Raw genomic sequence first — 115,343 nt, 5'->3', positions numbered from 1 at the left:
ATTCATCTTTATTTAGTTTAAATTTATCATACGCTTTTTGTGTTAAAAACACACCATATACATCTAGTTGAGAGGGACCGGTTTTTGCTACACTATGCATTCCATTTCTGTCTGAAGCCCAGTATAAAATAGAACCATCTAAAGACCACTTAGGCGTGAAATCGCTAAAACCACTTTTTGACACATTGATGAGATCTCCCGTTCCGTCTGCTTTTAAAATGCCTATTTCCCCAAACCAATACTGATTTGGATAAAATGTAATGGCTAGCCATTTTCCATCAGGACTCCATTCATACTCTTGGTCACCATCGGAATAAGAGAAGTGCTTTTCGCCATTATGAATAACAGTTATTTTTTTACTTTTTAGATTAATGGTTCTCAATTTTGTACGTTCTTCTAAGTAGGCAATATCTTCACCAGTAGGAGAAAACTTTGGCTGAAAACTTTCAGTCTTATCTGCCAATAACACATCTTCCTTAAGTTCTATGGCATTTAAAAAGTATTTTTCGTCATCATTTGTAATTGTCTGTGTATAAAGGTTCCAACTATTATTACGCTCTCCTGCATAAACAATGGTTCTGCCATCAGGACTAATATCGATACTGCGTTCTTGTTCTGGAGTTTCGGTGAGACGTCTAGTTAAACTACCGTCTGTTGATGTTACGAAGACATCTCCTCTATGAATAAAAATTAGTTCCTTTCCATTTGGAGAAGGCACCATGTCTGTCACATTTCCGTTAACAAAAAGGAGTTCATTGTCCATTAACGATTGGTCTCCACCAATATTAACCGCAATTTTTTTTGGTGATTCACCAGGATTCTGTGTATAAATTGTCCCATTGAAACTATAGGCCAAAACATCATTATTTGCAATCGAAAGATGTCTTACAGGATGCATTTTGAAATCTGATATTTGTGTGGCTTGTTCTGGATTAGAAAAACTAGATTTATAGACATTAAATGTTCCAGATTTTTCTGACAGATAGTAAAATGTATCTCCTGAACCAAACACAGGATTTCGATTCTCACCTTTATAATTAGATAGTTTCGTGTATTGACCAGATTTAGTTTTGATCCAAATATCTCTAGTTACCGAAGATGTATGATGCTTACGCCATTCATCTTCATAACCTTTTATCTCTTCAAAAATAAAATCACCTTTATTATTGTTTTTAGCCTCATAAGCAGGAAAACTGGAAAGTTGCTTGGGTGTAGTGGCATCTAAAGTCACGCTGTATAATTCACCTAATCTGTGAAACAATAATGAGTTTTGATCATCTAATCTTATGCTATTAAACCAAACGGCATCATTGTTTTGAGAGAAGTCCGTTGGCATATCATCGGCAGAGTGGAAGGTCAATCGTTTCACGTTTGTTCCGGTAGATGACATCACAAACACATCAAAATTACCATGTCTATTTGAAGCAAATGCAATCTGCTGTCCGTCATGAGACCAAACAGGTTTCGTATCATAAGCACTATTTGTTGTTAAGCGCGTAGCTTTCCCTCCATTCACAGAGACCACATATATATCGGCATTGTATGTAAATGCAATTTGACTTCCATTAGGAGAAATAGAAGTATGACGCAACCATAGATTGTCATTTTGTTGTGCAGTAGTTGTATTCAGTATAAAAAATGAACTAAGAAGAAAAATGAGGGAATTAATTTTCATGTTTATTGATTTGATTATAACGAGGTGAAAGTTAGTAAATTAATTGTTTCGAATCTTGTTTTTTTTGACACCTAATTTAAATAACTTTGTAATTAGATGAAGTACCCTAAAATTCCGCTTGCACAAACTGTAGTACAGTTGTGTAAACTCAAAAATATTAGACATATTGTAATTTCCCCTGGGAGTAGAAATGCGCCATTAACGATTGGTTTTACAAATGATAGTTTTTTCAATTGTTATAGCATTGTTGATGAGCGATGCGCAGCTTTTTTTGCGTTAGGAATTGCCCAGCGACTTCATGAACCTGCAGTAGTCATTTGTACTTCAGGAAGCGCCTTGCTCAATTATTATCCGGCAATTTCTGAAGCATTTTATAGCGATATTCCTTTAGTTGTGCTATCTGCAGATCGACCTAAGCATTTAATAGGAATTGGTGATGGTCAAACCATAAATCAAAAGAATGTTTATGAGAATCATATCTTATATTCGGCAAATTTAAAGTTGGACTTAAAAGTAGAAAATGGATTTGCTACAAAAGAAGAGCTTCCAATTTTTAAAAGTATAGAGAATAAACTCGAACGCTTTTTGGGGTTACAACAAGATATTCAATCTTTCAATGAAACTGAACTGAACAAAGCTTTCAATACAGCTTGGTTTAAAAATGGACCTGTACATATTAATGTGCCTTTTGATGAACCATTATATGAAACGGTAAATGAATTAACAATACAACCTAAGTCCAATGATATTAGTTTTACGCGTCCTACAATTGATCAAACTGAATTAAAGAACTGTATTAATGACTGGGATGTGTCTACAAAAAAAATGATTTTAGTAGGTGTGTTACCACCTAATCAAATTGAGCAACAATGGCTAGACAAATTAGCAGATGATGATAGCGTTATTGTATTTACTGAAACGACCTCCAATCTTCATCACGCCAAGTTTTTTCCAAGTATTGATAAAATCATAGCACCCTTAGAGAATGCCAATTTTAAAGCATTACAACCAGATATATTAATCACTTTAGGTGGTCTTGTGGTGTCTAAGAAGATAAAAGCTTTTTTGAGACAGTATCAACCCAAACACCATTGGCATATTGATGTGAAAAAAGCAAACGATACATTTTTTTGCCTAGATAAACACATTGTAGCGCAACCTAATGATTTCTTTTCAGCGTTTTTGCCAAAGATTAAGCCTGTGATCAAAAGCAATTATTTTGATACCTGGATGACAGTTAAACGACACCGAAGTAAAAAACATCTAGAGTATATTAAGCATATTGGCTTTAGTGATTTTACAGTATTTAGCTTGGTGTTGAAATCGTTGCCAAATAAAACGATCTTGCAATTAGGTAATAGTTCGACAGTGCGTTATGCACAATTATTTAATTTAAATCCGTCAGTTGAAGTTTACTGTAATAGAGGGACTAGTGGAATAGATGGCAGCACCTCTACGGCAGTTGGCTGTGCGGCAGTTAGCCAAAAACAAACGACATTTATTACTGGTGATTTGAGTTTCTTTTATGACAGTAATGCATTGTGGAATACTTATATTCCGAATAGTTTTAGAATTATCCTTATCAATAATCAAGGAGGTGGTATTTTTAGAATCCTTCCAGGACATAAAAACACAGAGAATTTTGATTATTTCTTTGAGACAAAACACGATCTTACCGCAAAGCAATTGTGTGAAATGTACCACATAGATTATACAACGGCTAACAATGAAATTGAATTAAGAGAAAACTTAAAGACGTTTTATAAAAAATCTAATACGCCGCGACTTTTAGAAATATTTACACCAAGAACAGAAAACGATTCTATTTTATTAGATTATTTCAAATATGTACGATAAATGTGACGTGAGCTCTTTTTATGTGTCTAATAATTGGCTATATTTATAGACCAATAATTTATTAACCTAAAAAATACAACTAAGATGAGTAAAAGAGACGAATTAATTGCAAAGTATGCTGCAGATTTGAAAGATAAATGTGGTATGGATGCAGATATGGATTTACTAACCAAAGTCACGATTGGTTGCGGACCATCAATTTATAATGCTGATGCTGCAACAGTTTCAGGATCTGATGAATCTGAATTAGCTACTGTGAAAAATAATTTCTTAATCAAGAAGTTGGGACTAAAAGATAGCGTAGATTTAGATAAAGGTATTGCTTCTGTTATGGATACATACGGAAAGTCTAATAGAAATAAATACAGAGCTGTTGTATACTACATGTTGACAAAACACTTTAAAAAAGAATCGGCTTACTAGTCTTAGATTTTTAAAACATAGTAAAGCGTTATTATTCTATTAGAATTGTAACGCTTTTTTTAGGTCTCAATACTAATATCTGTATCTTTGACGCATGATAATAATTGGAGACTATAACACACTTGACATCATTCGAGAAACTGATCAAGGACTATATTTAGCAGATAAGGAAGGTAATGAAGTATTGCTACCTAATCGGTATATACCCGAATCGTTTCAAATTTGGGAAGAAATCGAAGTGTTTGTATACTTGGACAATGAAGAACGCCCAGTTGCTGTAACTGATGAGCCTTATATCATTCGTGATGATTTTGCTTTATTACGTTGTAATCAGGTCACATCTCATGGTGCGTTTTTAGATTGGGGAATGGTAAAAGAATTGTTTTGCCCATTTAAAGAACAAGCCTTTAAAATGAAAGCAGGTGGTTGGTATTTGGTGTATTGCTATCTTGATGAAGAAACAGATAGATTAGTGGCTTCAAGTAAAACTAACCGGTTTTTAGATAATAAAGATTTGACAGTTCAACAGTTTGATGAAGTTGATTTAATTGTATCTCACCCTTCTGAACTTGGTATGAATGTGATTGTTAATAATCAGCATTTGGGCTTGATTTTTTCTGAAGATATTTTTAAAGATATTAGTGTAGGTGATCGTCTAAAAGGTTATGTGAAAAAAGTGCGACATGATAATAAACTTGATATTGTTCTTGGAAAAATCGGGTATCGTAAGATAGAACCTAATGCCGATATCGTGATGCAACAACTTGAAGATAGTCGTGATGGATTTTTGCCTCTTAACGATAAATCTAATCCAGATGAAATCAAGCGCGAGTTGCAAATGAGTAAAAAAACCTTTAAAAAAGCGATAGGTACTCTTTACAAACAACGTCTGATTACTATAGAATCTGACGGAATTAGATTAGTTGAGTGATAATAAGTTAATTTGTTCAAGAACTCTATTGTGAATGGTATTTAAACCTTCATATAGATTGTCGAATACGATATCATAGGTAGAACAAAAATTGTTTTCAATTTCTGCATTCATGCGTCCAGCTTGATTATGACTTACAACACCATACGCTACTAAGTTTGGGAAAATAGACTTAACTTCAGGAACATCCATCAATGATATAGAATACGAATTGACTCTATTAGCAACAAAGCCAAAAGGCTTCTCATTACCAAAATATTCAAATACATCATTGATTGTTTTTTTCGCACTACTCAAATCTACATGTGTACCTTCATTGAATTCAACAACAGCTATATGATTAAAAAAATGGAGTGTTCCTACTTCAGATTGAGTTTGCTTCACAACTTGTGAGGCTACATTTGAATTTATAATGTTCATATCCCTAAATATGTTTATTTGTGACTAATTTTTTGACATTTTATATTGATGCCTATAATAAGACACAACTACTTCAAAAAAGTCACATAAAAATGATACCGAATGGGATATACGTATTAGTTTCAAGTTTTGGATGTCCTAAAACTATAATTTTTAGTAAAAACTGATTTGGATACTTATTTAATAAGTAATTTGGCTTTTAGATTACTTGGCAACGCATCTTTATGTACCATTATAGATATGGTTTTCAATTTAAAGTACGCTTCACTCATGTAGATATAGCCATCATTACCTAAGCCATTTTTTCCCCATGAATTTTTCACTTTATAATATGATGTTCCATTTTGATCTTTTAGCATTCCAGTAATATGCATCAAATGATCGTCTGTGGTATTAAAGTTTTCAAACTCTTGCTGTCTATAGGCCGCAGTAATATCTTTTTCTGGACTTACCTTTAGTAAAGCACTAGTATCATCATTGGCAGGTACAATGGCCAGACCATGTTTAGCTGAAAATGTCTTTTCACTTACATCACAATCTAATTCGATACTAAATCCATTTTGTAATGCATGGTTAGCTGCAGTAACGAGTTCATCTAAGGTCACGTTATAAAAATCACCATTAGAAAAGTTATCTGGGATGTTTAAAATGAAATTTGAATAGTAAGGCTGGTGTGTGAAAGATGTGATTGTGACATAGTCATCAGGATTAATAGTTGTCATTTCTAAAAACGACTGTGGTGTATAGGTCTTACCATCATAAGTGAATGAAGTAATATCATCACCTAAATAGTGATCTAGTGTGTTTTCTATGTCTTTTCTCCAATTAGTAGGATAGGTTTTGGTATCTGCTAAATAGGTCTTTAGAATGGTTTTTAAAGAATCTACCATTTTAGAATGATTATGACCTTTCTTACCTTCAATTAAGCCAGAGTAAGCATCATTTGGTACAATACCATGTTCAGCAATACTATTGATAACGTCATGGGCTAAACCACCTTGACTAAATTGTGTTTTCCCTTGTCGCATAACATAATTCCAAGCTTTTTGTGAATAGGTATGCCTAACTGAGTACATTTCAGATAAGTCAATTTGTTTGCCTGTTAATCGCATCACTTCACTTTCTAGAAATGAAGATGCTGAAAAACTCCAACAAGTTCCTGTATTACCTTGACTAATCACATCTGTAGCTTCTAAGTCAATGGTTGTTTCAAATTTATAGTCTTGAGAAAAACTAAAAACACTAATAAAAAGTAAAATGATAAGTAGACTATTATTTTTCATGGTAATGGGATTCGTTTCTATAAAATGATTTATTTTTGACTAAAATAATAAATAATGAGTAAAGCGAACTGGATTATTGCTAAAGAATATCAAGATATTACATACAAAAAATGTAATGGTGTAGCACGAATAGCATTCAATCGTCCAAATGTTAGAAATGCGTTTCGTCCAAAAACTACAAGTGAATTATATGATGCGTTTTATGATGCAAATGAAGACGTAACTATTGGAGTAGTTTTATTATCAGCTGAAGGACCATCTACCAAAGATGGCATTTGGAGTTTCTGTTCAGGAGGAGATCAAAAAGCTAGAGGACATCAAGGGTATGTTGGAGATGATGGTTATCATCGCTTAAATATTCTTGAAGTGCAACGCTTAATTCGTTTTATGCCAAAAGCCGTTATTGCTGTTGTTCCTGGATGGGCAGTAGGAGGAGGCCATAGTCTTCATGTGGTTTGCGACTTAACCTTGGCTAGTAAGGAGCATGCTATTTTTAAACAAACTGATGCAGATGTCACTAGTTTTGACGGTGGATATGGTTCTGCTTATTTGGCAAAAATGGTCGGACAAAAAAAGGCACGTGAAATATTTTTCCTAGGAAGAAACTACTCTGCGCAAGAGGCTTGCGATATGGGAATGGTAAATGCAGTGATTCCGCACGATGAGTTGGAAGATACAGCCTATGAATGGGCTCAAGAGATATTGGCAAAATCACCAACCTCAATAAAGATGTTAAAATTTGCTATGAATTTAACAGATGATGGAATGGTTGGTCAGCAAGTATTTGCTGGTGAAGCCACAAGATTGGCTTATATGACTGAAGAAGCTAAGGAAGGTCGTGATGCGTTTTTAGAAAAACGTAAACCTAATTTTGATAAAAAATGGATTCCGTAAATCAAAAGCTTGTTTATGTTTAAAAAATTAAAACCTTGGTTGTCAGCCTTTAGATTACGTACGTTACCACTGTCGGTATCTGGTATTATCATTGGATCTTGTTTTGCACATTACAATGGCTACTTTGATAGTATCATTATGACGTTCGCCATATTGTTGACAATAAGCTTACAAATACTTTCAAACTTAGCTAACGATTATGGAGATGGTGTCCGCGGAACAGATAATGATAGCAGAATCGGACCTGAACGCGCTATTCAAAGCGGAACTATAACACCAGAAGAAATGTTTGATGGGATCAAAATGAATATTCTTGTTGTTATTGTACTCACTGTTGGCCTTATTTTTGTGTCCTTTGGAAGTAAATATTTTCTATATGCCTTATTGTTTTTTTTATTGTCTGGCTTGTCAGTCTATGCAGCAATAAATTATACCGTAGGAAGCTCACCCTATGGCTACAAAGGCTTAGGAGATATATTTGTTTTTGTGTTCTTCGGAATGTTAAGCGTTATTGGTAGTTATTTTCTATATACCAAACATATTGACCATCACGTGTTTTTACCTGCTGTGTCTCTTGGTCTCTTAAGTATGGGAGTTTTGAACCTCAATAATATGAGAGACATTGATTCTGATAAGGAAGCTGGTAAGGATACGCTAGCGGTTAAGCTTGGAAAAACAAGAGCTAAGACCTATCATATCACGCTCATTGTTTTAGCTATAGCTTTCTCATTTGTATTTTCAATATTGTACTTCTCAAATTTTTATAATTTCTTGTTTTATATCGCTTATATTCCATTGGTATTACACATTGTTAAGGTGAATAAAACGAAGACACCCAAAGAGTTTGATCCGCAGTTAAAAGTTCTAGCTTTAACAACTTTTTTGTTTTCAGCACTATTAGGAGTAGGTTATATTTTATAGATTATTTAACATAATTATTTGGTTTTCAAATAATTAATGCTTATATTTATTCTGAAATTTTGTAGGTCGGCATTTATTTGCTATTATGTTGGCAATAAAATTTGGGGCTTTAAAACTCAGACAATTTCTTCAAATCTGTCTGAGTTTTTTCGTATTTTAGTTTCAGTTTTTTATATCCAATCATTTTTAAGTCAACCAACAATGCAAATTACATTTTATGGTCATGCAAGTCTAGGACTAAAAATTGCTGACATCAATATTCTTATTGATCCATTTATTTCAGGAAATCCTAAAGCCTCTCATATTAACATTGAATCCCTTGAAGCCGATTATATATTGGTCACGCACGCACATCAAGATCATATTCTAGATGTTGAAGCCATTACTAAGCGCACAGGTGCTGTTGTTGTTTCAAATTTTGAAATTGCAACCCATTTTGATAAGCTGGGCTTAGAAAATCACCCCATGAATCATGGTGGTCAATGGGATTTTGAATTTGGTACTGTTAAATATGTTAATGCCATTCATACATCATCATTTCCAGATGGTAGCTATGGCGGACAACCTGGAGGGTTCGTAATTGAAGGTGAGCACAAAAACATCTATATCGCTGGAGATACTGCCCTTACTATGGATATGAAACTCATTCCCTTATTTACTAAATTAGACTTAGCCATTTTACCTATTGGTGATAATTTTACCATGGGAATCGAAGAAGCCATACATGCGAGTGATTTTGTTCAATGTGATAAAGTCCTAGGGTATCATTTTGATACCTTTGGTTATATTGAAATTGACCATGAAGCTGCCAAGCGTAAATTCTTCGATAAAGGCAAAGACTTAATGCTTTTAGACATTGGCGAAAGCATTGAACTATAATCTTAAATAAATGACATTGAAAGAACAAGACGCGTACATTTTAGGAACAGATCAGGAAGAATTACATCGGCTGGGATTACAGCATCAAGTTTGGGCTTCCGAAGCGCATAAAGGTTGGGAATTAGCAGGTTTTACTGCAGGACAAACTATTTTGGATTTGGGTTGCGGACCAGGTTTCTGCTCTAAAGAACTTGCCTTTGTGGTTGGTAATTCTGGTAAGGTGATTGGTATAGATCGCTCTGAACATTTTATTAATTTTTTAAATCGAATTAATTTACAATACGGACTACAGATTGATGCTGTCCAAGCTGACTTTAATGATATGAACTTAGAACCTAATAGCCTAGATGGCATGTACTGTCGCTGGGCAATGGCTTGGGTACCTAATGTCAAGGAAATTTTAGGCAAAGTAAAACAAGCCCTTAAACCTGGTGGAAAAATGGTGCTGCATGAATATTACGATTGGCAGACGCATAGTATAGAGCCTCGTAAAGCAGGTATTGAAAAAGCTATTGCTGGTTGTTTACAGAGCTTTAAAGAACAAGATGGCGAAATAGATATAGGTAGAGAATTACCCAGAATTTTTGAAGATTTAGGAATGAAGGTGACCAGTAAACGACTCATGTCAAAATTAGCAACACCAGACAATTTAGTTTGGCAATGGCCAAAATCATTTTATCACAGTTATTTTCCCAGATTAATAGATGCTGGCTATTTGTCTCAAGTAGATGTTGAGCAGGCTTTAAGCGATTTTAAAGATTTAGAACAAAACAAAAACACAACCTTGTTTTGTCCGATTTTGATAGAGGTGATTGCTGAAAAAGTCTAGACTATTTTACTTTACTTCTCATCACTAACTTATGAATTAAACGTGGAGATAAGCGTTTCACGTAAACACCAAATTTTTCAAACTTACCGATATAAGCTTCATATTTTTCTTTACGTATGGCCTTAATCATCTTTTTTACAAAGACGTTAACGTCTAAACCATTTTCGGTCATCTCATCTTGATAACCTTGTTTGCTTCCGTTTCCTGTTAAGGCGTTACGAGCTACGTTAGTATTCACAAAACCAGGACAAATCATTGTAACTTTAATGTTGTCTTTGTCGTGTTCTATACGTAACGCATCAAAAAAACCGTGAAGCGCATGTTTGGCACCACAATATGCCGATCGATAAGCAGAGCTAAATTTTCCCATTAAACTGGATACTACCACATAATGGCCTGATTGATTGTCAATAAAATGAGGCAATATGGCTTTAGATAAGGCTACAGTTCCTAAGTAGTCTATTTCCATCAGTTTTCGGTCCACATCAATAGATGTGTCAATAATTGCTGAGCGTTGACTAATGCCACCATTATTAACTAAAACATCAATCCTTCCAAAGATGGAAATGGCCTCATTTGTTTTAAACTCCATATGATTAATATTAGCGAGATCTAAAGGAAGTACATGAACTCTATTGGGTTCATGACAAAGCGACTTGACCTTAGCTAATTCATCGGTTCTTCTTGAGGAAAGTATTAAACTACAGTCGTATTTTGATAATGCAATAGCCAAACTTTTTCCAATACCACTGGAAGCTCCAGTAATCCAAATTGTTTTATCGTTAAACGTCATGTTTCGTATGTTTAGTTAGCCATTCATTTCTAAGGTCTTCAGATATTTTACCAGTACCATCATGTTTCCAGCCAGGTGGCTTAAGAAGATATAGAATTCTGTTTTTTAGCGATTTCCGACCAGAAAAGGCATCTTTAAACATATGTACCCATTCAATAAATGCAATTTTTATTGGATTATATGTACGTATATTTTTAACTAAGCCATAGACTACTTTTTCATCTTCTAATTCGGGTTGAAATGTGCCAAACAATTTATCCCAAATAATTAAAATACCTGCGTGATTTCTATCCAAGTACAATGGGTTTCTGCCATGATGAACACGATGATGCGATGGTGTGTTAAAAATCGCTTCAAACCAGCGTGGCATTTTGTTTATGGTTTCGGTATGTATCCAAAATTGATATAATAAACTTATAGACATCTGTAGGAGTATCATTCCGGGATGAAACCCTAAAAGTGGTAACCAAAGCCAAAAGACAAAAGAATAAAAACCACCAGACCATGTTTGGCGCAACGCTGTGCTTAAATTGTAGTGTTGTGATGAGTGATGTACGACATGTGATGCCCAAAATAATCGACATTCATGAGATATACGATGAAACCAATAATAAGCTAGATCATCAGCAAAGAAAATAAGTATGAAGCTCCACCAAACAATAGGAATGGTAAACAACCTAAAATTTTCATAGATGAAGAAAAAAGCAACCAATACAATGGCTTTACTAAAAAAACCTAGAAAAACATTACCTAATCCCATAGCAATAGAGGAGAAGGCATCTTTTGTTTCATAAGTCTTAATGTCCTGCTTTATTGTAACATACAATTCCAATAACATAGCGGCTATAAAAAAAGGAATAGCAAATAATATGATATTTGGAAAATTGGGATCGTGCATGAGTCTCTTTCGGTTTTAGCTAAAGTACAAAATTGTGAAAAATCTGTATATTTACAGTTTTCAATTTTTAAGCAAAACTTATAGATATTAATTTTGCAATGAAGTTAACAAACTATGAAATTAAAACTAACCTTACTTATTATTTTATTCATTTCGGTAAAATCTATGGCTCAAGTAGAATCTGGTAAAACAGGTGCTTGGTATATGTATTTTTTCGATCATAAATTTAAAGAAAGTCAATTTGGAATTCAAGGCGATGTTCAATATCGTAATTGGAACTTGGGTGGCGATTTAGAACAATTGCTGCTGCGTTCAGGAGTTACTTACAGACCTAAAGGCGTAAATGCAAAATTCACATTAGGTTATGCTCACATTACAACTGGAACATTTGGAGATAGTGATGATACATCAACTGAGAGTAGAATCTATCAGGAAGCACTTTTGCCTCACAAATTAGGAAATCGTGTATATCTTACGCATCGCTTTAGATATGAGCAGCGTTTTGTAGAAGATCAGGATTTCAGAACTAGATATCGTTATAACCTATTTATGAATGTACCCTTTAATAAGAGTGCTTTAGAAAAAGGCGCTATATATGCTGCATTATACAATGAATTATTTGTTAATGGTCAGCGCGATATTGGAGACAATAGAGAGGTCGAGTTTTTTGATCGCAATCGTACCTATCTTGGTATTGGTTATGTACTGAAACCAGGTATGAAATTTCAATTGGGTTGGATGAATCAAAAAACAAATGGCGTTGGAAAAGCGCAACTCCAATTGAGTTTTCATCATAATTTCTAATAACAATCATCATACATCTTGCTCTTAGATTTAGTATTTTTGTAGCGAATTCATTTACTGAATTCATAAACTATGATTGCAACTTACAAACCGTATACACTCAATTTTAAAAAAGCTAGTGGCACTTCTAGAGGGATATTGAAATCTAAGGAAACTTGGTTCATTATTCTTAATGATCAGGGTAAAATTGGCATAGGCGAATGTGGAATGTTTAAAGGTCTGAGTTGCGATGATAGACCAGAGTTTGAGTCAAAATTGCAATGGACTTGTGAGCATATTAATTTGGGATTGGAAGTCCTATTGGATGAGCTTGTTACATATCCTAGTATTCAATTTGGATTGGAAATGGCATTCAAGTCTTTGTCTAGTGATTCTAGTTTTGATTTGTTTCCTTCGGAATTTACAAAAGGTCATGCATCTATAGCCATTAATGGACTTATTTGGATGGGAAGTGAAGATTTTATGAAAAGTCAAATCACCAAAAAACTTAATGCTGGTTTCAATTGTATTAAAATGAAAATTGGAGCTATAGATTTTGAAACCGAATTAAATCTGTTGAAATCTATTAGGAAAGAGTTTTCGGCAAGTGATATCGAGTTACGAGTTGATGCCAATGGTGCTTTTTCTCCAGATGAAGCGTTAGAAAAGTTAAAGCGATTATCCGAATTTGATTTGCATTCAATCGAACAGCCAATTAAACAAGGACAATGGGAAAATATGGCTCAATTATGTGAGAACACGCCTTTGGCTATTGCTTTAGATGAAGAATTAATTGGTGTATTTTCAAACAAGAAAAAAAAGGATTTACTTGAAAGTATTAATCCGCAGTATATCATTTTAAAACCCACTTTAGTTGGAGGTTTTAGAGGAAGTCAAAATTGGATAGATCTCGCAGATCAACAACAAATTGGTTGGTGGATTACAAGTGCTTTAGAGAGCAATATTGGTTTGAATGCCATAGCACAATGGACTTATATCCTTAATAATGATTTACCACAAGGTCTGGGAACAGGTAGTTTATTTACCAATAATTTTGATTCGCCATTAGTAGTAAAAAATGGTACATTGCGTTACGAAAAGCATACATCTTGGAATTTTAATATTTAACTATGAATTATTTACAACAAGCCTACAAGGGAGAAAATGAAGCATGGAAAGTGATTTTGACAGTTTTAATTGTATCAGGTCTCTTTATATTTAATCTTATTTTTTTAATATTTTTTGGAGATGGTTTTGATGTTATAGAAGAACAAAAAAAAATGTTAGAGTTGGTGCCTAGTAAAAACTTTTGGCTGGCTGTTAACTTATTGCCTTTTGCAGTGCTATTGCTGCTTTTATTTTTATTGGTTAAATTTTTACACAAAAGAAGCCTTAAGTCGTTAACTACAGCACGAAATAAAATAGACTGGAAACGTGCTTTCTTTTCATTTTCGCTTATTGTTGTAATCACACTTGGACTATTTGCATTTAGTTACTTTTCAGACCCTTCATTCGTTGAGTTCCAATTGGATCCTGTAAAATTTACCATATTGGTTATTGTGAGTTTGCTTTTATTTCCTCTTCAAATTGGTTTAGAAGAATATTTGTTTAGAGGCTATTTGATGCAACAACTTGCTGTTGTAGTAAAGAACAGATGGTTTCCTTTAATATTAACATCAGTACTATTTGGAGTGCTTCATGGTGGAAACCCTGAAGTGGATGAAATGGGGCCGATTATTATGATATTTTACATTGGAACAGGTTTAATGCTTGGTATTATGACCTTAATGGATGATGGCTTAGAATTGGCTTTAGGTTTTCATTTAGGAAATAATTTGTTAGCTGCTTTATTAGTGACTTCAGATTGGTCTGCTTTGCAAACAGATGCCATTTTTAGATATACTGCTGAAGAAGCTACCAATCAAGTTTCTGAGATTTTAATTCCTATTTTAGTGATATACCCAATTATTCTATTCATATTCGCCAAAAAGTATAAATGGCGTAACTGGAAAACCAATTTATTTGGTAGAGTTATTGAACCTGCTCAGGAAGACTACAAAATTATAGGTGAATAACATTCCATAATTTTATTTTATGACACCTAAGTTTGATAAAATACATTTAAAATTTAAGCTAAATGGTATCCATTACAATCATGAAGAACTTAAAGAGATAGCCTACAGTTTAGTTAAGGAAGGTGACGACTATGAGCAAGTAATTGGCAATTTTCTATTAGACTGGATAGATGATAAAGACCATGTTTTGGTGAATACCTCTGGTTCGACAGGATTGCCAAAAACGATAATGCTTAAAAAACAGGCCATGGTAAATTCGGCAATAATGACTGGCGATTTTTTTGGATTACAACCAGGAGATAAGGCATTACATTGTTTACCAAGCCAGTATATAGCAGGTAAAATGATGCTCGTTAGAGCTATGATACTAGGACTTGAATTGGATTTGGTGTCTCCTTCTACGATACCTGCTTATGATAATTTAAAGCACTACGATTTCTGTGCGATGATTCCGTTGCAACTTAAAAACTCGTTGCAGCGTTTAGCACATATTAAAACACTAATAGTTGGAGGAGCCTCAGTGTCTAAAGTACTAAAATCAAAACTTTATAATGTAAAAGCAAAAGTCTTTGAAACCTATGGAATGACTGAAACGGTTAGTCACATTGCAGTAAGACAACTTAATAGAAACTCTGATAATGCACATTTTCAAGTGTTACGAGATATCCAAATATCTACAGATGATAGAAGTTGTTTAATTATAGATGCTAAAAAACTGTCTGATGAAAAAATAATCACAAATGATATTGTAGAGATGATATCAAAAACAGAATTCGATATTATTGGTCGTTTTGATAATATGATCAATTCTGGTGGTGTGAAATTATTTCCTGAATTAATAGAGGCAAAGCTTCAAGGTAAAATCGAAACACGTTTTTTTATTACTTCGGAAGCCGACAAAGACCTTGGGCAAAAAGTTGTTCTTGTATTAGAAAGTGACTCTAATATGTTAGAACCTTCAGTGTTTGAAAATTTAAAAAAGTTTGAGGTGCCCAAATCTGTCTATCATATTTCAAAGTTTATCCAAACTGAAACAGGAAAGCTGCAACGACAAAAGACCTTAGAGGCTATTTTGGGAACATCTTAGTAGCTCTGTTAGTTTTGTATCGGTAGATTACCTTTAAATTCCATATTTTTAGTGGATATATCTAAACCTATGAAAAAAACAATTCTGATTGTACTGCTTGCCGTTTTTCAAAGTAATGCACAACAAGTCTTATCAGTAAAGGAACAAGCCACAGTTATTGACGAAATTCTGGCAGATCGCTTCAACACTGTTTTACCTGATTTAATGGATCGAACCAATTTAGACATGTGGATTCTAATATCGAGAGAATATAATGAAGATCCCGTTCTAAAAACAATGTTGCCTGCAACTTGGTTAAATGCCAGACGTAGGACTATCATTGTGTTTTACAGAGATAAGCAAAGGAATAGCGTCGAGAAGTTGGCTGTCGCACGCTATAATTTTGGAGATCATATCGTTTCTGCATGGGATAAAGAAAAACAGCCAGATCAGTGGCAACGCTTAGTAGAACTTATAGAAGAACGAGATCCTAAAAATATAGGATTAAATTATTCGACACATTTTAATATAGCAGACGGACTAGATAAAACTGATTATGACGAATTCATGCAAGTACTTCCTAATGCTTATAAAAACAAAGTAGTTTCTGCCGAAAAATTGGCTATTGCATGGATAGAAACCAGAACAGATAGAGAAATGATTATCTATAATCAATTGGTAGATATTACACATGATATTATTGCCGAGGCGTTTTCAGAGAAAGTGATTACACCAGGCATAACGACTACATCTGATGTAGAATGGTGGATGCGCCAAAAAGTAACAGATCTAGGACTGCAAACATGGTTTCATCCTACAGTTGATGTTCAGCGATCTAAAGATGATTTAAAAGGACATCTATATTCGTTTTCTGATCGACCTGAGCGACAAGTTATTCTGCCTGGCGATTTGGTGCATTGCGATTTCGGAATTACCTATTTAAGGCTCAATACAGATTGTCAAGAATTGGCTTATGTGTTAAAACCTAATGAAACAAAGCCACCTCAATTTTTGGTAGAAGCTCTAAAGGAAGGGAACCGCGTTCAAGATATTTTTACGTCTAATTTTGAAACTGGAAAAACGGGTAATGATATTTTGTTGAAATCATTAAAGGCAGCAAAAGAAGCAGGGTTAAGACCTTCAATTTATACCCATCCTTTAGGAAGTTATGGACATTCGTCTGGCCCAACCATAGGGATGTGGGATTCTCAAAATGGAGTTGAAGGAGCAGGCGATTATCCTTTATATCCTAATACTGTTTATGCGATTGAATTAAACACAACAGTGACCATACCAGAATGGAAACGTGATATACGAGTAATGTTAGAGGAAGCTGGGTTTTATGGAGAAAACGGTTTTCGTTACGTTAATGGTCGTCAAACAAAGTTGCTAACAATCCCTAGACTAAAATCACATCAAGGTAATTAGCCTGTCTTTGACTTTGTATGCCTGTATAGCATAATTGAAGCGATACATCCAATCAAGGTAAATCCAGCCATGATACCAAATGCAATTTGATGTCCTATTTCTAAGCCTTCGTAAGCACTTAAGAAATATCCATATAATAATCCAGCAAAAATATCTGGAGTGTAACCAACAACTGAAATAAAACCAACAGCAGTTCCAGTGACTGCTAATGGAATTTTTGCTTCTTCTAGAACTGCGAAGTAGAGTACTCTTGCCGAATAGACACCTAAGGCCATAGTTCCTATGGATAATATAAATAATAGTGTAGTGTTATCACTAATAATACCTGAAGCAAAAATAAGACTAGTAAGGGTCATTAATAAAAAGCCAATGATAATCCACAAAGAAGCTCGTGTACGATCGGCTAATAAACCAATGACGACTCCAATAACTGGTCTCATATAAAGAAGGTATGTGCCAATAGTTGCGGCTTCAATCTTATTATAGAGCATAACTTCTTCGGCATATAGACTAAAAAGATCTGTCATTTTATAACCGTAATAGGCACATAAAATAATGATCATGAGCAACCAAACAGATTTGTACTTTATTATAAGTTTAAAGTTGTCTAACGTGATGGTTTTTTTTGCAGGTTCTGTTTTTACAGTATCATTGGTTTTAAATCTCAAAAAGAAAAAAACTAAAAGCGCAATTACCATTACCGCAAAAGAAGTGTAGGTAATAACATGTTTAAAAGCTTCTCGACGTTCAGCTACAGAGGTAAGCTCAATATCTTTTGTAATGAACAATGAAAAGATTAGTACACCAGCAGATCCAAATATAGCAGCAACTAAGCCACGTCCACCATCTAAAAACCCAAAGGCAATGCCTTGTTTATTAGATCCTCCCCAAATTCTGGTCGCTTTGATCATAGCTGCCCAAAACAAGAAAATAGTAGTAAATCCCCAAAAACCGTAGAGTATATGTAGATTGCCAAGCGATGGATATGTTGCAAGATATAAGCCACCAAGTGCAGTAAGCATTAAGGCTACAGACATAAGTATATGAGGTCGAAACTTATCTGCTAATGGACCACCAAATAAATAAGAAAAAAGTGCAACGGTTCCGTAAGCGGAAAAACAACTTCCTATTTCAAATTGACTTATACCAAAAGACTCGAGAAAAGTAGTTCTAAAAATACGCTGTAAAACAAAAGGTAAAATAAAAACAGCTTCAGCCGCTAATATCAATAAAATGATAATAAAGATAGTTGATCTAGTTTTTTTTGTACTCACTTTTGATATTGTTTAACCTTAATTATTAATTTGGGTTGACTATTCAGGATGAATAAAATTCATCTTATTTTTAGGGTTTAGCCTAAGCATTTCTTTGGCTTTTTTGTGTTGATCTAAAAATGTGTGTAAGTCTGTTCCCTTACAAATGCCATATGAATAGTGGTATTTTAAAAGCTCTATATCTAATGAGGTCAATTGTTTTTCTTTTGAATTACAGAGAGAAAAATAACTATCACAAGAGAATTCATCAATTGTTTTAAAATAGCCTAATGATTGAATAAAATAACGTTTAATTTCCATCAATCTTAATTTGTCGCTAAAATAATGAGATGTATTAATACGCATGGCGAACTTAGTTATTTTGTTGCTCTTACTCCAATGCATATAATAAGCTGAGTTGCTTTTCTTGTTTATTTTTGATTCATAGTCATAATCCTCATGAGAATAAACAATGAAGTTGGAATCTTCTACTTTGTTTACAAACTTAATTTGAAGAGAATCGATATGATTAATTGTAGATTTCGCAAACTTTTTAAAGTCTCTTTCTACTTTACCTGAAAAGCTTCCTGTAATAAACACTCTCAATGGTTGCTTCCAGTATTTCATTGTCTGCTTCTTATCTGTACTATCATTTTTTAATCTAAAAGCGATTTTTGTGTAATAACTTAAAAATGTAGAGTCTTTGTACTCATAAGGTACAAATGCACCATTTGGTCTTGGTACAGAAGTAAGCATAACCAAAGTATCCTTGCCTTTTATGACAAAATTCATAGAGTCTTGTTTGGTCAAAGGCTTCTTGTAGATTTTCTTCCATGATGATAATGGGATATACTGCCTAGTTTTTATTGGTTTCCTTTCAGTTTGAGCTACTGAAAAGAAATAACAACATAAAAATAGTGTAGTTGTTATATATTTCATTGTTTGAGTTTTGTGAGTTTCGAAAATTCGGTGTCACTTACCGGAAATTCATAAATGTAATTGTAATGTATTTTTAATATGTTCAAATCTGATGGGCTAATATGACCTTGAAATTGATAAGTAGGACATAAATAACTAGAAATGTCTTTGTCACGATGTATAACAAAAAACCTCCCCAAACTTAGAAAGAATAACTGTTTTAGATTACTTTCTAAGATTTTGATGTCCACTTCCAAATGGGTGTTTAGTTCTAGTATGCAGCCTTTTATTTTTTCATCTCCAGATGAAAGTATAGTATAATCACCATTATTAAAAGCAAAATTCTTTTTATCAGTTTCATTTTTAAACTTATAGCTGTTATTTGTAAATAACTTTTTAGTAGGTTTTACATAATAATTTGCTTTATTTATGTTACTGGTTATCGAAATATTCAAATTATCTACAGAATCAAAACGAGATAAAAACTGCTTTAGAGATTTTTTTAATTGTTTAGGGAATGATTTATCTATATATATAAGAATAGGAACATTCCACTGCTTAGCATAATAGGTGTGATTTGTTTTAGAATTTGTATAATAAAAAACTGAGACTCTATATCTATTGAGTGTTTTTATATCGAATTTATTATTTGTAGCATATTTACTAGGGTCAATGATAGTTTTTCGTTTAACAATCACTAAACTATCACTTTTAAAAGTAGGATTTGTTCTTAGTTCAAAAGTATCTTTCGCTTTCAATATTTGCGTAACATCCATTTGCGAAAACGAGGTTGAGGATAGAAAAAGAAACAAGAATGTTGTAGTAAAAAAAGACTTCATATTAAACCTGTAATACACCCATATTAAAAGGTCTTTCAATAGGAGCGTGGTTAGCCGCTTCTATTCCCATACTAATCCATGTTCTAGTGTCTAACGGATTAATAACAGCGTCTGTCCAAATACGAGCAGCCGCATAATATGGAGATACTTGATTGTCATATCTGTTTTTAATTTTATCAAAAAGTTCTTTTTCTTTTTCAGGTGTAATTTTTTCACCTTGTTTTTCTAGTGAAGCTTTTTCTATTTGTAACAGTACTTTTGCGGCACTATTTCCACTCATTACTGCTAATTCGGCACTAGGCCAAGCCACAATTAATCTTGGGTCATAGGCTTTTCCACACATGGCATAATTTCCAGCTCCGTAACTATTTCCAATCACAATGGTAAACTTAGGAACCACAGAATTGCTCACAGCATTTACCATTTTAGCACCATCTTTAATAATTCCACCATGCTCAGATTTGCTACCAACCATAAATCCAGTTACGTCTTGCAAAAAGACTAAAGGAATTTTCTTTTGGTTACAATTCGCAATAAAACGTGTTGCCTTATCGGCACTATCATTATAGATTACGCCACCAAATTGCATTTCACCTTTTTTGGTTTTTACCAGCTTACGCTGATTGGCTACAATACCTACAGCCCAGCCATCAATACGCGCATAAGCAGTGATAATAGTTTGACCATAGCCTTCTTTATATTCATCAAATTCAGACTTATCAACTAAACGTTTGATAATCTCTCTCATATCATATTGATCTGCTCTTGAACGCGGTAATATACCAAAGATGTCTTCTGGTTTCTCACTAGGTTTTTTCGTAGCAACACGGTTAAAACCAGCTTTATCATAATGGCCAATTTTATCCATTAAACGCTGTATGGTTTCTAGAGCGTCTTTATCATCTTTTGCCTTATAATCTGTAACTCCTGAAATTTCGCAATGAGTTGTCGCACCTCCTAATGTCTCATTATCGATGGTTTCTCCTATAGCGGCTTTTACAAGATAACTTCCTGCTAAGAAAATACTTCCCGTTTTATCTACTATTAAAGCTTCATCACTCATAATAGGTAAATAAGCACCACCAGCGACGCAACTTCCCATAACAGCAGCAATTTGTGTAATCCCCATACTGCTCATCACGGCATTGTTTCTAAATATGCGCCCAAAATGTTCTTTATCGGGAAAAATTTCATCTTGCATTGGTAAATATACACCAGCCGAATCCACTAGGTATATTATTGGAAGTCTATTTTCAATTGCAATTTCTTGAGCTCTTAAATTCTTTTTGCCTGTAATTGGAAACCAAGCTCCAGCCTTTACTGTAGCATCATTGGCAACAACGATACATTGTTTTCCTTTGACATAACCTATTTTAACGACCACACCACCAGATGGACAACCACCATGTTCTTTATACATGTCGTCTCCAGCAAATGCACCAATTTCTACAGAAGATGCTTTAGCATCAAGAAGATAATCGATACGTTCTCTTGCTGTCATTTTACCTTTGGAGTGATGCTTTTCTATACGTTTTTCACCACCACCAAGTTTAACCTGAGCTAAGCGTTTTTTTAAATCTGAAAGGAGTAATTTATTATGATCTTCGTTTTTATTGAAGTTTAAATCCATAGTGTATTTTATTTCCTACGAATTTACGAAACCCATAACGGATTAAAAAGTGAATAATTTGTTAAAATTGATAACATGGAAATAGTTTCCTAGGAATATATAGTTTTTTTATTGTATATTTGTACCATCAAACAATAAGACCTATGAAAAAAATAATAGCATTTGCTGGAAGCAATAGTAAAAATTCAATTAACAAAGAACTAGCAATTTATGCAACAACTCTGGTTGAAGATACTGAAGTAAACGTTTTAGATTTGAATGATTTTGAATTGCCTTTATACGGAATTGATTATGAAATAGAACATGGTATTCCCGACAATGCGCATAAATTTTTAGAGTATATCAAATCTTCCAACGGTATTATTTTATCATTGGCTGAACATAATGGAGCTTATGCAACAGTTTTTAAAAATATTTTTGACTGGATGTCACGTATTGATGGTAAATTATGGAGTGATAAACCAATGCTATTAATGGCTACATCGCCTGGAGGTAGAGGAGGTGCTACAGTTTTAGAAATTGCCAAAGGACGTTTCCCTTATATGGGAGGAAACATAGTAGGCGCTTTTTCTTTGCCTTCTTTTGGTACAAACTTTCAAGACGGAACACTAATCAATGAAGAATTGAATGCGCAATTGACTGAAGAAGTTAAACAATTTCAAAACAGTTTATAAGTTATGGATATAAAGCACACAGATACAGGAAATAAAGGACGCTTTTATTATGAAGTTGATGGTGTTGAAAAAGGATTAATGACCTACAGTCATGCTGGAGCAGATAAGATTATTATTGATCATACCGAGGTTGATTCATCTTTAAAAGGTCAAGGTGTTGGCTATAGATTAGTTGAAGCCTCTGTTGACTATGCAAGGGAGCAACAAATTAAGATCTTGCCTTTATGTCCTTTTGCTGCAGCAGTATTCAAAAAGCGAACTGAATATAGTGATGTTTTATTTTAAAATTTAAATGATGGGAGATTTAGCAAAAGATATCAATTCTAAGTTTGAAAATAATAGAGTGAAAGCCATGCTCAATATTATCTACACAGCTAATTGGATTACTAGTTGTCAAAATGAATTTTTTAAAGATTATGGTATTTCTCCGCAACAGTATAATATTCTAAGAATTTTAAAAGGAGCTGGTGAGCCATTAAATGTTCAGACTATTAAAGACAGAATGCTAGAACGCTCACCAAATGCAACACGCTTGATGGATAAACTTTGCGCGAAGGATTATATAGAACGATTGCCTTCAGCACATGATAGACGTGTTGTCAAGATAGCAATTACTAAAGAAGGTATTGCTTTATTAGAATCTATTCCAAAGAATTTCAATAAGGACCTTCTTAAAAATTTAAATGAAAAAGAAGCAGAACAATTAAGTGATCTGCTAGATAAAATGCGATGATCGTATTTTTTTAACCAAATAGTTTCCATGGAAACTATTGAAATGAAAGGATATAAAAATGAAATTAAATACAATAAAAAGGGCAGGTAAGAGCCATTTCGTAAATATGGGGCCTATTAGACTGCGACAACCATTTCCAACACAAGCTATCGAAATGATAGATCCATTTATATTATTACATCACTATGGACCTTACGAAATTTCAAAAGCAAATAACCCGTTTGATCTTGGGCCACACCCTCACAGAGGGTTTGAACCTGTTACATTTTTAGTACAAGGCGAACAATTACATCGTGATTCGTTAGGTCATGAAAGTGTTGTAAAAGCTGGTGATGTACAATGGACAACTGCAGGACGAGGTATTATTCATGCTGAAGGGCCGACGAAAGCACTAGTTGAAAAGGGAGGAGTAATCGAAGGCATTCAATTGTGGTTAAATCTTCCCGCAGAGAAAAAAATGATGCAAGCTAATTATCAGCATGCTAAGCATGAAGAGTTTAATGTGATTATTTCCGAAGATAAGAATGTAGAAACCAGAATTATCGCTGGAGAACTACAAAACTCTTTTGGTAAAATAGCAACACAAACAGCTGTAAATGCCTTCATGATTGATGCTAAAGCTGGAGGAGAACAAACAATCGCCTATTCTAATAAGCATCATGGTATGTTGTATCTCCTTCACGGAAAAGTAACTGTAAATGATGTTGAATCTATTGAATTAGATAAAAACCAATTAATGGAGTTTCATCAGGATGGAGATGGTTTTTCTATCAAGGCAGAAACAGATAGTAAATTGTTGTTCTTATCTGGTGAACCAATTAAAGAGCAAGTTGCAACATACGGACCTTATGTTATGAATTCACAAACAGAATTATTGGAAGCCATGCGAGATTACCAAATGGGTAAGATGGGATTTCTTCCAGCCAATTAATAAAAAACAAACATTATGAAAGCAATAGTTCACAAAGCAGATACCAGAGGATTTGCAGATCACGGATGGTTAAAATCGCATCATACGTTTAGTTTTGCGAGTTATCAAAATCAAGAGCGTATGAATTTTGGAGCACTTCGTGTTTTGAATGATGACGTGGTTAAACCAAAAATGGGATTTGGAACACATCCGCATCAAAATATGGAAATCATTTCTATTCCATTAAAAGGCGCCTTATCGCATAAAGATAGTATGGGAAATAAGCGCGCCATCGAAGTCGGTGAAGTCCAGGTAATGAGTGCTGGAACGGGATTAACACATTCTGAATTTAATGACAGCAAAACAGACGAAGTTAATTTTCTTCAATTATGGATTATTCCAGAGCAAATGAGCGTTGCCCCAAATTATGAACAACGTGTTTTTCCTTCCGAAGACAAGAAAAATAAACTTCAAACAGTAGTGGCGCCTAAAGATAAATTGGTAGGTCAGGCCTTACCTATTAGTCAGCAAGCCTATATCTACAGAACAAATCTGGATGCACAAAAGAGTATTGATCTACAAGTGAAATCTGGTCAAAATGGCTTTTATGTATTTGTAGTAGATGGTGAAATTGAAATTGCCAATAATACACTTGTCAATAGAGATGCTATTGGTATTTCTGAAACAGAAAATATTGACATTAAAGCGACTAAAGATTCCGAATTGATTATCGTTGAGGTTCCTATGAACTAATCCACTATAATTGGTTAGTAGCGAAAAAAAGCATTCTGTCACAGAATGCTTTTTTTTAGTTTAAAATCACGATATTTGTGTTTAGACTAACTATCTAAAATTAAGAAAAAATATGGCTATGAATAAAAATACTGTGCTGGCATGGGCCACCACAATTATGGTAATAGTAGGATTAGGTTTAATAGCATTAGGTGCCTTTCGATATGATGAAGTTGCTGGTTGGGGATTTGCAGCCGTTGGTATTGGATTTTTTGCTATTGCTTGGGTGTTTAACGCTTTAAAAGGAAGAGTATAATGAGTGACGATAAAAAGGTAATCTTCTCAATGTCTGGTGTTACAAAGACATTTCAATCTGCAAATACACCAGTACTTAAAAATATTTATTTAAGCTTCTTCTACGGAGCTAAGATTGGAATCTTAGGACTTAATGGTTCCGGTAAATCAACATTGCTTAAAATTATTGCAGGTGTAGATAAAAACTATCAAGGAGACGTTGTGTTTTCACAAGATTATTCTGTTGGATACTTAGAACAAGAACCAAAACTTGATGATGAAAAAACAGTGATGGATGTGGTTCGTGAAGGTGCTGCGGAAACGGTAGCTATTCTTGATGAGTATAATAGCATTAATGATCAGTTTGGTTTGGAGGAAGTCTACAGCGATCCAGATAAAATGGAAAAACTCATGAATCGTCAAGCCGAACTTCAGGATCAAATTGATGCGGCTAATGCCTGGGAATTAGATACCAAGTTGGAAATTGCTATGGATGCTTTACGAACTCCAGATGGTGACAAAAAGATTGCTGTGCTATCTGGTGGTGAACGTCGACGTGTTGCTTTATGTCGTTTATTACTACAAGAACCAGATGTGTTGCTATTAGACGAGCCTACCAACCATTTAGATGCAGAATCTGTACATTGGTTAGAGCACCATTTAGCACAATATAAAGGAACTGTAATTGCTGTTACTCATGATAGATATTTCTTAGATAATGTTGCTGGATGGATTTTAGAGTTGGATAGAGGAGAAGGTATTCCATGGAAAGGCAACTATTCGTCTTGGTTAGATCAAAAATCCAAACGTATGGCTCAGGAAAGTAAAACTGCATCTAAGCGCCAAAAAACCTTAGAGCGAGAGTTAGAATGGGTACGACAAGGTGCTAAAGGTCGACAGACGAAGCAAAAAGCGCGTTTAAAGAATTATGATAAACTCATGAGTCAAGATCAAAAACAGCTTGATGAGAAATTAGAGATTTATATTCCAAACGGACCACGATTGGGCACAAATGTTATTGAAGCTAAAGGTGTAAGTAAAGGCTATGATGATAAGCTATTATATGAAGACCTAAACTTTAATTTGCCTCAAGCTGGAATCGTTGGTGTCATTGGACCAAATGGTGCTGGTAAAACCACTATTTTTAGAATGATAATGGGTGAAGAAACACCAGATAAAGGAGAGTTTGAGGTTGGTGAAACAGCAAAAATTGCTTACGTTGATCAATCGCACTCTAATATTGACCCGGAAAAAACAATTTGGCAAAACTTTAGTGATGAGCAGGAGTTGGTCATGATGGGTGGAAAACAGGTGAATTCTAGAGCGTATCTAAGTCGTTTTAATTTCTCAGGTAGCGAACAAAATAAGAAAGTAAGTTTGCTGTCAGGAGGAGAACGTAACCGCTTACATTTGGCAATGACGCTTAAAGAAGAAGGTAATGTATTACTTTTAGATGAGCCAACTAACGATCTTGATGTCAATACGTTAAGAGCGCTAGAGGAAGGCTTAGAAAATTTTGCAGGATGTGCTGTGGTGATTTCTCACGACAGGTGGTTCTTAGATCGTATTTGCACACACATACTAGCTTTTGAAGGGGATAGTCAAGTCTATTTCTTTGAAGGAAGTTTCTCAGATTATGAAGAGAATAAAAAGAAACGTTTAGGAGGTGATTTAATGCCTAAGCGTATCAAGTATAAAAAATTAGTAAGATAAATACACTTTATATCTATCCTATAAAACTAAAAAAGCCAGCAGTTGTTGCTGGCTTTTTTTATTGCTCTTTTATTTGTTTTTTAAGTTTTTCGTTTTCCTTTTTTAATGAATAAACTTTAACGAGGTTTAAAATTAATAACCCTAGTATAGTAACTATGGCTATGGATAATATTGTAGTAATTTTCGAAAGATTGGTATCCATCTTCTAGCTGTTGTCATTATTGTCATATAAATGACCATCAGTGAAATCTTGATAGCTTTTATCTATTTCAGATTTATAAAAACTGTTATCTGTTAATCTTTTGTTTTCTGCCTTTAACTTATACATTTTTATAATAGCTATAGCAATGAATATTAAAAAAATAGAAGCGGTCACGATAAGAACTATGGTAAGTTGCATCGTGCTTACAAGGGAAATATTTGAAGTATAAGTAGTTAGCATTAAACTAAGTTTGTCTTGATTTGGTGTTCAAATATACAATAATATTTAAAAAACAAGTTATTTATCTATAAAAAGTTACACTTAATCGATAAAATTGATGTGTGTTAATTATACCAATCCAATTGCACAACGTCAATATCCTCATCGCCTTGATTGATTAAAGTCTTAAATTTTGAGACATCGCTCATACCATCTTTTCCACGATAATGATAAGGATAAACGGCTTTTGGCTTGAATTCTAATACGGCTTCTGCAGCTTTATCAACCGTCATTGTCCAAGGAAGGTTCATACATACAAAGGCTTTATCAATATTTTCGAGAGCTCTCATTTCAGGAATATCCTCTGTATCTCCCGAAATATATATACGTTCATTTCCAATTGTTAACACATAACCATTACCTCTTCCTTTAGTGTGGAACTGTAAAGCTTCCTCTCTTAAATTGTACATTGGTATAGCCTCAACATCAAAACCATTTAAAGTTGCCGAGTCACCATTATTTATAGTCATGTGCACCTTAGCTTTTAAATCTTCAGGTAATTTACCTATAACGGCTTTTGGACCAATGATCGTGGCATCAGATAAATCTAAGGCTTTTAATGTTTCTAAATTGAGATGATCACCATGTATATCAGTAATTATAACAAAATCTGGCTTAGAGAATGAAGCAAAGGCTTTCGCTCCTCCTGTAGGATCAACATAAATATCAATATCTCCATAGGATAATACCATGGTGGCATGAGAAATAGGATGTATGTCTAATACCTTTTCTTTATCAGAATTTTCAGCAACAAGTTCGCTGTTATCGGCTTCTGAAGTTTGATTATTACCTTCTTTTGAGTCTGTTTTACATGAAAAAACAGAGAAACAAGTCACAATTAATAAAAGATTCAAATATTTCATAGGATATCATTTTTGAAAACTTAAAGATAATTACAAATCGAATGCGAATAAAGTTTGTAACAAAATATTATGTTTTACTACTCATATTTTAGGCAGATTAAGTTTTTAAAATCATATTTTTTAACGAAATTGCTTGTCCTAAATATTGTTCAACTTTAATACACAACATAATATGTCTGATGATTTTGATTTATTAGAAACGAATTCCAACGAAAAAACTGAGAAAGTAGATGTTAATTGGGGAAAGGCCATAGACCAAATGAAGTCTAAATTGGCACAGGAGGATGATCCAGAAAGTCGTCAGAAGATCCTAAATGCGACATTAGATAATGTTGTAGATATGGCCGAAAAAGATAGGTCTACATTATTAGATGCAATTAAAGATCTTACCGATTATCAAGATGAGGTTGGTATTATGTTCGAAGGTTTTTCGGCATTAAACGCTGCAGAACAAAAAATTATAGATGATGCTATCAAACGTTTAGAACGTGCTAAGGTAGAATTAGAAGACGCTAAAAATACTCCTGATACTTGGTGGAATAACCTTTGGGGACGAAAAAGCAAGATTAAAAAAGCAGAAGATGAATTAGCATTAGCTCAAAAAGAACGTGATGCTTCAGATAATAAAGCAAAAGCATTATTCCAACAACGTATAGAAAGTGCAGATGTGCAAACGTTGTTAAATGAATTGTCATTTAAAAGTCAGGCAGCCATTAAGCGTTTAAAAGATAGAGAACTTGAAATCAAAGAAGTTGAAGAGAGTTTAAAAACTGCTATTGTTGAAGCTAGTAATAATCATACCAAAGCTTTAGAAAAGAAAAAACAAGTAGAAGCACAGCTTGAAGAACAATACGCCCTTTTAAAGCAAGCACGTCAGGCTTTAGAAGAAGTGGCAGATAAGCAATCTACTGAGTACTCTGAAGCGCTTGAAAAAGTAACACAGCTTGAACAAAAAGTAGAAGAACTTGAAGGACTTAAAAATGCTTACACAACTTTAGCAGCGTCTAAAGATAGTTTTGTACACAAGCATAACTTAACTATTAAAGTATTAACCTCTTTGCGTAGTAACTTACAAACGCATCGTGCAAAACTTAAGAGTGATACCGATGAGCGTTTAAAATATTATGACGGTTATGTAGTGGCCTTAAAAGCACGTACAGATCAAGAGTTTGCTGCGATTTTAGAGCATTTGGGTGTAAAGACCGATGAGCATATTGGAGAAACTTTAGCAGCAATGCATACAGCAAGTGCTAAAGCACGTCAAGAGATGATGGATAATATTCCAGTTCATGAAAAAGTGATGCAAGGTGTGTATGGCAGTTATGCAGAAGCATTAAAAGAAATAAGAACAAAAGATTCTGAAATCCAGAAAAACTTTGCTGATCGTTATGGTATTGATATGAAAGAAATTTTCGATGAGTACTATAAGGCAGACCCAAATGCACCAGCAGATGGAGGTGAACCAGAAGGCGAACCAAAACCAGAATCTAACGACGACGATTTGTTGTCTTAAAATAATGATGGCGTTACCCTCTTTCGCTAAAAAGCTACAGAGGGTCAGGCTATCACAAGTCGCTCTCTACGAGGAGCTCCAACAGGTGCTCTATCCTTAACGCGAATACAATTATGAAAAAATTTGTTTTAACCTCTCTAGCAATAGTAGTTGTTTGTGCAGGTGTCATCTCATTCATCTATTTTTCCAATGATCATTCAGAATGTGAATTGGCAACTGAAATTACTTACAATGAAAATGGTGAAAAGGTGACAACCGAAACACACATTTGTAAAGAGAAATTCAATTTATAAATCATAGAATGTATATCTAAAATATGATTGTAACTCCATTAGATTCAGCAATATTAGACTCTAAAGAGCAGTATGTCTTCTATCATAAGATGATAGACTTTACACTTAAAGAGCTAATCGTTGCGGTACAACAAAAGCAGATACTTACAAAGCAAGAAGTACTCTTGTTTAAGCAGTATTGTGATTTACTATTATATTCAATCGAAGCCATGCGTGTGAAATATATGTATGACGATGAGGAAAACATGAAGGTAGATTTAACAGATTCTGGTTTTCCAAACTATTTAGAGTTTCGCTATTTATTTAATGATCTTGGTTTGCGCGAAGATTATTTGGGCAAGCTTACCAATATAGATGTTTTAAAAGAAGAATTTCTAGACACGCTATTGAGAAAAAAAGAACCAATAGCGCAACGAAAGTTATTTCAAGCCTCTTCTATAGTGTATTACACTTCTGCTAAAAAAGAGTACATCTTTAACCGTTTTGTACAAGGCAAGATTATAGAAGCGCCTCAAGGTTCACCTGGACAATATTTAGTAAGCTGGAGCTTTTATGAAGTATCACATAACAGACCCTTTATTTGCTATATGTATTTTGATTACGATGGTAGTAATCCTCATAAAGACAGAGACGATATTTACTATGCTTTAAAAACAGTAGCAGATCGCGAATTGGCTATGGATATGATGGCTTATGCTATTGATAAACGTTTACCAAAAGTATTGCCTAAGCTAGTGAAGCGTGTTGATCTCGGACCAATACATAACGTTTTCGCAAAAGACGAGAATGAAATTACGCATGCCATTCTCGATGGAATAGCGAAAAAAACCATTCCTTTAGAATCGTATGCCATCTCATTTAAAATTGACGAAGTTAGTTCAAAGAGCGAATTTAAAGAAGGAAGTTTCTTTAGCAAACAAACCTTTCAAAATTGGGATGCAGTGTTTAGACAACGCTATGTGTTTGCACCACACCGAATCATACAATTATTATATAACAAGACACCTGAGATTATGAATAAGTTGGCAAAAGCGCCTATTCAGATAGCAGATTTAAAATAAAATAAAATTTAACCTATCATATGGAACACAATTCAACATTTCCTATAAAACAAAATGAACTCGATATGCTTCGTGACGAAGCAACGTCCTACATTAAAAGTATTCAGTGGGAACAAGGGCAACGTGCAAAAAATAAAGATAAAGACGCTAAAGATGAGTCTATATTATTGTATTTGTCTCGAGCTAAAGGAAATGGTGGAGCCGAAATAACATCAGTATCCAAAACCATATTAGAACTTAAAAAAAGACTGTTACCTGAGTCGATTGCTATTCCACTGCATCTTAATCAAACACTGTATGCTGTTCAAGAAGGAATAACATTAGGGATTTGGATCAAAGATAGTTATTATGACGCTTCCGGATTGTCAAGCTTAGCAGAGAACAAATCGGCTTTGGATAATGCTGGTCGACGTGAGTATGAAAGTAAAATGCAGACTGGTACAGCGTTTATGTTGTTTGCCACTGCGTATAAGATTTTACATGATTTAAAAACGGTTGCATCGGACGACCTTAGTGTGATGAAAAATAAATTTGCAGGGATTCCGGAAGTGTCCATTATGTCACCATTAAAAGGAATATCATGTGCTTTATTTTACTATGATAAATATTTAGGACATCCAGAAATCATCAAATCGGATAAGGATGTCATCGATTTTACAGTGGTTTATTTTGAAGCTTTAATTGCAGAGATTCAAATGCGTAAAAGCAGCTTGGAGTATACCGAAACAGTTACGGATAGAACTTATAAGCTAGAGAAGTCAGATTTTGCAGTATCAGGTTGGGATAATGTATTTCAAGGTGCGGCAAAAAGTGTCGAATTTAATAAAATTCAATTTGAACAAATTGTAGGTAATAGAGATGCAAAACATTTCGCACGTCGTTTAACAGAGCGCATGCTGAGCTACGATTTTGATGCTAAGAAAAATCCGTTTCAAGAATTGGGTGGTTTTATGCCAGTATTTATGGGTTATGGAATTCCGGGGACAGGGAAAAGTATGTTGATTGCAGCTATTGCAACACGACTAAAAGAACATTGTGATAATTTAGATATCCCGTTTTTATTTCACCCAATGCCAGACACACTCATTTCAACCTTCCAAGGTGGATCAGCTGAGAAAATGGTAGAATGGATGAAACCATTACAAGATCCTTCTAAATTGATATTTGCACCAATTGATGATGCCGAGAATAATTTACAAGAACGTACGGCTCAAGGAGTTTCTGCTGGTGTAAAAGAGGTGATTGGTGTGTTTTTAAGATATACGGAAGGCGCTTATGCGGTAAACTACGGAAATAGCTCAATTGGCTTGTTTACCAACTTACCAGAAATGTTAGATAAGGCTGTTATTTCTCGTGTACAAGGTCGTTTTAAAATTGATGGTGCACGTACCGAACATGACTTTTTAGATCAAGATCATTTGTGGTGGCGAAAATTAGATACAACCATGCCAGATTTTGTGAATATGCAAGGACCTAATGATTATGAATATCTTCAAGATCAAGGTTTAGCAAAAAATATGGGAGAAATCTTAAAAGTATCCGACAAACCTACTGAAGAACGCGTATTAGAGGCCTACGATAAAGTAGAGAAGCAATTTAAATCTACAGAACATTTGTTCTATGCTAATCTGTATAAAGAAATTCAGAAACTATTTCCATTTTTCTCATCTCGTGATGTGCGTAATATACAAAGTGCGGTGTCATTGCGTTTAACCGACTTCGACTTGGAAAAAGACTGGTTTGAGAATCCAGAGATCTACTTTCAAAAAGACTATGAAACAAAATTTAACATGCTTCAGGAGTTAATGCGAGCAAATATGAAAGGTTTAGATTTCTCTGAAATTCGTCGTCAGGAAGTGGTGCGATACTTAGATAATGTGGCAACTATTGCTGATACCGACTTTAAGCGAAAAGTAGATGCGAGAATTAACCAGTTGAATATTGAAACGGAAGCTAGAGAACAGTTTGGGAAAATATAAGTGTCATGAACAAGCTAAAAGCAGCAAATCTATATCGAAGTGAACTCATTCCAATATCTGGAAAGCTGGTAGAACGTTATAATAAATGCTTACTTAAACTAGGCTTTACCGAAACTACACTTACCCATTTTCATGTGGATGGTATTGGTTGGAGCCCTGAAGTAGCTGAAGAAAAGAATGATGAGAATTACTTGTGCAATGGCGAGTCTAATCCGCATGGTATTATTATTTCCCCTTTGCAAAATAAAAAACCGGTCTATTTACCATACCATACCTTCGACAGAGACATGATGGTGCAAGTGTTTAAAACGCATGGTGATAAGATTAATGACATTACACGAGACTCGGCAATTTGTATAGACTTTGATCAAAATATTGATGCATTTTATGAACCATTAGATGTATTGAGGTACGAAATTGTTACCATCCGATTTCATTTGATTGACAATCTTGATGATGTAAGAGAAGAGCAATTACAACTCATCGAAAAATTTAAACATGGTAATAACTTTATCGATGAGGACATTCACAATCAGCTTCTTGAATCGGCTAATAAATATGGCGATTTAAGAGAACGTGATCTCAATTTGGAGGATATCAAATTTCAAACAGATTCGTTTTACACTAAATCTTTTGGTGGTGTATATGTATTAAGAGATTTTATTTCTCCAATTGTTGTTTTTGAAAATAAGAAATGGTACAAAGAAGCTATTAAAGATACTGTACATGAAGTGATTATTTTTCATATCAAACAACCGCAATTGATGGAAAAACTTAGAGATCACATCATCATTGCTTATGATTTGGAAGACATTGTTAATACGAAGCGCTACGAACGTATTAAAAAATTCGAATTTGCTCAATATTTAAAGGATACCAAGCATCCAATTAAAGAGATTTTAAATAATCAATTGCTCTTTAAAAGTTATTTAAATAAGGTCGATATTAAAACGAGAAAGAAAGTGATGAGTGTAGAACGTTACTTGGAGAAACTCGAAAAAAGTAACGAGTATAAAATTTCAGATATTGTTGATGAGGATTTGTTTGAGGCGATGCATGAGCCACACTCAAGCTTGCATCCTAAACACCAAGATCTTATTTGGAAACTATTGGTTAATATAGCACCAAAGGATGTGCTCTTTATGTATTGGTACGATAAACAAGAGTTTTACAAGCAGTATGATACTTGGGACGACTCATTACAGGACTGGGTTATTGAAACGATTAGTAACAATATTTAAGAAATTTAGACTAACTTTATAAAGCATCAACTAAAACCACAACTATGGGAACTGATATTATCATATTTATCGTAGCCGTTCTATTCGGAATTTTTATCTATTGGCGAGAGTCTAATGGTAATGGTGCATATCGCTTTATTAATAAAATAGTCAACAGTAAAGAACTACAAATGAGTGCCGATAATCCAAAAGGGTTTGTTTATAAGCAAGCATTCATTCCACGATTAATTTTTATTGTGTCTATTGTCTTGATTGCCGCACTAATTCTCGAGTTTTTAACACCTATTTCAGTCTTTGCAAGTTATTATGGTGTGTCGGCATTTGCGTCTTTCGCAGCAGGCTCTTTATTAGGAACATATTTGGCTAATATCGTTATTAAGTCAAGCAAAGTCATTGAAGAGCAAAGCGAATCTCTAGAAGATAAATTTGAAAATGTAGTTGAAAAAGGAAAGGAATTTATTGACGATCTAAAAACTAGAGATACTAAAGTAGTCGAAGATACAAGTGAGGATATACAAACGGAACCTGAACCTAAAGTAAATGAGAAGTCGGCTCGCGACCGATTGAAAGATAAGGGACTAATGTAGTTACTCCAAAATTGATATAGAGTCCTTACGAATTATAAATAATGCTGCTCACAAAGCAGAATGTCAAAACTTATCAAATGATTAAATCTTACTGGAATAAAGGAAAGAAGCAAAAAACTATAACAATTATAGTTGGTATTATCTTGCTCATTGCATTGTTTGTGCTTCGTGATGACTATCAACCGGCATTATTGTTTTTTAGAAAATTCATATTTATCATCATATTGAGTTTGGTGGTGCTATATTTTGGTTTAAGAAAATTTCGAAAAACCGCAAGCACAGGAAAACGCCTTGGAATTTTAGGAGTTCTTTTAGTGTTCTTTGGTCTCCTGTCTTTTTTAGGTTGGTACAAGAATATTGAGTTATACGATTACATGAAGACCTATAATGTGTTCAACGATTTAAATAAAGTAGAAATCAACGAATTGCCATTAACTCAAAATGAGCGCATTCAGCCGCTTCGTAATATCTTTTCGATGGCCAACGAAAGTGTAGGCGAGACCAAAGATGTATCCTTACCACATTTGGTGCGTGTTGACAATGAAAATAAATGGACAATGGCTATTCAGCCTTCTGAAAAATATATCATGCAGCGTATTAGCGATAATACCGAAGAAGTATTTGCAGTGTCTAGTACGACGCCTTTTCCGCGTTTTTCTGCCGAAAACCGAATTCCAGTAACATTTTCCATTGGAGAATCCTTAAAATTCAGCCGAAACACCTATAACGCTGTAGTGCAACGTTTCAATCCATGGATGTTGTTTAATTACGAACCTAGTGATACATTTTATATTAAGAACGATTCAGGAGAATGGGTTCAAGTCGTAAGTTTGATCAAATGGAAAGGCTTTTTCTTTCCTTACCCAACATTTGGAGGTGTGATGGTTATAGAAAATGGAGAGCATGATTTTAATGACTACTTAGAACGCATCGCTATTGGAAAGGGTACATTTATCGCTCCAGAGGAGATGAAGAACTATCCTTATCTCACCAAACAAAATACGCTTGCCGAAAAAGTATCACGATTGCAAGCAGAATCATTGAAATTTCTGGGTGGATTTAGTGATCCCTTGCCGTGGAATATGGAAACAGCGGTGAAAATTCCGGTAATGCCAGAAGACCAAAATCAACAACCTTTTGTTACCGATTTTGATTTTGCAGACTCTGAAAGTGATGCGTATAGTGGATTATATCATTGGTTTGGATTAGAACCTGTTGGCCTAGAGCGTACAAGTTTAAGTTACAGCGTGTTTGTTCCTGCCGATGGCACAGATAAGTTGTATTACTACGATCATGCTGCAAAAAAACAAGGGTATGCAGGTGTATCTGCTATGCCTTTAAAAATGATAGAATCTCGAAAAGAATTTGATTGGGATGCCAATAAGCCTGTAGAGTTTAGACCTTATATTAAAGATATTGCAGGTCGTAAACGATTGTTCTTTTTAGGAACCGTCTCTGCAATCAATAAAGAAGGGCAATTTGATGGTTCGGCAACACCAGATTTAGCACTTGTAGACAGTGAGTATCGTGATGTGATTTGGATTGATGTCAAACACCCAAGCACATGGGACAAAACTATTTACGAACAATTAGGTGAGGCGTGGCGCTCTAGTGAAGGTATTGGCTATTATTTTCAAGAAGACAAAACAGATGTTGATATTCTACAAGAGCAAATACAAGAAAAATTTAAAGCCATTGACACCAGTGCTCATAATGAGGGAATTGATAAGAATAAAGCTGAAATTGAACGTCTCAAAAGAAAATTAGATTCATTGCAAGCTTTGGATGGTAATTAACCTATCACTCTACTTATGATACCATTACTATTGGGTACCTAAGGTTCTTTACAGATACATCAATAGATATGTAACAAACACTTTAATTTTCAGACCTATATATAAAGTTTATTATGGGTGGTTACATGGGATTTGGAATGGCGAAGTGGATTTACACTCAGCGTCCGCAGAAAGCTTTTTCTAAAAAGAAAAGCAAACCTACATGCAATACATTGCCTACTTATAGTCGCCAATTTAAACTTCAACCTTCAAAACAAACAGGTCATTTTTATATAGTCATAAGCTTAATTCTTCTTGGATTGTTGTTGTCTGGGTTTTATTTTAGAGCACCAGATTTTGTCGAACACTCCAATAAGATGAGTGCACAGAAGCAAGCCTATAATCAAAGTAGAGACAATGAGGCATTTCAATTTTTAGTATCGTCTGGAACTAAAAGGTTGAAAGGGAATAATTTGCAAGGTGCATATTCAGAGTTTAAGCTGGCCTATACTATTGATCCTGAAAATGAGCATTTGTATCAGTTACTAGTTGAAACGCTTAGTACTTTGTGCAAGGATGGAAATACCTATTGTGATGATTTGGATACGATATTAAGTCATTCACTTTAGTCTCAATTCCATTTTAATATTACCACGTTCATAAGGACTGTCTTTTTCTAATTCTAGTTCTATAAACCCATATTTTCTATAAATATATATGGCATTTTCCAATATCGTGTTAGAGTAGAGCATAAGTGCTTTAAAGTTATTGGCTTTCGCAAAGTCAATACAATGTTGCATTAAGTGCTGCCCAATTTTTTGTCCGCGTTGATTAGGTAAAACAGCCATTTTTGTTAATTCATATACCAAAGGATCTTTAGTAGGCATTAAAGCAACAGTTCCTAAAATGATCGTGTCGCGTTTGGCAAAAAAGATATGACCTCCTTTGTTAATAATGTATTTATCAGGTTTGCTCAAGACTTCTTCATCGAAAGGCTCTACGTAGAAATAGGTTTTAAGCCACTCTATATTTAAATCATAAAAGCTTTGAGCATATTGAACCTCATAATTAATAATCTCAAAATTGTTGGAGACTTCTTTTTTAGCCATATTAATAATGGCTTCACTTAAGCTGTTATGTTGCAATTTATCTTCCATCTTGTTGAGATGTTCTGTTAGCGAATTGGACGAATGTGAGGTGTAATCTTTTACAACTATGTCAATAGCTTTCCATAGAGGTTTCATACGAACGACCAGAGTTTCTCCTTTTTTTGACAAGGTTAATATCTTTTTTCTTTTATCTAATTTATCATTTTCTAGTTTGAGCAGATCTTTAGATATAAGCTTATTCACTGCCTGAGTTACTGCTGGTTGAGACAGTTTTAAAGCTTTTTTGATTTCCACATTAGTCACGCCCTTTTTGTTTTGAATTATTTTTATAACAGGAAATAAGTATGGGTCAAAATCGATATTAAAATGGTCATAAGTATATTGAACCTCTTTCATAATGAAATCACTTAATCTCTTTAATCGGGATCCCAAAGCTAACTCGCTAAAACCTCTTAACGCATCCATTGTATATGTATTTATATAAGTACTTATGCAAATATAAAAAATATTTAATAAAATTAAAAGGTTTCCCGCGCTCTTATAAAGTCAGTAATTAAATAGGAGATAAGTTTACCAACTTGAGTGGACTGTTCTCGAGTAGGATCAGCTTCACATATATGAAGATACGACACCTGTTCCTGCTTTCCGAAGTAGTGCACAAAAGCTCTGGCTTTATTTGTAGAAAAACCGCTAGGAGTCATGGCGCTGCTAGGTATATTCTGTATGGCATCACAATCAATTTCTAAACCAAATGGCTTGTCAGAGACATGATTTGAAGCATTTTCCATTTCAATATCAAAGTTAGTATCTCGCCTAATCATCATACTTTCGAATGTGCTGTATTGTATTTTCTTCAGTTTTTTTAAGGTTTTAAAACTCGTATCAGATGTATAATTTTCGTGCAAACCAAAAACAAAGTAATTTTTCAAGAAACCTTCAGCATAAGCATAACTAAATCCGTTACCACTATGTCGGCCTTCTTCAGCTCTAAAATCGTGATGTGCATCAAAGTTTACAGCATTTATAGCCTTTTTAAGTGCCAATGAAGTACCTTTAATGTTTCCGTAGGCATTATTATGACCACCACCAATAATAATAGGGATTTTACCTGCACTCACAATTTGTGAAACGAGATAAGCCACAGATTCATCTATTTTTGATACTTTTTTCCGAGCTTTTTGAATGTCTTTTTTCTTATTCTGATCTAATTTTTTTAGCTTTTCTTGATAAGAATCAAATTCCAAATGACCCAAAATCACTACTTTTTCTGCATGTGTATAGGCATTACTTTGCACGTTTAACAAAATATTAATTGCAGCATCCCAAGCCTTGGAAGTCCCAGTATTACCGTAATTAGCGAAAACTCCAACGTCTTCTTTTATACCAAAAATAACATAGGAGACATCTAATTTTAATAGTTGTTCGTATATATTGGAGAAGTCTGGAAGTAACAAGATGTGTTCTCCAAATTTGGTCTCTTTAAGACGTTTGTTCAGAATGTTATTTAATTCTGAATTCGTAAAAGGTTTTAAGTGTTCCATTTACAAAATTGATTAATTTTGATGTATTAAAAGTACAGTTTTTTATTTCTGGCTTCAAATAAAATTGAAAGAATTAACTTTAAAATAACTAGTAAACAAAACGTAAACTTATGGACAATTCAAACAGTAAGAGTACAGGATTAAAAATTGCTTTAGGAATCCTTTTAGCATTATTTTTAGGTACAGGTTTTTATACATCAAAACTGTACAATGAGAAAAAAGAAAACGAGGCGACATTAACACGCGAAAAGGAGCAGGTAATGGCCGATTTAAGCACAATGGCAAAGCAGTATGATGTTGCTATTGGTGAAAACGAAGTTGCTAACGAGAAATTGTTAGGCGCTAGAGAACGTATTCAAGGCTTAATGGATTCTTTAAAAATATCTCAAAATAGTGTGAACAGCTTATGGAGATATAAAAAGAAGTTTTTAGCACTACAGGACGAAATGGATGTACTTATGGCTGAAAACGATAAACTTAAGGTAGAGAACTCTTTATTAGCATCTACATTAGATAGTACAAATGTGCAACTAGCTGAGCGTACTGTATTCACAGATTCACTTTTAGTACAGAACACACAGTTGGCTGAAGTTGTAGAGAATGCAGCAGTATTGCAAACAACAGATCTTAAAGGATTTGGTGTGATTGAAAGAAGTTCTGGGAAATTAATTCCTACAGAAAGAGCAAGACGTAGTGACAAAATTAGAGTATGTTATACAGTGGCTAAGAACAGATTAGTTGGAGCAGGAGATAAAGAATTATATGTTCAAGTGTTGGACCCAAAAAACAATGTTTTAGGCGCTAATGAGCAAATTCAATTTGATGATACAGTATTGAATTACAGTTTGATTAGTAAGTTTAACTACGAAAATAGAAATTTAAACATTTGTGAGTTTGTGGCTCCAAATGAAGAGTTTGAAAAAGGACGATATGTCGTTAACGTTTTCAACAATAAAGAACTAGTGTCTTCTTCAGAATTTACACTGAAGTAAAGAAACAATGGTTTAGGTTAGTTAAAATCCGGAGCACTTTAGTCTCCGGATTTTTTATGCCTTATTCTGAAATCGCTAAGATACAGGCCTCTCTTATTTTCCACAATTGATTAAAACTAATTCGCAAATTTTCATTCTTAATCCATGTCTTTAAAAAGGATTTGTGGAAATCGACCTTATAATCACCTATTTGTTCAGGCTCAATAGCAACCTCATATATCAATGTATTCTCAAAACTTGGTGTGTAATCATTATTGAAGGTAATATCTAAAATCTCACCGTTAAGTTTTAAATAACAATGGGCTTCGGGAATATAATCTAATTTGTACTCCTTAAGTACAGTCTTAATTTTAGGTGTGTTTCTTGCATTCATCTCAAAAACACCCAAGTAGAGCTGAATGTCGTCTATTCCATTTTCTATGGCAATAGCTTTTAGTAAGGCGTGTTTTGTTGAGCAAGTACCTTTTAGTTCCTTTAGAACTTGTCTATAATCACTTCGGTTGGTTGTTCTACCATAAGGTAGTTGTTTCACATAGTTAAATACCGATTTAAAATCGGTGAGTCCTCGGTCTAAGCATACTTTTGAAAGTGGCTGACGTCCAGATAAATTAAAAGATTTCTCCATTGATAATGACTTTATCTATGAGGTCATCTCCAAAGGCATAAGGTATATAGTAGTAGTTGGGAATGTCCTTGGTTAATATTAAATTCGCTTTTTTTCCTCTGCAGATGCTTCCGTAAATATTAGAAACACCCATGGCGTAGGCACCATTTATTGTTGCTGCATTGATGGCTTCTTCTGGTGTGAGTTTCATTTTAATACACGCTGTAGATACCACAAAGTTCATATTTCCGCTAGGTGTTGACCCAGGATTATAGTCGCTCGCTAATGCTAACGGTAAACCTGCATCAATAATTGTGCGACCAGGTGTATATGGAATACTTAAAAAGTAAGAACATGATGGTAAAGCCACAGGAATGGTCGTTGTATCCTTTAATACTGAAACATCCTCTGGGTTCAATTCTTCTAAATGATCCACAGATAAGGCGTTATATTTAACACCAAGTGCAACACCTCCAAAGGCATTGAATTGATTTACATGTATTTTCGGAATCAAATGATGCTCTTTTGCTGCTTTTAAAACACGCTCAGTATCTTCTAAATCGAAATACCCTTTTTCACAAAACACATCAATGTATTCGGCTAAATGTTCATTGGCCACAGCCGGAATCATCTCATTGACTACCAAATCTATAAATCCTTTTTTATTGTCTTTATAGTCCTTTGGAATAGCATGCGCTGCTAATAAGGTAGATTTAACCTTGATAGGAAACTCTTTTTTCAAGCGTTTAATTACTCGAAGCATTTTCAATTCGGCTTCAACCGTTAAACCATAGCCAGACTTTATCTCAATAGCTCCTGTTCCTGATTTAATAACTTGAGTGAGTCGGTTGGCTGCTTGTTCGTATAAATCGTCCTCTGAAGTGTTTTGTAGTTTTTCTGCAGAATTCAAAATGCCACCACCACGATTAGCAATATCTTCATAGGACAAACCGTTGATGCGATCTACAAATTCTTGAGTGCGATCTCCTGCATAAACAATATGTGTATGCGAATCACACCAAGTTGGTAATACAATTTTTCCTGTAGCGTCAATAATCTCATCGGCCTCAATATCATCAAAATCATCCATGCTGCCATACTCCACAATGGTATCATGTTCTATTAAAACATAAGCATTTTTCAATACTGGCAACACTTTCATATCATCACCTTTTACAATGGTAACATTGTGTTCTCTTACCTGAAGTAGTTCTTTAATATTTGTAATGAGCAACGTCATTTAGATGATATAATGATTGACGATATAAATATATAAATCTTTAGCATAAAAAAAGCTGCCTAAAGTCATGAAAAGGCAGCTTTTTTATTTTGTCGACTAGTTGGTTAGTTTTTCACAAACTTATAGCTAGTTGTATTGTCCTTTAATTTAATGATGTAAACACCAGTTTTTAATTGAGAAATATCTACACGTTCATCATTCATTACCTTAGCATTCATCACTTCTTGGCCTAAAGTATTCAAAATAGTCATGTCTAGTGTCTCGTTAAAATTACCTTTTAAAGCAATATGTGTATGTGCTGGATTAGGGTATAGGATTAATTCATTATTCTCAGATTCGGAAACACTTAGTGTAATCAGTTCATTTTCATACCAAAACACAGTGTCATTTGAAAAACCTACAGATGCAATATCTTTGTCACCATCACCATCGTAATCATCTACAGTGAAGTCATACATTTGGAAATTGTTATCGGCAACTAATTGTGGTGTTGCACTCGGAGCTGCATTGTCTGCACCTTGAAACCATATAATAGCATCATCTACTGAACCTCCATCAGTTAAAAGCACATCATTTTCTCCATCATTATTGATATCTGCGACAACTGCAACTGCTGGTCTATCAATAATACTATCATCAGAAATAGCATTAGCTGTAGAGGCTCCATTTTTAACTTTGTCATACCAAACCACATCTCCAGAAAAATTATCAACCATGACAATATTCAAATTACCATCATTATTAACGTCTCCAGTAATCACATTAAATATAAAATTAGTTGCTGTTGATCCGCTGTCTACAGTAACGGTATCTTTAATCCATGTCACAGCAGTAGAACCACTTTCAATATATTGGTTATAAAAAATTTCAATAGATTGATTGCCATAATAAGTAACCACAGCATCTAGATCTGTATCACCATCTAAATCTGCAAGATTGATATATAGTGTAGAGTTTCCTGTACCATTCTCAATATCTGCTTCAGCAGTAAAGTTTCCAGCGCCATCACCAGAATACCATTGCGTTCTACTATTTGAAAATGATATGGTTGCAATATCTGTATGACCATCTAAGTTAATATCTCCTGCTACAACTTCGCCAGGTCCTATAAGCGCTCCATCTATAACGACTTCAGAACCAAAACCACCAACACCATCACTAAGAAAATATACTAATTTGTCTTGGTTAGCTGATGTAGCTATGATATCTAATCCAAATTGACCATCAATATTGGCAACGGTAAGTCCGTCAACATACTGTATGGTTGTAGATACTTCAGTTTCAACTGTAAAATTTCCACTACCATCATTTTTGTACCATTTAATATAATCTTGAGCTGGAGTTCCTCCATTAAAATCATATGTTGCCATCACTAAATCTATATCACCATCACCATCAAGATCGCCTGATGCAAATTCATAAGGATCAGTTCCAGTACTAGGATCAATGGTTTGCACAGCAGCAAAAGGTTGGGCAAACATAAGTGAGCTAAAAAAAGTTAAGCAAATAACACAGCGTAAAGTTTTCTTCATAATTGTTTTGTTTATGCAGGCTAATATATACAAAAACACCGACAAATTGGTTTTTTGTCGATGTTTATATACGTTTTATCGTTATTTTAAATTACCAGTCATATCTTCTGGTTTTACCCAAGCGTCATATTCTTCGGCAGTAACATAGCCAAGATTGATCGCTTCTTCTTTTAAAGTCGTACCATTTTTATGAGCTGTGTTCGCAATTTCAGCAGCTTTGTAATATCCAATTTTTGTATTTAAAGCAGTGACCAACATTAAGGAGTTGTTTAATAATTCTTTAATTACATGGTGGTTAGGCTCGATACCAGAAGCACAATGCTCTTCGAAGCTTACACAAGCATCACCAATTAATTGTGCCGATTGTAAGACATTGGCAGCCATCATAGGTTTAAAGACGTTGAGTTCGTAATGCCCTTGTGTACCTCCAACGGTTACAGCTACATCATTACCCATCACTTGAGCACAAACCATAGTTAAAGCTTCACATTGTGTTGGGTTTACTTTTCCAGGCATAATAGAGCTTCCTGGTTCGTTTGCCGGAATGATAATTTCACCAATACCACTTCTTGGACCAGAAGCCATCATACGAATATCATTAGCTATTTTATTCAATGATACTGCAATTTGTTTTAAAGCACCATGTGTCTCCACAAGCGCATCATGGGCAGCTAAGGCTTCAAATTTATTCTCTGCCGTAATAAATGGTAATCCTGTGAATTTCGCAATATAGTCTGCTACAAGCTCGCTATAACCTTCAGGTGTGTTAAGTCCAGTTCCAACAGCTGTTCCACCAAGTGCTAATTCTGCAAGGTGAGGTAAGGTGTTTTCTAAGGCTTTTAAACCATGATCGAGTTGTGATACATAACCCGAAAATTCTTGTCCGAGAGTTAAAGGCGTTGCATCCATTAAATGAGTTCGACCAATTTTTACCACTTCAGTAAAAGCAATCGATTTTTCATGAAGTGTATTTCTTAGTTTGTTGATTCCAGAAATCGTTGTTTCCACCACCTTTTTATAAATAGCAATATGCATTCCAGTAGGGAAAGTATCATTTGACGATTGTGATTTATTTACATCGTCATTTGGTTGAATGGTTTTTTCACCTTCACCAATTACTTTTCCAGCAATTTGATGTGCTCTATTAGCAATAACTTCATTCACATTCATATTACTCTGAGTTCCAGAACCGGTTTGCCAAATTACCAATGGAAACTGATCGTCATGTTTGCCTTCTAAAATTTCATCACAAACCTGAGCGATAAGGTCACGCTTGTTATCGTCTAGAACATCCAATTCAGCATTCGTGTAAGCAGCTGCTTTTTTAAGGTAAGCAAAGCCATAAACAATTTCAAGTGGCATTGATCCTGCGGCACCAATTTTAAAGTTGTTTCGAGAGCGTTCGGTTTGTGCGCCCCACAATTTATCTGCAGGCACATTAACGTTGCCCATCGTGTCTTTTTCTATTCTAAATTCCATATGTGGTTGTGTGTGTTTATCGTCCTGCAAAGTTACGATTTTTGATACGTTTTTTCGAATGGTTTTTGGTTTTATTCCTTCGGAAATATTAGCTAATTTCTAATTTGTGTTTATAGCATATACTCGATTGCAAATCAGGTATTTCTACCTTAAAATAGTTGAAGCGTAGCTATTAGTTTTACAACATATAAATTTTAAATACGCTTATTATGAAATCCGTTTATCTTTTTGCCTTTTGCTTGTTCTGTTTTGTGTCATTCAGTTGTAAGGATGATAAAAAAATACCTGAACCGAATATTGACAAACCCAATATCGAAGAAGACATAACATCTAGCTTATTTAAGACCGCTAACTTTCTAACATTGTCTGATGTGCACCTCGATAAGTCACAGAAGAATGTACCTTATGGTGATATCAACAGTACAGGTATTGATATTTGGAATAGAACACTTACAGAGATCAATACGGTTGCAGCAACTGTACAACCAAAATTTATGGTGTACTTAGGTGATGTGCCCAATTATTTTGATAATACAACAGGTAATATTAGAAAAGTGTTTAAGGACTTAAGAACTTTAAAAGGAGATTATCCAATTTTATTCTTACCAGGAAATAATGATACTATGGAGGGTGATTACCATTCGTTTCAAGATGCACCTAATCCTAACGGAGTCAATGTTTTTTCATTGGATAAAAGCACTACAGATCCTTGGCCAATTATCAATAGGAATTCGACGACAACCAAAGTGAACAATTTGGATTTCAGCAAGCAGTTTGGGTTTTATGCTGTCGATTTAATCGTTGGTACTGAAACACTACATGTGATAGCACTCAATTCGGTGATTTTTTGTGAACCTACAAGTACTCATCAATATATAGATGACGATAACGTAACGCAACAAAAAGCTGCACAAAAGCAATTTTCATGGTTTGAAAAGAAACTGGATAGTTATGGAGCTAAAGATCATGTGATGATCGTGATGCATATTCCACCAGGATATGATGGTTATGGCCAGGGAAAAATGTGGAATGATGATTTGTATGTGAAAAATAAAGACTCGGTAAGTTATCGCGTACAAAATAACTTTTTAAGAGTGTTGGGTAATAACAAAGGTAAGCTAAGAGGTATGCTAACCAGCCATACGCACTTGGATGGTTTAAGACGTCTGTATGCTGATGATACCTTTTATAAGAAAGATATGGTGGCTTTAAGTATATCTACACCTGGAATTTCAGTATATCACAGTAATAACCCAGGGTTCAAATCTTTTAGTTATGACATAAGCAATTTTGATTTGATCGATTTCACGACTTACTATGCCGAACCAACAGCAAAATCTGGAAACCATCATTATGAGGACCAAGATTTTAAATACCAATCAAAATCATATACGTTTAAAGAAACCTATGATATTAAAGATCCAAAGATGACCATCTTTTCTGCGATTAATGGGATGCAGCATCGTCATATTATTAATGCCTATACCAAGCAGATTTTATATGTGAATTCTAATGATAAGCGTCCAACCGAAAAATTTGATTTTGACCTCGCTTTGGATGTGATATTCCAGAAATAAAGATATATGGCTAAAGAACTTGTAGAGCACATTATTGGATTTTTAGAATCGATAGATATTCAGGTCGTCAAGACCAACTTAGATGACGATACTTTTTTACCAGGTATACAGTTGCAAGGGCAATGCATTTTAATAGATGAGACCAAACTCAAATATCCAGGAGACCTGTTGCATGAAGCCGGACATATAGCTGTTACTGAAGCCAAGTTGCGACCACATATTAGTACAGATAAGATGGAAGCAGACTGGCCGACACAAGGTGATGAGATCGTCGCCATTTTATGGTCTTATGCGGCAGTACAGCATTTACAACTCGACCCAAGTATTGTCTTTCATGAGCATGGTTATAAAAATGCTTCGCCTTGGTTTATTGAGCAATTTTCAAGCGGAACTTATATGGGATTGCCTTTACTAAGTTGGATGGGACTTTGCGAGGAGGCAGAGTTTCCAAAGATGCGGAAATGGTTGCGCTAATATACGTAGGACTACGTATTGATTGGTGAACGTATAAAAATTAGTTTTGTTAGAGTTGAATATGGCTTATTGAAATTAAATCATATAAAACTTATTAGTTGTAATATAAATTAAATAAAGGTGATTAATGAAAACAATCAGTCTTCATAATTTCAAGCATACGCTTAGAGACATTCATACAAATACCGAAAGTAGGAAATTCTGCTTCATCATTGGAGCAGGAGCAAGCTATAAAAGTGGTATTCCAACAGGTGGTCAATTAGCAAAAAAATGGTTTGCCGAAATAGAAGAGCGATATTCCGATTTGGAAATAGAAGAGTGGATTAAAGAAGTAAAATTAAATAAAAAAGATATAGCTACTCATTATGGTGCCATTTATAGAAAACGGTTTGAAAGTGACAAAACTTCTGGATATGAATTTTTAGTACAGGCCATGCGATCAGCAAAACCTACATTTGGACATATTGTTCTTGCTCAAATATTGACAAAGGCACCCGGGAACTGTATTCTTACAACGAATTTCGACAGTTTAATTGAATCCTCAATTTATCAATATACAGATAGAACACCATTGGTTTGTGGGCACGAATCCTTAAGTGGTTATGCTAGACCTTCTAACATCCATCCATTAATAATAAAAATTCATCGTGATCTTTTGTTATCTCCTAAAAGTGATCCAGATGAAATAAATAGACTTGATGAAGGATGGAAAGAACCATTAGATAATATTTTTAGCGGACATATCCCAATTGTTATCGGATATGGAGGAAATGATGGAAGTTTGATGGATTATTTTGAAAAGATGAATAAGCCGAGTAACTTTTTTTGGTGCGGACACAAAGAATCTAAGCCTACAAAGCGTGTTGAAAAATTGATAAAAAAAATGAATGGGTTTTATATTGAAATTGATGGGTTTGATGAAATGATGCAAGAATTACTTTGGGTGTTTGATGAAATTAAACCTATAAAAGAAGAACTAGATGATATAACAAAGAGTCGGATTGAAGCAATGGATATACAATTAAAAGAAATGAACATTGAGGCTAAATCAGAAATCTTAGACTCTACAGTAAAAAAAGAACTTTCTGCGTTTGAATATTCTAGTGTAGCAAAGAGTGAAAAGGATTATGAAAAACGTAAAACTATTTACCTTGAAGCTTTAGAGGCTTTTCCTAAAACTGCATGGTTATGGAATGAATTCACTTTTTTCTTGCATTTCATAAAAAAGGATCATGTCAATTTGGAAAAATATTATCAACAAGCCATATCTGTTGATCCTGAAAATGCAAACAACAATGAGAATTATGCAATCTTTTTGCATGAAATAAAGGAAGACTATGAAAATGCAGAGAAATATTATGTTAGAGCATTATCGATTGCTCCAGGAAGCGTATTTACTAATGGAAACTATGCTAATTTTCTCTATAAAATAAGAAATGACTATGATAACGCTGAAAAGTATTATCTTAAGGCCTTATCTAGTAATCCTGAACATGCAAACACTAATGGAAACTATGCTGCCTTTTTACATTTCATTAGGAAAGATTACGATAAGGCTGAAAAGTATTTTCTAAAAGCTTTATCCTTAGATCCTGAAGAAAGCAATGTTAATGTAAATTATGCTGTTTTTTTATATAAAATAAGAGGAAAACACGATCAAGCGGAAAAGCATTTCCTAAAAGCTTTATCTATAGACTCTCAAAGTTTAATTAAAAACGGAAATTATGCAAACTTCTTATGTGATATAAGAGAGGACTATCCGAAAGCGGAAAAATTTTATCAAAAAGCACTTTCAATTAATCCTAATGATGCCAATATTAATGGTAATTATGCACGTTTTCTATTAATCTCAAATAAAAAAGATGATGCTACAGGATATTTAGAGAAAGCATTTCTTTTGAATAATAATGAGAAAATAGATTTGTTAATTGAATTGTGGTTTTATAAATATGCACATTATTATGATTCTATCAATGACTCAGAAAATAGGATCGAAGAGTTGTTAAGTGAAGGTATTAGGGCTGTAGGATGGAGTTTTGATCAAAATGTGGATTTTGCATTAAAAAATGGACATCCTAATCCGGATAAACTGAAAGAATTTGCAAAAAGAATAACTACGAACAAAAACTAAAAAAGATTAACCACTAAACCTGCAATTAATTAATTGTTACATTTCTTTCTACGAACTAATTAATATTCTTCACAACCTGTTAATAAATCTCAAATTTACTATTGCAAAACAATTGGCTTTATTATATCTTTGTGCCAACAAAAAAAAACCACATGTTCGAATTTGACCAATATTTAGGATTTTTAGCATTTTTAACCATCTTAACGATAGGATTCTGGTTAATGATATTTTTATTAACGTTTGTTATTCCTTATTGGATTGGTGGTTCGCTTATTGAGCGTTTAAATGAGATTAAAGAAGAAAAGAAAGCAAAGCGAGCAACACACTAAGCTCGTTGCTATTTAAAATATAAAAGGAAACCTAAATGGTTTCCTTTTTTTATGTCTTATTGTTATGTTACGCTTAAATTCTAGCCACTAAAATCAAAATCATCGCCACCACCATTACGTCCACCATTTTGTTGTTGACGCTGTTTCTGTTGGTTAAAGCGGTAGGTAAAGGTAAGGTTAAAACTACGTTGTCTAAATTGAAATTCACCATCAGCAATAAACGTTGGTGTTGTCGATGTAAATTTTCGTTTTCTTGAGTTAAATACGTCACTCACATTCACTGCTAAAGATGCTTTGTCTTTAAGCAAATCTTTACTAAATGCTAGATCCATAGAAAATATACCTTCACGAACGGTTTGTGCGTCTTCACTTGGTCCACGATAAAAGAGTCGCGTTTGCCAATCGATACTACCTGGTAAAGTGTATTTATTATTAATTCTTGCAAACCAGCTAAAGTTCTCTGCACCAAAATCGGTGCCTTCAAAAAACCCTTCAGTAACCGATTTAAATAAATTCAGGTTTCCGTTTACATTCCATTTTTTCGATGGTCTGTAGGTTAAGGTGAATTCAAATCCGTAACGATCGTTAGTTGCCAAGTTAATTGGCGAACGTCTAATAATTGGCACTTCTGTTCCACCAACGATAGCTGTGTCACCTGTGTCCAAACTCACAAAGGTAAAGACGTCTGTAGCTCTTGTATAGTAGATCGATGAGTTGAGTGTCATCTTTCCGAAGCGATTTAAATAGCCTAAGTCTACAGTATTTGAGTAACTCGGATCTAAATCTGGATTTCCTTGAAATAGATTAGTTGCACTACTTCGCGAAGGGAAAGTATTGATAAAACGAGATCGCGGACGACGAATTCTTCTATTGTACCCTAAAGTGATACTTTGCTTCTCAGAAATCTCATACCCCAAATTTACAGTAGGGAAGAGGCCTGTATAATTTTTACGATCTAAACTTCCAGTAGTGACCTGATCAATTGTGATACGTGTACTTTCCATACGAAGCCCTAATAAATAAGAAAACTTATCTTTAATCTTGCTTCCAAATTGTGAGTATACAGCATTTACATATTGACGAAATACCAAGTTGTTGCTTTGATCGGTATCTAGCACAAACGTACCATTCTCATTAAATTCTAAGGTGTAATCGGTATCCAGCTCTTCGAAAGTTCCGCGATAACCAAATTCAAAATTACTTTGTTCACCAATGGGTCTGGTGTAATCCATTTGTAATAAGACTTCATCCTGAGTTTCAGCAGTACGCACACGTTCGGCAGCATCACCATCTTGTGCAATAAGTGATTGTTCAACCTCGCCATTATCTTCATACTGAAAATCGAAAGTCAAACGATGCTGACTGTCACCTCCAAATTGCTTATCGTAGTTAAAAGAATACTGTCTAGTAATATCGGTTTCTTCCTCTGGATCTAAACGAATGGATTCATTAATTAAATTTCTATTACTGTCAAATTCTCTAATTACATTAGAATTGTCATTGTTTTGATCACTATCGCGGTATAAAAAAGAAGCAGTGATTGAAGACGTTTCATTGACATACCATTCAACACCTACATTGGTGTTAAAACCTCTACTTTTTCTATCAAATGTTCTAAACTCATTAAAAAAGGTGTTAGGATCATCATCATTAAAGAATTCGGTTTTTGTGGTTGCATTTCCTGGAGATTCTCTATAGCGATAACCAGACGTATTAAAGAAATTAAAGTCGCCAGTTCTGTAATTGATATTTCCTGAAACACCAGCTTGTGTTGGATCTCCAGCATTAAGGGTAACTGCGCCATTAAGACCTTGAAGTTTACTACGTCTTAAAATTATGTTTAGTATTCCGGCTGTTCCTTCAGCGTCATAGCGTGCAGAAGGAGAGGTAATCACTTCTACTCGTTCAATCGATTCGGCTGGTAACTGACGCAAGGCATCAGTAGAATTTAAACCTACTAATCCAGATGGTTTTCCATTAATAAGGATTCTAACATTCTCATTACCTCGTAAAGCTACATTTCCTTCTACATCCACAGATACCGAAGGTACATTATCTAGAACATCACTTACAGTTCCGCCTCTAACCGTAAGATCGCGTCCTACGTTATATATTTTTTTATCAAGTTTTATTTCTACAGTTGTTTTTTCGGCTACGACTTCAACAGCATCTAAAGCTTCCAAATTGAGAGCCAGAGAGACGGTTCCTAAATTCATATCGGTAGATAGTGTTCGGTCTTCATACGTTTTGGTCTTGTAGGACAAGTATTCTACAGACACGTTATAGGTTCCAGAAGGGACTTCGATTTTAAAGGCACCTTTATTATCGGTTATACCACCTGTAATGATCTTGTTTTCTGTTTTACTGAAAAATGAAACTGTTGCATATTCTAAAGGCGCTTTATCGTCAGCATCAATAACAGTTCCTGAGATAGTCACTTCATTTTGTGCCAGTCCGATTATACCCATAAAAAGCATGAATCCTAATGAAAGTAATTTTAATTTCATATGATGGTTTTATCTTGTGTTAGTCTTTAGATGAACAAAATTAGAATTCCTTGCACTAGGATTTGGTTAATCTTGTGTTAAAAAAAAATGGCTTAAAACCTTCTAAAAGAGCTTAAGCCATTTGGTATAGTGCTTTAGTTTTTGTCTTTATCCTTCTTTTTTTTCTTCTTTTTCTTTTTTTTCTTCTTCTTTTCCTCTTTTTGATCCCATTTCCCTTTTAAGGCATCCATGATTTTGCCCATAACCTCTTCAGAAACCATAGCTTTTACATCTCTAAAGTGCATTTTGTCTAGACGTTCTATTTCTGTCTCTCTTTCGAATTTCTTAAGGCCAAGCTTATTGATCTTTGTGAGTTCGTCAAAATAGCTATACATGGTTTGATAGATAATCTCTTTTTGAAAATCATCTACATTAAGCGTTGCAATAAGATCGTTGATGTATGTGACTTTCTTTTCTTCGACCTTTGCTTCGTACTTCTCTTTTTCCTTTTCTTCGTTTACAACTCTTGGTGCTTGTCGTTGTTGTCTACGATTTCTGATTTGGGCATCAGAAAAGCTTACAAATAAGCTAAACACCATTAAGGTTAAAAAAATCTTTTTCATGTTAAATAATATCTAATATGATGGATGATGGTCTGCCAATTACCGCTTTCTTTCCATTGATTACGATAGGACGCTCGATCAATTTTGGATGTTTGGTCATGGCTTTGACTACTTCATCATCTGTTAGTTCTTTTGTTTTATAATCTGATTTCCAGATTGCTTCACCTTTACGTACCAAATCTATGGGTTTTATTCCAAGAAGCGAAATGATCTCTTTTAATTTTGCTTCGGAAATTGGCTCGTCAAGATACTTTATAACCTCAAAATCTTTGCCAGAATTTTCTAAAAGCGAAAATCCTTCTCTTGATTTGCTACATCTTGGGTTGTGGTATATTTTAATCATATGTTTAGAATTATAGTTCGTTAGGATTATCCTCTTTTTGTCCCATCATCATTAAATACGACTTTAGGAAAGGTTCGATGTCACCATCCATTACAGCATCTACGTTACCTGTTTCGTGACCAGAACGCACATCTTTTACCAATTTGTAAGGATGCATCACATAGTTCCTAATTTGACTTCCCCATTCAATTTTCATTTTACCTGCTTCAATATCATCGCGCTGTGCCATCTGCTTTTGCAATTCTATTTCATAGAGTTGTGATTTCAGCATTTGCATTGCTCGAGCTCTATTATCATGCTGAGAACGTGTTTCAGAACAAGAAATTTGAATACCTGTAGGCTTGTGAGTCAATTGTACTTTGGTCTCTACCTTATTAACGTTTTGGCCACCAGCTCCACTAGAGCGTGCTGTTGTAATTTCTATATCGGCAGGATTGATATCAATTTCTATGGTATCATCAACTAGAGGATATACATATACCGAAGCAAAGCTGGTATGACGTTTGGCATTACTATCAAAAGGGGAGATGCGCACCAAACGATGTACACCATTTTCACCCTTAAGCCAACCAAAAGCATAATCGCCTTCAATTTCTAAAGTCACAGTTTTGATACCAGCCACATCACCTTCTTGAAAATTGAGTTCTTTTACTTTGAATCCGCTTTTTTCGGCATACATTAAATACATACGCATAAGCATGCTTGCCCAATCACAAGATTCGGTACCACCAGCACCAGCTGTAATTTGAAGAACAGCACTTAATGAGTCACCTTCTTCAGATAGCATGTTTTTGAATTCTAATTTTTCAATAAGAAGTAATGCCTTGTCGTATCTATTTTGAACATCTTCTGCAGAGGCTTCTTCTTCCTTGAAAAATTCGTAGATCACTTCAAGATCCTCAACAAGGGTTTTAGAAGTATTGTAATCCTGTACCCAACTTTTTTTCTCTCGAAGTGATTTCATTACGATTTCGGCTTGCTTAGAATCGTTCCAGAAATTTGGATCAAATGTTTGCTCTTCTTCGTTTGAAATTTCGATCAGTTTGGCATCTATGTCAAAGGTAGTGCCTTAGTTTATCAAGGCGTGTATTTAGATCTTTAATTTGATCTGATGTAATCATGGCAAAAAGTTTTCAGCGAAATTAACATATATATTCGTTAGACAAAATAAAAATCTTAGGATGTTTATAGCTTTGTTGCTGAAGCTAAATTTAAATAATTGTATTCTAGTTTAGTAGTCATAGGAATAAAGGATACTCTTCTATAAAACAAGAACCATTTTTCTTGTCGAGTAATGTAGGGTCTAAATCCGTTTCGATGAAACCCTTTTAAACTCGGAATGTTGTTTTCATCTACGAAAACTATAACTCTATTTATACCTTTATATTGATCTTGGATCAACGTCTTGTAAACAGCATTTGACATTACACGTAACCCTCTGTAATCAGGATGTGTAAACACACCTTCAATAAGGGCTTCGTCTTCTTTCAGGCTTGGAAATAAATTACCAAAATAATTGGCAACTTGATTGTTTTGTTGGTGCTTAAATAGCCATTGTCTGTATATGGTTGTATTGTCTTTTGTGACAGCAACATAACAGTTGGGAATATTTTCCTGTACAAGTCTGGCGTGACGCATACCTTCATCAAGAGCATTAACATCTGAATCTTCAAATAATCTAATAGATAAATCAACTTTTGAATCTACAGAGTTCAAATCTTTCAAGTTGACCTCAAGGCCATAGGAATTTACTTTAGAATACAAGCGCGTTGAAATACCATCAAGGATGGGTTTGAAGTTTCCATCTTTAATGAGTATGAGGATTATTTTTAATCTGTTAACTAGGGCTTTCAGTATAACATTTATTATTATAGAGACAAACTCACATCTGCAACTATAAGTTTTTCAATAATAAGACACCATTTCTATAAGGAAGTCACAAATATTATTTGAACGAAATTACGTAGTTTTATGGGATAATTAAATATTATGAAACAAATCAAGTTTTATGTTATGCTTTTTTGTTGCGTAACATTCTCATATTCACAGGTTTTAGATAAGAAGGACTTAAAAAAGCAAACTGGCTTTTTTGATTTTCATTATGATGAATCTAAAGATAAAATATATTTAGAAGTCAAAGATCTGAATAAAGATTTTCTATATGTAAATTCACTAGCTACAGGTATTGGTTCAAATGATATTGGTTTAGATAGAGGACAATTAGGGCAAGAACGTCTAGTGAAATTTGAAAAAGCAGGTAACAAGTTGTTATTGGTTCAACCTAATTTGAGTTATCGAGCAATTACCGATAATGAACTAGAGAAGAAAAGTATTGAACAAGCATTTGCGAAGTCTGTGTTATACGGATTTAAAATTTTAGAGCATAAGGATGGTATTTATGTTATTGATTTAACACCTTTCTTGATGCTTGACGCACATGGTGTAGCCAACCGATTAAAATCTGAAGGCACTTATAAAGTAGATCTTACAAAGAGCGCATTGTCATTAGATAGAACGAAAGCCTTTCCTAAAAATGTTGAATTTGAAGCCTTACTAACATTTAAAGGGCAGCCTAAAGGTCGAAATATTAGAAGTGTGACTCCAACGTCTTCCTTAGTGAGTGTGATCCAACACCATAGTTTTATCGAATTACCTGACGATGGTTATAAGATGAGAGCATTTGATGTACGTAGTGGTGCTATTTCTATGTCATATTTAGATTATGCTACACCAATCCAGGAGCCTATAAGAAAGCGTTATATTATTCGTCATCGTTTGGAGAAAAAGAATCCCAATGCTACAATGAGTGAAGCCAAAGAACCTATCATTTATTATCTAGACCCAGGAACACCAGAACCAGTACGCTCGGCATTGTTGGAAGGTGCGCGTTGGTGGAATCAAGCCTATGAAGCTATTGGGTTTAAAGATGCATTTCAAGTAAAAATGTTGCCTGCAGATGCCGATCCTATGGATTGCCGTTATAATGTCATTCAATGGGTACATCGCTCCACTCGCGGATGGAGCTATGGGGGCAGTGTTGTTGACCCAAGAACAGGAGAAATTATAAAAGGACATGTAAGCTTAGGAAGTTTACGTATCAGGCAAGATTTTATGATAGCCCAAGCCTTGATGAATAAGCCATTTGCAGAACGTGATGATAATTACCAACCTATGCTTGAAATGGCATTGGCAAGAATTCGTCAGTTGAGTGCACATGAAGTCGGTCATACAATTGGTTTTGCACATAATTTTGCTGCGAGTACCAACGGAAGAGCTTCTGTGATGGATTATCCGCATCCAACAATTACCATAAAAAATGGAAACATTGATTTTAGTGACGCTTATGCTGTTGGTATAGGTGAGTGGGATAAAGTTACTGTGGCTTATAGTTATTCTGAATTTGATGCGAATGCTGATGAAAAACAAGCTTTGAATTCTGTTTTAGATGCAGCAAAAAATAAAGGTTTGCGTTTTATAACTGATGCCGATGCCAGAGCACAAGGAGGCGCTCATGCTTTAGCACACCTTTGGGATAATGGTAAAAGCGCTTCAGAAGAATTAGATAATGTATTGAAGGTAAGAGCCAAAGCGATATCAAATTTTTCAAAAGATAATATTCGTCAAGGAGAGCCTTACTCAGTATTAGAGGATGTATTTGTACCATTGTATTTTTTCCATCGTTATCAAACAGAAGCGGCGACAAAAGTGGTTGGTGGTTTAGATTATAACTATGCGGTAAAAGGGAATGGTCAGAGTGTAGTAGAGCCAATTGATGCAAAGACGCAACGAGACGCGCTGAAAACAATTTTTAACACAATTTCTGCTGAAGCTTTAGCGATTCCAAAGGAAAAATTAGAACTTTTTCCACCTAGGGCATTTGCCTATGGTAGAGGTCGTGAGTCCTTCTCTGGAAAAGCAGGTGTTGCCTTTGACCCTATGAGTGCAGCAGTTACTGCTAGTGATATGACCTTGAAATTATTGTTGCATCCACAGCGTGCGAATAGAATGATACAGCAGAAAAGCTTAGATGATAGTCAGTTAAGTTTTGATGAGTTATTGAAGCAGCTTTTAGATAATTCCTTCGGAAAACAACATAAAGACAACTACCTAGATGAGGTTCAACAATTAATAAATGAACGTGTTTTACTGCACTTGATGAACCTAGCGGTAAATAATCAATCGTTTTTTCAAGTTAAAGCAAAAGTAAATGAGGCGATACTTAAATTACAACTTGAACTTACTATTAATAAAAAACTTCCAAAACATTGGGCTAAGCATTCAAGCTATGTTGAGCAATATAAAATGATGATTAAAGAATTTAGAGAACATCCAGAAAAATTTAAAATAGAGAATACCCCAAAAATACCAGATGGTTCTCCAATTGGAAGCGATTATTGTAATTACAACCAAAATTAACATATGATTATAGATTTAAGAAGTGATACGGTTACCAAGCCAACCAAAGGCATGTTAGACGCCATGATGACAGCTAATGTTGGTGATGATGTCTATAAAGAAGACCCTACAGTGAATGCTCTGGAGCGTCGTTTGGCCAATATGTTTGGAAAAGATCAAGCTTTGTTTTTTCCAACAGGAAGTATGGCCAATCAAACGGCTTTAAAATTACATACCAATCCTGGTGAGCAAGTTATTTGCGATAAATACTCACATATTTACAATTATGAAGGTGGAGGCGCATCATTTAATAGTGGGATTTCTTGTAAGTTGATAGATGGAAGCAGAGGCATGTTTAATGCAGCTCAGGTTGCAGAATCTATAAATCCGCCCGACTTTTATCATAGTCCGTTAACCACTTTAGTCGAAGTTGAAAACACGACCAATAAAGGAGGAGGAGCTTGTTGGGATTTTGAAGAATTAAAACGTATCAAAGCTGTTTGTGATCATCATAACTTAGGATATCATTTAGATGGTGCACGATTATGGAATGCATTAGCAAATACTAATGAAACAGCTCAAGACTACGGACAAATATTCGATACAATTTCTGTTTGCTTAAGTAAAGGGCTTGGTTGTCCTATGGGATCTGTGCTTATTGGAAATGAAGAACTCATGCAAGGCGCAATACGAGTACGAAAAATATTAGGTGGAGGTATGCGTCAAGTAGGCTATGTTGCTGCAGCAGGTTTATATGCGCTTGATCATCATTTGGATCGACTAGGAGAGGATCATAAAAAAGCCAAAGAGATTGGAGAAGTTCTAGAAGACTTATCAATAATTAAAAAGGTAGAACCTATAGAAACCAACATTGTCATTTTTGAATTAGAATCTCATGTTGATGAAAGTGAGTTTTTAAAACAATTATCAGATCAAAAGATTCACATTATTGGAATGGGAAGTAATAAATTGCGAATGGTTACACATTTAGATTATACCAATGCAATGCATGAGCGTCTTTTAGAAATTTTGAATAATTTTTAAAACCTACTTAAACATATCCATTCCGGGAATATTTGGCATACCTTCTTTTGCAACAGCAGCAACTTCAGTTTCATGAACTGTTGTAGCACGAGCAATTGCCTTATTAATCGTAAGAATGAGATAATCTTCTAGCATGTCCTTGTCTTGGAGTAATTCATCATCTATAGCGATAGACTTAATCGTTCTATTTGCGGTAATAGTAACTTTTAACTTTTCGTCATGACTATTCATGTCAATTAGAACGCTATGTAAGCGCTCTTTAGTCGCTTCAACTTTCTTTTGGGTTTCTTTAAGTTTGCCCATCATTCCCATCATATCTCCAAACATATTGTTAAGTATTAAAATTATGAAAGGCAAAATTACTAAATTGCCACACTTTTAAAAAGAAAAAAGCAAAGCTTATTTCCGAAGCATACTATATGAAAACGACTATTGAAGCTCCTATTGCCAGAAAAATTCCGAAAGAATTAAAAAAACATAACGATATAAGAATCGATAACTATTTTTGGTTAAACCAACGTGATGACCAAAATGTATTGGATTATCTCAATGCTGAAAACGAATTTTATCAACAGGAAACGGCACATACCAAAGATTTTGAAAGATCGCTTTTTGAAGAAATGAAATCGAGAATTAAGGAAGACGATTCGTCTGTTCCTTATAAATACAATGGCTATTGGTATATTGTTCGTTATGAGAAAGGGAAGGATTACCCTATATATACTCGAAAAAAGGAAACTTTAGACGCCGAAGAAGAATTATTATTTGATGGAAATCAGATGGCAGAAGGTCATGGCTACTTTAGATTAGTTGGGTTGAGTGTGAGTCCAGACAATACAATGATCGCTTTTGGAGTTGACACTATTGGTAGGCGGCAGTATACATTACAGATTAAAAGCCTAATTACAAATGAGGTGTTTTCAGATACTATTGAAAACACAACTGGTTCTTCCACTTGGGCTAATGACAACTCGACCTTATTCTATACGAAGAAGGATGAACTAACGCTTAGGTCTAATAAAATTTACAAACACAAAATTGGAGATACTGAAGATAAGGATACACTTATCTTTACCGAAAAGGATGATACCTTTGGTGCAGCAGTATTTAAGTCGAAATCAAGAAAATATATAATTATTGCCTGTTACAGTACACTCACTAATGAGTTTCATATCTTAAATGCAAATACACCAGATGCTGACTTCACGTTATTTCAACCACGTATTCGCGGATTAGAATACAGTATTTCGCATTTTGAAGATCATTTTTATATATTGACCAATCATAATAATGCAACCAATTTTAAGCTCATGAAAACCCCTGAGCATCATACAAGATTAGAGCATTGGGTTGAGGTCATGGCGCATCGAGATAATGTACTATTGGAGGATATTGACATATTTAAGGACTATTTAGTTATAAGTGAACGTACTAATGGACTCAACCAAATTAGAATCAAGCGCTGGGATGGCCAAGACGATTATTACTTACCATTTGATAACGAAACCTATACAGCCAATACGGGAAATAATGTAGATTTTGATACTGAAACCTTACGCTATAGTTATAATTCTTTGACAAATCCGTCTTCAGTGATTGATTTCAATATGAAAACAAAGCAAAAGGATATAAAAAAAGAGCAAGCCGTTTTAGATCCTAATTTCGATAAAAACAATTATACTTCCGAGCGTATTTGGGCCACTGCTCAGGATGGCACTAAGATCCCAATGTCTATAGTGAGACGAAGAGATACAAAATTAGACGGTAATGCTCCTGTTTTGCAATATGCCTACGGAAGCTATGGGTCTACCATTGACCCTTATTTTTCTACAATTAGACTAAGCCTGTTAGATCGTGGCTTTATCTATGTTATTACTCATGTTAGAGGAGGAGAGTACTTGGGAAGACAATGGTATGAAAATGGAAAATTACTGAACAAAAAACATAGTTTTACCGATTTTATTGATTGTTCGAAGCATTTAATTGCTGAAAATTATACATCTTCTAAGCATTTGTATGCTATGGGAGGAAGCGCAGGAGGTTTATTAATGGGTGTTATTGCCAATGAGGCGCCAGAGTTCTACAATGGCATCATCGCAGCAGTCCCTTTTGTTGATGTTGTGACCACTATGCTAGATGATACTATCCCTTTAACAACAGGAGAATATGATGAATGGGGAAATCCTAACGATGAGACCTATTACAACTATATTAAAAGTTATTCTCCATATGATAATATTAAGGCACAATCGTATCCTAACCTAATGATAACGGCTGGTTTGCATGATTCTCAAGTACAATATTGGGAACCAGCAAAATGGGTTGCAAAACTCAGAACTTATAAACAAGATACCAACAAATTGTATTTAGTAACCAATATGGAAGCTGGTCATGGCGGAGCTTCTGGGCGATTTGAAGCTTTAAAGGAAGATGCTCAAGAATTTGCATTTTTACTAGACTTAGAGGGAATTACTTGCTAATTCTAAAAAAAATCTTAATTTTGCGAGGTTTTATGTTTCACATTGAATCAATAGGAAACTGATAAATAGCATTTATGAAAAAAGACATCCAAGTGTTTGATAATGTTTTACAGTTAATAGGTAAAACCCCTCTTATCAGATTAAATAAAATGGCTCAGGACTATAAAGGCGACTTCTTTGCTAAAGTTGAAGCGTTTAATCCTGGTCACTCGTCAAAAGATAGAATTGCACTTCACATCATAGAGGAGGCCGAGAGACAAGGCATCTTAAATCCAGGTGATACTATTATAGAAACAACATCAGGAAATACAGGTTTTAGTATTGCCATGGTGAGTATTATTAAAGGGTATGAGTGTATTCTAGCAGTAAGTTCCAAATCTTCTGCAGATAAAATTGACATGTTAAAGTCGATGGGAGCTCATGTGTATGTGTGTCCTGCTAATGTTAGTGCAGACGATCCGCGTTCATATTATCAAGTGGCAAAGCGTTTACATAACGAAATTAAAGGTTCTGTTTATATCAATCAGTACTTTAATAAACTAAACCTTGATGCACATTACCATACTACTGGCCCAGAAATTTGGGAGCAAACTGAAGGTCAAATCACGCATTTGGTTGCTTGTAGTGGAACAGGAGGAACAATTTCAGGAATTTCTAAATATTTAAAAGAGCAAAACCCAGATGTCAAGGTAATTGGTGTTGATGCTTATGGTTCTGTATTAAAAAAGTATCACGAAACACGTGAGTTTGATGATAAAGAGATTTACCCTTACCGAATCGAAGGTTTAGGTAAAAACTTAATTCCAACAGCGACAGATTTTGATCTTATAGATAAGTTTGTTAAAGTTACTGATGAGGAAAGTGCTCACACCGCAAGAGAAATTTCGAGAACAGAAGGTTTGTTTGTTGGTTACACTAGTGGTGCCGCGATGCAAGCTTTAAAACAACTTAATGAAGAAGGGGAGTTTAAAGTTGGAGATAAAGTTGTTGTTGTGTTTCCAGATCATGGATCACGCTATATGAGTAAAGTATATAGTGATAAATGGATGGGAGACCAAGGTTTCTTTGATAGTCAAAGAGAAGTTGCAGAGAAAATTCAGTATATAAAATAAAATAATAGTACAACGCATACAAAACTCCTATCACGTTTAATCGTGGTAGGTTTTTATGTTTAATGAGGATATAAACATTGGTTCATAAAAATATTATGCTGTGATAATATAATTACCTAATTTTGTCCCAACTAATTAAGACTAAAAACTCGCTTTAATGAAGGATTTATTTGAGAAGATATACAAAGATAAAGGACCATTAGGAAAATGGGCTTCTCAGGCTGAAGGATATTTTGTATTTCCAAAGCTGGAAGGACAGATTTCTAATAGAATGAAGTTTCAAGGGAAAGAAGTGATTACCTGGAGTATCAATGACTATCTAGGTTTAGCTAATCACCCTGAAGTTCGTAAGGTAGATGCTGAGGCTGCTGCTCAATATGGTTCTGCTTACCCAATGGGAGCGCGAATGATGTCTGGACATACAGATCTTCATGAGAAATTACAGAACGAACTTGCTGAATTTGTAAGCAAAGAAGCTGCATATTTATTGAATTTTGGTTACCAAGGAATGGTGTCTACTGTAGATGCTTTGGTATCTAAAGATGATATTATTGTCTATGATGTTGATGCACACGCTTGTATTATTGATGGTGTACGTCTTCATATGGGAAAACGCTTTACTTATAAGCATAATGATGTTGAAAGTTTAGAAAAGAACTTAGAACGTGCCACTAAAATGGCAGAACAAACAGGAGGAGGAATCTTAGTTATTTCTGAAGGTGTCTTTGGAATGAGAGGAGAACAGGGACGTTTAAAAGAAATAGTTGCTTTAAAGAAAAAATTCAATTTTAGATTATTTGTTGATGATGCTCATGGGTTTGGAACCTTAGGAAAAACAGGAGCAGGAGCAGGAGAAGAGCAAGGTGTACAGGATGATATAGATGTATACTTCGCAACATTCGCCAAATCTATGGCGAGTACAGGTGCTTTTATTGCTGCAGACCAAGAAATCATTGATTATTTAAAATATAACTTACGTTCACAAATGTTTGCAAAATCGTTGCAAATGCAGCTGGTAATTGGTGCGTTAAAACGTTTAGAAATGTTAAAGACCATGCCAGAACTTAAGCAGAATCTTTGGACAATCGTGGACGCCTTACAATCTGGATTAAAAGAGCGAGGCTTTGATATTGGTACTACACAAAGCTGTGTAACTCCAGTATATTTGAAAGGAAGTATTCCTGAAGCCATGGCTTTAGTACGAGATTTACGCGAAAACTACGGTATTTTTTGCTCTATTGTTGTGTACCCAGTAATTCCTAAAGGCTTGATTTTATTAAGAATGATACCAACAGCAACGCATACTTTAAAAGATGTAGAAGAAACCTTAGACGCTTTTGATGCCATTAGAGATCGTTTAGAAAATGGAACATACAAACGCTTATCTGCAGCTGTTATGGCAGCAATGGGTGAGTAGGAAATAGATATATTCATATAAAAAATCCGATTCAATTTTGAATCGGATTTTTTTATACAATGTCTTTCTTAAACGTACAACGACGTTTATTAGTAACAGGCTTGAAATTCTTCCATAATTTATGGATTGCTTCATTATCATCCAATTCTGGACCTCTTATGCACAACTTTATGCCCTTTTCAGAAAATGTCTTGTGAAATTCGTGGAATAAGATGGCTGTCACACCTTTATTTTGATATTCAGGTAATACACCAATTAAATAGAACGTAACGGTCTTAGCGTGCTTTTTTGCATGTAATAAATGGCGAATTCCAAATGGAAATAACTTGCCTTTCATTTTTTGAAGGGCTTTCGCATAGGATGGAGTTACAATTCCAAATCCAACGAGTTTATCATTTTTATCTAAAACGAACTTTACATATTCGGGATTTAGGAAACCAATAAATTTTTTCTTGAAATATTCACGCTGCTCATCATTAATCTCAACAAAGGACGATAACACAGCATGCGATTTGGTAAATACCTCAAACATTTCATCTGTATAAGGCATTATATCTTTATTCTTATTGAAATTTAAAGCACGAAGCTCATATCGTTTTTTTATTAATGTTTGGACTCTGGAGAAAAATTCAGGAAGAATATTTTTAAACTCCATCACATTTTCAGAATAGCGTTTAGCAACTTCATAGCCTAATTCTTCAAAATGAGATGCATAATACGGAAGATTATGCCAAGTAATCATACTACCTATTTGATCAAAGCCTTCAGTAAGAATGCCTACTTTGTCTAAATTTGAAAACCCAACAGGACCTTCAACATACTTTAAGTTTTGAGCTTTACCAATCTCATGTACTTTTTCTAATAAGGCCTTAGTAACATTAATGTCATCTATGACATCAAACCAACCAAAACGCATTTTCTTTTCATTTTTTCCTTTAATCTCGAGCCAATTAATAATAGCTGCAACACGACCAACAATGGTATCGTTTTTATAGGCCAAGAAAAAACGTGCTTCAGCATCATTAAATACTGGGTTTACGTTTTTATCAAAGGTTCTAACTTCTTCTTTTATAATAGGAGGTACCCAAGATTTAGAGTCTTTGTTTAGTTTAAAAGGAAATTTGACAAATGCCTTTAAGTCTTTTTTAGAGTGAATTTCTTTTACAGTAATCATAGAGAGCAAGGCTTAAAGACTTCCGTCATCATCAAAATCATCATTTCTTTTCTTTTTCTTGTTCTTCTTTTTAGGTTTTCTATTATCAGCATCACTTCGAGAAGTTCCGTTGTCTGTTTCTTTATCTTTATGGAAATCAAAACGGTAAGACATTCCGAAGTTCACACTAAAAACAGAAGGTGTATCCTTTGTGTTAAAGGTTAATGCAGTGTCTAATTGAAAATCTTTACTCCATAAATAAGCACCTCCAAATCGAAATAGATTATCGGCATAAAAATCACTCTGAATCCCTTGCGTTTCACCAAAAATCACCCACTGTGGACTGAATGAATGTGTTAACGTGATGATGTACTGAAAATCTGAATAGTCTGTTCCAATACGATCTTTAATAAGGTTAAGTACTAAAACCCAACCACCAGAAAAATTGTTTTGCGTTGCAATCATGATCTTAGGACTAAAACCTTCAACTCCTGGTGCAGTGTAAGGATTGTTCTTAGAATCAAAATTTGCTCCAGCGTAGACAGCAACTGCAGGAATTAATGATTTCCATTTAAATGAGCGATTAGCATGATAACTGTACAAATTTGGTTTGTCTTCTTCTGCATTTTTATAAGGATCATATACCAAATATTTTGCACCAAAGGTAAAATTCTTGAAATTTGAGCGTTTGTCTTCTACAGCTATAGTAGAACGGTTATCTGTAAAGGTGTCATTTTGATAGGTACCCTCTAAGTTTATTTCTAATTGTTCAAAAAGTAAACCGTAGCGTAATGAAAAATCTGCACCAAATCCAGATACTTCATATTGTAAAGGTGTATGTTCTTCTTTTAAAATGTAAGGACCAACTTCAATTTGAGCTACATTTGTTCCTACAGAAAACGCACTTCGAGAAACGCCTGGTCTGTTAGAATTAATTACTTCGGTGTATTGAGAAAATGTTAACTGGGTGATTAACAAAGTTGTAAATAAAAGCGCTTTTTTAGCAAGGTTCATAGGCTATCGATTTAAGTCAAATATAGAGATTTTATATTTTTTTTAAGTATTTATAACTGTTTTTCAATACAGATAATTGTATTTTTGAATAAATTTAATTTAATGTTACAAGAAGCATCATTATATGGTTTTGTAAGAACCATTCTTATTATACTTTTGGTGTACTACGGAATAAAAATCCTAACGCGCTTATTTGCACCTTATATGGTACGATATATGTCGAAAAAAATGCAAGAGAAATTTGAAGGCCAATTTCAGCAGCATCAACAAAAACAGCAGCATAAAGAAGGCGAAACAGTTATTGATAAAATACCAAACGATAAAGCAACTTCAAATAAAAAAGTAGGAGAGTACATAGATTACGAAGAAATTGACTAATTTTCGAGTCTATTGAAAGTCAATCATTCTATGCAATTTTCATTTAAAAATTTTTTACCACACCTATTAGTTCTTGTTGGTTTTGTGGTTATTTCATTAGCCTATTTTAGTCCTGTTTTACAAGGCAAACAAATCAAGCAAAGTGATATCATGCATTATATTGGTATGGCTCAGCAACAAAAAGATTTTAAAGCTGCTACAGGTGAAGAAACCTACTGGACCAATAGTGCATTTGGAGGAATGCCAACCTATCAATTGGGCGCCAGATATCCACATAATTATGTTAAAAAACTAGATTCAGTTTTGCGATTTCTGCCACGACCTGCAGATTATCTATTTATCTATTTTTTAGGGTTTTACATCTTGTTATTGGTATTGAAGGTTGACTTTAAACTTGCGGCTTTGGGAGCTTTAGCATTTGGCTTTTCCACTTACCTCATTATTATACTTGGTGTTGGACATAATAGTAAAGCACATGCCATAGCTTATATGCCTTTAGTACTAGCTGGAATTGTACTCACGTTCAGGCAAAAGTACATTTTTGGCTTTTTGCTCACGGCTATAGCTTTAGCTTTAGAAATTGGCGCAAATCATTTTCAAATGACCTATTATTTGATGCTATTGGTACTCGTTTTAGGTGTTTGTTATCTCATTGATGCCTATAAAAAACAAATGTTACCACATTTCTTTAAGTCAGTAGGAATGATGGTAGTAGCCCTTGTATTAGCCATAGGTCTTAATGCAACTAATATTCTAGCAACACAAGAATACGTTAAAGAAAGTACACGAGGAAAGAGTGAACTTACCATTAATCCAGATGGTTCACCTAAGGAAGCAAATTCAGGACTTAGTAGAGAGTACATCACTCAATATAGCTATGGAAAAATGGAAACCTTCAACCTCTATGTTCCTAGGTTATATGGTGGTGGAAATAGGGAGGATGTAGGTAAGGATTCTGAAATTTATAAGTTTTTTAGAAACCTTGGAGCAACACCAGCTCAAGCTAGGCAAGAATCTGAAAATGCACCAACATATTGGGGAGATCAACCTATAGTTGAAGCACCTGCCTATGTTGGAGCAGTAGTGATTTTCTTATTTGTTTTTGCGTTGTTTTTAGTGAGAGGTCGTCTTAAATGGTGGCTTGTTGGTGGTACAATTTTATCGCTATTATTGTCTTACGGAAAGAATCTTGGATTTTTAACCGACTTCTTTATCGATTATGTGCCTTTATACAATAAGTTTAGAGCTGTTAGTTCCATTCAAGTCATATTGGAGCTATGTATTCCTGTATTGGCAATTTTTGGTTTGGCACGCTTGTTTAATGATTTTGACAAGGACGAACGTAAACTTAAAGCGCTCAAGATTTCAGTAGCAATTGCTGGCGGATTGGCTTTGTTATTTTTAGTATTTAAAGGATCTTTTGACTTTGCAGGTAGTAATGATGGTTACTATAGACAGCTTTATGGCGATTACGGTGAAGGTTATATCGACGCTTTGCGAGATGATCGAAGAGGCTTTTTTACCCAAGATATATTGAGAACACTCATTTTGGTGCTGTTATCTGCTGGAACGATCTTTATGTTCCTAAAAAAGAAACTATCAGAAACGCTAGTTGTTATCATTTTTGCAGGATTAATTTTATTTGATCTTGTTGGAGTTGATCGTCGTTATGTGAATACAGAGAACTTTATTTCTGCAGTTAAAGTGAATAAACCATATCAAGCCAATGCTGCAGATAAGGAAATTATGCAGGATAAAGGGCATTTTAGAGTATTGGATGTGTCTAGTGAAGGTCAGAGCTTACCAGCTCGAGCCGCTTATTTCCATAATTCTTTAAGTGGTTATCACGCTGCTAAGTTGAAACGATTTGACGAACTCTTTGATTTTCATATTGCAAGAAATAATATGAACGTGCTTAATATGCTTAACACGAAATATATTATTGCCGAAGAAGAAGGGCAAATATTCCCTTTTGTGAACGAAGATGCTAATGGTAATGCATGGTTCATCTCAGAATTAGAGAAAATACAAACTGCAAATGAAGAAATAAAAGCACTTGATAGTTTACAAACAGCTATAAAAGCTGTCACTACTGTATCTAATTTGTCTTCACAGCGTTTTGTTGTAGATTCTTTAGCCCACATTACGTTAACCAAGCATCAACCAAATTATTTAGAGTATAAATCGACCAATAAAAATAATGGATTTGCAATCTTTTCTGAAATGTACTATGGTAGTGGCTGGCAAGCTACAATTGATGGAAACGAAGTCCCAATACAGCGCGTAAATTATGCTTTACGCGGACTTGAAGTGCCAGCAGGAGAGCATAAGATTATTTTTAAATTTGAACCTCAAGTAGTGCAGACTGGAAGCATGATCTCATTGGGAAGTTCTATTGTGTTTGGCTTGTTATTGGTTGGCGGATTCTGGTTTGGATTGAGGCAGCGCAAAGATTAATTTTTAGTCATAAAATTTAATCGAATGAAAAAGCAAATCCTTATCATCACATATTATTGGCCACCAGCAGGAGGACCAGGTGTACAGCGATGGTTGAAATTTGTCAAGTATTTACCAGGGTTTGATATCGAACCTATTGTATATTGCCCAGAAAACCCAAGCTATCCTATGGTAGATGAGAGTTTATTGCATGAAGTTTCGGCAGATCTACGAGTAATAAAGCAGCCTATTAATGAACCCTATCGTTTTGCAAAAATGCTTTCTAAAAAAGGTGTCAAGCAGATAAGTTCAGGAGTGATTCCAAAACAAAAAAAACAATCTTTTATTCAGAAACTGTTATTGTATGTACGTGGTAACTTCTTTATTCCTGATGCTCGTAAAAATTGGGTAAAACCTTCGGTTAAATTTCTTGCAGAATATATTAAAACTCATCATATTGATACGATTGTAACTACTGGTCCGCCACATAGTTTACACTTGATAGGATTTCAGTTAAAAAAACAATTGAATGTAAAATGGTTGGCCGATTTTAGAGATCCGTGGACATCTATTGGATATCATAAAGAGTTGAAACTTACGAAACGTTCACAAGAAAAGCACAAACAGCTAGAAGTCTCTGTCCTTAATTTTGCAGATGAAATTATAGTTACCAGTGCTAATACAAAACGAGAATTTGAGTCTCAAACAGACACTCCGATATCTGTCATTACAAATGGTTATGATAGGCATCATATTCAACGGCCGCCAAAAGACGAAAAGTTCACTTTATCACATATAGGATCTTTGCTCTCAGAGCGCAATCCAACACACTTATGGGAAGCTATTAGTGAGCTTATTCAAGAGCATGACGATTTCCGAAGTGCGTTTCAGTTAAAACTTATTGGTGTTGTAAGCGAAGATGTATTGCAAACGATGAAAAACTACGGATTAGAAGGGTACATCAATAATTTAGGCTATGTAACGCATGAGGAAGCGTTGAGACAACAAATGGCGTCACGAGTATTATTATTGGTAGAAATTGATTCAGAAGATACTAAAGTGATCATTCCTGGAAAATTATTTGAATATATGGCGTCTGGTACTCCTATTATTGCTGTTGGCCCAACGGACTCTGATGTTGAGGCTATCTTAAAGGCCACAAATACAGGTTATTATTTCTACTACGACAAAAAGGAACGCATGAAATCTCAAATTTTATCGTATTTTGATGCATATAAATCCGATTCATTAGTCGTAAGTGCTATAGGATTGGAGCAGTATAGTAGAAAGTCGCTAACCAAACTTTTGTCTGAGATTATCTAATGGGAATTGTTATAAATCAATCCTTTAAAAACACTATAACGACGTATTTAGGTTTCGGTATTGGAGCCATAAATGCACTTTTTCTGTACACCAATTTTATTACAGATGAGTATTATGGATTAGTTGCCTATGTTCTTTCGGCAGCAAACATCATGATGCCACTTATGGCTTTTGGTGCTCATAACACTATCGTTAAGTTTTACTCCACATTTAAAACTAAAAATTCGCTTAATAGTTTTCTTACTCTCATGCTGCTTTTGCCTTTGGTTTTATCTATTCCAGTAGCTATTGTAGGATATTTGGCTTATGATGCAATCGCAGATATTCTGTCTCAAAAAAATGAGATTGTGCGTAGTTATCTCTGGTATATTTTTATTACAGCGATATCGATGTCTTACTTTGAAGTGTTCTATGCATGGATGAAAGTTCAAATGCAAACGGTATTTGGAAATTTTATGAAGGAGATATTTCATCGTGTTGGAGCCATGACGCTTTTGTTTTTGGTGTATTTCAATGTGATTACTATAGATCAATTTTTAATGGGAATTGTTGGTGTATACGTATTAAGAGCATTTATCATGATGTTATATGCGTTTACAAAGCGCTTACCAGTATTTCGATTTAACAAAATCGACAAATTGAGTTCTATTTTAAAGTATTCGTCACTTATTATTATCGCTGGTTCAATAGCAACGCTTATTTTAGACTTGGATAAAGTGATGCTTAATAACTTTATAGAGCCCATTTCAGTAGTTGCGCATTATAGCGTTGCAGTTTTTATTGCTACAGTAATTGCTGTGCCACAACGTGCTATGCATCAAATTTTATTGCCTTTAACTGCGAAGTTCTTAAATGAAAACAATAAGACAGAGCTCAAAGATTTGTATCAGCGTAGTTCGTTAACGCTCTATGTGATTAGCGGATTTATTTTTTTGCTGATTGTTTTAAACATTAATGAACTTTATGACATAATTCCACCCGAATTTAGCGGAGGTTTAATTGTCGTGTTTTTAATTAGTGTCGCTAAATTGTATGATAATCTTTTAGGGAATAATAATGCCATTTTGTTTAACAGTGACTATTATCGTATTGTATTGTTGTTTGGTGTTATTTTGGCTGTACTTGCCATTGTATTAAACTTAATTCTAATACCGCTTTATGGTATAAACGGTTCGGCTTTAGCTACGTTTATAGCTATTGTTGTTTATAATACCATAAAGGTTTATTTTGTAAATCAAAAATTTGGTATGCTTCCTTTTACTTCGGAAACTTTAAAGATTTCGATAGTATTATTATTTATTGTATTAGGGTTTTACTTTTGGGATTTCCCTTTTAATCCTTTTGTAAATATTGCCCTGAAATCTATAATAATAGCAATTGTATATGGGATTTTAATTTTAAAGCTTAATGTTTCCGAAGATATTTCTACAATGATGATGAAGTATTTAAGATTAAAAAAATAATGCGCTTATTTTTTGTTTCTTATCAGTTCGAGAACTAAAGTGTTCTCTTTTATGGTGTTAATTTTATAATGCTGTGTTAGAGCTGTGTGTCTTGGATACAGCGTTAGAATATGGTTGACTTCATCTAAAACCCAGTCTGATTTTTTTCCTTTCTTAGAAAGCTCATTTCCACACCATCTTTTAGGTTTTCTATTTTTAGGATATGCATAGTTTAGATTTCATAATTGAATTCTTTTAATTTTTTTAAACGAGAAAATCCCATAAGGTGCTTTGAGGCATACGGCTTATGGGACATTCTACTAACCAACCAAAAAATTTATATTGTTACGATCGTGATCTTCCTCTTGATGTTCTTGAACTTCTACTTTTAGAAGAACTTCTAGAACTTGATGTTCTTACCGAAGACTGTTTTCTACTTCTAGACTGCTTTACAGTTGAAGAAGATTTGTTGCTTCGTTTGTTACTAGATATACGAGTATTAGGTGTGTTTGGTTTTCTAACATTCGTATTTTTTCTAACGCTTCTAGTTGTCGTTTTATTATTAGACACAGACCTAGGTGATTTGGTCACATTTCTAGTTCCTGAATTTGATCTAGGATTAGTTGTTCTTATTCTAGTATCTCTTTTCGTCTTTGTATTTGCTCTACTATTATCTCTAACAGTTCTTGTATTAGCTCTTGTGCCTCTTGTTCCAGAGTTTACTCTATTATCATCTCTTGTGATTCTAGAATTTGATCTCGTCGTTCCTCTATTTCCTCTTGTGCTAGAAGTACCAGATGATACGTTTCTAGTTCCACGTCTAGTTGTACTTGATACATTTCTATCACCACCACGTCTTGTTGTAGTAGCTTCTTGTCTGTAGCGTTCGTTTGCTCTACGACCTGTAGTTGCAACAGTACCTCTTCGACTACCAACTCTTACAGTTTGTCTTACATTGTTTCTATAAGGTCTATAATATGTATGTCTAACTGGCGTATAAAATTGTCTGTAAGGTCTTGCATATACAACACAGTAGTTTACAGGTGGAATTACATAATATGAATGCCATGGTCTGAACACATATGCTCTATTATAAACATTGATAAACCCAGTACAGTGTGTGAATGTTCTATATCTGTTATAATGAACGTATAATCCTCCTAAACGAGCAACACGACCATAACTATTATAGTTTATATTAATGTTTCCTATTTGAGTAACACGTCCATAGTAATCGTAGTAGATAGGAGTGTTCTCAATTTGAATAATAGCACCATAATCGTCATATTGAACATAAGGATTATAGTCATAACCACTATTGAAACTAATTGAAACATTTCTAGTATTAATGCCTACATTAACGTTTGGTCCATAATTTTGCATATAGAAATCAAATTGACCATCAGGAAAAATAGAAAACTCTATTCCACCTTCTACAAATATGAAAGAATTACCATAACCTCTAACATAGTTGTATGACGTGTTTGACTCTACTGTGTTGGTGGTTGTTGCATTAACTGTTGTTCCTACTAGGAGCAATACTGCAAAAAATGATAAAATGCGTTTACTCGTCATTTTCATTTTTCTTTCGAATTTGTTAATCTTTGATTTCATAATTGTAAGTGTTTTTTGATTACAAACTTTATAAAACAATTAGCGTGCCAAAAAATGTTAATAGATTTAAGTGTTTGTTTTCGAGTTGTTTAAAAAACAGGTAAATCTACCTATATGTATGAGAAGGAGGAAGTTTATTTTAGTATAGTTAATTTAAATTGATAGATATGATTGCAATCAAGGATTCTGAAGTGCGAAATGATCGTGTAAAATTACCATTTCAATTTGATGCTAATAAAATGCTTAAAGAATATTTAGCATTACAAGCTTCTGATTTTGAATATTATAATGTCATTCAATTAAGAGCGCCATCCCACATCGTAGATCCATCATTACCAATACCACCTCCTGCAAAAGATTATGCTGATGGTTCTTGGACAGAATGGTCAGATGCAAAGGAATTAAATAGCTCACCATATCTCAAAGAGATTATCAATTCATTTAAAGAAATTACTACAGTAACTTTGGTTAGGTTACTAAGATTAGCACCAAAATCGGAAGTTAAGGAACACACAGATCCAACATTAGGATTGGAGGTAGAGCGGTCGGTAATTCGATTAACCATACCCATTATAAAAAATAAAGGAGTTACATTTTATTTAAATGGTACACCTGTTGATATGGAACCAGGAGAATGCTGGTATCTAAAACTAACTGATGCGCATCGTGTTGTGAATTCTGGAGATACAGAACGCGTGAATTTGACCATTGATATGATTCCTAATGAGAATTTACGCTTACTCATTGAGAACGGTCTCTAAATTCTTAAACAGAATTCCTAAAACAATACAATAATTACGTAGTACTACGTATTGACTCTATCAATAAAAAAAATGATATTGTGGCAAAATAAAATATTTGCATGTCCATATGGAAAAAAAAAGTGAAGATTTTCAACCAAGCGTTAACGTAGCTAAAGAGTTTAAAGAAATTTCATGGGATTTTGGTAACCCATTAGAGATTTTTAGAGAGGCTATACATAACTCTTATGATTGGGGAGCAACTGAAGTTAAAATTGACGTTGGTGCTGAAGAGATAGATGGAGAAAAAAAATTAGTCATTGAAATAACTGATGATGGTCAAGGGATGAACCTTAACCAAATTAGACAAAACTTCTGGGATTTAGGAAATTCTGCATCAATTGATGAAGCTAATAACATTGGCGAAAAAGGTCATGGAACGAAAATTTATTTGAGGTCAGAAAAAGTAGAGGTAACAACATATTGTGAAGACAAATGTTATATAGCTTCATGTTTAAACCCATTTAAGGCGTTAAATAATGGCGAAGTTCATACAGTACGATTAAAACACCTACCAAATACTAATGGTTATAAAGGCACTAAAATTAGAATTGTTGGATACAATTTAAATGAAAAAAAAGCTTTTACTTTTGATCAAATAAAAGATTACTTAAAATGGTTTACTATAGTTGGTACTGTTAAAAATGAATTTATAGAACTTAAAGACGAGAGGTTAAAGAATTTTCAGGTATTTTTAAAATCGTTTAATGAAGAAAATTTTAAAAGCATTTCTATAGGACATTCTTTTCCCGAAGAGACTAAAGATATTAATAGTCTTTATGACGAATATGGCAATGATGCATATGGAATGTACGTAAGGAAATTTCAATTAAGTGGAGAATTAGAAGAAAGTCCCGATGTGCATTACGACATAGTCATTTATATTGAGGGACAAAAGGCAAAGGAGTCTATAAATCCGTTATTGAAAAGACGAGGTGTAAGGGCAAAAGTTGGTTCGTATCGATCACAAGACAGATACGGTATTTATTTATGTAAAGATTTTATACCTATTGAAAGAAAAAATGAATGGGTAAGTGGTTTTGGAGGGGGATCTAATGCTGTTTTATTACTTCATGGTTTTATTAATTGCCAAGATTTAAAATTAACGGCGAATAGAGGGACTGTTGCAAATACTAATCCTAAAATTTTAAGACAGTTACAAGGAGTTGTGAAAAATTTTATTGATGAAATAGATGTTATAATGTATGAAGAAGGGCTTTATGAGCTCAATAAAATAATAAAATTTGAAAAAACCAAGAATATGGAAATTGCCGAATATAGAAGGAGGCAAGAAAAAATTAGACAAAAGAAGATATTAAAGATCGATGGGAGAACCTATTTTGAGCCAGATAATGAAGCTGAATTATTCGGGTTTTTCATGTCTCTTTATTCTCAAAAACCCGAGTGGTTCCCATTTGAACCTATCGATTATAATACATCAACAGGAATAGACATGTTGGCGTATTCTAAGGACGGAGGAGTTTCAGTTTTTGATTCGGAATTCTATTATGTAGAACTAAAACATATTCTTCGAAAAAGTTTTAATCATACATTTAATAATATTAGATGGTTATTATGTTGGAATAAAGATGAAAATATAAGAAACAACTCTGTTATTCACTCCACAGCCGAAGATTCTAACCGTAATTTTCAAATTCATAATGAAGCTAATGGTGAAAAAAAATACTTTTTGGACACACCTTCTACACATATAAAAATTGAAGTAATTATTCTTGAGGAAATTTTAAAAAGTAATGGTTTTGTTTTCGAACATCAATAGACGCAAGTTTGTATAATTTAAAAATCCCGAAGGCTTGGGGAAGCACATCGGGATTCTATATATGTTCACTTATAATGTGAACAACCAACTAAAAAAATCAAGATTGTTTAGTCTCTGTATTTTTTATTCTTTTTTTGTTTTTTGATTTTACCATTCTTTCTATAGTAGTAGAAGTCATCATCAAAATCTCCATCATAACCATAGTCATCATATTGGTGTCCTCCAATTCCAGACCCTACACCACAGTTTAGTGTTGCATTGTTATGGTTTACGATACCATTAATATGGACAATCTCTCCCCATCTGTTATAGTTAACTCTAAGTCCGCCTACTTGACGAAGAAATCCATTTCCTCTTTGGTAACTCATATAAACAGAGCCAGCACGTTTAATTCGGCCTCGTCTGTCGTAGTTAATAAATACATTACCAATTCTACGTACTTTGCCATAGCTGTCGTGTGTAATGATAACACCTCTTGGTCTTGGTGTAGAGTAGTGAACTCTGTTTACTGAACCTGGTGCTCCATAAGTAGTGTTAACAGAACCTCTACGAGTTCTTGTGGTTCTGTAGTAGGTTTCTGAAACGGTGTTTCCGAATTCTGTATTGAAATCGAAACTTCCGTCAGGAAAGATTAAAAATTCTACACCACGCTCAATGAACACTATTGGTTCTGCAAAACGATAGCGTGAATTATTAAAATCAATTCCTTGTGTTGCAGTTATTGTTTCTGCTGCTGTTACAGTTGTTAATCCCATCAACAAACCTGTAAATAATAGTACTAATTTTTTCATAGTAAATAAGGTTTTAATTTTGCCTACTCATAATTGTAGCTTTTCGGCTTACGCTATATGCTTAGGATAAACCAATATGTGTGCCAAAGTTTTAATTGTCTGATTTTTAGGTGATTATATTAATTTTCATAAAGGTTTATAAATTCTGATGTATAAAAAGAAACTCCTGACTTCAATTTTTTTATTACTTTTATCTAACTAACCAATCCAATTTATGGAAGATCAAACATCTAAATGCCTAAACTGTGATTCCGAATTAAAAGAGCAGTTTGAATTTTGTCCAAACTGTGGTCAGAAAACAGAAGAAAATCTTACCATGGGTGTGCTGTTTTACAATACGATTAGTAATTACTTTTCATTTGATGCACGTTTTTTAAAAGGCTTTATTCCTTTGATGTTCAAGCCAGGTTTTTTACCTCAAAAGTTTATCGAAGGTAAGCGCTTGGTGTATTTGCATCCAGGGCAGATGTATTTATTTGTTGCTTTTATTTTCTTTTTCGTGTTTTCATTTACGGTTACTGAAAATACAGATGTCCTAAATAAAAAGCTTCAAAAACATGATAATGTTACTCTTGGAGGTATACCGTTGGATAGTATGCAGAAACCTCAATTGGATTCTTTGCAAATTGAGCGAATTACCAAACCCATAAAAGACAATAAAAAGGCATTAGGTATTAAAGATGAAGATGTAAAGGCGCTTGATTCTATTATAAAAAGTGAGGCCAATAAGGATTCTAGAAATACTGCGCTTACCTTTGATTTTGACCAAAAAAAGGTGGACTCGTTGATTAAGATCGACGCTAAAGAGGATGACATTGTTAGGGCTATGGGAATGCCCGAAGATGCTGGGTTTGTAAAGCGAAAGTTCTACACACAAATGCTAAAACTCTATAAAGAAAAAGGTGTAGGTACCATCTTACTTACATTATATAACAGTTTGCCAATAGCTTTATTCTTCTTGTTACCAATTTTTGCGCTCATCTTGAAGATCTTGTATTTTAGAAGAGGACCCTATTCTCATCATTTGGTCTTTAGTTTATACTTCTTTTCCTTTTTATTTACGGCGTTTTGTGTTTTGTATTTAATAAATCTTATTGTAGATATTCCAGATTGGATTGATTGGTTATTATTCTTTTCTACGTTCTTTTATTTGATGATAGCCGTCAAACGGTTTTATAGGCAAGGATGGTTTTTAAGTTGGTTTAAAAGCGGTGTAGCGACGTTTTTATTTTTATTATTCGTAGCGCCTTTAGCCTTGTTTGTGGTTGGCATGTTCTCGTTTATGTTTTATTAGATGCGGCATGCCATATTGGAATATCCAAAAATTTACTCAAGGTTTCTGCATCAGCAATAATACCCTTCAAGTTGTTATGGTCTGTAATATTAATCCGACTTGTATTAGACAAGACTATATTTAGTTCAAAACTATTGAATTTAGAATCGTCATCCTCGATAATTTCACCAATTATTTGAATGGCTACGATATCTGATAGTCTAATAAGATCTTTTCTTATTTTGGTTTTATCCTTGTGAAACCCTTTATAGAAGCGATTTATAGATTTATCAAACACAATAGGAGTGAAGAAGTTAATAAGAATCTTAATAGTAGCGGTTGAAAAAAGAATAAGCCACAGCACCATGAACCATTCATCAATTAGAAAATCGAAGTTGCCAGTTTCTAAGTACTTATGTATTCCAAAACCAATAATTACTGCAGGAATCAAGACAAATACGCCACAAAAAAGAGAATATCCTAAGGTAGGTTTAATTTGAAATTTATGATTCGATACTTTATATAAGATTTGAATTTCAAAGTTTGAACCTCCTTTTGCTATAGGGCTTACAGAAGTTTCTTTTTTTATATGTTCTAAATCAGATATGTCCAAATAGTTATAATTTGTCTTTCAAAAATTGTCCGGTAATTGAAGCTTTAGTTTTTGCCACATCTTCCGGAGTACCTTCTGCTATGAGCTGTCCACCACGATTTCCGCCTTCAGGTCCTAAATCGATGACATAATCGGCACATTTTATAAGATCGAGATTGTGTTCAATTACAATAATGGAATGTCCTTTAGTAATCAATGCTTGGAATGATTTCAGCAGTTTTTTAATATCATGAAAATGTAAACCAGTTGTAGGTTCATCAAAAATAAATAGCGCATTATCACTTTTGGATCCTTTTCCAAGAAATGACGCTAATTTAATACGTTGTGCTTCCCCTCCTGAAAGCGTAGAAGAACTTTGACCTAGAGCCACATAACCTAGACCAACATCTTGCAATGGTTGCAATTTGTTCTTAATTTTTGAAATGTTATGTTGATCAAAAAAAGCTATAGCATCATCAATGGTCATAGTTAAAATATCGTCAATGTTTTTGCCTTCAAAGGTGACTTCTAAAACATCTTTTTTGAAACGCTTTCCATTACAGGTTTCACAGGTTAAATGCACATCGGCCATAAATTGCATTTCAATAGTCACTTCTCCATCGCCTTTGCAAGTTTCGCATCGACCACCATCGACATTAAAGCTAAAATGCTTAGCTTGATAATTACGAATCTTACTCAATTTTTGACTCGAAAATAATGCTCTTATGTCGTCATATGCTTTAATATAGGTTACAGGGTTAGAGCGTGATGAACGACCAATAGGATTTTGATCTACAAACTCAATATGTTTAATGCTTTTATAGTTTCCTTTTAATTCGGTAAACTGTCCAGGTTTATCACCAAATCCTGTAAGTTGTTTTTGAATAGCCGGAAAAAGAATTTTCTTAACTAGTGTACTTTTTCCACTACCCGAAACGCCAGTAACAACGGTGAGCATTTCCAAAGGGAAAGTCACATCAATATTTTGTAAGTTATGTTCTCTGGCACCAACAATTTCGATTTGATATTTTGAGGTTCTTCTATTTTTAGGCAGTTCAATCTCTAGTGTTTCATTGAGGTATTGTGCTGTTAATGATTCCGAATTTAAAATATCTTGATAGGTTCCAGTAGCGACAACTTCTCCACCAAATGTCCCGGCTTCTGGTCCAATATCAATAATTTCATCTGCCGCTTTCATAATATCTTCATCATGTTCAACAACAATAACAGTGTTACCTAAATCACGAAGTGCCTGTAATACTTTAATTAGTTTCTCAGTGTCTTTAGGGTGAAGTCCAATACTTGGTTCATCTAGTATATACATTGATCCTACTAAGCTACTTCCAAGTGATGTAGCCAAATTAATACGTTGACTTTCACCACCAGATAAAGTATTCGATTTTCGGTTTAAGGTTAAGTAGTCTAATCCAACATTGCTTAAAAATGACAATCTGTTGTTGATTTCTTTAAGCAACCGCTTGGCAATACTTGTATCATAATCATCTAGTTCTAATTGCTTGAAAAAAATTGCTAGATTATCAAGAGGCATTTCTACTAGATCAGTAATGGTGACACCTGCAATTTTCACATAATTGGCCTCCTCTCGTAATCGTTTTCCTTTACAGACATTACATTTTGTTTTTCCACGATAGCGCGATAGCATCACGCGATTTTGAATTTTATAGGCTTTAGACTCTAATTCGGCAAAGAATGAGTTCAAGCCTTCAAAATAGTCATTGCCAGTCCAAACCAATTGTTTTTGTTCGTCTGATAATTCAAAAAATGGTTTGTGAATTGGGAAATCAAACTTATGAGAATTATTGACTAATTGATCGCGATACCAACTCATGCTTTCACCTCGCCAAGGAAAAATTGCATTTTCATATACCGATAGCCCAGTATTTGGGATCACCAAATCTTCATCAATACCAATAACATCGCCATAGCCTTCACATTTTGGACACGCACCATAAGGATTATTAAAGCTAAAGAGATGTGGATTGGGCTCTAAGAAGGTCATTCCGTCCAATTCAAAACGATTATTGAATTCTGTACGCTTTTGATCAGAAAGGGATTCAATAGTACAAGTCCCTTTTCCCTCAAAGAAAGCAGTTTCGATAGCATCTGCCAATCGATTATAAAAGTCTTCTTCATGTTTAACTACAATTCGGTCAACAACTAAGAATACATCTTTTTTTATACGCTTCTCGATAGCATCATCAATTCTTAAGACTTCTTCATTATACTGAACTCGAGCATATCCTTGTTGCTTTAAAACATTTAGTTTATCATCCATTGTACGTCCGTCTTCCAAAATAATAGGAGAGAGGAGCAATAGTTTGTCACGATCATCAAAAGACTTTACTAAGTCTAAGACGTCTTTGGTACGATGCTTTTTAACCAACTCTTCGGAAATAGGCGAGTAAGTCTTCCCGATTCTTGCAAACAGTAATTTTAAATAGTCATAGATTTCAGTTGTAGTTCCAACAGTAGAACGCGGATTAGTACTATTTACTTTTTGTTCAATAGCAATAGCAGGAGCAATACCTTTGATAAGATCAACTTTTGGTTTATTGAGCCTTCCTAAGAATTGACGTGCATAACTAGATAAACTCTCTACATAACGACGCTGACCCTCAGCATATAGGGTGTCAAAAGCTAAACTTGATTTTCCAGAACCCGATAAACCAGTAATTACCACTAATTTATTCCTTGGAATAACGACATCAATATTTTTTAGGTTGTGCAATTTTGCACCTTTTATGATGATATTTTCTTTAGGGTTTAGGTCTAAAATGTTACTGTTCATAGGAGTTGTAGCGAATAAGAAAGTGCAAAGATACGTCTTTTGATCAAGCTTAGAAAATGAATTATTGTTCATTAAAATGTTAAAGTTTTATACTTTTTTTTGGAATTCCGGAATGATTGTTGTTATATTTGAGAACATAAACAGTTAAAACCGAGTTGCCTATATTGTAATATTACTTTAAAAAATGTAACCCCAAGCTTAGATTAAATTCTTTGCCCTTAAAGTAATAATTATGAGACACGAACTTATCACGGACGCTGTTTTAGTAAAAAACTACATGAATGGAGACGAAAGCGCTCTATCTGTCCTTATCCACAGACACAAACAGAAAATTTACAGTTTTATTTATTCAAAAGTCTTTGATAGAGATATCACTGAAGACATATTTCAGGATGCTTTTATTAAGGTTATTAAGAACCTAAAACTTGGGAAGTATAATGAAGAAGGTAAATTTTTACCTTGGGTGATGCGTATATCTCATAATTTGGTAATTGATCATTTCAGAAAGAACAACAGAATGCCAAAATTTGATAATTCGGGTGATTTTAATATTTTTTCTGTGTTAAGTGATTCGGCTATGAATGCTGAAAAACGTTTGATTAAAGACCAGGTGGAATGTGATTTAAGACGTATTATAGAAGAACTTCCTGAAGATCAAAAAGAGGTGTTGATTATGCGTATGTATAAGGATATGAGCTTTAAGGAAATCTCAGACAGAACGGGTGTTAGCATTAATACTGCTTTGGGGAGAATGCGTTATGCACTCATTAATTTAAGAAAGGTCATCGATAAGAATAATATTATTTTAACCAATTGATACAATAAGTTAAGTTTTGTTGCGTTTACAAAGGTGATAACAAACTAAAAAACGTAAAATGGCAAAACTTTACTCAGAATGTCCCCAAAAACAAAACGACCTCAACCCAAAAGAAGAGACAGTGGATTTTCTTTTGAATTATTCCAAGGCTTTAAGTGTTATACATTATAATAATTTGAAGTTTGAAGCACTTCAAAACTAAATTTGAAAAAATCCTGAATCGTTAGTCTTCAGGATTTTTTTTTGCCTTTTTCACAAATTAGTATATATTTTTAATCTTCAATGTCATGTGTCTTGAATAATACTTCGACATAATTACTAGTTGTTAAGTATTCCTGTTTTAATCGTTTTAAATAATTGATGATATCATCTCTGTCGTTATAATTGGGCTTTAGGCAATTATTAGAATCATTGTCCCAAATAGTTATAGCGATATACCAATTGTCATGCCTAGACATATAAAAATCTGACAACTGCGAACCTATATTTTTAGCTTCTAAAGCTAAATCGACAACGATAGGTACAAAGTTGAGTGTTTTATTTGGAATTTCAGCTTCATAAAAAGATAGAAAATATTGTTTGTTCTTTAGTTTGAATGGGACATCGTAATCTACATCTATATGGTTTAATTGGAACTTAGTGTTGATGTAATTGTAGAATTCATTCGCTTCTTTTGTGTCTTGAAAAATAAAGGCATATTCCTTTGGTAGTGTACGTCTGAACTTTTTTGGCGACCATTATTTTTAGTCTTTAATTTTTGGGGCTATTCTAACAGGTATACATGAGGTGACTAATATAATTAGCGCGAAATAGTAGATTGATTTCATAAAAAGAGTTTCCTCTTTAATGCACAACTATTATACCAAATAGACGATTATTACCTATTTCAGCTTTTTGTAATAATCATCTAGAACCGACTTTCTACCTATAGTCTTTGTGATGATGTCTTTATCTAGATTCCAACCTCTAGCTGGTGAATATTCTCTTCCGTACCAAATGATTTGTAAATGAAGATCATTCCATAACTCTTTTGGAAATAAGCGTTTTGCATCTTTTTCGGTCTGTACCACATTTTTGCCATTAGTTAGATTCCAACGGTACATCAAACGATGGATGTGTGTGTCTACAGGAAAAGCAGGAATACCGAAAGCTTGAGACAATACAACAGCAGCAGTTTTATGACCTACCGCTGGAAGTGCTTCAAGTTCCTCATAGGTTTGTGGTACTTTACCATCGTGCTTGTCGATCAAAATATGTGATAAGCCATAAATGCCTTTACTTTTCATAGGAGACAGACCAACAGGTTTTATGATTTCTCTTATCTCTTCAACCGAAAGCTTAATCATATCATATGGATTATCAGCTTTTTCAAACAAAAGTGGCGTAATTTGATTAACGCGAACATCGGTACTCTGAGCAGACATTAACACTGCTATAAGTAAGGTATAGGGATCTTTATGTTCTAAAGGAATTGGAATTGTTGGGTAAAGCTCGTTTAACGTTCTTATAACAAAATCTACTTTCTCTTGTTTGGTCATTGTTGTATATTTGATCACAAAAATAAGCAATATGAAGACATTAAAAGCAGGAGACAAAGTACCAAATTTTACAGTCAATGATCAAGATGGTAATGCGGTCTCTCTTTCAGACTACAAAGGAAAAAAATTAGTTGTTTTTTTCTACCCTAAAGCCAATACGCCAACATGTACAGTAGAAGCTTGTAACTTGGGAGAAAATTATAAAGCTCTACAAGATGCAGGTTATGATATCTTAGGTGTAAGTGCCGATTCTGAAAAGCGTCAATCTAATTTTAAAAATAAATTTGATTTTCCTTATCCGTTATTAGCAGATACAGAAAAGGAAGTAATCAATGCGTTTGGAGTTTGGGGACCTAAAAAGTTTATGGGACGTGAATTTGATGGTATCCACCGCATCACGTTTATTGTTAATGAGGATGGTGTTGTTGATCGTGTTATTGATAAAGTAAAAGCCAAAATTCATACAGACCAGATTTTAGAAGCATAACAGAAATAGGATATAAATACGAAAAAAAGCCGCAATATTTAATATGCGGCTTTTTTATATATATCTTTTAGATAACTTATTCTCCTAAGTGTACCTGCTCAGTTTCACAACCAAAAAGACTCTTTTCTTTGATAAGGGTTGAAACACCTTCAGGAAGCATGTTTTCCCAACCATCTTCTCCTTCGGCAATCATTTTTAATACTGTTCTAGAGAACACATTTAATATAGATTCATCGAAATCTGTGATATCCACAACCTTACCATTATACTTAAAGAATTTGTATAATTCTTTCATTCTAGGATGCACTTTTAAGTTTTCACTATCTGTTAATGTACCATCATCATTTTGCATAGGGTAAAGGTAAACACGTAAGTCTTTAAAGAATAGTTTTCCAAAGGCTTCTAAAATCCCACCACTCAAGTGACGATAGTATTTCTCATCAAAGATATCTACTAAGTTATTCACGCCCATAGCTAATCCCATTCTACTCTTTGTATATTGAGAGAAGTATTCTACAAGTTTATAATACTCTTGGAAATTTGAAATTAAAACGGTTTGACCTAAAGAACATAATAGTCGTGCACGATCCATAAAATCTTGCTCATCGATTTCTCCTTCAGCTCTAAGATTGGATAAAGTAATTTCAAAAATCACCTGAGTTTTTTCGGGATCAACTTTATTTTCTTTAATAAACATGTCATAAGATTTCTTATACATGTCCATATTAACTTTAGTTACAGGTCTAAAACTACCGCGTAAAGTCAAGATGTTTTTCTTGTATAGTACTCTAGCTGGTAATACGTTATTTCCGTCAGGAGCAAACATGACCGCATCAGTCATTCCATTTTTAACAAGTTGTAAACTCATTAAACGGTTATCGACATCTTCAAACACAGGGCCAGAGAAATTGATGGTATCTATTTCAACTTGATCTTTATCTAAGTGATCATAGAGGTAGCGCAATAACTTTCTTGGTTCATTGTACTTATAAAAAGCACCATAGATAAGATTAGTTCCTAAAACACCTAATGTCTCTTGTTGCAGTCTGGCATCATTCTCTTTAAAACGAATGTGCAATACAATTTCGTTATAGCCTTGATTTGGATCTACTTGATATTTAATACCAACCCAGCCGTGTCCTTTATATTTCTTTGCAAAATCAATAGTTGCTACTGTATTTGCATAGGCAAAGAACATTTTATTTGGATGTACATCCCTCTTAATTCGTTCTTCTACTAAGTTTACTTCATGGTCTAACATTTTCCGAAGTCGAGCTTCGGTTACATAACGTCTATCATTTTCAATACCATAAATCGCATCACTGAAGGCTTTGTCGTAAGCAGACATTGCTTTTGCGATGGTTCCGGAAGCACCTCCAGCTCTAAAGAACTGACGAACAGTTTCTTGGCCAGCTCCAATCTCGGCAAATGTTCCGTAGATATTCTCATTTAAGTTGATGCGTAAACATTTCGTTTTTAGCGAAGGAATCTCATCAAATTCTTTGTCTCCTTTTAAGGTTATCTCCATCTTTTATTTTGGGTTTGTCAACAATACAAAGGTATTAAAATAGGTGTTCAAACTAAAAAAATAAGTTTTATTTTTGCAGCAAATAAAATTAAAGTTGAAAGTTACATTTTTAGGCACAGGAACATCACAAGGTATCCCAGTAGTTGGAAGTGATCACCCTGTATGTTTGAGTAATAACCCTAAGGACAAACGTTTACGGGTTTCGGTGTTGATTGAGTGGGACAATTACACCTATGTCATCGATTGTGGCCCAGACTTTAGACAACAAATGCTAAACGCTAATTGTAGTAAGATTGATGGAGTAGTGTTTACGCATGAACATGCAGATCACACAGCAGGTCTAGATGATATTCGTCCGTTTTATTTTCGTCAAGGGGATATTCCGTTTTATGCGCACAAGCGTGTTTTGGGAGAATTAGCTAAGCGTTTCAATTATATTTTTACAACAGAAGATAAGTATCCAGGTGTGCCAAGTGTAATTCAGCATGAAATTAAAAATGAACCTTTTTTACTAGGAAATTTAAACGTTGTACCTGTAAATGGTTATCATCATAAATTGCAGGTATTCGGATTCCGTTTTGGAGATTTTGCATATCTCACCGATATGAAGACCGTTGCTGAAGAAGAAATTGAAAAAATTATAGGAGTTAAGGTTTTAGTTGTTAATGCTTTACGTGAAAAAGAACATATTTCTCATTTCAATCTTAATGAAGCTTTAGCTTTTATTGAAAAAGTAAGACCAGAAACAGCTTATTTAACTCATATTAGTCACTATTTAGGTTTTCATGATGACGTACAACAAAGATTGCCAGAAAACGTTTATTTAGCTTACGATAACTTACAAATAGAATTATAATTATTATGAAGAGTAGAATTTTTATGTACCTGTTTATTTTCACATTGTTGCTTGTGATTTTTCAATTTGTGAATTCAAAGAATATCATAGAAGAATATGACGGACAACTAACCAGTTATAAGGATGTGAATACACAACTTAGAGATTCTATTAGAACGATGGAGGATAACATCGTTGAAGATCTGTATACGTTTAGGTTTGATACAAATGACGATGCCATGACGTATTGGGAAAATAGAGGTTTTAAGATCTCAGAATTTGTCCCATCAATAAAAGACGGACTTATTAGTCTTAACGAATATGATACCGAAGATCATCCGTTAGTGCCTTTTGCATCGATGTCTGGTGAAAAAATGCGTATCGATCAAATTAGAATGCTCAACCACAGATGGATCATTCTTAATTTTACAGATGGAAAATATTTTGGAGAAATGCTTTTAGGTTATGATTTAGATGAAAAAGGAAATGTCAAGTTCACAGAATTAGGGTCTTTATTGTATCAACCCTAATTTTATTGGTGTTGTTTTAACCATGTGTCTCTGGTAATACTAAAGACATTATACACATCTACTAATTTCTCGAAAGTCATACCGTTTTTTTTAGCTACAATTTCTGAACCTATATTATCTACATGCATCATGGATATAAGGTTATTTCTTAATTCATGTTGAAAACAGAAATTTTTACATTTTATGGCAGCTTCTTGCGCATAACCTTTTCCCCAATACTCTGGAAGAATAGAATACCCAATTTCTAAGCGTTCTTCGTCTTCAACGGTTTGAATAAGTAATCCACTTTGACCAATAAGCTTATCAGTGCTTTTATCAATTAGTGCATTCATACCACCAAGGTTATTGTTATATCTATGAAACACTTTATTGAACCAAAACTCACATTGTTCCTGCTGTGATAATCCTTTAGGCATACCTAAAAACTCATCTACACGTTCTTCTTTGAATAGAGGTAGCCAACTGTTGAAGTCATCTTTAGTGACTAACCTAAAATATAAGCGTTCTGTTTCTTCGCCTGTAAGAAGGTAGTTCATAGGTTTAAATTCGTTGTTCCAACCAGCTTCTAAATTCATAAAAATTTTGTGGTGCTACACCATGGCCAACAGGAAATTCAGAATAGGTATGCTTAATACCAAGATGATCTAAGAATTTTGGTGCTTTTCTTGCCCAATCTACAGGAATGACTTGGTCTACACTTCCGTGAGAACAATAGAAATCAAGATGTGAGTAATCACTGTTTTGGCTATTTGTGATCATATCTTCACTAACATAGCCACTTAAGGCTACAATATTTTTTACTTTTTCTGGATAGGTAAGAGCGACCGCATAGCTTAAAATAGTGCCTTGGCTAAAACCCAACAAGGTAACATTCTCTTTATTAACAGGATAGGTTGCACAAGCTTCATCGATAAAGCTTGAAATTTTATCTCGCGATTCGATAGCTTGTTCGACATCATTCCATTTGTTTTGTTGTGCATCAAAATTAATAGCATACCAAGCATTTCCAAAAGGTTGCATTGGGTATGGTGCTCTTAAAGAAATGATAAACAACTCTTCGGGAAGTTCTTGCGCAAATGAAAACAAATCATTCTCGTCACTACCATAGCCATGGCACATGATGAGTAATGGAGCATTCTCTTTTAACGATGATGGCCTAGTGATATAATGTAATTTCATATTGTTATTTACCTATGTTTGAAAACCACTTTTGGAAATAAGGCCCTAAAACAGGAATAGTTTGAAGTTTTCCTAAAAATGCAATAATGAACCCATATAATACTAATGTACCAAAAAACACCCATAAGCACATACGCAACGTTGCAGAATCAAAGTTGCTAACACTTATGGCACATATCAAGTAAGCCAACCATAAGCCTAACGCTTGTCTTATATGAAAACTAGTGAAAGGGTTTTTTTTATCTGCATTTAAATAATAAGCAATTAGAGTTCCAAAAATAGGAAGGTAGCTCACGCAAGCCAAGGTTTTTCCTTGTTTTATGATATCTTCAGTCATTATATTTATTTGATTAGTAGTTGGTTATTTGCTACAATACCATATACAGTTCCGTTGAGTTCTTTTCCTTTGTATATAGCGTTTTTAGATGTAGATAAGATGTTGTCATCTGAAAAGGTATAATTTCCACTTGGATTGAAAAGCGATACATTAGCATCATTACCAACTGCAATAGGAGTTGTTGTTAAACCAAACCGTTCTCTACCTTTAGTCAATAATTCTATGGTTTTCTTTACTGTGAATATAGAATTCAAAGCTCCAAAGGCACTTTCAAGTCCAATGGTACCATATTTAGCATAATCAAACTCAATTTTTTTGTGCTCGATATCTAAAGGATTATGATCGCTAGTCACCATATCGATAGTACCGTCTTTTAGTCCGTCAACAAGTGCATCAATATCATTTTGAGTTCTCAAAGGAGGTAATACTTTATAGTTGGTGTCAAAGGTGTTGAGTTGTTCATCTGTATATAAGATATTATGAATAGCAACACTACAAGTGACATCTAGTTTTTTCTGTTTCGCCGCTCTAATTAACGCGACAGATTTTGCAGTAGATACTGTTGGAATATGGAGTTTCCCTTCGGTGTATTCTAAAATAAACAAGTCTCTTGCTATTTGTAATTCTTCTGCTAAGGCAGGATTTCCTTTTAGTCCCAATGACGTACTTGTCACATTTTCATTCATGACTCCCAATCCACTAATTTTTGATTCTTGTGGAAATGAACACACCAATCCACTAAAGTTACTAGCATATTGTAAGGCTAGTTTCATGAGATTCGGATTTGAAATAGGTTTTTGGTAATCATAAAAAGCTACGGCTCCAGCTGTTTTCATATCAAATAACTCAGCTAGCTCTATACCATCACTGTTTTTGGTTAAAGCTCCAATAGGATAGAGGTTTACTGCATGTTTTGCAGCTTTTGATTTTAAAAATGAAATATCAGCATATGAATCGATAACAGGGTTTGTATTGGCATTTACTGCTATACTTGTAAAACCTGAGTAAGCGGCTGTTTGGAGTCCGTTATCTATAGTTTCACGTTCTTCAAAACCGGGTTCGCCAAAACTCACACTACTATCAAACCAGCCTTGAGATACATGGAGGTTATCTAATCTTATTTCTTTGTAGTTTTTTGGATTTTGTATGCGTTTAGAGATTTGGGAGATGGTCCCTTTTTCTATTAAAATATCAACGGTTTGATTGTGAAAATCGCTTTTAGGATCAACTATAGTGGCGGATTTTACAAGTACGTTCATTTCAGAAATTTTAAGATAAGCATTTCGATGATTAAGAAAATCACTGCAAAAATAACAAACCATTTCCATAGTTCATTAACATTCGTTGCACTTTTGATATCACTTATGGCTGTAGCCACCGAATTATTCATACTGGTATTCGCAATGTTTTGAATATCAAAGTAATTTAATTGACTTTCATTTCTATTAAAATTAAAGCTTAAATTTTTAAGAAAACTATCTTTATTTTTAACCGAGATAATACCAGCTATGTCTGGATAAGTGTTTGTAATAAGCTCCACTTTATTGTCATAGGTTTGCTGCAAAGGAATTACAGAATTGTCACCATTTACGAGTGTTAAAATATCGTCCTGTTGTAATTGCGTTGCAATATCTATACTGTTTTCTTGTCCAATAGTGTAAAATAGATTGCCAGTTTTCAAGCTTTGTTTTCCAATATTATAGAGCACAGGAACAATTAGCGGAGAGTTTTTAAAATTCGAATTTGCAGGATCTAAAGCTGCTGAAAATCTAAAGGCAGTTCCTGATTGCGCCAAAAATGACATTCCATCTTCAAAACTTAAAATAGAGTTGACAGAGTTTGTTGCATTGGTATAAAATGAATTTACCTTTGGATATTGAAAATTGTTAACACGTTTATCAAATACATTGTTAAGTAGCGGATGTGAAAAATTAATCGTTGTAATCTTTTTTTCTATCGAATTAATAGCACCAAAATTAGAAAGGTTATACTGGTTAAACAATTGATTATAAGCGATTAAAGTTGAATTTACTGAAGGTATTATTAAAATACTTCCTCCGTTGTCGGTAAATGATTTCAACGTCGTAATGAGAGCGTTTGGAATTGTATTTAATTCGTTTAAAATAATTAAATTTTGACGTTCGATCGTATTGTAATTTAGCGCATTAAAATTTGATGATGTGTATTCAAATTCATCACTTGTATATATTTTTTTAAGAAAGAAATCATCAGCTTCATTTATAGCTAGAACGTTTATTTTTTCACGTCTATCAATATTGAAATACAGGGTATTATCATACTGAAGATTACTATCTTCTATAACAAGCTTACCATTAAAAACAGTGTTTACAGGGATTGTGAAATTGGTTGTCGTCTCATTACTAATGTTTACAGCCGTTTTTGCAATGAGTTTATCATCATTATATAATGACACAGGCAAGGTTTCTATAGGGTCTCCTTGATTTTTTATACCTACGGTGAGTTCAATATTCTCTACTGTGGTTTTTGATATAAACACACTATCAATACCAATATTGCTTTGATTTGTAGGTTTAAGCTGTACTAATTTCAAGTTGATTAGGCTATCGTTTGTAGCAGTTATGGCCTCAGCTTTTTGCTGAAAATCGGATACTAACACGAGATTTTTGATGCTGCTTTCATCATTTGAGAATAACTTTTTCCCTTTTAAAATGGCAGCATCATAAGCTAGTTGATTTGCTGAGTGCTTTAATTGGATCAACTCATTTTTAATGGCTTTTATGCTCGTATTATTAAAGTTTGCATCGTTAGTGAAAATAGAAAGCTGTTCATTCTCGTCAACGTTTTCTATAATGTCTTGTATAGCCGAATTCAACAAACTGCCATTAGTACTTGGTGATTGCATACTAAATGAGTTGTCGAGATAAATAACTGTTTCACTTTTTGTATTGAAGCTTTCAGAATTTGAAATGTAAGGTTGTGCAAAAGCAATGATAGTAAAAGCCAAAAGCAATAAACGTGTAATTAATGTAAGCCACTTTTTTAATTGTGAGCTTTTACGTGTTTGAATGGTTAATTCCTTTAAAAATTGAACATTAGTAAAGGGGACGCTCTTGAATTTTCTTAATTGAAATAAGTGAACAATAATTGGAATGATAAGCAGAAATAAAGCGTAAAGAAGTTCTGGGTGTTTAAACTGCATTCCTTTTTTTGGGATTGTTTTTGTTTGGAATCAAATATAGAAAATGATAAGCGATTAGTTGCTTTAGCTTTTGAGAATTTTAACGTTTATCTAATTATCAAAGTAAGGCTATTGCTTTTTTTTCATTTCTCTAATAGGCGTCATGCTTCTTGCTTGAAGTTTCCACAACCCTTCATGTTTTGTAAATACACTCATATAGCGCATGTTAGGAATTGGATTTCCCATGATTTTTCCATCTAATTTCAATACGCCAACAATAATGGCACTATCTGCATTTACGATAATTGTATTAGCTACAACGTCAACACTTGAAACATTAAGATTCTTGATGCCTTTAATAGCCTGTGATTTGCTTTCAGTGATGCCAATACCTGCTATTAAAATGAAATCATCTTTAACATGTTCATTAAAGAATGCTTCATTTTTATGAAGTGCATATTCTTTGTAAATATCCTCATTTAACTGAATGAGTTTCTCTTTTATGTCTTTTTCAGAATTTTGACTAAACACTGAAAACGGTAAAATTAATAGTACAATTAGATATTTCATAATGACTTGTTTTATTAAGAGTAAATTACAAATTTTTGAGAGTTCAATCTAACAAAAGAAAAAATAATCAATCATTGATACCATTTCTTGTTCTAGAAAATAGGAGGTAATCTCTTTTTGAGACTCAGCATTGGCAACAGTAACAATGCTTTGAGGGTTTTTAAGATCTTCTAGATACTGGAAATTGTGCAATAATTCATCATAGATGTGTTTTCCTATCTTTTTGGGGTTGTCGCAAATCCAAATAAAAGGAATATGCTTGGTCTTTAATAGTTGGGCAACTTTTTTTCCTTTTTGTCCTGCTCCCCAAATAGTGAGCGGCCTGAAGGCATCATAATTAAGCTCTAAAAAATAATCGACTTTTAGTTCTAAGAAATGATTTTCGGCATAATGCTCATCTGTTCGCGAAGCTCTAGTGCTATAGTCTCTCCAGTAGTGTAAAACGGTGTTACTAGGAATACATTTGATATTGTTTTTATAAAACCGAAATGTGAGATCGTAATCTTCAGGATAGCGTTCAGGAATAAAATCTTGACAGTTAAGGAGATCATCACGATGTAACATCCAACAAGGAGATGGAATAACACATTCTTTATAGATTTCGGTGTAATTATGTCCATATTGAGTTAAATTGTTAAGCCATGATTCATATTTAGCATAGCCATCTCCAATTCCATTATCACTGAAATATTTTACTAATCCCAACGCGATATGTTGCTTCCCATGAGTTTGCAAATCGTTGAGCATCATGCTTAGCTTTTCAGGATGCATGATATCATCACTATCCATTCTAGTGATATAGTCTCCTGAACTTTTGGACAAAGCAAGTCGCAATGCGTTAATAATCCCGTTACCTTTATTTTTATATAATTTAATACGCTTATCATGCGCTGCGAAAGTATTCACAAGCTCATAACTTTTATCGTTAGAATGATCATCAACAATAAGTAACTCCCAATTTTGATAACTTTGATTTTGAATGGATTCTAAACATTCTGGAAGATATTGTTCCGTATTTTTAAAAGGTGTAAGAATACTAATTAAGGGATTTGACATGTTACAAAAGTACCATTTTAACAAAACCTTAGCTAAATTACTGGTAACAGATTGTAGTTTTGTGCGTCAGATAAAAAATATCTGAAAAACAATTAACATTACGATGAAAAAAATCCTATCAATTTTTGCTACTAGTGCATTACTTGTAGCTTGTGGCTCTTCTAAGTCTTCGGTGAATGACTTAGCGACAGCAAATCCAATTTCAACATCTATCAACTTATCTGCAGTTACTGACGATAAAGCACCTGTAATTATAAACCCTGGACGATTCACCGAAGAGGTAGTGACGTACAGATTACCTAAGGTTGTTCAAGGTACGTACTCTGTGAGTGACTTCGGAAAGTATGTTGACGATTTTAAAGCATTTGACTATAACGGTAAAGAAATGACTGTCGTTAAAGAAAATACGAATACTTGGACCATTGCAAACGCAAAGGAGCTTGATAAAATAGAGTATATGGTTAATGATACGTTCGATCAAGAAGTGAGTGGTGGTATTGGAGGAGATGTTCCTTTTTCACCTGCAGGAACAAATATTGAACCAGACAACTACGTATTAAATTTACACGGTTTTATAGGATATTTTGATTCTTTAAAAAATGCACAGTATACATTAGACGTAACAGCTCCTGCTAATTTTGAACGTACATCTGCTTTAGAAACTAGAAATACAACTTCAAGTTCTGACGGAACACAAATCACGACATCATATTTTGCGCCACGTTATTTTGACATCACTGATAATCCAATGATGTATGGTAAACTAGATGTAGAAGAGTTTATGGTTGGTGATATTAAGATTGTATTAAGTGTCTACTCTCCAAACAAAGTACATAGTGCTGCGAGTATGAAAGAGACGGTTTACAAAATGATGGAGGCTCAAAAAGCATATTTAGGCGACGTCAATAGTACGCCACGTTATGATATTTATTTATACCTATCTGACGGTACTGAAAAAGCACCTAAAGGATTTGGTGCGTTAGAACACCACACATCAACTGTTGTAGTGCTCGGTGAAAACTCATCTAAAGAGCAATTAGCAGCATCAATGACAGATGTAGTTGCACATGAGTTCTTTCACATTGTAACACCACTTTCTGTACATTCTGAAGATGTACACTACTTTGATTATAATGACCCTACATTCTCAAAACATTTATGGATGTATGAAGGTGTAACCGAATATTTTGCACAGCATTTCCAGATTTATGAAGGTTTAGTAGATGCTGATACTTATTATGCTACGATGAATCAAAAAATCCAAGTGTCTAAAAACATGGATGATTCGATGAGCTTTACGACAATGAGTGAAAATGTACTTGAAGAACCTTATGCAACTAACTATTACAATGTTTATATGAAAGGTGCTTTGATTGGTATGTGTATTGATATTTTAATGCGTGAGGAAAGCGATGGAAATAGAAGTATGTTGTCATTAATGAAAGAGTTATCTGCTAAGTATGGAAAAGAAAAACCATTCGTTGATGATAATATCATTGCAGAAATCACTGAGATGACTTATCCTTCTGTGGGTGAGTTTTTAAACACTCATGTTGTTGGAGGAACACCAATAGACTACTCAAAGTTCTTTGAAAAAGTAGGATTAACATTTGGTGAAAAAAGAGTGCCTACAAGTTACATTCAAAGTGGATCAGGTTTTATTTTTGGTGCCAATCAGGAAAAAGGAGAGATCTTCTTTTCTGAAGGTGTAAAAAACAATAGTTTTTGGGCAGATCAAGGTGTGATGCCAAATGATATTATTAAAACTGTAAATGGAGAAGCCTTAACAATGCAGAATGCACAAGCAATGCTTGGTGCTATGTACCAATGGAAAGAAGGCGATGATATTAAAGTTGTATTAGAACGTGATGGTGAAGAAGTTGTAGTCGAGGCTAAATTAGTCCCGTCGTTTACGACATCTCGTAGTATTATAGAGGCTGAAAATGCGACAGATGCTCAGATAAATACAAGAAAGGCTTGGTTGAAAGGCTAAATCAAATAGTCTTTACAATCATAGAGGAAAGCTGATAAATAGTACTATTTGTCAGCTTTTTTTATTAAGTCGCTAGCCAGTTATATAATTTTCAAATTTTCTGATAGAGTCGAAAAACAATTTTTTATCAGAACTGGATTGGTATGTTAGTTCAAACGTAATTGAGTTATTCAGAAAATTATATGAGAAATTAATTGGTACAAGTTTGTCTTCTAATTCAATAAACATGAGTACAGTATTTATAGCGTTTTGCACGTCATTTTTATTCTGAATAGTTAAACTTTTAAACCCCATTTTGTTAGAAAAAACAGACTTAAGTTGAGATTTCTTTAATTTAAAAGAATATTTCATTTTGGTTAATTTTAGATTAGCTAGGGGACTACAAATATAAAAAAATTAAAAGCCTTCAAAAACCCCTAATCCAAATAATGCAAAATCATACTTCACGGGATCATTGGAATCTAATTTTCTTAAGGCTGTATCAAGTTCAAGTAACGCCTTTCCGTCGTTTTGTTTTCGCTTGAGAAGTTTTAATTTTCTAGCTACATTTCCTGAGTGTACGTCTAAAGGGCAAGAGAGTAGAGCAGGAGAGATACTGTTCCAAATACCAAAGTCTACACCATTATTGTCCTGTCTTGCCATCCATCGCAAATACATATTGATACGTTTAGCTGCCGAATTTTTTAAAGGATCACTCACGTGTTTTTTAGTACGTTCTAAATGTTCTATTTCGAAAAAAATGGATTTGAATCTGTGGATTGCCAACTGAAGGTTATTCTTTTCTACGCCTGTAGAAAAGACAGCTTCTAAGCCACCATGATTGTTGTAGATATGCTTTAAGCTTTTTATAAATTGAATAAAATCTAAACCATTAAACGTGCGATGTACAAAACTATCTAATGTCTCCAAATCTGATTCGTTATGATTCTTAACAAAATCGTAAGGCGCTTGGTCAAGTAATATCATCATTCTATTGGCATTATTAATAATGCTTTTACGGTTTCCCCAAGCTATGGTTGCTGTTAGAAATCCTGAAATTTCAATATCTTCTTTTTTTGAAAACTGATGAGGGACTTGGATAGGGTCACTTTCAATGAATCGCGGATGATTGTATTGTTCAACCTTAGCGTCTAAAAATTCTTTAAGCTCTATTTTATTCAAATGATTATGACTTTAATACTTACAAATTTACATTACTTTAATAGTTGTTGCAATAGTTTAGAATTGCTAATTTTGTGAGTATAACCTTATATTATGAAAACATCAATCTACATCACCTTATTATGTGTATTCACATTAGTCTCTTGCCAACGTGTAAAAGATAAAACTCAAGAAACAATTAATGCAGGAGGAGAAGCTGTAGGGAAATCGGCTACCGAATTTATAGAAGGTGTTTCGGAAGGAATTGATAAAACTTTAGAGGTAAAAATAGCCATGTCTTCAGATTTGAAGGCAAGTGGTTTAAGTACTGGGAAGTACTCAATATCTAATAATCCACAAGGCGGTAAAGACAACTTACTTACGCTATATATTATTTTCGATCAGGATTTTAAGGACATTATTTACGTGAAGGCTTTTGATAAAAATGGACTTGAAACAGGACGTGCAAAGCTAGAAGTTGAAGGTAAAAAAGGAGAAGCGAATTACTATGATTTTACTTTTGGGAAGCGTGTTGAGATCGAATATCGAAGTAAGATTGTTGTGGAATAAAGTTATCTAACTCTATTAAGAATTGGAAAAAAAGTAAAAAAACTTTAATTACCCAACAATTTTCCCGTCAACCATGGTTAACTTTCTATCGGCCATGTTCGCTAATTCCTCATTATGTGTTACAATAACAAAGGTTTGGCCAAACTCGTCGCGAAGTTTAAAAAAGAGGTTGTGCAAATTTTCTGCAGATTCACTATCTAGGTTCCCAGACGGTTCATCGGCAAAAATCAAACTAGGATTATTTACCAATGCTCTAGCCACAGCTACACGTTGTTGTTCACCTCCCGAAAGTTCATTGGGTTTGTGATCATAGCGATGTGATAATCCTAAAAAGTCCAGCAATTCTTTAGCGCGTGTTTCGGCTTCATGTTGAGATTTTCCGAAAATAAAAGCTGGAATACATACATTTTCTAAAGCTGTGAACTCTGGTAATAACTGATGAAATTGGAAGATAAAGCCAATGTGTTCATTTCTAAATTTTGCCAAGGCCTTGTCTGCCAATTGCGGAATAGACACATTATTAATTACAAGTTCGCTTGAGTTATTTGTGCTTATCTGATCTAAAGTGCCTATGATTTGGAGCAATGTTGTTTTTCCTGCACCAGAAGCACCAACGATGGATACAACTTCTCCTTTATTAATATCAAGATCCACACCTTTTAAAACATGCAGATCTCCATAATATTTATGAATGTTTTTTGCTTTGATCATCCTATTGAAATGAACTTCGAAAATACCATTTTAAAATGAGAAATGATAATTATAGTACCTGTTGTGAACTAGAATTTGAAGCTCGTGATAAACGACTTAACTTCTCGGCGTTTCTGTCTCTCTTTTTAAAGATTTGTTTGATACCACTATAATCGATAAAATATTGCAGTCTTAAAGATAAGATATGTTGCATGTCTTGATCTAATAAATTATTAAGGCTATCCACAAAACTATCATCAGAACGTGTATTGGAGTTGAATAATTGATTTCTGTAAAGCGCTGTCAAGAAGCTACCTGGAGCAAATTGCCATGAGTAGCTCAAATCAATATTCCACGTGCTAAAGTTTATATTTGAATCGCCTAATCCTAAGTCTTCAAAACTATCATCAGATTGTAAGAGTCTGCCATTGTCCTGTAAGAAAAATGGATTCGCGTCATAATGCACTGTGGTCCAATAATTTCTAAACGTAAGGTTTAATGAATTAAATGGGTTAAAATTATAACTTCCTGAGACACTATTGGTAATGGTTTTTTGGTCGCGTTCTCCAAATACAATTTCATTATCCAAATCATTAGAGTTATTTGCATAACCTCTATCATTTAATTCATTCTGATAATTAAAAGAATAGGACACTAAGAACTTGTCATTAAATTGAAATCTAGGACTTATACCAAACCATAGGGTTGAATAATCAGTTCTTACATCTTCAAACATTAAGGCTCCACCAACATTGGCGTCAATGGCAAATGGTTTATTATAATTAGTAGAGATCCAAACATTTCCGTTTACACGATCTTCATAAATAAAGAAACGCTTGTTTGCAAAATCACGAGGTTCGAAAAAATCAAATTGTTTACCCATTTGATAGTTGAGATTTCCACCAAAGGCCATTAGTGTCTTTTTTGTATTACCAAATACATTTATACCTGCATTCTGACCAGTAAATGTACTAGGTCTATATAAACGTCTATAGTTATACCAACCATTTATTCTAAATTGATTCAGTTTTTCTGTTGCTTCAAAAATCTGATAAGATGCGTCAACACCAAAATTGTTAAGGTTATTTCTAAAGTTAAGCCCTAAGTCATTAATATTGAATTCTTCATCAGAAAATCTATGATCAAAACTATATCTTACTTTTCCATGTGATTTTCTTATAAGGAAAAAAGAACTCAAACCAGTTTCGGTACCAGTGGAAAGATTACGATTACTCATCTTTACATCTGCTCTAATATTATAGGTGTTTCGTTTATTAGAAATATTACCAACTAAAGCAGTTACATTGGCATCTCTAAAGCTACCTTCTCGAAGTACATTGGTGTTTACGATTCCTATTGACGAATTTCCATTGAATTGTTGATCAAGTACAAGAATGTTATAATTAGTGAATGGTTCTACCGTTTCCTTTCTAATTTCACCAGTAACATTGTTTCTAATTGATGCATCGGTTTTTTCAGTAATAGCATTAAAGAACCCTATTCCTAATCCATTTTTTGTGCGTCCTGAAACTTTAACCGCATTTAAAACTTTAACTTCATTTGGATAATCTACAAGCTCTTCATCCTCTGTAAGATCTACACTTCCTGTTGGTGCGTTTCCAACACGTCTGGAAAAAAACAGATTACCTTTGCTAAACAGATCAACACCTTCAGTAAAGAATTGTCTTTGTTCACTAAAAGTTTGTTCAAATGGCCCTAGGTTAAGGCTTAGATTATCAAAACCAGCTTGACTAAAATCAGGTATAAGGGTCGCATCTAAAGTGATATTTTCGGTAATACCATATTTCACATCCATACCAAGATTGAATTGAGGTCTAGCCATATTATCAAAAACTGTTGAGGCAAAAGGGTATAAATTGAGTCGAACAGGAGGGTGGATGTCCTTTATCCCTTTGAGCTCACCATGATAAAGACCTATATTACCTTTGGTAACATCTAAGGGATTCCATGTGTACTGTTCATTGTTTCGTCTAAATCGTCTATGAAACTGAAGTCCCCATGTTTCAACATCAGTAGAAAAACGCAAAGCTCGATATGGTATTTTCATTTCTACAGACCATCCGTCATCATTTATTTTAACTGCGCTATCCCAAACAGCATTCCAACTAAAGTCTTCACCACTATTAGGATTTGCCACAGCATCTGCTTGTGTTCCAGAGCTAAAAACGAAAAATTCGGTGTCGTTTTGTGCGTCATTATTAGGATTGAGAACAATTAAGAAAAAATCGGATTGCCCAAAATTATCGCGACTAGTAAACTGTTTTGATATTAGATTAGGGTCATCGTACATGTAAGCACTAACATAAATTCCTGTATCATCATAGGCCAACTTTACAATGGTTTTTATGTCCTCGGTAGCGGCTTTTCCCATGTCTGGTCTAAACTGTATGAAATCGGTAGCTATATCGGCATCTTCCCATACTTTGTCATCTAGAACACCATCAATCTTGGGCGCAATGTTTGTTCGTTTAATCTGAAGTAGCTTTTTTGGTATTGTATCTTGACTATGAGAATAACTAATAGAAAGCACTAATATGAGAAGCAGTAAGCGGATTTTCATTTTTATATTGATTGATGATTAGTGGCTGATTAACATATAGACACTAGATTTTTTTATTTGTTACAGTTAGGGGTACAAATCTACCCATGCAAATCGCTCAATTTTCATAAGCAAACGTTAAAAAGGTTAGCTTACTGTTAATCTTTTGATAATAGAATATTAAAATTTTGTCTGATTTTTTTTACTTACATTTAATAAAATTTAATTCTGACATATAATGCCTTACCAAAAATTTGAGGAATATAATATTCAAGTTACTGATGATGTTAAACAACGCTATGAGCAAATAATTGAAGAATTAGGAGAAGACACAAAGCGTGAAGGACTCTTAAAAACGCCTGAACGTGCTTCTAAAGCCATGCAGTTTTTAACGCAAGGTTATAATCAAGATGCTGCCGAAATATTAAAGAGTGCCATGTTTAAGGAATCTTATAATGAGATGGTTATTGTAAAAGATATTGAGTTATATTCATTATGTGAACATCATATTTTACCGTTTTTCGGAAAAGCGCATATTGCCTATATTCCTAACGGACATATCGTTGGATTGAGTAAATTGCCTAGAATTGTTGATGTGTTTGCCAGACGTTTGCAAGTGCAAGAGCGTTTAACCGAACAGATCTTAGATTGTATTAACAATACATTAAAACCTGAAGGTGTTGCCGTGGTTATTGAGGCATCCCATATGTGCATGATGATGCGAGGTGTACAGAAACAAAATTCTACAACAACTACATCTGGATTTCGTGGTGCGTTTAAAAATATGGAGACTCGAACTGAGTTTTTAAAACTTATTAGTGAAAAACTGTCATAGTTTATGATTTGGAACACTATTTGCTTTACTATAAGCGAATTACAAATACAACTATGACATTAGAACACATTTCAAAACACAAAAAACTAGCGTTAAGTCTTCTCTTTGATGCTTTAGGCTATCTTTCATTTATATTCCCACCTTTTGATTTTATTTGGGCTCCAGCTTCGGCTTGGTTAATGACCAAATTGTATAAAGGCAAAAAAGGAAAAATTGCGGCTGTAATATCATTTGTAGAAGAAGCTTTACCTTTTATGGACGTTATTCCAACCTTTACTTTAATGTGGATTTACACCTATGTGTTTAGTAAAGAGAAAGCAACAATAATAGAAGCGTAAATAAAAATCCCTTTCAAACCAATGAAAGGGATTTTTAGTTTTTGGAAATGCATTTTATTGTAACATCACCGTAAACGAAGTTTGAATATCTGTATCTCCACCAGCATTGGTTATATCACCATCACTTACCCCTGTAGCGTTTTTATCAAGTTCGTGACGAAGTATAATCGTAATATTTCCTGAACCAGCAGAACCAGCAGTTGTTAGCGTAAATTCCAATCCTAAAGGATTACCATCACCATCTGTATCGCTATAAGTAAACGTAGCAATACTGTTTGTTGATTGAAAGAAAAATTGATGTTCGTCATCTTCTCCTAAAATTTCTGTATTGATAAGTTCGGCAGGTGTTTCTGTTTCATTTAAAAGTTCTAAACTGCCATTATAAGTAGTTCCAACAGCTAAAGGCCCTGAAACAGTTATAACTGGAGGGTTTGGACCGTCACCATCCAAATCTCTAGTTTGTAAGGTGATTTCTGTTCCGCCTCCAACTGGTGTTAATGTTGCAGTTAGTGTTGTGATTACTTCTTCCTCATTTACAGGAGGAGGATTGTCGTCATCATTTGAGCATGAAGTAATTAATGCTGAAGTGCATAAAATAAATGCCAATATTTTTATGGTTTTCATTGTTTCTAATTTTAAATTTTTGATAATCATGGTAATTCGTTTTTAAAAATAATTTTTGTTAATAATTTAATTGTAATTGTAACATCACATTTCTTCCGAGGTCATCAGCAAAATATCTCAGTCTGTTTAAATATGATCTATAATTAGTATCAAATATGTTATTAATAGATAGGGCTACATTTAGCTTAGTGTGCTTAGCAATATTAAAGTTAATACTGCTATAAAAATGCAATAAGTGATAAGCAGGAGGAGGCGAACTAATATCTACCAAAACAGTTTCATTTGTAGTAGCAATAAAGGTTTCAAAATTATAATCTGGAAACCTAGTTTGTTCAAGCACCCACTCACTTTTTAAACTTGTTGAAAAGTCATTCCATTTAGGGTTGACATATCTAATTTCATTTATTGTATTAAATGCAGGTATGTCAATTAATGCCGTATCATTTTTTAAATCATCTCCTTTTATGAAAGACGATTTGTTTGTAAAATCTAAAGACTTTGCAAATTTGTAATTTAATGATAAGTCTATTCCATATAATGCAGCATTGGTTTGTTGGTAACTCCAAACGGGAAAAGCACCTCTTATTGTTTGCTCAATTCCTGTAGGCTGTAAATACATAAAGTCCGTAATGTTGTTATAAAACGCTTCAATTAATACATTTAGGTCGCTTTGATTGTAAGAATAACTGGCTGATAAACGATTTGATAGTTCTTGATCAAGGCGTAAATCACCTAGTTCTATTCTAGCGGCCGAATGGTGTAAGCCATCACTAAACAATTCTGACGGATTTGGAGGTCTACTTGCTAAGGCATAATTTCCAGAGATAAAGCTGTTATCATTCAAGTCATATTTCATACCAGTAGCAACAGAAAAATTATGGAAATTAAAAACAGGGTTAGTCAGGAGTTGAGTTCCTAAATCTTCAATAATAATTGAACCAAAATCTTCATCATAACCACGTTCTTCCCAACGACTAGTTTGATAGAATTTTTTAGCATCAATTCTATTAAAATCATATCGTATTCCTGCATCTAAGGTTAATCGATCATTAATACCCCATTCTGAAGTGATATACGTTCCAAAATCATAGCGTTGATAGTCTGGTATTAAACGTCTTACACCTGTATCTGGGTTAGCAAAATTATCTTGATAACGTCCCAGTACACCAAAATTTAATTTGTATATACTTTTTGCATCCAAAATAACATCTGCAGTCACTGTATGAGTTTGAAGTGTTAAATCTAAAGCTGGTTTGTTTCTATCGTCACCTACGCGAACATCAAATTCAAAACGTTGGTTGTTTTGATAATCATATTGCAACGTAAGTTTTCCAAAGTTTTTAAACCTCTGATAATAAGATGCTTTTAGTAAATGATGAGTAACCTCTTGTTTAGGAGAATTGATATCATAACTAAAATCGTCAACAACTAATGGTTGTTGCGTATTAATTGCTGATACTAAATCGCTAATATTTCCTATATGAGATGCTCGTAAAATACCAATTTCATTATTCACATAACTATAGAACAATTCAAAACCACTTTCAAACTTTTTCTTACCACCATGAAATGATATACCTTTTGATACATTGCCTGTATTGGTTAAGATATAATCTGGTGCTTCAAAATCTCCATTTTTTTTCAAACTAGCTTGAACGTTCGCAAACCATCCTGAGCTAAAATTTGAATTAAAGTTTGTCGCAATACTGTAACCTCTACCATTGGTTTGCCCACCAAGGATTGTTTTTCCATATATGGTATCTTTAAGTCTAATATTGGAAGGATTAATCACAATTATTCCTCCAATAGCATCTCCGCCATAAGCTAATGTTCCTGAGCCTTTAATAACCGAAATCTGTTCTGCAGAATTTATATCAATATTAGGAGCATGTTCAATACCCCATTCCTGATCTTGTAAACGCACATTATTGTTTAAAATTAAAAGGCGACTACTATGCATACCATTTATCATAGGCTTAACTATACTGTTACCTGTATTGATAGACGAGACACCAGATACTTCTTTTAAGGCATCACCTAAATTTAAAGAACTATACCTATCTAATGTTTTTGCTTTGATTACGGTTTCTTGAGCCGTTTTTGTTTCCTTTTTTGTGCTATTACCTTTAATAGAGACTTCATTCAGTTCCTCAATATGGTGTTCTAAAACAATAGACTTATAGACATCACTTACAATGTTGTAAGTCACTGTTTTTGTTTCACAACCAACATGAGAAATTACTAATGTTAATTCTCCTTTGCACAGGTTTTCTATTTTAAACTTACCGTCTAAATCAGAAATTATGTAACGGTCAAAATTCTTGATATAGATGTTTGCTGAAGCTATAGGAGTATTGTCATGAAAATCAGTAATTTCTCCTAATAACGTCAACGAACAATCTTGAGCATTGCTTATACCAAAAATTGATATCACAATGCATAAAATATAATATTTCATTGAAAATTATTTAATGTAAAGATGCTATTCTTAAAATTACATTAAAGTAGGAGGACCTCTTAGGTATGAGGATAAGTGCTGATGACTTTTTAAGAAATTATGATAAGTAGTAATAGGTTTATACAACTTATCATTCGCTGTTAAGGAATAATTTTCTAGTTGAATATATAGACTATTACTTAGCTTAAACTTATAAAATTCGCAGTCAATATCAATATTATGAAAATGCGTTTGACTTTTAACAAAACATACCTCATGTTCGTGACTGCTTAAAGCATGAGAAAATTTAACAACAGAAGGCAACACCAATACAAATGCAAGCAATAATGATGCAAGTCTAATAGTGATATGTTGTTTTACGTTTGTCATTAATTAATAAATTTCCCTAAACCAAAGCGTTTGAGTATTTTCTTTTCAAATTCCCAGAAAAACTTAAACTGACCAAAGAGCCAACCAAAAGTCACTAGCAGAATTTGGTAGAAAATTAGGCCAATGATAATGAATAAAACCCAATAAACAAAAGGATTTAAATTTTCTTTAGTAATTCCTAAAAGATCCATTATTGGTCGCCCTACATATACCGAAGAGGAGCCTGTAATGGCAAATACAATGAAAATTCGAATCATTTCCCAACGATGCTTAACAACCCACTTATTCTTCAATTTTTTAAAAATAAAGAGGGTCAATTTGAGTAATAAAAAAAACAATACCACAGAAAGTGTTATTGTTATTGAAATGTGATAAGACTTTGTAAATACAAATGATAACTTATAGGCGCTATATCCTAAACCTATTAATCCTAATATAGGAAAAATAAGGTGCCAATGTTGTTGTATGTCCCAGTTTGATTTGAAGTCTTTAAACATAGCTTGTTTTTGCTATGCAAAGATACTCTAAATTCTAGGAACAAATGTAGATAATTGCTGTTTGTATGTTAATTGGAAATAAATAAAATAATTATAAAGTTTATAGTTTACATCATAGCCATAATCAACATTAGCTTTGTAATCAATTGGCAATTCGTAAAGGCTAGGGTCAAATCTGTTAACCTGTAAAACTCTAGTATTCCACTCCTGCACAAGGATTCTGTTTCTTGCTTCAAGAAATGATTGAGAGTAGTACCCTTCAGGTCTGGCAATAGAAGCAAGCCATCCATTAAAACCAGGTTCAATAATTATAATTTCATATTCAATATCGTCGTTAGAAATTCTAACAATATCTTCTTCTGGTACATCTGCAAGCTCAGGTTCGTTTGTTGTTTGCGTTGCCCCACAATTAAATAACAAAAATGTTATTACAAAAAGGGTTAAAAAATGTTTCATTGTTTTTTCTTTTAAAGTTACGAAAATCATTCCGAAGCACTATGTGCTTTTTAGATTTCAATTATTAGTTTTTTTGATATATCAAAAGTATGTGGTAAATATCTCTTTGAAAAACAGTAATGAGTGAATACTGTATTTGAGTGAGTGAATTGGATATAAAAAAAGCCAAACACAAGGTTTGGCTTAAATATATAACGTATAGGTTGTTTTATTTCCCGAAAAGTCCACCTAGCAAACCACCAAGTCCGCCTTTTTTCTTTGAGTTACCTAAAACCATTCCTGCAACATCATCAATAACACTTCCATCACCATCGGCATCTAAAATCTTCTCTAAGAAACCTTGTTCTTTTTGAGCACTATTTCCTCCAAGTAAGCCACCTAATAAGCCACCTAAATCATTTGGAGAACTTACATTGTTTTGTCTTGTTTGTTTTCCTAAAACACCCATTAATATTGGTGCCGCAACTTTAAGAATATTACCAACAGATCCAATGTCTATACCAGATTTTTCACCAATAATTTTTTCAACACCTTGTCTTCTGTTGCCTAGAACATGCCCTAAAATTTTATCACCATCAGTTTTTACCTCTTCATTAACTCCGCCACCAAATAAGCCGCCAAGATTGTCTAAAATGCTTCCATCGTGTTTGCTTTTTAGTGCTCCCATTAACCCTTCAGCGCCTTGAGGTGTAGCTGCATTTCGCTCCATGGCTTTCATTAACACTGGTAGCGCCATAGTTAATACATCTTGGGTTTTGTTTTGTGGTTGTCTTGTTTCGTTCGATACACCACTAATTATTGTTTTACCGAGGTCACTGTTTAATAAGTCTAAAATTCCTGACATAATATTGTTTGAATAAAGTTAATATAAATTGGACATTCAATTTACGAAAAAAAGTCCTAACATATATTAGGACTCCTCTTTTTTGTTTTGGTCACAATTTTGACCAATTAATTCAAAATACTAATGATTTGATCTGCCAATTCTGTTCCGATTCTATCTTGAGCTTCGTTTGTTGCGGCTCCAATATGAGGTGTTAAAGAAATGCGTCCATTCATCAAGACTTGAACAGCAGGAGTTGGTTCTTCTTCAAAAGTGTCTAAACCGGCAAAAGCAACTTTGCCAGACTCTATGGCTTTGACCAAAGCAACTTCATCGATAACACCACCACGTGCAGCATTAACTATTCCAACACCATCTTTCATTAGATTGAATTGTTTGTCACCAATTACATATTCTTTCTGTGCTGGTACATGTAAAGTAATGAAGTCTGCATGTTGTAAAACATCTTTCATTGGCTCTGTCTCAATTTCCACGTTGATAAACTGTCCGTTATAAAATTCAACTTTCACATTCGCCTTACCTACAAATTTATCGCTAGCAATAACTTTCATTCCAATACCCAATGCAATCTTTGCAACTTCACGACCAATTCTTCCAAATCCAATAATACCAAGTGTTTTTCCTCGTAATTCTACACCTTTAGCATAGTTTTTCTTTAAAGCTTTAAATTTTGTGTCACCATCTAAAGGCATGTTTCTATTCGAATCATGTAAAAAACGAACACCTCCAAATAAGTGAGCAAAAACTAACTCTGCAACAGATTGAGAAGATGCTGCAGGTGTATTAATAACATGTTTTCCCTTGCCGCGAGCATATTCAACATCAATATTATCCATGCCAACACCACCACGACCAATTATTTTCAAATTAGCACAAGCGTCGATTAAGTCTTTTCGAACTTTAGTCGCACTTCTTACTAGAAGAACATCAATGTCATTCTCATTTATATAATTGATTAATTGTTCTTGGGCAACAGTTGTAGTTAGAACTTCAAAACCAGCATTTTCTAATGCTGTAATCCCGCTTTGCGAAACACCATCGTTTGCTAATACTTTCATTTAATTTTATTTATGCTTTTCTTTCTAATTCACTCATAACATCCACAAGAATACCAACGCTTTCAAGAGACAAGGCGTTATACATAGATGCTCGGTAACCACCAACACTTCTATGACCATTAAGGCCATTTATTCCAGCTTCTTTAACCATAGTTTCAAAGGTTTCTTTTAAATGGTCATTAGCTAAAGTGAATGTTGCATTCATGGTTGATCGATCTGCCTTTGTAGAAAACCCTTTAAATAGTGGGTTGAGATCAATTTCTGAATAAATTAACTGGGCTTTTTTATCATTTTCTTTTTCTATAGCAGCTATGCCTCCAAGGTCCTTTAACCATTGTAAGGTTAGCATAGATACGTACACCGAAAAAACAGGAGGTGTATTAAACATACTGCTTTTGCCTATGTGTACTTTATAATCCATCATAGAAGGAATTTTTCGTGACACTTTTCCTAATACATCTTCTTTAACAACAACTAGAGTAGCTCCTGCAGGTCCCATATTTTTTTGAGCTCCAGCATAGATTAAGTCGAATTGCGAAAAATCCAATTGGCGTGAAAAAATGTCACTACTCATATCACAAACCATTGGGATAGGAGAGTTAGGGAATTCTTTCATCTGTGTTCCAAAAATGGTGTTATTGGATGTACAGTGAAAATAGTCATAATCTGTTGGGATATCATATCCTTTTGGGATATAATTATAATTTGCATCTTTAGACGAGGCTACTTCATAGATGTCGTCATATATTTTAGCTTCTTTTATCGCTTTGTCACTCCAAGTTCCAGTATTAAGATATCCTGCTCTTTTTTCGAGCATGTTGAGTGCCACCATTAAAAACTGTGTACTTGCACCTCCTTGTAAGAATAACGCTTTATAACCTTTACCTTCAAGTCCAAGTAATTCTAAAGCCAGCGCTCTTGCATTCTCCATCACGTCTACGAAGGGCTTGCTTCGATGTGATATTTCTAAGAGTGATAATCCATTGTCAAAATTTATCACTGCTTCAGAAGCTTTCTGTAGTACTTCACCAGGTAAAATACATGGACCTGCACTAAAATTATGTCTTTTCATTTATGTAGATTTTAATTCCGAATTAACGAAAAAATAAGTTGTATTTTCACTTCTCACAAAGGTGGTGATTTCTGCTAAAAAACGAGATATAATATCGATATTTTATTAACAGATTGTCAACGAAAACGTAATAGTATCTATAGCATCGGCATAATCCCATAAGTTAGGCAATTGTGTTTGGCCAAATTTAATTTCATTGTCCAGTATGCCATTACCAACAACACATTGAATACGTTCTGCCTTCTCTTTTAAAATATTTGTCAATTGTTCTTTTGACTTGTAATGTTCATAAAAAACTGTCGCGATAGGAGAAGAGAAATTGTCATCTTCTTTAATCATCAGAAACCCATTTTCTAACATTTCAAATTCGCTCATTAAATACACAGCCTTGTTATAATCATAATTGTTGGCATATTTTGCTTGGTTTATGATTGGATTCCAGTCATACATTCCTTTAAAGAAATTGTCAAAGTCATATCCTTCAGGAACAAACAGTTTAGATACATTTCGGCATCCTAAACCATAATATCTAAAAATATCTTCGGAAAGTGCTTTCAGTTCGTCTTCGGTCTCGTTTCCAGTTAATACAGCTACTGAGTTTCGATTCTTTCTAATGATTGAAGGCTTGTCTTTAAAATAATATTCAAAGTAGCGCGCTGTATTATCACTTCCTGTTGCGATAACTGCATCGAAATCGTCTAGCTTACCTTCGGTGAATGAAATTCGACCTTTGAATTCAGGTTCTACATGCTCTAAATATTTGGCTAAATAGGGTAAAAGATGTTTGTCATTAGACGATTGTTTCACCAAAACATTTTGACCAGAAATTAATACAGACAAAAAATCATGAAAGCCTACTAGCGGAATATTTCCTGCCATAATAATAGCTATGATTTTTAAGTTTTCGGTAGTAAACTTATACTTTGATAACCATTGTTTAATATTACTATCAGTCAATTGGTTAGACCATCCGTCTAAAGCAAATAATATGTTCTCTTTTGTAAACCAACCGTTATGCTCTTGTGCTAATTTGATTTGATGTTTAAAGCCGTTAAAAAACAAATCGTTATTTATAATGTTGTCTTTTTTTTCGATGCCTTCCGAAGAAAACTGACTTAAAAAATCGCCCAGTTTGGAAAAAGCGTTAATTCTTTGTTGTAAATCCATATTGTGTTTGGTTATACGATGTTTTGGCTTTATTTTTGCAACTGCAAATTTACGCAAGCTTATTTAAAAGAAAAATTACTATGGCAATTATAATAACAGATGAGTGTATCAACTGTGGCGCATGTGAACCTGAATGTCCTAATACAGCGATATATGAAGGCGCAGATGATTGGAGATATAAAGATGGTACGAGTTTAGGAGGACATGTTGTTTTACCAAACGGTAATGCTGTTAATGCAGATGAAGCACAAGAGCCTATTAGCGATGAGATTTATTATATCGTTCCCGATAAATGTACAGAATGTAAAGGGTTTCATGAAGAACCACAATGTGCAGCTGTATGTCCTGTAGATTGTTGTGTTCCTGATGATGACCATGTGGAAACAGAAGAGGTACTGCTTGGAAAGCAACGCTTTATGCATCCTGATGATTAAGCAATACAAAATATTTAATTATAAAATTGAATCCCTAGCTTATTGCTTGGGGTTTTTTGTTTAAATTGCCTTTATGGAGCACAAAGACAAAGAAGAGTATAACGGATTTTGGAAGCACTTAGGTTGTACACTTATGATTGTTACGGGTTGCGTATTTCTTTATGTCATCTATATCATACTGAAGTTGATGTTTTTAAGATAATACTATACTAAGAAATAAATGTCCTAAGCAATAAGCTTAGGATTTTTTTGTTTAGTTATTTAATGAAATATATTACTTTAGTTTTATGTGTGTGTCTTTTCCTGTCCTGTTCTAAAGACAAGAGGACGTCTTCAGATTCTGTAGAAAAGAAAACATCTTTAGACCCTTTATTGGTTAACTGTATCGATGATATTCCACATTTGATGAAGGCTTCTGATGCAGGTTTGGTTTTTGAAATTCTTACTCATGGGAAAGTTGCTGGTTCTATAGTGGGCGATACCTTAAGCTATTTTATTTTGCAAAAAAATAATATTGTCATGGAAAATAGAAGAGGCTTTATGTGTTGCACCAATCATTTTGAATTTGATTCCACAGGATTATTAATGAAAAAAAACATATTTACCGATTATTCCGAATTATACACTTATGAAAGAACACGCAATACTGATACTATTTTTGAAAGTGAGATGTCTAACTTTGGATGGGGAATTCACTATAAATATGTCGTTAAAAATGAAAAAATCGTTTCAAGAGATGGTGAACTAGAAGAAGGGAAAATTATGAATTACCCAGAGTTTTATGACCATATAGATTATTACTACAATGAAAAAAATCAACTTATAAAGAAAGCTATAAAGAAAAAGGATCATCCTAAAGCTGAATTTGGATTAAATCAAATTATAACTTACTCTTGGAATGAGTCTGTTTTAAAGCGAGTAGATGTGCAACAACTTAAAAAGGCTAATGATTCTCAACCTGTCTACACGACTGTTATTCATATGGACAGTACAGGATTCCCTATAGAAGAAACGATGCTATCTCTACAAGATACGGTATATCGTGCTATAATAATTAGAAAATAGAGACGTCTCCTAGTCTCTGTAATCTTACTTCTCGTTTTTATTTAAAACAATAAGATATTTAACTACATTTGCACTCGCAAAAACAAAACTTATGAAAGCTGGAATTGTAGGATTGCCAAACGTAGGTAAATCGACCTTATTTAACTGTTTATCTAATGCTAAAGCGCAGAGCGCAAATTTTCCGTTTTGTACGATCGAACCCAATATTGGTGTGGTTAATGTGCCAGACCCAAGGCTTCAAAAATTAGAGTCTTTGGTAAACCCTGAGCGTGTTATGCCTGCTACTGTTGAAATTGTAGATATTGCAGGTTTAGTAAAAGGAGCGAGTAAAGGTGAAGGTTTAGGAAATCAGTTTTTGGGAAACATTCGTGAAACCGATGCTATTCTTCATGTGTTGCGTTGTTTTGATAATGATAATATTGTGCATGTAGATGGCAGTGTAGACCCTATTCGTGATAAGGAAACTATCGATATGGAATTGCAGCTTAAGGATCTTGAAACTGTAGAAAAGAAACTTGATAAAGTGAAGCGTGCAGCAAAAACAGGAAATAAAGAAGCACAAAAGGAAGAAGCTATATTGCTAAAACTTAAAGATGGCCTCGAAGCTGGAAAATCGGTTAGAGCATTGGAGTTTAGCGATGATGAACAAGAGGAATTTGTTGGTCCTGCGCAATTGATCACTTCTAAACCAGTGATGTATGTATGTAATGTCGACGAGGCAAGTGCTGTATCTGGAAATGCTTATGTAGAACAAGTAAGAGCAGCTGTAAAAGATGAAAAAGCAGAAGTTTTGGTTTTAGCCGTAGGTACAGAAGCCGATATTAATGAACTTGATGATTACGAAGAACGTCAAATGTTTCTTCAAGATATTGGTTTGGATGAACCAGGTTCTTCAAAATTAATAAGATCTGCTTACAAGTTATTAAATCAGCAAACGTATTTTACTGCTGGTGTCAAGGAAGTTCGAGCTTGGACAGTAGATATAGGCGCAACAGCACCTCAAGCTGCTGGTGTGATCCACACCGACTTTGAAAAAGGCTTCATTAGAGCAGAGGTTATTGCCTATGATGACTATGTACAGTATGGTAGTGAAGCAAAAGTTAAAGAAGCCGGTAAAATGCGTGTTGAAGGTAAAAATTATATTGTCAAGGATGGTGATGTTATGCACTTCTTATTTAATGTATAATGCCTTTAATCGAAATCAAGACATTTATTGATGCAGACATTCAAGTCTGTTTTGACCTGTCACGTGATATAGATTTTCATAAAATGTCCATGGTGGATTCTGGCGAAAAAGCAATAGCTGGTAAAACATCAGGTTTGATTGCACTAGGAGAATGGGTGACATGGGAAGCAAAACACTTCGGAATTACACAGAAACTAACCTCTAAAATTACGCAATTTGATCCTCCATACTATTTTGTAGATGAAATGGTTTCTGGAGCTTTTAAATCGTTTAAGCATGAACATCGATTTCAAATTGAAAATGATGGTACTGTGATGGTTGATACGTTTTATTTTCAATCGCCTTTTGGGATCTTCGGAAAAATCGCAAACGTTCTGTTTTTAAAGCACTATATGACTAACTTATTAGTGACTCGAAATACGTTTTTGAAAGAAAAAGCTGAAGAATTATCTTATAATCAATAAAACAGTAACGTTCTCAACAATATTGGGCTTTTATTGTTAATTACTTTGTGGGATCCCTATTTCATTTTTTGTAACGTTATGTTATATTAGCGTTCTATCTTAATTTTTCATCCATTTATGTCTCAAGAAACCAAATATACCGAAGATAACATACGCTCGCTTGATTGGAAAGAACACATCAGAATGCGACCTGGTATGTATATTGGTAAATTAGGTGATGGCTCATCACCAGATGATGGTATATATATTCTACTTAAAGAAGTTTTAGATAATTCCATTGACGAATATGTCATGGGAGCAGGTAAGACTATAGAAATTTCTATCCAAGGTAATAAAGTAATCGTAAGGGATTATGGACGAGGAATTCCATTAGGAAAAGTAGTTGATGTGGTCTCTAAAATGAACACTGGAGGAAAATATGATTCTAGAGCTTTTAAGAAATCTGTCGGATTAAATGGTGTTGGTACAAAAGCGGTAAATGCTTTATCTAATTATTTCCGAGTAGAATCAACACGTGATGGGAAGTCTGCTTCGGCCGAATTTGAACAAGGAAATCTTTCTAATCAAGAATTGCTTGATGATACATCTAGACGAAAAGGGACCAAAGTATCATTTATTCCAGATGAGACTATTTTCAAAAATTATAAGTATCGTAATGAGTATGTCTCAAAGATGCTTAAAAACTATGTGTATCTCAATCCGGGATTAACAATCGTTTTTAATGGAGAAAAGTATTTTAGTGAGAACGGACTTAAAGATCTCTTATCTGAAAACATAAATGAAACAGATCGCCTCTATGATATTATCCATTTAAAAGGAAATGATATTGAAGTGGCACTAACACATAGTAAAACACAATACAGCGAAGAATATCACAGTTTTGTAAATGGACAAAACACAACACAGGGAGGGACGCATTTAGCAGCGTTTAGAGAAGCTCTAGTAAAAACCTTGCGTGAGTTCTACGGAAAGAACTATGAAGCATCAGATATTAGAAAATCTGTAGCCTCAGCGATCTCAATCAAAGTCATGGAGCCTGTTTTTGAAAGTCAGACAAAAACAAAATTAGGTTCTACAGATATGGGAGGAGGCTTGCCAACGGTAAGAACATATATCAACGATTTTATGAAGCGTTATCTGGATAACTACTTGCATAAAAATCCAGATACTGCAGAGAAAATTCAACGTAAGATTTTACAAGCTGAGCGCGAACGTAAGGAGCTTTCAGGAATTAGAAAGTTAGCAAAAGACAGAGCAAAGAAGGCAAGTTTGCACAATAAAAAATTGAGGGATTGCCGCGTGCATTTTGGAGACACCAAAAATGAACGTAATCTAGAGACTACATTATTTATTACAGAGGGAGATTCTGCATCTGGTAGTATCACAAAATCTAGAGATGTCAATACTCAAGCTGTTTTCAGTTTAAAAGGAAAACCTCTTAATTGTTATGGTTTGAGTAAAAAAATCGTCTATGAAAATGAAGAGTTTAATTTATTGCAAGCTGCTTTAAATATTGAAGAATCGCTAGAAGATTTGCGTTATAATTATATCGTAATTGCTACCGATGCTGATGTTGATGGTATGCATATTAGATTATTGTTAATCACATTCTTTTTGCAGTTTTTTCCAGAAGTCATTAAGGAAGGACATCTATACATTTTACAAACACCTTTATTTAGAGTCCGAAATAAAAAAGAAACCATTTATTGCTATTCAGATGCGGAACGTCGCAATGCCATTGAGAAGTTAAAACCAAAACCAGAAATTACACGATTTAAAGGTCTTGGTGAGATTTCTCCTGATGAATTTGTGCATTTCATTGGCGATGATATTCGTTTAGATCCAGTAATGCTAGATAAAGACATGTCGATTGAGGAATTGTTATCTTTCTACATGGGGAAAAATACACCATCTCGTCAAGAGTTTATTATAAATAATTTGAAAGTTGAATTAGATTTGGTTGAAGACGAAAAGTAGAATGAAGTGTATTAATCAAATCGTATTTAAGCTAATTATCCTTGCTTTTACTTTAAATGCTTGTGCTCAAAGTAGTAGTCTTAGGCAAGGAAAAGTTAATGCTAAAAATTATTATGAGGAAATTCCATTTGAGTTTGAGAAAAACAAAATCATCGTTCCTGTAGAAATAGAAGGAAAGGTGTATAGGTTTTTGTTAGATACAGGAGCTCCTAATATTATATCTTCTGAAGTTTTACAAACTGTAAAACCTAAAGTAGTAACAACGATTCCCACGACTGATGCTAACAGAAAACGCCAACAACTAGATGTGGTGTCATTAAAAAGCTTAAAGCTTGGTGGAATTGAATTTGAAAATGCTACAGCATTGGTATATGATCTCAATGGAAGTGATATATTTAAGTGTTTTGGTGTCGATGGATTTATTGGTAGTAACTTGCTCAAACAGTCTATTATTCAATTTGATGCTTCGAATAAAGTTTTAATACTAACAGATAAACCAAAAAAACTAGGCTTAAACAAGAAAGAATCTAACAAAATTAAACTAGTAGGTAA

Annotated in this window: 111 protein-coding genes (2 of these 111 cut by a window edge); 60 read left to right on the top strand and 51 right to left on the bottom strand. The window is 34.0% G+C overall.

The annotated features are described in order from the left end of the window. Window positions 1–1,675, bottom strand: the 5' portion of a protein-coding gene (locus KWG70_RS07750; protein WP_230935428.1) for a S41 family peptidase. The gene continues 1,559 nt to the left of window position 1, outside the view; only the first 1,675 of its 3,234 coding nucleotides appear in the window; its start codon is at window positions 1,673–1,675; its stop codon lies beyond the left edge, outside the window. A 96-nt stretch (window positions 1,676–1,771) separates the two neighbouring features. Here KWG70_RS07750 and menD point away from each other — a divergent pair, with 96 nt between their 5' ends. From menD to KWG70_RS07735, 3 genes are all read left to right on the top strand, one after another. Further along, a complete protein-coding gene (gene menD / locus KWG70_RS07745; protein ID WP_230935427.1) occupies window positions 1,772–3,532 on the top strand; it encodes a 2-succinyl-5-enolpyruvyl-6-hydroxy-3-cyclohexene-1-carboxylate synthase in 1,761 nt (586 codons plus the stop codon). A gap of 84 nt (window positions 3,533–3,616) precedes the next feature. Continuing rightward, complete coding sequence (locus KWG70_RS07740; RefSeq protein WP_230935426.1) at window positions 3,617–3,955, top strand: DUF2853 family protein; 339 nt, start codon at window positions 3,617–3,619, stop codon at window positions 3,953–3,955. Between the two features lie 94 nt (window positions 3,956–4,049). Further along, window positions 4,050–4,886, top strand: coding sequence for a CvfB family protein (locus tag KWG70_RS07735; protein WP_230935425.1), 837 nt, complete (start codon window positions 4,050–4,052; stop codon window positions 4,884–4,886). Here KWG70_RS07735 and KWG70_RS07730 read toward each other — a convergent pair. Then, complete coding sequence (locus tag KWG70_RS07730; RefSeq protein ID WP_230935424.1) at window positions 4,875–5,306, bottom strand: hypothetical protein; 432 nt, start codon at window positions 5,304–5,306, stop codon at window positions 4,875–4,877. The genes KWG70_RS07735 and KWG70_RS07730 overlap by 12 nt on opposite strands. Before the next feature lie 176 nt (window positions 5,307–5,482). Further along, window positions 5,483–6,589: a C1 family peptidase gene (locus KWG70_RS07725; protein WP_230935423.1), complete on the bottom strand. Its 1,107-nt coding sequence runs from the start codon at window positions 6,587–6,589 to the stop codon at window positions 5,483–5,485. A gap of 54 nt (window positions 6,590–6,643) precedes the next feature. Here KWG70_RS07725 and KWG70_RS07720 point away from each other — a divergent pair, with 54 nt between their 5' ends. From KWG70_RS07720 to KWG70_RS07705, 4 genes are all read left to right on the top strand, one after another. Further along, complete coding sequence (locus KWG70_RS07720) at window positions 6,644–7,483, top strand: 1,4-dihydroxy-2-naphthoyl-CoA synthase (protein WP_230935422.1); 840 nt, start codon at window positions 6,644–6,646, stop codon at window positions 7,481–7,483. A 15-nt stretch (window positions 7,484–7,498) separates the two neighbouring features. Next, complete coding sequence (gene menA, locus KWG70_RS07715; protein ID WP_230935421.1) at window positions 7,499–8,404, top strand: 1,4-dihydroxy-2-naphthoate octaprenyltransferase; 906 nt, start codon at window positions 7,499–7,501, stop codon at window positions 8,402–8,404. Between the two features lie 201 nt (window positions 8,405–8,605). Further along, entirely contained in the window at window positions 8,606–9,283 is a 678-nt protein-coding gene (locus tag KWG70_RS07710) for a metal-dependent hydrolase (RefSeq protein WP_230935420.1), read from the top strand. A gap of 16 nt (window positions 9,284–9,299) precedes the next feature. After that, window positions 9,300–10,112 (top strand): class I SAM-dependent methyltransferase, encoded by an 813-nt coding sequence (locus KWG70_RS07705; RefSeq protein WP_230935419.1) that lies wholly within the window; start codon window positions 9,300–9,302, stop codon window positions 10,110–10,112. A 1-nt stretch (window position 10,113) separates the two neighbouring features. Here the strand turns inward: KWG70_RS07705 and KWG70_RS07700 are convergent, their stop codons facing one another. Both KWG70_RS07700 and KWG70_RS07695 read right to left on the bottom strand, forming a co-directional pair. After that, entirely contained in the window at window positions 10,114–10,905 is a 792-nt protein-coding gene (locus KWG70_RS07700; protein WP_230935418.1) for an SDR family oxidoreductase, read from the bottom strand. After that, window positions 10,895–11,803, bottom strand: coding sequence for a sterol desaturase family protein (locus tag KWG70_RS07695; RefSeq protein WP_230935417.1), 909 nt, complete (start codon window positions 11,801–11,803; stop codon window positions 10,895–10,897). The genes KWG70_RS07700 and KWG70_RS07695 overlap by 11 nt, the downstream gene beginning before the upstream one ends. 114 nt (window positions 11,804–11,917) lie before the next feature. On the opposite strand from KWG70_RS07695, the gene KWG70_RS07690 reads away from it, so the two are divergent. From KWG70_RS07690 to KWG70_RS07670, 5 genes are all read left to right on the top strand, one after another. Beyond that, a complete protein-coding gene (locus tag KWG70_RS07690) occupies window positions 11,918–12,607 on the top strand; it encodes a DUF2490 domain-containing protein (protein ID WP_230935416.1) in 690 nt (229 codons plus the stop codon). Window positions 12,608–12,679: 72 nt separating this feature from the next. After that, a complete protein-coding gene (locus tag KWG70_RS07685; RefSeq protein ID WP_230935415.1) occupies window positions 12,680–13,714 on the top strand; it encodes an o-succinylbenzoate synthase in 1,035 nt (344 codons plus the stop codon). A 2-nt stretch (window positions 13,715–13,716) separates the two neighbouring features. Beyond that, window positions 13,717–14,661, top strand: a complete 945-nt coding sequence (locus KWG70_RS07680) for a CPBP family intramembrane glutamic endopeptidase (protein WP_230935414.1) — start codon at window positions 13,717–13,719, stop codon at window positions 14,659–14,661. A 19-nt stretch (window positions 14,662–14,680) separates the two neighbouring features. Then, window positions 14,681–15,748 (top strand): AMP-binding protein, encoded by a 1,068-nt coding sequence (locus KWG70_RS07675; RefSeq protein WP_230935413.1) that lies wholly within the window; start codon window positions 14,681–14,683, stop codon window positions 15,746–15,748. Between the two features lie 69 nt (window positions 15,749–15,817). Beyond that, a complete protein-coding gene (locus KWG70_RS07670) occupies window positions 15,818–17,155 on the top strand; it encodes a M24 family metallopeptidase (protein ID WP_230935412.1) in 1,338 nt (445 codons plus the stop codon). On the opposite strand, the gene KWG70_RS07665 is transcribed toward KWG70_RS07670, so the two are convergent. Genes KWG70_RS07665 through KWG70_RS07650 form a run of 4 tightly spaced genes read right to left on the bottom strand, consistent with a single transcriptional unit; the run spans window position 17,152 to window position 21,795 of the window. Next, window positions 17,152–18,429 (bottom strand): MFS transporter, encoded by a 1,278-nt coding sequence (locus tag KWG70_RS07665; protein ID WP_230935411.1) that lies wholly within the window; start codon window positions 18,427–18,429, stop codon window positions 17,152–17,154. The genes KWG70_RS07670 and KWG70_RS07665 overlap by 4 nt on opposite strands. Window positions 18,430–18,468: 39 nt before the next feature. Continuing rightward, window positions 18,469–19,347, bottom strand: coding sequence for a DUF2927 domain-containing protein (locus KWG70_RS07660; RefSeq protein WP_230935410.1), 879 nt, complete (start codon window positions 19,345–19,347; stop codon window positions 18,469–18,471). Next, complete coding sequence (locus tag KWG70_RS07655) at window positions 19,344–20,165, bottom strand: hypothetical protein (RefSeq protein ID WP_230935409.1); 822 nt, start codon at window positions 20,163–20,165, stop codon at window positions 19,344–19,346. Before KWG70_RS07655 ends, KWG70_RS07660 begins: the two co-directional genes overlap by 4 nt. 1 nt (window position 20,166) lies before the next feature. Next, window positions 20,167–21,795 (bottom strand): acyl-CoA carboxylase subunit beta, encoded by a 1,629-nt coding sequence (locus tag KWG70_RS07650; RefSeq protein WP_230935408.1) that lies wholly within the window; start codon window positions 21,793–21,795, stop codon window positions 20,167–20,169. 143 nt (window positions 21,796–21,938) lie between these two features. On the opposite strand from KWG70_RS07650, the gene KWG70_RS07645 reads away from it, so the two are divergent. From KWG70_RS07645 to ettA, 7 genes are all read left to right on the top strand, one after another. Further along, entirely contained in the window at window positions 21,939–22,469 is a 531-nt protein-coding gene (locus tag KWG70_RS07645; protein ID WP_230935407.1) for an NADPH-dependent FMN reductase, read from the top strand. A 3-nt stretch (window positions 22,470–22,472) separates the two neighbouring features. Further along, on the top strand, window positions 22,473–22,754 hold the full coding sequence (locus KWG70_RS07640) for a GNAT family N-acetyltransferase (protein WP_230935406.1): 282 nt from the start codon (window positions 22,473–22,475) through the stop codon (window positions 22,752–22,754). Window positions 22,755–22,764: 10 nt separating this feature from the next. Continuing rightward, complete coding sequence (locus tag KWG70_RS07635; protein WP_230935405.1) at window positions 22,765–23,202, top strand: MarR family winged helix-turn-helix transcriptional regulator; 438 nt, start codon at window positions 22,765–22,767, stop codon at window positions 23,200–23,202. Between the two features lie 58 nt (window positions 23,203–23,260). Next, complete coding sequence (locus KWG70_RS07630; protein WP_230935404.1) at window positions 23,261–24,133, top strand: pirin family protein; 873 nt, start codon at window positions 23,261–23,263, stop codon at window positions 24,131–24,133. A gap of 15 nt (window positions 24,134–24,148) precedes the next feature. Further along, window positions 24,149–24,865, top strand: coding sequence for a pirin family protein (locus KWG70_RS07625; protein WP_230935403.1), 717 nt, complete (start codon window positions 24,149–24,151; stop codon window positions 24,863–24,865). 112 nt (window positions 24,866–24,977) lie between these two features. Further along, the gene (locus KWG70_RS07620; RefSeq protein WP_230935402.1) at window positions 24,978–25,160 is read left to right on the top strand and encodes a CAL67264 family membrane protein; all 183 of its coding nucleotides are present in this window, start codon (window positions 24,978–24,980) and stop codon (window positions 25,158–25,160) included. Then, entirely contained in the window at window positions 25,160–26,851 is a 1,692-nt protein-coding gene (gene ettA, locus KWG70_RS07615) for an energy-dependent translational throttle protein EttA (RefSeq protein ID WP_230935401.1), read from the top strand. The genes KWG70_RS07620 and ettA overlap by 1 nt, the downstream gene beginning before the upstream one ends. 205 nt (window positions 26,852–27,056) lie before the next feature. Here ettA and KWG70_RS07610 read toward each other — a convergent pair whose 3' ends face one another. Both KWG70_RS07610 and KWG70_RS07605 read right to left on the bottom strand, forming a co-directional pair. Further along, window positions 27,057–27,293: a hypothetical protein gene (locus tag KWG70_RS07610; protein WP_230935400.1), complete on the bottom strand. Its 237-nt coding sequence runs from the start codon at window positions 27,291–27,293 to the stop codon at window positions 27,057–27,059. A gap of 104 nt (window positions 27,294–27,397) precedes the next feature. Continuing rightward, entirely contained in the window at window positions 27,398–28,195 is a 798-nt protein-coding gene (locus tag KWG70_RS07605) for an MBL fold metallo-hydrolase (RefSeq protein ID WP_230935399.1), read from the bottom strand. A 172-nt stretch (window positions 28,196–28,367) separates the two neighbouring features. Here KWG70_RS07605 and KWG70_RS07600 point away from each other — a divergent pair, with 172 nt between their 5' ends. The 8 genes from KWG70_RS07600 (at window position 28,368) to KWG70_RS07565 (ending at window position 37,273) form a co-directional block, all read left to right on the top strand. Further along, window positions 28,368–29,708 (top strand): microtubule-binding protein, encoded by a 1,341-nt coding sequence (locus KWG70_RS07600; protein ID WP_230935398.1) that lies wholly within the window; start codon window positions 28,368–28,370, stop codon window positions 29,706–29,708. A 113-nt stretch (window positions 29,709–29,821) separates the two neighbouring features. Next, window positions 29,822–30,001: a hypothetical protein gene (locus tag KWG70_RS07595; RefSeq protein WP_230935397.1), complete on the top strand. Its 180-nt coding sequence runs from the start codon at window positions 29,822–29,824 to the stop codon at window positions 29,999–30,001. A gap of 23 nt (window positions 30,002–30,024) precedes the next feature. Beyond that, window positions 30,025–31,062, top strand: a complete 1,038-nt coding sequence (locus KWG70_RS07590; protein WP_230935396.1) for a hypothetical protein — start codon at window positions 30,025–30,027, stop codon at window positions 31,060–31,062. Window positions 31,063–31,082: 20 nt separating this feature from the next. Next, the gene (locus tag KWG70_RS07585; protein WP_230935395.1) at window positions 31,083–33,041 is read left to right on the top strand and encodes an AAA family ATPase; all 1,959 of its coding nucleotides are present in this window, start codon (window positions 31,083–31,085) and stop codon (window positions 33,039–33,041) included. Between the two features lie 5 nt (window positions 33,042–33,046). Next, complete coding sequence (locus KWG70_RS07580) at window positions 33,047–34,282, top strand: DUF6638 family protein (RefSeq protein ID WP_230935394.1); 1,236 nt, start codon at window positions 33,047–33,049, stop codon at window positions 34,280–34,282. A gap of 44 nt (window positions 34,283–34,326) precedes the next feature. Further along, on the top strand, window positions 34,327–34,869 hold the full coding sequence (locus KWG70_RS07575) for a hypothetical protein (RefSeq protein ID WP_230935393.1): 543 nt from the start codon (window positions 34,327–34,329) through the stop codon (window positions 34,867–34,869). Between the two features lie 77 nt (window positions 34,870–34,946). Next, window positions 34,947–36,665, top strand: coding sequence for a hypothetical protein (locus KWG70_RS07570; RefSeq protein ID WP_230935392.1), 1,719 nt, complete (start codon window positions 34,947–34,949; stop codon window positions 36,663–36,665). A gap of 113 nt (window positions 36,666–36,778) precedes the next feature. Then, window positions 36,779–37,273 carry a hypothetical protein gene (locus tag KWG70_RS07565; protein WP_230935391.1) on the top strand — a complete coding sequence of 165 codons (495 nt, stop codon included), beginning with the start codon at window positions 36,779–36,781 and terminating at the stop codon, window positions 37,271–37,273. Here the strand turns inward: KWG70_RS07565 and KWG70_RS17965 are convergent. Beyond that, a complete protein-coding gene (locus tag KWG70_RS17965; protein ID WP_317206754.1) occupies window positions 37,265–38,218 on the bottom strand; it encodes a bifunctional helix-turn-helix transcriptional regulator/GNAT family N-acetyltransferase in 954 nt (317 codons plus the stop codon). The two genes, KWG70_RS07565 and KWG70_RS17965, sit on opposite strands and share 9 nt — an antisense overlap. Window positions 38,219–38,271: 53 nt before the next feature. Continuing rightward, a complete protein-coding gene (locus KWG70_RS07550; protein WP_230935390.1) occupies window positions 38,272–39,294 on the bottom strand; it encodes a formimidoylglutamase in 1,023 nt (340 codons plus the stop codon). Window positions 39,295–39,404: 110 nt separating this feature from the next. Here KWG70_RS07550 and KWG70_RS07545 point away from each other — a divergent pair, with 110 nt between their 5' ends. Beyond that, window positions 39,405–40,286, top strand: a complete 882-nt coding sequence (locus KWG70_RS07545; RefSeq protein WP_230935389.1) for a chromosome partitioning protein ParA — start codon at window positions 39,405–39,407, stop codon at window positions 40,284–40,286. Between the two features lie 61 nt (window positions 40,287–40,347). On the opposite strand, the gene KWG70_RS07540 is transcribed toward KWG70_RS07545, so the two are convergent. The 4 genes from KWG70_RS07540 to fumC all read right to left on the bottom strand — a co-directional run bounded on the left by KWG70_RS07540 (window position 40,348) and on the right by fumC (window position 45,141). After that, window positions 40,348–40,911 (bottom strand): hypothetical protein, encoded by a 564-nt coding sequence (locus KWG70_RS07540; RefSeq protein WP_230935388.1) that lies wholly within the window; start codon window positions 40,909–40,911, stop codon window positions 40,348–40,350. After that, window positions 40,895–42,130 carry an imidazolonepropionase gene (gene hutI, locus KWG70_RS07535; RefSeq protein ID WP_230935387.1) on the bottom strand — a complete coding sequence of 412 codons (1,236 nt, stop codon included), beginning with the start codon at window positions 42,128–42,130 and terminating at the stop codon, window positions 40,895–40,897. The genes KWG70_RS07540 and hutI overlap by 17 nt, the downstream gene beginning before the upstream one ends. Before the next feature lie 104 nt (window positions 42,131–42,234). Beyond that, complete coding sequence (locus KWG70_RS07530; RefSeq protein ID WP_230935386.1) at window positions 42,235–43,662, bottom strand: T9SS type A sorting domain-containing protein; 1,428 nt, start codon at window positions 43,660–43,662, stop codon at window positions 42,235–42,237. A gap of 81 nt (window positions 43,663–43,743) precedes the next feature. Continuing rightward, window positions 43,744–45,141 (bottom strand): class II fumarate hydratase, encoded by a 1,398-nt coding sequence (gene fumC, locus KWG70_RS07525; protein ID WP_230935385.1) that lies wholly within the window; start codon window positions 45,139–45,141, stop codon window positions 43,744–43,746. 209 nt (window positions 45,142–45,350) lie between these two features. Here fumC and KWG70_RS07520 point away from each other — a divergent pair, with 209 nt between their 5' ends. From KWG70_RS07520 to KWG70_RS07505, 4 genes are all read left to right on the top strand, one after another. Continuing rightward, window positions 45,351–46,718 carry a metallophosphoesterase gene (locus KWG70_RS07520; protein WP_230935384.1) on the top strand — a complete coding sequence of 456 codons (1,368 nt, stop codon included), beginning with the start codon at window positions 45,351–45,353 and terminating at the stop codon, window positions 46,716–46,718. A gap of 6 nt (window positions 46,719–46,724) precedes the next feature. Beyond that, window positions 46,725–47,192 carry a hypothetical protein gene (locus tag KWG70_RS07515; RefSeq protein WP_230935383.1) on the top strand — a complete coding sequence of 156 codons (468 nt, stop codon included), beginning with the start codon at window positions 46,725–46,727 and terminating at the stop codon, window positions 47,190–47,192. A gap of 127 nt (window positions 47,193–47,319) precedes the next feature. Beyond that, window positions 47,320–49,323 (top strand): tetratricopeptide repeat protein, encoded by a 2,004-nt coding sequence (locus KWG70_RS07510; RefSeq protein ID WP_230935382.1) that lies wholly within the window; start codon window positions 47,320–47,322, stop codon window positions 49,321–49,323. A 152-nt stretch (window positions 49,324–49,475) separates the two neighbouring features. Further along, window positions 49,476–49,652 (top strand): hypothetical protein, encoded by a 177-nt coding sequence (locus KWG70_RS07505; protein ID WP_230935381.1) that lies wholly within the window; start codon window positions 49,476–49,478, stop codon window positions 49,650–49,652. An 80-nt stretch (window positions 49,653–49,732) separates the two neighbouring features. On the opposite strand, the gene KWG70_RS07500 is transcribed toward KWG70_RS07505, so the two are convergent. The 5 genes from KWG70_RS07500 to KWG70_RS07480 all read right to left on the bottom strand — a co-directional run bounded on the left by KWG70_RS07500 (window position 49,733) and on the right by KWG70_RS07480 (window position 54,820). Beyond that, complete coding sequence (locus tag KWG70_RS07500; protein ID WP_230935380.1) at window positions 49,733–52,159, bottom strand: TonB-dependent receptor domain-containing protein; 2,427 nt, start codon at window positions 52,157–52,159, stop codon at window positions 49,733–49,735. 134 nt (window positions 52,160–52,293) lie between these two features. After that, window positions 52,294–52,761, bottom strand: coding sequence for a hypothetical protein (locus KWG70_RS07495; RefSeq protein ID WP_230935379.1), 468 nt, complete (start codon window positions 52,759–52,761; stop codon window positions 52,294–52,296). Between the two features lies 1 nt (window position 52,762). Next, the gene (gene arsC / locus KWG70_RS07490; protein ID WP_230935378.1) at window positions 52,763–53,104 is read right to left on the bottom strand and encodes an arsenate reductase (glutaredoxin); all 342 of its coding nucleotides are present in this window, start codon (window positions 53,102–53,104) and stop codon (window positions 52,763–52,765) included. Window positions 53,105–53,114: 10 nt separating this feature from the next. After that, window positions 53,115–54,225, bottom strand: a protein-coding gene (gene prfB, locus KWG70_RS07485) for a peptide chain release factor 2 (protein ID WP_230935377.1) whose coding sequence is annotated in 2 segments (ribosomal slippage) — window positions 53,115–54,161 and window positions 54,163–54,225 — 1,110 coding nt in all. Because the reading frame shifts where the segments join, the coding sequence is not laid out codon by codon here. Window positions 54,226–54,289: 64 nt separating this feature from the next. Then, on the bottom strand, window positions 54,290–54,820 hold the full coding sequence (locus KWG70_RS07480; RefSeq protein ID WP_230935376.1) for a GNAT family N-acetyltransferase: 531 nt from the start codon (window positions 54,818–54,820) through the stop codon (window positions 54,290–54,292). 273 nt (window positions 54,821–55,093) lie between these two features. Here KWG70_RS07480 and KWG70_RS07475 point away from each other — a divergent pair, with 273 nt between their 5' ends. Then, the gene (locus KWG70_RS07475; protein ID WP_230935375.1) at window positions 55,094–57,520 is read left to right on the top strand and encodes a zinc-dependent metalloprotease; all 2,427 of its coding nucleotides are present in this window, start codon (window positions 55,094–55,096) and stop codon (window positions 57,518–57,520) included. 3 nt (window positions 57,521–57,523) lie between these two features. After that, window positions 57,524–58,543 carry a threonine aldolase family protein gene (locus tag KWG70_RS07470; protein ID WP_230935374.1) on the top strand — a complete coding sequence of 340 codons (1,020 nt, stop codon included), beginning with the start codon at window positions 57,524–57,526 and terminating at the stop codon, window positions 58,541–58,543. Window positions 58,544–58,546: 3 nt separating this feature from the next. On the opposite strand, the gene KWG70_RS07465 is transcribed toward KWG70_RS07470, so the two are convergent. Further along, window positions 58,547–58,870: a YbaB/EbfC family nucleoid-associated protein gene (locus KWG70_RS07465; protein ID WP_230935373.1), complete on the bottom strand. Its 324-nt coding sequence runs from the start codon at window positions 58,868–58,870 to the stop codon at window positions 58,547–58,549. Window positions 58,871–58,962: 92 nt separating this feature from the next. On the opposite strand from KWG70_RS07465, the gene KWG70_RS07460 reads away from it, so the two are divergent. The 3 genes from KWG70_RS07460 (at window position 58,963) to KWG70_RS07450 (ending at window position 63,552) form a co-directional block, all read left to right on the top strand. After that, window positions 58,963–61,023, top strand: a complete 2,061-nt coding sequence (locus KWG70_RS07460; protein WP_230935372.1) for a S9 family peptidase — start codon at window positions 58,963–58,965, stop codon at window positions 61,021–61,023. Between the two features lie 74 nt (window positions 61,024–61,097). Beyond that, a complete protein-coding gene (locus KWG70_RS07455) occupies window positions 61,098–62,135 on the top strand; it encodes a PLP-dependent cysteine synthase family protein (RefSeq protein WP_230935371.1) in 1,038 nt (345 codons plus the stop codon). Window positions 62,136–62,292: 157 nt separating this feature from the next. Continuing rightward, complete coding sequence (locus tag KWG70_RS07450) at window positions 62,293–63,552, top strand: aminotransferase class I/II-fold pyridoxal phosphate-dependent enzyme (protein WP_230935370.1); 1,260 nt, start codon at window positions 62,293–62,295, stop codon at window positions 63,550–63,552. Window positions 63,553–63,604: 52 nt separating this feature from the next. Here KWG70_RS07450 and KWG70_RS07445 read toward each other — a convergent pair whose 3' ends face one another. Both KWG70_RS07445 and KWG70_RS07440 read right to left on the bottom strand, forming a co-directional pair. Next, window positions 63,605–64,726 (bottom strand): GNAT family N-acetyltransferase, encoded by a 1,122-nt coding sequence (locus KWG70_RS07445; protein ID WP_230935369.1) that lies wholly within the window; start codon window positions 64,724–64,726, stop codon window positions 63,605–63,607. Window positions 64,727–64,738: 12 nt separating this feature from the next. Further along, the gene (locus KWG70_RS07440) at window positions 64,739–65,719 is read right to left on the bottom strand and encodes a transporter (RefSeq protein WP_230935368.1); all 981 of its coding nucleotides are present in this window, start codon (window positions 65,717–65,719) and stop codon (window positions 64,739–64,741) included. 102 nt (window positions 65,720–65,821) lie between these two features. Here KWG70_RS07440 and KWG70_RS07435 point away from each other — a divergent pair, with 102 nt between their 5' ends. From KWG70_RS07435 to KWG70_RS07420, 4 genes are read left to right on the top strand one after another with little or no spacing between them, the layout of a single operon-like run. After that, window positions 65,822–66,097 (top strand): DUF4834 family protein, encoded by a 276-nt coding sequence (locus tag KWG70_RS07435; RefSeq protein ID WP_230935367.1) that lies wholly within the window; start codon window positions 65,822–65,824, stop codon window positions 66,095–66,097. A 30-nt stretch (window positions 66,098–66,127) separates the two neighbouring features. Then, the gene (locus KWG70_RS07430; protein WP_230935366.1) at window positions 66,128–68,554 is read left to right on the top strand and encodes a YfhO family protein; all 2,427 of its coding nucleotides are present in this window, start codon (window positions 66,128–66,130) and stop codon (window positions 68,552–68,554) included. Between the two features lie 24 nt (window positions 68,555–68,578). Continuing rightward, window positions 68,579–69,856, top strand: coding sequence for a glycosyltransferase family 4 protein (locus KWG70_RS07425; protein ID WP_230935365.1), 1,278 nt, complete (start codon window positions 68,579–68,581; stop codon window positions 69,854–69,856). Further along, window positions 69,856–71,319 (top strand): oligosaccharide flippase family protein, encoded by a 1,464-nt coding sequence (locus tag KWG70_RS07420; RefSeq protein ID WP_230935364.1) that lies wholly within the window; start codon window positions 69,856–69,858, stop codon window positions 71,317–71,319. The genes KWG70_RS07425 and KWG70_RS07420 overlap by 1 nt, the downstream gene beginning before the upstream one ends. A gap of 324 nt (window positions 71,320–71,643) precedes the next feature. On the opposite strand, the gene KWG70_RS07415 is transcribed toward KWG70_RS07420, so the two are convergent. After that, window positions 71,644–72,912, bottom strand: coding sequence for a hypothetical protein (locus KWG70_RS07415; RefSeq protein ID WP_230935363.1), 1,269 nt, complete (start codon window positions 72,910–72,912; stop codon window positions 71,644–71,646). A 167-nt stretch (window positions 72,913–73,079) separates the two neighbouring features. Here KWG70_RS07415 and KWG70_RS07410 point away from each other — a divergent pair, with 167 nt between their 5' ends. Together KWG70_RS07410 and KWG70_RS07405 are read left to right on the top strand one after the other, a co-directional pair. After that, complete coding sequence (locus KWG70_RS07410) at window positions 73,080–73,673, top strand: aspartyl/asparaginyl beta-hydroxylase domain-containing protein (RefSeq protein ID WP_230935362.1); 594 nt, start codon at window positions 73,080–73,082, stop codon at window positions 73,671–73,673. Between the two features lie 109 nt (window positions 73,674–73,782). Further along, window positions 73,783–75,492, top strand: a complete 1,710-nt coding sequence (locus KWG70_RS07405; RefSeq protein ID WP_230935361.1) for an ATP-binding protein — start codon at window positions 73,783–73,785, stop codon at window positions 75,490–75,492. 107 nt (window positions 75,493–75,599) lie between these two features. Here the strand turns inward: KWG70_RS07405 and KWG70_RS07400 are convergent, their stop codons facing one another. Then, entirely contained in the window at window positions 75,600–76,283 is a 684-nt protein-coding gene (locus KWG70_RS07400; RefSeq protein WP_230935360.1) for a hypothetical protein, read from the bottom strand. A gap of 214 nt (window positions 76,284–76,497) precedes the next feature. Here KWG70_RS07400 and KWG70_RS07395 point away from each other — a divergent pair, with 214 nt between their 5' ends. Beyond that, window positions 76,498–77,577: a DUF3667 domain-containing protein gene (locus tag KWG70_RS07395; protein ID WP_230935359.1), complete on the top strand. Its 1,080-nt coding sequence runs from the start codon at window positions 76,498–76,500 to the stop codon at window positions 77,575–77,577. Here the strand turns inward: KWG70_RS07395 and KWG70_RS07390 are convergent. Next, window positions 77,564–78,169 (bottom strand): hypothetical protein, encoded by a 606-nt coding sequence (locus KWG70_RS07390; protein ID WP_230935358.1) that lies wholly within the window; start codon window positions 78,167–78,169, stop codon window positions 77,564–77,566. The two genes, KWG70_RS07395 and KWG70_RS07390, sit on opposite strands and share 14 nt — an antisense overlap. A 4-nt stretch (window positions 78,170–78,173) precedes the next feature. Continuing rightward, a complete protein-coding gene (gene uvrA / locus KWG70_RS07385; RefSeq protein WP_230935663.1) occupies window positions 78,174–80,957 on the bottom strand; it encodes an excinuclease ABC subunit UvrA in 2,784 nt (927 codons plus the stop codon). 232 nt (window positions 80,958–81,189) lie between these two features. Here uvrA and KWG70_RS07380 point away from each other — a divergent pair, with 232 nt between their 5' ends. Both KWG70_RS07380 and KWG70_RS07375 read left to right on the top strand, forming a co-directional pair. Continuing rightward, window positions 81,190–81,774: an RNA polymerase sigma factor gene (locus tag KWG70_RS07380; protein WP_230935357.1), complete on the top strand. Its 585-nt coding sequence runs from the start codon at window positions 81,190–81,192 to the stop codon at window positions 81,772–81,774. A gap of 58 nt (window positions 81,775–81,832) precedes the next feature. After that, entirely contained in the window at window positions 81,833–81,976 is a 144-nt protein-coding gene (locus tag KWG70_RS07375) for a hypothetical protein (RefSeq protein ID WP_230935356.1), read from the top strand. Between the two features lie 70 nt (window positions 81,977–82,046). Here the strand turns inward: KWG70_RS07375 and KWG70_RS07370 are convergent, their stop codons facing one another. After that, the gene (locus tag KWG70_RS07370; RefSeq protein ID WP_230935355.1) at window positions 82,047–82,247 is read right to left on the bottom strand and encodes a hypothetical protein; all 201 of its coding nucleotides are present in this window, start codon (window positions 82,245–82,247) and stop codon (window positions 82,047–82,049) included. A gap of 408 nt (window positions 82,248–82,655) precedes the next feature. After that, a complete protein-coding gene (locus tag KWG70_RS07365; RefSeq protein ID WP_230935354.1) occupies window positions 82,656–83,312 on the bottom strand; it encodes an endonuclease III domain-containing protein in 657 nt (218 codons plus the stop codon). A gap of 31 nt (window positions 83,313–83,343) precedes the next feature. On the opposite strand from KWG70_RS07365, the gene bcp reads away from it, so the two are divergent. After that, window positions 83,344–83,799: a thioredoxin-dependent thiol peroxidase gene (gene bcp, locus KWG70_RS07360; protein WP_230935353.1), complete on the top strand. Its 456-nt coding sequence runs from the start codon at window positions 83,344–83,346 to the stop codon at window positions 83,797–83,799. Window positions 83,800–83,875: 76 nt separating this feature from the next. On the opposite strand, the gene KWG70_RS07355 is transcribed toward bcp, so the two are convergent. Further along, window positions 83,876–85,327: a TonB-dependent receptor gene (locus KWG70_RS07355; RefSeq protein WP_230935352.1), complete on the bottom strand. Its 1,452-nt coding sequence runs from the start codon at window positions 85,325–85,327 to the stop codon at window positions 83,876–83,878. A 94-nt stretch (window positions 85,328–85,421) separates the two neighbouring features. Here KWG70_RS07355 and KWG70_RS07350 point away from each other — a divergent pair, with 94 nt between their 5' ends. Together KWG70_RS07350 and KWG70_RS07345 are read left to right on the top strand one after the other, a co-directional pair. Beyond that, window positions 85,422–86,183 carry an MBL fold metallo-hydrolase gene (locus KWG70_RS07350; protein WP_230935351.1) on the top strand — a complete coding sequence of 254 codons (762 nt, stop codon included), beginning with the start codon at window positions 85,422–85,424 and terminating at the stop codon, window positions 86,181–86,183. A gap of 5 nt (window positions 86,184–86,188) precedes the next feature. Continuing rightward, window positions 86,189–86,692 carry a hydrolase gene (locus tag KWG70_RS07345; protein ID WP_230935350.1) on the top strand — a complete coding sequence of 168 codons (504 nt, stop codon included), beginning with the start codon at window positions 86,189–86,191 and terminating at the stop codon, window positions 86,690–86,692. 2 nt (window positions 86,693–86,694) lie between these two features. Here KWG70_RS07345 and KWG70_RS07340 read toward each other — a convergent pair whose 3' ends face one another. From KWG70_RS07340 to KWG70_RS07310, 7 genes are all read right to left on the bottom strand, one after another. Continuing rightward, complete coding sequence (locus KWG70_RS07340; protein WP_230935349.1) at window positions 86,695–87,228, bottom strand: GNAT family N-acetyltransferase; 534 nt, start codon at window positions 87,226–87,228, stop codon at window positions 86,695–86,697. A 4-nt stretch (window positions 87,229–87,232) separates the two neighbouring features. Then, a complete protein-coding gene (locus KWG70_RS07335; protein ID WP_230935348.1) occupies window positions 87,233–87,871 on the bottom strand; it encodes an alpha/beta hydrolase in 639 nt (212 codons plus the stop codon). 4 nt (window positions 87,872–87,875) lie between these two features. Beyond that, window positions 87,876–88,208, bottom strand: a complete 333-nt coding sequence (locus KWG70_RS07330) for a hypothetical protein (RefSeq protein WP_230935347.1) — start codon at window positions 88,206–88,208, stop codon at window positions 87,876–87,878. A gap of 5 nt (window positions 88,209–88,213) precedes the next feature. Beyond that, window positions 88,214–89,467: a dihydroorotase gene (locus KWG70_RS07325; protein WP_230935346.1), complete on the bottom strand. Its 1,254-nt coding sequence runs from the start codon at window positions 89,465–89,467 to the stop codon at window positions 88,214–88,216. Then, the gene (locus tag KWG70_RS07320; RefSeq protein WP_230935345.1) at window positions 89,464–91,389 is read right to left on the bottom strand and encodes a BatA domain-containing protein; all 1,926 of its coding nucleotides are present in this window, start codon (window positions 91,387–91,389) and stop codon (window positions 89,464–89,466) included. Before KWG70_RS07320 ends, KWG70_RS07325 begins: the two co-directional genes overlap by 4 nt. 108 nt (window positions 91,390–91,497) lie before the next feature. Then, entirely contained in the window at window positions 91,498–91,938 is a 441-nt protein-coding gene (locus tag KWG70_RS07315; RefSeq protein ID WP_230935344.1) for a nuclear transport factor 2 family protein, read from the bottom strand. A gap of 48 nt (window positions 91,939–91,986) precedes the next feature. Then, complete coding sequence (locus KWG70_RS07310) at window positions 91,987–92,994, bottom strand: glycosyltransferase family 2 protein (RefSeq protein WP_230935343.1); 1,008 nt, start codon at window positions 92,992–92,994, stop codon at window positions 91,987–91,989. A gap of 103 nt (window positions 92,995–93,097) precedes the next feature. Between KWG70_RS07310 and KWG70_RS07305 the strand changes: the two genes are divergently transcribed. Further along, window positions 93,098–94,987 (top strand): M61 family metallopeptidase, encoded by a 1,890-nt coding sequence (locus KWG70_RS07305; RefSeq protein ID WP_230935342.1) that lies wholly within the window; start codon window positions 93,098–93,100, stop codon window positions 94,985–94,987. Window positions 94,988–95,059: 72 nt separating this feature from the next. On the opposite strand, the gene KWG70_RS07300 is transcribed toward KWG70_RS07305, so the two are convergent. Then, entirely contained in the window at window positions 95,060–95,338 is a 279-nt protein-coding gene (locus KWG70_RS07300; protein WP_230935341.1) for a hypothetical protein, read from the bottom strand. Window positions 95,339–95,383: 45 nt separating this feature from the next. Continuing rightward, window positions 95,384–96,148, bottom strand: a complete 765-nt coding sequence (locus KWG70_RS07295; protein WP_230935340.1) for a TIGR02757 family protein — start codon at window positions 96,146–96,148, stop codon at window positions 95,384–95,386. Between the two features lie 93 nt (window positions 96,149–96,241). On the opposite strand from KWG70_RS07295, the gene KWG70_RS07290 reads away from it, so the two are divergent. Next, on the top strand, window positions 96,242–96,697 hold the full coding sequence (locus KWG70_RS07290; protein ID WP_230935339.1) for a hypothetical protein: 456 nt from the start codon (window positions 96,242–96,244) through the stop codon (window positions 96,695–96,697). A gap of 48 nt (window positions 96,698–96,745) precedes the next feature. On the opposite strand, the gene KWG70_RS07285 is transcribed toward KWG70_RS07290, so the two are convergent. Both KWG70_RS07285 and KWG70_RS07280 read right to left on the bottom strand, forming a co-directional pair. Further along, window positions 96,746–97,408, bottom strand: a complete 663-nt coding sequence (locus KWG70_RS07285) for an ABC transporter ATP-binding protein (RefSeq protein WP_230935338.1) — start codon at window positions 97,406–97,408, stop codon at window positions 96,746–96,748. 49 nt (window positions 97,409–97,457) lie between these two features. Further along, the gene (locus KWG70_RS07280; RefSeq protein ID WP_230935337.1) at window positions 97,458–99,968 is read right to left on the bottom strand and encodes a DUF5916 domain-containing protein; all 2,511 of its coding nucleotides are present in this window, start codon (window positions 99,966–99,968) and stop codon (window positions 97,458–97,460) included. Window positions 99,969–100,185: 217 nt separating this feature from the next. On the opposite strand from KWG70_RS07280, the gene folE reads away from it, so the two are divergent. Together folE and KWG70_RS07270 are read left to right on the top strand one after the other, a co-directional pair. Then, window positions 100,186–100,782, top strand: coding sequence for a GTP cyclohydrolase I FolE (folE, locus tag KWG70_RS07275; RefSeq protein WP_230935336.1), 597 nt, complete (start codon window positions 100,186–100,188; stop codon window positions 100,780–100,782). 53 nt (window positions 100,783–100,835) lie between these two features. After that, the gene (locus KWG70_RS07270; protein WP_230935335.1) at window positions 100,836–101,120 is read left to right on the top strand and encodes a hypothetical protein; all 285 of its coding nucleotides are present in this window, start codon (window positions 100,836–100,838) and stop codon (window positions 101,118–101,120) included. 54 nt (window positions 101,121–101,174) lie between these two features. On the opposite strand, the gene KWG70_RS07265 is transcribed toward KWG70_RS07270, so the two are convergent. The 8 genes from KWG70_RS07265 to KWG70_RS07230 all read right to left on the bottom strand — a co-directional run bounded on the left by KWG70_RS07265 (window position 101,175) and on the right by KWG70_RS07230 (window position 109,665). Continuing rightward, window positions 101,175–101,744, bottom strand: a complete 570-nt coding sequence (locus tag KWG70_RS07265; protein ID WP_230935334.1) for a type 1 periplasmic binding fold superfamily protein — start codon at window positions 101,742–101,744, stop codon at window positions 101,175–101,177. A 58-nt stretch (window positions 101,745–101,802) separates the two neighbouring features. Further along, window positions 101,803–104,202, bottom strand: a complete 2,400-nt coding sequence (locus KWG70_RS07260) for a TonB-dependent receptor (RefSeq protein WP_230935333.1) — start codon at window positions 104,200–104,202, stop codon at window positions 101,803–101,805. A gap of 368 nt (window positions 104,203–104,570) precedes the next feature. Further along, entirely contained in the window at window positions 104,571–105,068 is a 498-nt protein-coding gene (locus KWG70_RS07255; RefSeq protein WP_230935332.1) for a DUF6787 family protein, read from the bottom strand. Between the two features lie 27 nt (window positions 105,069–105,095). Beyond that, on the bottom strand, window positions 105,096–105,524 hold the full coding sequence (locus KWG70_RS07250; RefSeq protein ID WP_230935331.1) for a DUF6146 family protein: 429 nt from the start codon (window positions 105,522–105,524) through the stop codon (window positions 105,096–105,098). A gap of 208 nt (window positions 105,525–105,732) precedes the next feature. Then, entirely contained in the window at window positions 105,733–106,368 is a 636-nt protein-coding gene (locus KWG70_RS07245) for a DUF937 domain-containing protein (protein WP_230935330.1), read from the bottom strand. Between the two features lie 107 nt (window positions 106,369–106,475). Further along, complete coding sequence (locus KWG70_RS07240; protein WP_230935329.1) at window positions 106,476–107,426, bottom strand: D-2-hydroxyacid dehydrogenase; 951 nt, start codon at window positions 107,424–107,426, stop codon at window positions 106,476–106,478. A 10-nt stretch (window positions 107,427–107,436) separates the two neighbouring features. Continuing rightward, on the bottom strand, window positions 107,437–108,498 hold the full coding sequence (serC, locus tag KWG70_RS07235; RefSeq protein WP_230935328.1) for a 3-phosphoserine/phosphohydroxythreonine transaminase: 1,062 nt from the start codon (window positions 108,496–108,498) through the stop codon (window positions 107,437–107,439). Window positions 108,499–108,603: 105 nt separating this feature from the next. Beyond that, the gene (locus tag KWG70_RS07230; RefSeq protein WP_230935327.1) at window positions 108,604–109,665 is read right to left on the bottom strand and encodes an acyl-CoA reductase; all 1,062 of its coding nucleotides are present in this window, start codon (window positions 109,663–109,665) and stop codon (window positions 108,604–108,606) included. Window positions 109,666–109,745: 80 nt separating this feature from the next. Here KWG70_RS07230 and KWG70_RS07225 point away from each other — a divergent pair, with 80 nt between their 5' ends. From KWG70_RS07225 to KWG70_RS07200, 7 genes are all read left to right on the top strand, one after another. Beyond that, window positions 109,746–110,099 (top strand): 4Fe-4S dicluster domain-containing protein, encoded by a 354-nt coding sequence (locus KWG70_RS07225; protein ID WP_230935326.1) that lies wholly within the window; start codon window positions 109,746–109,748, stop codon window positions 110,097–110,099. A 73-nt stretch (window positions 110,100–110,172) separates the two neighbouring features. Beyond that, window positions 110,173–110,301: a hypothetical protein gene (locus tag KWG70_RS17870; RefSeq protein ID WP_262910617.1), complete on the top strand. Its 129-nt coding sequence runs from the start codon at window positions 110,173–110,175 to the stop codon at window positions 110,299–110,301. A 62-nt stretch (window positions 110,302–110,363) separates the two neighbouring features. Then, window positions 110,364–111,164, top strand: a complete 801-nt coding sequence (locus KWG70_RS07220; protein ID WP_230935325.1) for a hypothetical protein — start codon at window positions 110,364–110,366, stop codon at window positions 111,162–111,164. Between the two features lie 91 nt (window positions 111,165–111,255). After that, complete coding sequence (ychF, locus tag KWG70_RS07215; RefSeq protein WP_230935324.1) at window positions 111,256–112,350, top strand: redox-regulated ATPase YchF; 1,095 nt, start codon at window positions 111,256–111,258, stop codon at window positions 112,348–112,350. Beyond that, a complete protein-coding gene (locus KWG70_RS07210) occupies window positions 112,350–112,814 on the top strand; it encodes an SRPBCC family protein (protein WP_230935323.1) in 465 nt (154 codons plus the stop codon). Before ychF ends, KWG70_RS07210 begins: the two co-directional genes overlap by 1 nt. A gap of 117 nt (window positions 112,815–112,931) precedes the next feature. Next, window positions 112,932–114,791: a DNA topoisomerase IV subunit B gene (locus KWG70_RS07205; RefSeq protein WP_230935322.1), complete on the top strand. Its 1,860-nt coding sequence runs from the start codon at window positions 112,932–112,934 to the stop codon at window positions 114,789–114,791. A 1-nt stretch (window position 114,792) separates the two neighbouring features. Next, window positions 114,793–115,343 carry the start of a retropepsin-like aspartic protease gene (locus KWG70_RS07200; RefSeq protein WP_230935321.1) on the top strand. The gene runs 685 nt beyond the window's last position, so only the first 551 of its 1,236 coding nucleotides appear in the window; its start codon is at window positions 114,793–114,795; the stop codon falls past the right edge of the window.

The organism is Psychroserpens luteolus (assembly GCF_021032705.1).
Classification (GTDB): domain Bacteria; phylum Bacteroidota; class Bacteroidia; order Flavobacteriales; family Flavobacteriaceae; genus Psychroserpens; species Psychroserpens luteolus.
The sequence above is the reverse complement of the archived record's forward strand: the minus strand, read 5'-3'. Positions and strand labels throughout refer to the sequence as shown.

Coding starts and splice junctions, on each gene's coding strand:
- KWG70_RS07580 (WP_230935394.1), top strand. CDS start 33,047: ATGAACAAGCTAAAAGCAGCAAATCTATATCGAAGTGAACTCATTCCA.
- KWG70_RS07510 (WP_230935382.1), top strand. CDS start 47,320: ATGAAAACAATCAGTCTTCATAATTTCAAGCATACGCTTAGAGACATT.
- KWG70_RS17965 (WP_317206754.1), bottom strand. CDS start 38,218: ATGGATGCGTTAAGAGGTTTTAGCGAGTTAGCTTTGGGATCCCGATTA.
- KWG70_RS07590 (WP_230935396.1), top strand. CDS start 30,025: ATGATTGTAACTCCATTAGATTCAGCAATATTAGACTCTAAAGAGCAG.
- KWG70_RS07520 (WP_230935384.1), top strand. CDS start 45,351: ATGAAATCCGTTTATCTTTTTGCCTTTTGCTTGTTCTGTTTTGTGTCA.
- KWG70_RS07600 (WP_230935398.1), top strand. CDS start 28,368: ATGTCTGATGATTTTGATTTATTAGAAACGAATTCCAACGAAAAAACT.
- menD (WP_230935427.1), top strand. CDS start 1,772: ATGAAGTACCCTAAAATTCCGCTTGCACAAACTGTAGTACAGTTGTGT.
- KWG70_RS07330 (WP_230935347.1), bottom strand. CDS start 88,208: ATGACTGAAGATATCATAAAACAAGGAAAAACCTTGGCTTGCGTGAGC.
- KWG70_RS07695 (WP_230935417.1), bottom strand. CDS start 11,803: ATGCACGATCCCAATTTTCCAAATATCATATTATTTGCTATTCCTTTT.
- KWG70_RS07205 (WP_230935322.1), top strand. CDS start 112,932: ATGTCTCAAGAAACCAAATATACCGAAGATAACATACGCTCGCTTGAT.
- KWG70_RS07585 (WP_230935395.1), top strand. CDS start 31,083: ATGGAACACAATTCAACATTTCCTATAAAACAAAATGAACTCGATATG.
- KWG70_RS07635 (WP_230935405.1), top strand. CDS start 22,765: ATGGGAGATTTAGCAAAAGATATCAATTCTAAGTTTGAAAATAATAGA.
- KWG70_RS07685 (WP_230935415.1), top strand. CDS start 12,680: ATGATTGCAACTTACAAACCGTATACACTCAATTTTAAAAAAGCTAGT.
- KWG70_RS07605 (WP_230935399.1), bottom strand. CDS start 28,195: ATGAAATATTTGAATCTTTTATTAATTGTGACTTGTTTCTCTGTTTTT.
- KWG70_RS07725 (WP_230935423.1), bottom strand. CDS start 6,589: ATGAAAAATAATAGTCTACTTATCATTTTACTTTTTATTAGTGTTTTT.
- KWG70_RS07575 (WP_230935393.1), top strand. CDS start 34,327: ATGGGAACTGATATTATCATATTTATCGTAGCCGTTCTATTCGGAATT.
- KWG70_RS07620 (WP_230935402.1), top strand. CDS start 24,978: ATGGCTATGAATAAAAATACTGTGCTGGCATGGGCCACCACAATTATG.
- KWG70_RS07655 (WP_230935409.1), bottom strand. CDS start 20,165: ATGAAGTCTTTTTTTACTACAACATTCTTGTTTCTTTTTCTATCCTCA.
- KWG70_RS07505 (WP_230935381.1), top strand. CDS start 49,476: ATGTTCGAATTTGACCAATATTTAGGATTTTTAGCATTTTTAACCATC.
- KWG70_RS07675 (WP_230935413.1), top strand. CDS start 14,681: ATGACACCTAAGTTTGATAAAATACATTTAAAATTTAAGCTAAATGGT.
- KWG70_RS07340 (WP_230935349.1), bottom strand. CDS start 87,228: ATGAACTACCTTCTTACAGGCGAAGAAACAGAACGCTTATATTTTAGG.
- hutI (WP_230935387.1), bottom strand. CDS start 42,130: ATGACGTTGCTCATTACAAATATTAAAGAACTACTTCAGGTAAGAGAA.
- KWG70_RS07550 (WP_230935390.1), bottom strand. CDS start 39,294: ATGGAACACTTAAAACCTTTTACGAATTCAGAATTAAATAACATTCTG.
- KWG70_RS07625 (WP_230935403.1), top strand. CDS start 24,149: ATGAAAGCAATAGTTCACAAAGCAGATACCAGAGGATTTGCAGATCAC.
- folE (WP_230935336.1), top strand. CDS start 100,186: ATGCCTTACCAAAAATTTGAGGAATATAATATTCAAGTTACTGATGAT.
- KWG70_RS07395 (WP_230935359.1), top strand. CDS start 76,498: ATGGAAGATCAAACATCTAAATGCCTAAACTGTGATTCCGAATTAAAA.
- KWG70_RS07245 (WP_230935330.1), bottom strand. CDS start 106,368: ATGTCAGGAATTTTAGACTTATTAAACAGTGACCTCGGTAAAACAATA.
- KWG70_RS07430 (WP_230935366.1), top strand. CDS start 66,128: ATGCAATTTTCATTTAAAAATTTTTTACCACACCTATTAGTTCTTGTT.
- ychF (WP_230935324.1), top strand. CDS start 111,256: ATGAAAGCTGGAATTGTAGGATTGCCAAACGTAGGTAAATCGACCTTA.
- KWG70_RS07455 (WP_230935371.1), top strand. CDS start 61,098: ATGAAAAAAGACATCCAAGTGTTTGATAATGTTTTACAGTTAATAGGT.
- bcp (WP_230935353.1), top strand. CDS start 83,344: ATGAAGACATTAAAAGCAGGAGACAAAGTACCAAATTTTACAGTCAAT.
- KWG70_RS07710 (WP_230935420.1), top strand. CDS start 8,606: ATGCAAATTACATTTTATGGTCATGCAAGTCTAGGACTAAAAATTGCT.
- KWG70_RS07700 (WP_230935418.1), bottom strand. CDS start 10,905: ATGACGTTTAACGATAAAACAATTTGGATTACTGGAGCTTCCAGTGGT.
- KWG70_RS07300 (WP_230935341.1), bottom strand. CDS start 95,338: ATGAAATATTCTTTTAAATTAAAGAAATCTCAACTTAAGTCTGTTTTT.
- KWG70_RS07650 (WP_230935408.1), bottom strand. CDS start 21,795: ATGGATTTAAACTTCAATAAAAACGAAGATCATAATAAATTACTCCTT.
- KWG70_RS07735 (WP_230935425.1), top strand. CDS start 4,050: ATGATAATAATTGGAGACTATAACACACTTGACATCATTCGAGAAACT.
- KWG70_RS07545 (WP_230935389.1), top strand. CDS start 39,405: ATGGACAATTCAAACAGTAAGAGTACAGGATTAAAAATTGCTTTAGGA.
- KWG70_RS07720 (WP_230935422.1), top strand. CDS start 6,644: ATGAGTAAAGCGAACTGGATTATTGCTAAAGAATATCAAGATATTACA.
- ettA (WP_230935401.1), top strand. CDS start 25,160: ATGAGTGACGATAAAAAGGTAATCTTCTCAATGTCTGGTGTTACAAAG.
- fumC (WP_230935385.1), bottom strand. CDS start 45,141: ATGGAATTTAGAATAGAAAAAGACACGATGGGCAACGTTAATGTGCCT.
- KWG70_RS07375 (WP_230935356.1), top strand. CDS start 81,833: ATGGCAAAACTTTACTCAGAATGTCCCCAAAAACAAAACGACCTCAAC.
- KWG70_RS07285 (WP_230935338.1), bottom strand. CDS start 97,408: ATGATCAAAGCAAAAAACATTCATAAATATTATGGAGATCTGCATGTT.
- KWG70_RS07630 (WP_230935404.1), top strand. CDS start 23,261: ATGAAATTAAATACAATAAAAAGGGCAGGTAAGAGCCATTTCGTAAAT.
- KWG70_RS07250 (WP_230935331.1), bottom strand. CDS start 105,524: ATGAAACATTTTTTAACCCTTTTTGTAATAACATTTTTGTTATTTAAT.
- KWG70_RS07470 (WP_230935374.1), top strand. CDS start 57,524: ATGATTATAGATTTAAGAAGTGATACGGTTACCAAGCCAACCAAAGGC.
- KWG70_RS07325 (WP_230935346.1), bottom strand. CDS start 89,467: ATGAACGTACTTGTAAAATCCGCCACTATAGTTGATCCTAAAAGCGAT.
- KWG70_RS07565 (WP_230935391.1), top strand. CDS start 36,779: ATGGGTGGTTACATGGGATTTGGAATGGCGAAGTGGATTTACACTCAG.
- KWG70_RS07570 (WP_230935392.1), top strand. CDS start 34,947: ATGATTAAATCTTACTGGAATAAAGGAAAGAAGCAAAAAACTATAACA.
- KWG70_RS07730 (WP_230935424.1), bottom strand. CDS start 5,306: ATGAACATTATAAATTCAAATGTAGCCTCACAAGTTGTGAAGCAAACT.
- KWG70_RS07415 (WP_230935363.1), bottom strand. CDS start 72,912: ATGAAATCAAAGATTAACAAATTCGAAAGAAAAATGAAAATGACGAGT.
- KWG70_RS07475 (WP_230935375.1), top strand. CDS start 55,094: ATGAAACAAATCAAGTTTTATGTTATGCTTTTTTGTTGCGTAACATTC.
- uvrA (WP_230935663.1), bottom strand. CDS start 80,957: ATGAACAGTAACATTTTAGACCTAAACCCTAAAGAAAATATCATCATA.
- KWG70_RS07400 (WP_230935360.1), bottom strand. CDS start 76,283: ATGAAAAAATTAGTACTATTATTTACAGGTTTGTTGATGGGATTAACA.
- KWG70_RS07645 (WP_230935407.1), top strand. CDS start 21,939: ATGAAAAAAATAATAGCATTTGCTGGAAGCAATAGTAAAAATTCAATT.
- KWG70_RS07445 (WP_230935369.1), bottom strand. CDS start 64,726: ATGATTACTGTAAAAGAAATTCACTCTAAAAAAGACTTAAAGGCATTT.
- KWG70_RS07425 (WP_230935365.1), top strand. CDS start 68,579: ATGAAAAAGCAAATCCTTATCATCACATATTATTGGCCACCAGCAGGA.
- menA (WP_230935421.1), top strand. CDS start 7,499: ATGTTTAAAAAATTAAAACCTTGGTTGTCAGCCTTTAGATTACGTACG.
- KWG70_RS07355 (WP_230935352.1), bottom strand. CDS start 85,327: ATGGAGATAACCTTAAAAGGAGACAAAGAATTTGATGAGATTCCTTCG.
- KWG70_RS07345 (WP_230935350.1), top strand. CDS start 86,189: ATGAAGAGTAGAATTTTTATGTACCTGTTTATTTTCACATTGTTGCTT.
- KWG70_RS07365 (WP_230935354.1), bottom strand. CDS start 83,312: ATGACCAAACAAGAGAAAGTAGATTTTGTTATAAGAACGTTAAACGAG.
- KWG70_RS07335 (WP_230935348.1), bottom strand. CDS start 87,871: ATGAAATTACATTATATCACTAGGCCATCATCGTTAAAAGAGAATGCT.
- KWG70_RS07380 (WP_230935357.1), top strand. CDS start 81,190: ATGAGACACGAACTTATCACGGACGCTGTTTTAGTAAAAAACTACATG.
- KWG70_RS07405 (WP_230935361.1), top strand. CDS start 73,783: ATGGAAAAAAAAAGTGAAGATTTTCAACCAAGCGTTAACGTAGCTAAA.
- KWG70_RS07265 (WP_230935334.1), bottom strand. CDS start 101,744: ATGAAAACCATAAAAATATTGGCATTTATTTTATGCACTTCAGCATTA.
- KWG70_RS07280 (WP_230935337.1), bottom strand. CDS start 99,968: ATGAAAATCCGCTTACTGCTTCTCATATTAGTGCTTTCTATTAGTTAT.
- KWG70_RS07680 (WP_230935414.1), top strand. CDS start 13,717: ATGAATTATTTACAACAAGCCTACAAGGGAGAAAATGAAGCATGGAAA.
- KWG70_RS07310 (WP_230935343.1), bottom strand. CDS start 92,994: ATGTCAAATCCCTTAATTAGTATTCTTACACCTTTTAAAAATACGGAA.
- KWG70_RS07460 (WP_230935372.1), top strand. CDS start 58,963: ATGAAAACGACTATTGAAGCTCCTATTGCCAGAAAAATTCCGAAAGAA.
- KWG70_RS07420 (WP_230935364.1), top strand. CDS start 69,856: ATGGGAATTGTTATAAATCAATCCTTTAAAAACACTATAACGACGTAT.
- KWG70_RS07440 (WP_230935368.1), bottom strand. CDS start 65,719: ATGAACCTTGCTAAAAAAGCGCTTTTATTTACAACTTTGTTAATCACC.
- KWG70_RS07740 (WP_230935426.1), top strand. CDS start 3,617: ATGAGTAAAAGAGACGAATTAATTGCAAAGTATGCTGCAGATTTGAAA.
- KWG70_RS07610 (WP_230935400.1), bottom strand. CDS start 27,293: ATGCTAACTACTTATACTTCAAATATTTCCCTTGTAAGCACGATGCAA.
- serC (WP_230935328.1), bottom strand. CDS start 108,498: ATGAAAAGACATAATTTTAGTGCAGGTCCATGTATTTTACCTGGTGAA.
- KWG70_RS07670 (WP_230935412.1), top strand. CDS start 15,818: ATGAAAAAAACAATTCTGATTGTACTGCTTGCCGTTTTTCAAAGTAAT.
- KWG70_RS07515 (WP_230935383.1), top strand. CDS start 46,725: ATGGCTAAAGAACTTGTAGAGCACATTATTGGATTTTTAGAATCGATA.
- KWG70_RS07305 (WP_230935342.1), top strand. CDS start 93,098: ATGAAAAAAATCCTATCAATTTTTGCTACTAGTGCATTACTTGTAGCT.
- KWG70_RS07210 (WP_230935323.1), top strand. CDS start 112,350: ATGCCTTTAATCGAAATCAAGACATTTATTGATGCAGACATTCAAGTC.
- KWG70_RS07260 (WP_230935333.1), bottom strand. CDS start 104,202: ATGAAATATTATATTTTATGCATTGTGATATCAATTTTTGGTATAAGC.
- KWG70_RS07230 (WP_230935327.1), bottom strand. CDS start 109,665: ATGGATTTACAACAAAGAATTAACGCTTTTTCCAAACTGGGCGATTTT.
- KWG70_RS07450 (WP_230935370.1), top strand. CDS start 62,293: ATGAAGGATTTATTTGAGAAGATATACAAAGATAAAGGACCATTAGGA.
- KWG70_RS07465 (WP_230935373.1), bottom strand. CDS start 58,870: ATGTTTGGAGATATGATGGGAATGATGGGCAAACTTAAAGAAACCCAA.
- KWG70_RS07540 (WP_230935388.1), bottom strand. CDS start 40,911: ATGGAGAAATCTTTTAATTTATCTGGACGTCAGCCACTTTCAAAAGTA.
- KWG70_RS07595 (WP_230935397.1), top strand. CDS start 29,822: ATGAAAAAATTTGTTTTAACCTCTCTAGCAATAGTAGTTGTTTGTGCA.
- KWG70_RS07315 (WP_230935344.1), bottom strand. CDS start 91,938: ATGAAATATCTAATTGTACTATTAATTTTACCGTTTTCAGTGTTTAGT.
- KWG70_RS07225 (WP_230935326.1), top strand. CDS start 109,746: ATGGCAATTATAATAACAGATGAGTGTATCAACTGTGGCGCATGTGAA.
- KWG70_RS07255 (WP_230935332.1), bottom strand. CDS start 105,068: ATGTTTAAAGACTTCAAATCAAACTGGGACATACAACAACATTGGCAC.
- KWG70_RS07495 (WP_230935379.1), bottom strand. CDS start 52,761: ATGAAAAAGATTTTTTTAACCTTAATGGTGTTTAGCTTATTTGTAAGC.
- KWG70_RS07240 (WP_230935329.1), bottom strand. CDS start 107,426: ATGAAAGTATTAGCAAACGATGGTGTTTCGCAAAGCGGGATTACAGCA.
- KWG70_RS07690 (WP_230935416.1), top strand. CDS start 11,918: ATGAAATTAAAACTAACCTTACTTATTATTTTATTCATTTCGGTAAAA.
- KWG70_RS07270 (WP_230935335.1), top strand. CDS start 100,836: ATGACATTAGAACACATTTCAAAACACAAAAAACTAGCGTTAAGTCTT.
- KWG70_RS07290 (WP_230935339.1), top strand. CDS start 96,242: ATGAAAACATCAATCTACATCACCTTATTATGTGTATTCACATTAGTC.
- KWG70_RS07320 (WP_230935345.1), bottom strand. CDS start 91,389: ATGCAGTTTAAACACCCAGAACTTCTTTACGCTTTATTTCTGCTTATC.
- KWG70_RS07410 (WP_230935362.1), top strand. CDS start 73,080: ATGATTGCAATCAAGGATTCTGAAGTGCGAAATGATCGTGTAAAATTA.
- KWG70_RS07530 (WP_230935386.1), bottom strand. CDS start 43,662: ATGAAGAAAACTTTACGCTGTGTTATTTGCTTAACTTTTTTTAGCTCA.
- KWG70_RS07220 (WP_230935325.1), top strand. CDS start 110,364: ATGAAATATATTACTTTAGTTTTATGTGTGTGTCTTTTCCTGTCCTGT.
- KWG70_RS07640 (WP_230935406.1), top strand. CDS start 22,473: ATGGATATAAAGCACACAGATACAGGAAATAAAGGACGCTTTTATTAT.
- KWG70_RS17870 (WP_262910617.1), top strand. CDS start 110,173: ATGGAGCACAAAGACAAAGAAGAGTATAACGGATTTTGGAAGCACTTA.
- KWG70_RS07500 (WP_230935380.1), bottom strand. CDS start 52,159: ATGAAATTAAAATTACTTTCATTAGGATTCATGCTTTTTATGGGTATA.
- KWG70_RS07660 (WP_230935410.1), bottom strand. CDS start 19,347: ATGAAATATATAACAACTACACTATTTTTATGTTGTTATTTCTTTTCA.
- arsC (WP_230935378.1), bottom strand. CDS start 53,104: ATGATTAAAATATACCACAACCCAAGATGTAGCAAATCAAGAGAAGGA.
- KWG70_RS07435 (WP_230935367.1), top strand. CDS start 65,822: ATGTTACAAGAAGCATCATTATATGGTTTTGTAAGAACCATTCTTATT.